Source organism: Paraburkholderia fungorum, from assembly GCF_046026025.1.
GTDB classification, from domain to species: Bacteria; Pseudomonadota; Gammaproteobacteria; order Burkholderiales; family Burkholderiaceae; genus Paraburkholderia; species Paraburkholderia fungorum_E.
The window spans coordinates 1-115,343 of sequence record NZ_JAQQFL010000013.1; the positions used below are offsets into that span (position 1 = coordinate 1).

The window sequence follows — 115,343 nt, forward strand, 5'->3', positions numbered from 1 at the left end:
TGAAAACAAGGAAAGGCCAACGCCGCAGGCACACAGACGAAACAGACCACTAACAAAGCAAGGAAAGGCCAAAGAAGCCATAACAAGGAAAGGCCAACGCCGCAGGCACACAGACAAAGCAAACCACTAACAAAACAAGGAAAGGCCAAAGAAGCCATAACAAGGAAAGGCCAACGCCGCAGGCAAACAAACAAATCGCCGACCAGGCAAAAAAAACCCAAACCCCTCATTAACCCGCCGCCATCCCACCCCGGCGAGCCTTCCTCGCCTCCCACCGTACCCGAATCCGATCCATATAGAGATACACCACCGGCGTGGTATAGAGCGTCAACATCTGACTAACAATCAACCCACCCACAATAGCAATCCCCAACGGCGCCCGCAGCTCCGCCCCCTCTCCACTTCCAAAAGCCAGCGGCAAAGCCCCAAGAAGAGCCGCGCAAGTCGTCATCATGATCGGCCGGAACCGCAGCATGCAAGCCTGATAAATCGCATCCCGCGACGACAATCCCTGCCGGGAGGCCTCAATCGCAAAGTCCACCATCATGATGGCGTTCTTCTTCACAATGCCGATCAGCAAGATCACCCCGATCAGCGCGATGATGCTGAACTCGGTCCTGAACAGCAGCAAAGCCAGCAACGCCCCCACGCCCGCGGAGGGCAGCGTGGACAGAATCGTCAGCGGATGGATATAACTCTCATACAGCATCCCGAGCACGATATACACCGCCGCCAACGCGGCAAGAATCAGAATCGGCTGGTCGGACATCGACTGCTGGAATGCCTGGGCCGTGCCCTGAAAACTGCCGTGTATGGTGCCCGGCATGCCGATCTGCGCCATCGTGTCGTAGATCGCCTGCGTCGCTGTCGATAAAGACACGCCCGGCGGCAGATTGAACGAAATCGTCGAGGCCACGAACTGGCTCTGGTGATTCACCGACAACGGCGTATTCCCCGGGCCAAAGCTCGCGATCGCCGACAACGGCACCATCGTCTCCTTCGCAGTCGATACCGCCGCGCCCGACGAAGCACTCGACTTGCCGCTCGCCGCAATCGAATTGATCGCCTGGTTGCGCGCGGAATCAGCAGCGATGCTCGCCGCGCTCGATGCAGTCGTGCCCGCCGTGCCACCGGTCGTTGCGCTCGAAGCGGTCTGCGCAGTCACCGTGCCGGCCGGCGCGTTGGTGGTCTGCGCACCGCTCGCGCTGCCGCCCGAGGTGCTGATGTAAATCTGATTCAGCATGTCCGGGCTCTGCCAGTACTTGGGCGCCACTTCCATCACCACGTGGTACTGGTTCAGCGGGTTGTAGATCGTCGACACCTGGCGCTGGCCGAACGCGTCGTACAAGGTGTTGTCGATCTGCGCGGGCTTGATGCCGAGGCGCGAGGCGGTGGCGCGGTCGATCGTCACCATCGCCTCGAGGCCGCCTTGCTGCTGGTCGGAATTCACGTCCGCGAGTTCGGGGCGTGCCTGCAGCGCCTCCGTGAGTAGCGGTCCCCACTTGTACAGATCAGGCGTCGAGTCGGCCAGCAGCGTGAACTGATACTGAGCGTTCGATTGCCGGCCGCCGACGCGAATGTCCTGCACCGCCTGCAGGAAAGTCCGCGCGCCGGCGACGTCGCCGAGCGGCGCGCGCAGTTGCTGGATCACCTCGTCGGCGGATAGCTTGCGTTCGCTCTTCGGCTTGAGCGACACGAACATGAAGCCGGAGTTGGTCTGCCGGCCGCCGGTGAAGCCAGCCACGCTGTCCACCGCGGGATTCTTGCCGACGATCTCCATCATCTCCGAAAACTTGCCCTTCATCGCCTGGAACGACGTGCTCTGGTCGGCCTGGATGCCGCCGATCAGACGGCCCGTGTCCTGCTGCGGAAAGAAGCCCTTCGGCACGATGATGTACAGCCAGATGTTCAGGCCGATGGTCGCGACCAGCACCGTCACGATCAGGCGCGGATGCAGCAGCGCCCAGCCGAGCGTGCGCTCGTAGCCGCGATGCATCGCGCTGAAGCCGCGTTCGAGCCAGCGCCCGAAACGGCCTTCTTCCTGCTTCTCGTGCGGCTCGCGCAGCAGGCGCGAACACATCATCGGCGTCAAGGTGAGCGAGACGATCAGCGACACGCCGATCGCCAGCGACAGCGTCAGCGCGAATTCACGGAACAGCCGCCCGACAATGCCGCCCATCAGCAGGATCGGCAGGAATACGGCGACCAGCGAGATACTGATCGACAGCACCGTGAAGCCGACTTCGCGCGCGCCGAGGAATGCAGCCTTCATGCGCGGCACGCCGTTTTCTATATGCCGTGAGATGTTCTCCAGCACCACGATGGCGTCGTCGACCACGAAGCCGGTCGCGATCGTCAAGGCCATCAGCGACAGGTTGTCGATCGAAAAGCCCAGCATATACATCGCGCCGAACGTGCCGATGATCGAGATCGGCACGGCCACGCTCGGAATCAGCGTGGCGCGCCAGTTGCGCAGGAACAGGAATACCACCATCACGACCAGCGCCACCGCGATCAGCAGCGTGCGTTCGGTGTCTTTCAGCGACGCGCGGATCGTTGTGGAGCGGTCGGCGGCGGGCGCGATGTCGACGTCGGCGGGCAGCGACGCATGCAACTGCGGCAGCATGCCCATCACGCGGTCGATGGTGTCGATGATGTTCGCGCCGGGCTGGCGGTACAGAATCACCAGCACCGAACGCTTGCCGTTGAAGAGACCCAGGTTGCGCAGATCCTCGACCGAATCGTCCACCTCGGCCACATCGGACAACTTCACCGCCGCGCCATTGCGGTACGCGATGACCAGATCCTTATACTGCGACGCCTTGCTCGCCTGGTCGTTGGTGTAGATCTGTACGCGGTTCGGACCGAACTCGATCGAGCCTTTCGGGCTGTTCGCGTTGGCCGCGGCGAGCGCCGCGCGCACGTCTTCGAGGCCGATACCGTAGTGGGACAGGGCATTCGGCTCCAGCTCGACACGCACCGCCGGATTGGCCGAGCCGCTCACATCCACTTCGCCGACGCCGTCCACCTGCGACAGCGACTGCTGCAACACGGTGGCCGCCGAGTCGTACAACTGGCCGGCGGTCAGCGTCTTCGACGTGAGCGCCAGAATCAGGATCGGCGCGTCGGCCGGATTCACCTTGTGATACGTCGGATTGCTGCGCAGGCTCGCCGGCAAATCGGCGCGCGCGGCGTTGATGGCCGCCTGCACGTCGCGCGCGGCGCCGTCGATGTCGCGATTCAGGCCGAACTGCAACGTAATGCGGGTCGAGCCGACCGAACTCTGCGAGGTCATTTCGGTGACGTCGGCAATCGAGCCGAGATGCCGTTCAAGCGGGCTGGCGACACTGGTCGCCACCGTATCCGGGCTCGCGCCCGGCAAGGTGGCCTGCACCGAAATAGTCGGGAAGTCGACCTGCGGCAGCGGCGCCACCGGCAGCTTGGTGAACGCAAAAATCCCCGCCATGGCGATGCCGAGCGCCAACAGCGTGGTGGCGACCGGACGGGAGATAAACGGACGCGACAGGTTCATCGCTCAGGTCCCTGCATCGGTGGCGGGCGGCACCGGGTTGCCGCGATTGAAGCGCTCACGCACACGGCGCGCGAGCGCGTCGAAGCCGAGATAAATCACCGGCGTGGTAAACAGCGTGAGCAACTGGCTGACGATCAAACCGCCGGCAATCGCGATCCCGAGCGGGCGGCGCAACTCCGAGCCCGCGCCGGTGCCGAGCATCAGCGGCAAGGCGCCAAGCAGGGCGGCGAGCGTGGTCATCAGGATCGGCCGGAAGCGCAGCAGACAGGCCTGATAGATGGCTTCGCGCGGCGACTTGCCTTCTTCGCGCTCGGCGTAGAGCGCGAAGTCGATCATCATGATGGCGTTCTTCTTCACGATACCGATCAGCAGCACGATCCCGATGATGCCGATGATGTCCAGATCGTGCCCGGTGATCAGCAGCGCGAGCAGCGCGCCCACGCCCGCCGAGGGCAGCGTCGATAGAATCGTGATCGGGTGAATGAAGCTTTCGTACAGCACGCCGAGCACGATATACATCGTGACGATCGCCGCGAGGATCAGGAACAGCTCATTCGACAACGACGCCTGAAACGCCAGCGCCGCGCCCTGGAAGCGCGTCTGGAACGAGGGGGGCAAGCCGATATCCTTCTCTGCCTGAGCGATTGCCTTCACCGCCGCCCCGAGCGACGAACCCGGCGCGAGGTTGAACGATACGGTCGTGGCCGGGAACTGGCTCAGGTGCGTAACCAGCAGCGGCGCGGGCTTCTCGATGAACTTCGCAATCGACGACAGCGGCACCTGGCCGCCCGTCGAGGTGGACGAGGGCAGGTAGATCGAATTCAGCGATTCCGTGTAGTGCTGCATTGACGGCTGCGCTTCCAGAATCACGCGGTACTGGTTCGATTGCGTGAAGATGGTCGAGATGATGCGCTGGCCGAAGGCGTCGTACAACGCGCTGTCCACGGTAGCGGGCGTGATGCCGTAACGCGACGCGGTGGCGCGGTCGATTTCGATGTAGACCGACTGGCCGTTGTCCTGCAAGTCGGTCGCCACGTCCGCCAGTTCGGGCGACTGCTTCAGCCGGTCGATCAGCTTCGGCACCCACGTGGTGAATTCGCCGATGTTCGGGTCGGTCAGCATGAACTGGTACTGCGTTGGGCTGACGGTGGAATCGATCGTCAGATCCTGCACCGGCTGCATATACAGCGCGGCGCCCGGAATGTGCGCGACGTCCTGCTGCAACTGGCGGATCACGTCGCTCGCGGTATGGCTGCGGTCGTCGCGCGGCTTCAGGTTGATCAGCATGCGGCCGCTGTTCAACGTGATGTTGCTGCCGTCCACGCCGATGAACGAGGTGAGGCTTTCCACGTCCGGGTTCTTCAGGATCTGCGCGGCGAGCGCCTGCTGACGCTCGGCCATCGACGCATACGATACCGATTGCGGGGCCTGCGTGATCGCCTGGATCACGCCGGTGTCCTGGACCGGGAAGAAGCCCTTTGGAATGAACACGTACAGCACGCCGGTCAGCACCAGCGTGAGCAGCGCGACAAACAGGGTGGAGCGCTGCCGGTTGAGCACCCAGGTCAGCGCGACCGCGTAGCGCGCGATCACCCAGTCGATAAACTGGTGGGCCTTGGCTTCGAAACGGTGGCTTTCGGGCGGCGGCGTGTGGCGCAGGAGCTTCGCGCACATCATCGGCACGAGGGTGAGCGAGACGACGGCCGAAATCACGATCGTCACGGCCAGCGTGATCGCGAATTCGTGGAACAGGCGCCCGACCACATCGCCCATGAAGAGCAGTGGAATCAGCACGGCGATCAGCGAAACCGTCAGCGAAATGATCGTGAAGCCGATCTGTTTCGAACCCTTCAGTGCGGCCTCCAGCGGAGACTCGCCTTCTTCGACGTAGCGCGCGATGTTCTCGATCATCACGATCGCGTCGTCCACCACGAAGCCGGTCGCGATGGTCAACGCCATCAGCGACAGGTTATCCAGCGAGAAACCGCACAGGTACATCACCGCGAGCGTGCCGATCAGCGAGAGCGGCACCGACAGACTCGGAATGATGGTGGCGTAAATGTTGGCGAGGAACAGGTACATCACCAGCACCACCAGCACCACCGACATCAGCAATTCGAACTGCACGTCGCGCACGGACGCGCGGATCGTGGTGGTCCGGTCGGTGACGATTTCGACTTCGAGCGCGGCGGGCAGCGACTGTTGCAGTTGCGGCAGCAGCGCCTTGATGCTGTCGACCACCTGGATCACGTTCGCGCCCGGCTGGCGCTGCACATTCAGGATGATCGCCGGGGTGTTGTCGACCCATGCGCCGAGCTTGGTGTTCTCCGCGCCCTGCACGATGGTGGCGACGTCCGTCAGCATGACCGGGCGGCCGCCCTTGTAGGCGACCACGGCGCTCTTGTAGGCGTCGGCGTCGGTCAGTTGATCGTTCGCGTTGATCGTGTAGTTGCGCGTCGGGCCGTCGAAGTTACCCTTCGGCGTGTTGACGTTCAGGTTCGAAATCGTGGTGCGCAGATCGTCCAGATTCAGGCCGTAGGCGGCAAGCGCGCGCGGGTTCGCCTGAATCCGCACGGCCGGGCGTTGACCGCCTGACAGGCTCACGAGACCCACGCCCGCCACCTGCGAGATCTTCTGCGCGAGACGCGTGTCGGCCAGATCCTGGACCTGGGTGAGCGGCATCGTCTTCGAGGTGATCGCGAGCGTGATGATCGGCGCGTCGGCGGGATTGACCTTCGCGTAGATCGGCGGCGCGGGCAGGTCGGACGGCAGCAGGTTGCCCGCGGCGTTGATCGCCGCCTGGACTTCCTGCTCGGCGATATCGAGCGGCAGATCGAGGCTGAACTGCAGCGTGATGATCGACGAGCCGGCCGAGCTTTGCGACGACATCTGATTCAACGACGGCATCTGCCCGAACTGGCGTTCGAGCGGCGCGGTGACCGACGAGGTCATCACGTCCGGGCTCGCGCCCGGATAGAAGGTCTGCACCTGGATCGTCGGATAGTCGACCTCGGGCAGCGCGGAGAGCGGCAAGAAGCGCAGCGCGACGAGACCGACCAGCATGATTGCCGCCATCAGCAGGGCGGTGCCGACGGGGCGCAGAATAAAGGCGCGGGATGGATTCATGCAGTAGTCGCCGTGCCTTTATTGCGAAGCTTGCGCCGCGTGTCTGCCATGGTGCCCGCGTGCGCCGGAGGCCCCCGATGCGGCCGCTGCGCCACTTGCTCCGCGGGCGCCCGAAGCGCCGCGCGGCCGATCGGCCGGAATCGTGATCGTCGCGCCTTCCTTGAGCCGGTCCGAACCGTCGATCACGACGCGCTCGCCGACCTCGAGGCCAGATTTGATGCTGGTGCGTTCGCCGTCTACCGGACCCACCTTGACGGCCCGCACCGTGACCGTGTTGTCCGGCTTCACGACGTACACGAACGGGCCCATCGAGCCGTTCAGCACGGCCGGCGTCGGCACGATCACCGCGTCCTTGATCTTATCCACGAGCAGGCGGGTATTCACGAACTGATTCGGGAACAGCAGGTTCTTGTCGTTCTGGAAGACCGCGCGCAGCTTGACCGTGCCGGTGGTGGTGTCGATCTGGTTGTCCAGGGTTTCGAGCGAACCGCCTTCGAGCGACGTGGTGTTGCTGCGGTCGTACGCGGTGACCGAGAGCTTCGCGCCGGTTTGGGTCTGCTGGAGGATCTGCTGCAGGTTGTCTTCGGAGGTCGTGAAGATCACGCTGATCGGCTGCAACTGCGTAATCACGACGATGCCGCTGGTCAGGCCCGGCGTCACGTAGTTGCCCGGATCGACCTGGCGCAACCCGACGCGCCCCGATACCGGCGCGGTGATGCGCGCGTAGACGAGGTCGAGCTTATAGGTATCGATGTTCGCCTGGTCGGACTTCACCGTGCCTTCATACTGCCGCACGAGCGAGGCCTGCGTATCGACCTGCTGGCTGGCGATCGAGTCTTGCGCGAGCAGGGTCTGATAGCGCTTCAGGTCGAGGCGGGCGGTTTGCAGCAGCGCCTGGTCGCGCGCGAGCGTGCCTTGCGCGTTTTCCAGCGAGATCTGATAGGGGCGCGGGTCGATCTGGGCGAGCACGTCGCCTTTTTTGACCATCTGGCCTTCCTTGAAAAACACGTCCTGCAGCACGCCGCTCAACTGCGGCAGCACGGTGACGTTGGCGAGCGGCGTGACCGTGCCGAGCGCGGTCAGTACGACCGGCATCTCACCCTGTTTGGCCGTCGCGACGTGAACAGGCTGCGGCATACTGGCGAAGCTGCCGGGACCACCGCGACCCGCCCGGGCGCCACTTGCACCGCCCGCCGCGTTCGCGCCGCCGGGCGCGCCCCACGGATGCCAGCGCCACAACACCACCCCGAGGATAACCAGCGCCGTCACGATCAGAGCGATATTGCGGCCGCGATGACTTCTGGCGGGCGCCGGCTTGGGGCCGGGGCCGCCAGCAGGCTTGCCGGGGGAGGACGGTTGAGAGCCGGGTTGAGGAGCCGGAGCGGTTGGGCGTGTGGTTTCCGAAAGCTTTTGTTGTTCGTCCATCGGTTCGGTCAGGTGACTGGCTTTGATGTGAGCCGCTCGTGCGATCGCGCCGCTACGACAGTTCGGCGGGCCGGCACGCAGGCGGCATGACAGGCGGTTTCGACAGCGGACGCGCCGCAAATGTTCAGCGCGATGCTACCCGAGGCGCGGGACAAAGATGTTAACGCAATGCAGCAATGCAGCAGTGTGGCAGTGCGACAGTGCGCCATCATGACAGGCCGGCAGGCCGTTATCGAACGGGCGATAGCGGCAAGCCTGGCGCGCGGCCCGCGACGGGAATGTGTGATCCTACGTTGCGGGTGCTGTAACAGTCCACCCGTGTATTTTTCTGTTGATTACGAAAGTTACAGTACGCGCGGGGATCGGTTGCACATGCCGTGGCCGCGGCCCCGTGAGCGCCCGCGTCTCTTAATTATCCAGGCGGCGCCCAGGCGTGCCGCCGATCTCGAGAACGATATTGCTGATGCACTCGAGCAGCGCCGGTGCCGCGTGCGAGATCAGCCAGTCGCGCGGGCACTGATCCGCTGAGCCGCCGCAATTGACGGCATAGCGTTCGCCCGAGGGGCCGATGAATCCTAAGGCGATGGCGTTCAGGCCGTCGTACCATTCGCCCGTGGCGATCGCGAAGCCTTGCTCCGCGGTTTCCCGCAGCGCGCTTGTCAGGCGGCCGCTGATGTGGGCCCAATCGTCACCCTCTGCGGCCTGCAAGCCGATCAATAATTTTTCCCGTTCCGGTTCGGCGAGCGCCGACAAATAGGCACGGCCAACCGCGGTGCGGGTCAGGCTCATGCGCGAGCCGATTTCGAGCCGCGATACCAGCACCGCCGAACGTGGCCGGATCGCGTCGATCACCACCATGTCGAGGCGGTCGCGTACCGCCAGATGAACAGACAACGCGGTGCGTTCGGCGAGTTCGATGAGGAAGGGGCGCGCACGGGCCCGGATGTCGAAGTTGCGCAGAAAACCGTTGCTCAACTCGAGGACCGCCGAGGTCAGCACAAATCGCTCGCTGTCAGGCAGGCGGAACAGAAAACCCGCGCTGACGAGCGTGGCGGTAATTCGCGAGACGGTGGGTTTCGGAATGCCCGTCAGTTCCGCCAACTCGCGGTTGCTGAGCGGCGCGTCGGCCGCGGCGACCGAGCGTAGCACGGTCAGGCCGCGTGCCAGCGCCGTGACTTCGTCCCCCGAGCCGTCTTTGTCTTTGGCTGGGACTCCGGCAGTTCGTGAGGGCGTGGGTCGGTTCATGTCATTTTTGTGGAACTATATTTCAGTTTACTGTTCGCTTGCCTGTCGGTAAGCGTTGCGCGCGGGCTTGGTAAAAGCCCCAAAATGGGGCATGTTCGCCCATTTTTCATCTGAAGATTCATTGTATCGGAATATTTTGCCGTAACGAATGAAAGCTCTTTAGATTTTGCTTGACTTAGTCAGCATAACCATAAAAAATGGAATCTCATTTCGAAAGACGGTTTCAGGTTCTGTATTTTGAAATTCTGAACCAGCCGTGGCTCGCGGAATGTCTGGTCGAGTGCCTTGAATAGTCCCCGGTAACAGTCCACGCAGTTGTCTGTCTCGAGCTTCGAGTCCAGCGTCCAAAATCGCGCGCCCGCCTAACTTTCGAATACCGTCTCTCAGGTTCTAGCACGGCCCTCGGAATGGCTAGAACTTTTCAAGGCGTCACGGAAACGTGACGCCTTTTTTTTATTTGTATGGCGGCGGACAGCAAAGTCTGCAGGTTTCGTATTTTTGCTGCTGTGCCGCAGCAATTCGGGGGCATCGGCCATCAGCCTCGAGGTCGGTGTGCGCTTGCAGCGCCAGGTCGCGGAACGCGTCATGTGCGCTAGACTGGCTTGAGCAACCGGAAGGAGAGACCTGGATGATACGCAAGACGCTCAATGCTTCGCAGTTACAGCAGGAGGTCAACCGGCGAATCCATCGACTGCAGGAAATCGTCGAGGATGGCGTGAAGATTCGTGTGCCGCGGCCGCAGTTGCAAGAGGCTGACAAGACAGGCTGCAACTGGAACATGACTCACTTCGGCAACGCGGTCGGTTTCGAGCGAGACATCGAGGGCGTGCTTAAGGCCGTGCGTGCGGAGTACAACCTCAATACCGAAGTGAAAGACACCGGCAACCCGTTTGGCGACTAACCGCGATATCAATTAGGATAATTGAATTATGAGCTCAGGACGAGCCGCAGTTGGACGTGATATCGGCGGGGAGCGGAAGGGACGTCATCTGGTTGTCCTGCGTGGCACCCGGATTGTGTGCAACCTGCGCAAAGAGGCGCCGGAGCATAACCGTTCCAGGTTGAGCAGCAGAACCTGCTGCTCAATCGGATCGCGACAGTGAAAACTGCCGCTCGGCCACTGGATTAAAGTTCTGGCTGCTGCACGTGCGCAATACACTGATGTCTCCATCTGGACATCTGTGAGGAGCGACCGTGGAACTGACCGATTTCGACACACTGACTTTCGACTGCTATGGCACCCTGATTGACTGGGAGAGCGGTATCTTCGAAGGGCTGAAGCACCTGCTCGAGCGCGCGAAGAAGCCGCTCACACGGGACCAGGTTCTGGGAGCCCACGCCCGTCACGAGTCGTCGCAACAGAAGTACACGCCGGCCAGGCGCTATCAGGAGCTGTTGCCTATCGTCTACAAGCGACTGGCCGAAGAGTGGGGCCTGCCGTTCACGCACGAGGAATGTGTGGCTTACGGTCGCTCGGTGCAGAACTGGCCGGCATTCGCGGATTCGGCAGAAGCGCTGCAGTACCTGAAAAAGCACTACAAGCTGGTCATCCTGTCGAACATCGACAATGACAGCTTCACCTACAGCAACGCCAGGCTGAACGTTGCGTTCGACGCTATTTTCACGGCTGAAGACGTCGGCTCCTACAAGCCGTCGCCGCGCAACTTTGAGTACATGCTTGAGAAGTTAGGTGAGCGTGGCATTAAGAAGGAAAAGATTCTGCACACAGCTGAAAGCCTTTTCCACGATCACAAGCCCGCGAACGAATTCGGTTTGGCGTCGTGCTGGATTTATCGCCGTTACTCGCAACCCGGCTTCGGCGCGACGATGAACCCGGGCTCGCAGCCGAATATCGACTTCCGCTTCAACAGCATGGCGGACCTCGTGAAGGCACACCAGGAAGCACTGGCGAAGCAATAAGCCAATGTTGGCTGGTTAGCATCGTCGACGCGGCCGTGCCGACGTTCACGGTGCGCACGAGACCGTTGCTGCAGGAAGGGATTGAGTTCAAGAGACTGGAACATAGGGGGCGCTGTGGCGTTGACGGATTTCAAGGCACTCACATTTGACTGCTACGGGACGCTGATCGACTGGGAGTCAGGTATCGCATCGGGTCTGTCGGAGTTGGCTTCCCGGCACACCGAACCTCTCACGCGTGATGAAATCCTTGAAGCACATGCACGCCACGAGTCGTATCAGCAGATGCGTACGCCAGCCATGCCCTATGACAGGCTGCTTCAGGTGGTCTTCAAGCGGCTTGCCGAGGAGTGGGGTGTACGTTACCGCTGGGACGAAGCGGTTGCCTACGGTGCATCGATAGGCGATTGGCCGGCGTTTCCAGACTCGGCCAGCACGCTCCAGTATCTGAAGAAGTATTTCAAGCTGATAGTCGTATCCAATGTGGACAACCGCAGCTTCAGGACGACGAACGAGAAGCTTGCTGTCGACTTCGACGCAGTCGTGACGGCTGAAGATGTCGGTTCATACAAACCGTCGCGAAGCGTCTTCGAATACCTGTTCTCAACGCTATCGTCGATGGGCATTGAGAAGAGCGATACACTGCACGTCGCGGATAGCGTCTACCACGACCATGAGCCTGCGAGCGCATTGCAACTTCGTTCGTGCTGGATTCAGCGCCGCTACGAACAGCGTGGGTTCGGCGCAAACGTGAAGTATCTGGTCGAACCATCCGTTGACTACAGGTTCACGAGCATGGCTCAACTCGTCAAGGCGCACCACGAGGACCTGGCTCGCTGACAGGAAGGCCGCCTTCGATTGACACACCAGCCAATTCGAACAAGCACGATATGCGACAAAAGCTTGACCGGACCGACATCAAAATCCTTGCCGAACTGCAGAAGAACGGCAACATAACGAACACCAACCTCGCCAGCGCCGTTGGGTTGTCCGCCAGTCCTTGTCTGCAACGCGTGAAGCGCCTCGAAGCAGCGGGAATCATCTCGGGCTACGGCGCGCATTTGAATTTGACGAAGCTGACCAGCACGGTGACCGTGTTCACCGAAATCATGCTGCATGACCACCGGCGCGAAGACTTCACGCGCTTCGAAGCAAATCTGCGGGACTTCGATGAGATTACGGAGTGCCACCTGGTCAGCGGCGGGTACGACTACTTGCTGAAGTCCATTGTCAAGAACATTGGGCACTACCAGGAAGTCATTGAAAAGCTGGTTGACCGCAATATCGGAATCGAGAAGTATTTCAGTTATATCGTGATCCGGTCGCCCTTCGTCAAGCAGACCATGCCGCTCGACAAGCTGCTGTCTGAAGACGAGGCTTAGTGGAGTATGTGTGGTTTGGTTTGCTATGTGCACGTACCGTCCCGGTTCCTGACACATTTGCTATGTCATGATGGCAAGTGTGAATACACAGAAGACGGCCGCAGGAGGTCAAAGTGACAGATGACAATGGGTTAGCGGGTGATCCTGCGCACAAACCGGAATCGCTGGGAACGCTCGCCGGGTATTTGGAGCGGGCACTCGATAGCGCAACGAGCATCGTGATGATGCGGCATACGGACGGCGCCTGTACGGTGTATTTGGGCGATCCCTCCGGTCTGCCTGAAGACCTGAAGCAGATAGGCACGATTGCAACCTCGCTCGCGAACGACATGCTTGAGTCGACCTCTTCGGGTGCCAATCAGCTGCAGATCGGCGGCCAGGTCTATCGTTTTGTCCGCAGCTTCACACAGGTCGGCGACGCTGCGGCGATCGTCTTTTCAGCGGAGTAGGTAGCGGCCTGTCGCTGCCGGGCCGGACCTCTATACGCGAGTGAGCGACGGCGGCGGGTCGCTCGCGCGCTGTTCTGTTGTCGCCTTGTGAGGCACCTGAATGCCAGTTGCTGTCTGGCCCATCAAGAAATCGTAGGGCTGTTGAGGTGAATGGAACCGACGGGTCGTAAATAGGAACGTGGTCACCGCCAGGAATAATCCATAGCGCGGCATCCGGTATGGAGCGGTAGATGCTTACCGGAATTTCAATGGGGAAAAAGCGGTCGCGATCACCGTGCACAATAAGCGTACGAGCTGCGATGGTTGATAAACTTTGCGCAGTGAAATTCATATCGTCGTAGTTGTCGCCCAAGGCGTTGAACTGCGAAATGAGTTCCCGAATTTGCGCGTCACCGCGTTTTGCACACTCTCGATACATCGCTTGCACCTCTTGCGGCATGGCGACAAACGAAGCCCGGCGCAAGATGACCCTTGCTTGATCCGGAAAATGGGAAGTCGCGCTAATTAATACCATCGAGTCGATGCGCTCGGGTTGGCTCGTTGCCATGTGCAGTAGCGTCATGCCACCAGAACTCATACCCATAGCCGAGAAGCGACCGACCCCCAACTTATCAAGCAGGAGAAACACGTCATTGGCCGCTTCCCGATGTGTGAACCTGTTCTCGGGATTGCTGGAATAACCATGGCCGCGCAGATCCACGACGATCAGTCGATGGCGCTCTGAGAGTTCGGCGGTAAATTGATACCAGTTCTGTGCACTACCGCCAAACCCATGCAGGAGCACCAGGGGCTTTCCGACTCCATACTCCTCGTAGTACGTCTCAATGTGGTCGAGTTGAACGGTGTGCCCGCGAGCGCCCGTTCGTTCGGAAGCGTATGTCGTTGTCATGGGACTGTCTTTGACTGTGGGACAAGGTAAATTGAATCTCACGGGCGGGGCGGCTGCCGGCTGGGTGCCAGGACTGCCTCTTAACTAAGTCGATCCGCCGCGCTGCATTTGCCGATGCTTGACGTTATCCGCCAGCAGCCGGCGCATGGTGGTCAGTAACATTGCCCCATCGACGGGCTTGCGAAGGAACCCATCGTAACTGACGAAGGCCGGTGGGCTTGGTTCTCCGGAAACCAGTATGAAAGCCACATCCGCCAGACCGGGGAGGGTGCGCAACCGGTGACAAAGTTCGCTCCCCGACATCACCGGCATGCGCCAGTCGGCGACCACGATATCAACGGGGCTTTCGATGAACATGGCCAATGCCGATTCGCCGTCGCTCGCACTTTTGACTTCAAATCCGTCTGCGATGCAGTTCGCCTCCCATGCTGCAAGGGTTGCCGCGTCGTCATCCACCAACAGCACGCTTGCCATACCTGAATGTCCGAGTCACCGATTGTTCTTTGGCAGCTTGATGGCAGATAAAGTTTCACGCGGTCTCGCTCGCCAGGCGATGTATTCGTTGCGTATCCGAAGTGCATATAAATCGCGCCCGATGTTTAACGGATTGGATTACGCGTGATCGGACACGCCAAAAATCCGGCCCGCAGGCCGCAGTCCACCGAGTGAGTTCAAGCGCATGCGATTTCCGCGCGCCGCTTCGAGCACGGAACACAGAAGACCGATATCGACAAACCGTCATCAAGGACGCAAGCGGTTCCGAACGAGCCCGCCCGCATTGTTCGATCTGTAGCAATAGTGAATTCGCGCTATCGGCATGGAAAAAAGATAGGTGCGGCCTAAACTGACATCTTGTGACAGAGGCCGTAGCGAGGTGTGGACATGTTGAAGATTATCGAGGGTGCAGTGTTCCTGGGTGCGCTGATGCTTTATCTGGTGCCCGCCATGATTGCAGACGCAAGAGAACGCGAAGACGCCTTTGCCGTGACCATGGTGAACATCCTGCTCGGATGGACGGTTATTGGTTGGTTCGCAGCGCTGGTATGGGCGCGGCATCCGGTCAGCGACCGCCGTATGAAGCAGTTCGCAAGACGGGCGCAACGCGCGGTCGCGCGAGTCACGATCGATGCAATCGTTGCTCGTGCCGAAAATCGTGATGGTTCAGTTTCTGTGTTCAACCCGCGCCTGGTGCCAATGGTCGCGCGAATTGCTGCGAGCAGTCGTCACCAACCAAGACGTTAGCCGTTTTCGCGGAGCGCGCATGAACGGGTTGTTTGCGATTCGAAAGGCGGCCATGGTGCTGTGCGTCTCGTTCGAACCGACGACTCAGTTGACGATAGCGGCCCCGCGCTAACCCACTGAAAGCAAATTTCTGGAGATTGAAAATGAATATGCCTGTTACCGAGGAGCAAGTTCGTACGCTCGCGTTCTATCTTTGGGAGAACGAAGGAAGTCCCGAGGGCCGTTCCCAGGACTATTGGGAAAAGGCGCGGCAGCAGCTAGGCATGGAGGACTCGCCGGCTGAATTGGATGCAGAGGCTGATCTGCAGACGGCAGGCTAGCCATACCCATATCCGGCGTGTCATTCAAGGCGCCGCGGTGTCACCCTGTTTCTTGTACTGCGACGCCAGCCGTTCCTGTTGAGCGGGGGACACCGGATCGTAGTGGCTGAGCTGGATGTTGTAGTGACCGTGCCCCCCGGCGATGGCATTCAGCCGCGACTGATAGTCGTTGAGTTCGGACAACGGCACTTGCCCGGCAACCACCACCGCATTGCCGGCAGCCGTGCGTGTGCCATGCACCTGCCCGCGCTTGGCGGACAGGTCGCCGATGATGTCACCCATCGCCGCTTCCGGTGTCATCACCTCGATGTCCACGATGGGTTCGAGCAGCACTGGCCGGGCTTTCAGCACCGCATCGATGAAGGCCTTGCGTCCTGCCGAGACGAATGCGACCTCTTTGGAGTCGACGGGGTGGCTCTTGCCGTCGAAGACGGTGACGCGCACATCCTGCATCGGGAAGCCGGCGAGCGGGCCGCTGTCGATCACCTGCAGGACGCCTTTCTCCACCGCGGGCATGAACTGGCCGGGGATGGCGCCGCCCTTGACGGCGTCGACGAACTCGAAACCCGCGCCGCGCGGCAGCGGCTCCACGCGCAGCATCACTTCGCCGAATTGCCCGGCGCCGCCGGTTTGCTTCTTGTGGCGACAATGCCCCTCGGCTCTCGCGCCGATGGTTTCCCGATAGGCGATCTTCGGCGGCCGCGTCAGGACCTCGAGCTTGTACTGTTCGGATAGCCGCTCCAGCATCACGCGCAGATGCAACTCGCCCAGACCTCTCACCACGGTCTCGTTGGTGCTGACCGGGTGCTCGATGATCAGGCAAGGGTCTTCCGCACTCAGCTTTTGCAGGACTTCCCAGAGGCGCTGCTCGTTGCCACGGCGCGCAGGTTCGATTGCCAGCCCGTAGATGGGCATGGGGAAATCGAGTGGGGTCAGGTGGATGTTGCCGTCCTCAGGCGCGTCGTGCAGCACGGCATCGAAGCCGATCTCGTCGACCTTGGCCGTCGCGCAGATATCGCCAGGACCGGCCTGCGGGACGTCCAGGTGTTCCTTGCCCTGCAACATCATGAGATGGGTGACCCTGAACGGCTGGCGTGCGTCACCGATATAGAGCTGGCTGTCTCGTCTGATCGTGCCCTGATGAATACGAAACACGGCCATTTTGCCGATATAAGGGTCCACGACGATCTTGAAGACATGGGCCAAGACATGCTTGTCGGCGGCCGGTTCGGCGCGCACGGCTTGCTGGCGGCCGCCGGTGTCGCGGCAGAAGAGCGGCGGGTTGCCTTCCATCGGATTGGGCAGCAGCCGGACGAATACGTCGAGCAATTCGGCAATCCCGGCGCCGTTGGCCGCCGACGTAAAACACACCGGCACCAGATGGCCTTCGCGCAGCGCGCGTTCGAAGGGTTCGTGCAACTGCTCCGGCGTGATGGCCTCGCCTTGCTCCAGATAAAGCTCCATCAAGTCCGGGTCGATCTCGACCACCTGATCGACCAGCGCATTGTGCGCAGCCGCAACGGACAGGAAATCGGCTTCGCCGGCCGGGTTGAAAAAGCAATCCACTACCTGGTGGCCGCGCTGCGCAGGCAAGTTGATGGGCAGGCATTCCTTGCCGAAAGCCTCCTGGATTTGCGTGAGGAGTCCGGGAAGATCGACCTTTTCGCCATCGATGCCGTTTACGACGATCATTCTGCAGAGCTTGCGTTCCTCCGCCCACGCCATCATGCGCCGGGCGGTCATTTCGATGCCGGTCTGTGCATTGATGACAATGGCGGCGGTCTCCACAGCGGGTAGGGCACTGATCGACAGCCCGGAAAAATCCGGATAACCCGGTGTATCCAGCAGATAAATACGGGTATCCAGGTAGTGCAGATGGGCGAGGGCGGAACTCAGCGAGTGGCGATACTTGCGCTCGAGCGGGTCGAAATCGCAAACCGTGGTGCCGCGCTCCACGCTGCCGGGCGCGTGGAGCGCGCCGCCCCGGTGCAGCAGCGCTTCGACTAGCGAGGTCTTGCCGCATCCAGCATGCCCGACCAGGGCAATGGTGCGGATGGCGTCGGGGCTGTAGCGCATGGCTGCCCTCGTCCGGTAGTGGATGTGGGGCCATTATTGGCGAAAACCGGGCCGTGTGCCATACGGGGTGATCGCTCCTATTGCCGCGTGAGCATCAGGTTCAGGTTCTGAACCGCTGCGCCGGATGCGCCTTTGCCGAGATTGTCGAAAACGGCGGATAGCAGCACATGCCCGTGTTCCACGTTGGGAAATACGCTCAAACGCATGTCGTTCGTCCCGTTCAGCACTTGTGGATCCAGGTGCTTCAAGGCGCACGACTCCTGCAGCGGCAAGACCTGCACGTGGGCCGCCTCGGCATAGTGGCGCGCGAGGCATGCGTGTAACGCGGCGCCATCCACGTCGGGCGGCAGTAGCCGCAACGCCAGGGGCACGGTCAGCACGATGCCCTGGCGGAACGCACCATACGCAGGGACGAAGATGGGGCGTTGCGCGAGCCCGGCGTGCCGCTGGATCTCCGGGGTGTGCTTATGCGCGAGTTCCAGACCATAGACCTGATAGGCCGGTGCGCTGACGGCGCCCTGCCGCTCATGCTCCTCCACGCCGGCACGTCCGCGTCCCGAGTAGCCGGACACCGCGTGAATGCTGACCGGATAGCTGTCGGGTAGGAGCCCGGCCTGTAGCAGGGGGCGCAGCAGGCCAATCGCACCGGTCGGATAGCAGCCGGGATTGGTGACCCGGCGTGCGTTCGCGATACGTTCGGCCTGTCCCGGAGCCATCTCCGGAAAACCGTAGGTCCAGTCTGGCTGCGTGCGGTGGGCGGAACTTGCGTCGATTACCCTGACTGCGGGATTGACGATGGCATCCATCGCCTCGCGCGCGGCGTTGTCGGGTAGGCAGAGGATGGCGATGTCGCAGGCATTGATGGCCTCGGCGCGACGCTTCGGATCCTTGCGTTGCGCAGCGGGAAGCGTGAATAGTTTCAGGTCGCTTCGATCGCGAAGCCGTTCATGGATTTGCAACCCCGTGGTGCCTTGGTCGCCGTCGATGAAAACAACGGGAGAGCTCATGCGCGAAATACTCCGGTGATTGGGTCATGACAAGTAGCGTGAGCCCCTATCTTCCGCGTACCGCTAGAATAGAGAAAGTTGAATTTCATAACGCTAACATTCAGCTTTTCTGAATCAGGACGTCGACATGCGAGAGATCAGCCTTGACCGCTTGCGCACCCTGGTCGCTATTGCCGACCGGGGCTCATTCGCCGAGGCGGCACGTGCGCTGCACCTGGCGCCGCCAACGGTCAGCCTGCACATTGCTGAACTGGAAGAACGCATTGGGGCTCCGCTCCTGTCACGCAAGCGCGGACATGTTCGACCGTCGGCGATAGGCGAGACCTTGGTCGGGCGCGCGCGTCGATTGCTGGCTGACGCCGAGCAGGCGTTGGACGATGTTCACCGCCAGGTGCAAGGGCTCGCCGGATGCGTGCGGCTCGGGGCATCGACCGGCGCGATTGCACACCTGTTGCCGCAAGCGCTCGAGGTGCTGCGCCAGCACCATCCCGCCATCGACATTCAGGTTGCGGTGCTTACGTCGCATGAAACGCTAACCCGGCTGGCCGATGGAACGCTGGATGTTGGCCTGGTTGCGCTGCCTCAGTCGCCGGTGGCTGGACTCGTCATAAAGCCTTGGCGTCGCGACCCCGTCATGGCCTTCGTGCCGGCACATTGGCGCTGCCCGGCGCGTATCGCGCCTGAGTGGCTCGCGGCTCAGCCTCTCATTCTCAATGACACCACCACGCGTCTCTCGCGTCTGACGACGGAGTGGTTTGCGACTGCCGGTCACCATCCCGCAGCGCGCATTCAGCTCAACTACAACGACGCAATCAAGAGTCTGGTCGCGGCAGGTTACGGCGCGGCGCTGCTGCCTCACGAGGCCACTACGCCATCACCCGACGCGCGCATCGCCATGCGTCCGCTGCGCCCTGCGTTGTGGCGTCGCCTTGGCGTTGCACATCGTGCGGGGTATGTCGAACGTTCCACCCAACACGTACTCGATGTGTTGTGGGATTTCCGATTGGCGTAGGAATGGCCATTGACTGCCTTGGTTCGCTCTCGCTGAATACTTCCGCACGGCCAACTACGTCGGGAGCGGGCTGGCCGTTGGCCAAGCCCGCGACTCGAAGCGGATGTCGCTCAGGAAAGAGGGAGGGCGAGTCGTGCTAGCTCTGCAAAGTATCGTGCACCGGTGAGCAAGATCTCGTCGTTGAAGTCGTAGGTAGCGTTGTGGAGCGGAGTACCTCCTTCCTTTCCCGTATCGCCGTTGCCAATGAAGATGAAGTTGCCTGGCACTGCCTGAAGGAATGCGCCGAAATCCTCGGAGATCATCATGGGTTGCACGCCGGCGTCGACTTTGTCCGCACCGGCGATGCTGCGGGCCGCCGTCACGGCAAGGTCCAGATACTCTGGCGAGTTCACGGTAGGCGCAAATTCGTGCGTGTATTCGAACGTGCACTCTGCGCCGTTCGCATGGCAGATGCCTTCGCTGATTTCTCGCATGCGGGTTGCGAGCATCGTCTGAACTTCCTGTGCGTAGCTGCGCGTATCGCCTTTGATCGTGACGTTCGACGGGATGACGTTGCGGATACCGTCCGTAATGAATTCCGTGCAGGAGATGACCGCCTGCAGGCTCGGATCGAGATTGCGAGACACTATTGTCTGTAATGCCAGCACGATTTGCGAGGCGATCACGATGGGATCGACGCCCATGTGGGGCCGCGCTGCATGCGTGCCACGGGCCTTGATGTGAATGACAAAGTTGTCTTCGCTGGCCATGATGCCGCCGGTGCGTGTTGCGAATGTCCCGGCGCGCATTCCGGGCATGTTGTGTGCGCCAAAGATCGCGTCGACAGGGTATCGTTCGAAGAGCCCGTCTTTCATCATCGCTTTCGCGCCGCGGCCATGTTCTTCGGCCGGCTGAAAAATGAATCGCACGGTACCGTTGAAATCCTTTCTCTCGGCAAGCAGGCGCGCCGCACCGAGAATCATGGACATATGTCCGTCGTGTCCGCAGGCGTGCATCTTTCCTTGCGTTCGCGACGCATGCAGGCGACCCGGTGCGTTCTCCGAAATATTCAGCGCATCCATGTCGGCACGCAGGCCAATGACGCCTCGGCCATCGCCGACTGTGAGGTTGGCGACCAGGCCCGTCCCGCCAATCCCCCGATGCACGTCGAGGCCCAGGGCTTTCAAGGCGTTCGCCACGTAGTCCGAAGTAGCGACTTCCTCAAAACCGGTTTCCGGGTTCTGGTGGAGGTGCCGACGCCAACTCTTCAACTGCGATTGCAAGGAGCTTTCCATAACGCATATCCTCTTCGATGTCGGTTCAGGTTGTCTTATCGAACCGTGGCGTCCAACCAGTGAGCCTGACGTGAAAGAACGGAACCGGCCGTTTCGCCCACACATTCGCTATAGACCGCTGGCGCCGTTGCCCCCTCCGTGCCGATCACCAGAACACGTGAATCACCCTTCAAGCCGATGGATCGCGCCAACTGCGGATCCTGCATCAATACTTCGATACCGGCGTAGCCCGCAGCACCGGATTCGCCGACTGCCATCGGAATGTCTGCGGCGGTTCCTGCCGCGAGCCGGCGCATTGCCGCGACAGCGTCTTGATCGCTGATCGTCATGAAATCGTCTATGCACAGGCCAAGGAACTTCCACGCGAGCGGTGAAGCTTCGCCGCACGCCAGGCCCGCCATGACTGAATCGACCGAGCCTGTCGCTTTTGCCGCTCGACCCTCGAGCGCACTTTGATACAGGCAATCCGCCTGTTGCGGCTCGACGACCACGAATCGCGGACGTTTGCGGCCATGAATTTCCCAGAGATAACTGGCAACCCCGGCTGCAAGACCGCCGACGCCGCCTTGCAGAAACACGTGCGTGAAGGCGCATCCGTCTGCATGACTTTCCGACTGCTCGACAATCTCGGCTGCGATCGTGCCATAGCCCTGCATGACGTCGCGGGGAATGACTTCATATCCTTCATAGGATGTGTCCGAGACCACGTGCCAACCGTTTTCTTTCGCGAAGCGCGCTGCTTCTGCCACGGATTCGTCGTAATTGCCGTTGACGCGAATGATTTGCGCACCATACGTAGCGATAGCCTGCTCGCGCTCGGCGCTCACGTTGGCATGCAGGACGATCACGCAATTGCACCCGAGCGTGTGTGCCGCAGCGGCCAAAGCCTTGCCATGGTTGCCGTCGGTCGCACTTATCACGACCAGGTTGGTGAGCATTTCCCTGTAGCGCCCCTGGATCAACTCCTTTGGATCAAGGTCTTGCTCAGGCCACAGGCGCAGGATCAGCCGTACGAGCGCGATCGGTGCGCCCAGCGCCTTGAAGCTGCCGAGTGGCGACCGGGCGGATTCGTCTTTGATGCTCAGCCGCCCGACGCCCAGTCGGGCGGCCGCATCGGGCAGGTCCCACAAAGGCGTGGCGGACGGACTGAGCAGACTCCAGTTCGAAAGCCAGGCGCGACTTTGCCGGGCAGACTCCACGCTCAGAATCGTTTTCAGTTCGTCGGGGTAGTCAGCGTGCGACGCGCGTGTGTTGGTGATTAGCATTGCTCTGCGGCTCCGTGAAATAGGTGTCCGGCTGAGGTATCGATGACTGAATAATATTGCTTGACGAGGTTAAATTAATCGCTAAATCTCTGGGTGCGGCGCAATGATTTCTCATTTTCGTATCGGGATTCCACGTAATGGCTACCACGCTCGACGTTTTCGATCGCAAACTATTAGCCGAGGTCCAGCGGGATGCTCAACTACCTCAAAATGAACTGGGCGTCCGGGTCAATCTGTCCACTGCGGCCGTGAACCGTCGCTTGCGACGGCTGGCTGAAGACGGCGTGATCGACCGGTATGCGGCGATCGTTTCGCCCGAGAAGGTGGGGTGTCCTCTTACGATCGTGTCCACGGTGGAGGTCGAGAGCGAACAGATCGATCTGCTCGACGCAATGAAGCGAACCTTTGAACGATGCCCACAGATCCAGCAGTGCTACTACGTCGCGGGTGAATGGGATTTCGTACTTATCCTGACGGTGCGCGACATGGAGCAGTACAACGAGCTCACCCGGCAGCTCTTCTTCTCCAATAACAACGTTAAGCGCTTCAAGACACTCGTCAGCATGAGCCGCGTGAAGGTCGGGCTCGGCGTGCCTGTGGAGATCGACGAGTGAGGGACATTGTCTGATCTGAGGACCCGGTCACGCCGAACGCCAGGCATCTGGTGCATCGCCGCCGGGATGCGGCTGACGATGCCCTCGACGATTTCGCGCCAGGTCCCGCTTTCCACAGTGACGAACATGACTATCTGACAACGCTCCTGTCTTGCCAATCACCCTGGCCGAACTGCCGGACGGTAATCGCGCCGTTGCGGATATCGCCGTTTGCGTCAAACCTGATGGGTCCCGTCACACCATCCAGCGTCAGGTTCTGGAGCTTGGGCAGATAGACTTTCGGATCGACCGAGTCGGCGGCCTGCATTGCACCGGCCATCGCCATCACGGCGTCGTACGCATACGGCGCATAGAGCTGCACGGGCACGCCAAAGCGCTGCTGGAAGCGCTTGAAGAAGGCGTCTCCCTGTGGCATTTTCGACGGCGGTACGCCCGCCAGCGTGCAGTACGTGCCGCTGTTCATCGCGGCTCCCGCGAGCTTGATGAATTGCGGCGTGCACGCTTCGTCGCCCGCGATCAGTTTTGCCTTCAGTCCAAGCTTCTGGGCCTGCTGGGCAAACGCTGCGGCTTGCGTATCGCCGCCGGTGAAGACGATTCCATCGGGAACGTGGCTCTTGATGGTCGTGAGGACCGCCATCCAGTTAGTGGTTCTGTCAGTACCGTATTCACGATCTACAACGGTGCCTCCCGAAGCCTTGACGGCCTTTTCGACCTCGTCGGCCAGTCCCTGTCCATATGCGGTGCGATCGTCAACGATCGCGATCTTCGTCGCCTTCAGTTCCTTCACAAGATAGGTGCCGATGACCGTTCCTTGCCGCACGTCGTTCGCAACCATACGGAAGACGTTTTTATAGCCTTGCGCCGTGAGCTTGGGGTTGGTTGCGGACTCGGTGATCATCGGAATGCCGGCATCCGAATAGATTTTCGAAGCGGGGATCGATGTGCCGGAGTTGGCGTGGCCGACCACACCCGCAACACGATCGTCGACCAGTTTTTGCGCAACCGTTACGGCGGTTTTCGGGTCGGCAGCATCGTCCTGCGAATCCAGCATGAATGTAACCGGTTGGCCGCCGATACGGAGTTTCCTTGCGTTGAGATCCTCGATTGCGAGCCGGACGCCGTTCTCGTCGTCCTTGCCTATGTGAGACAGCTCGCCAGTCAATGGTGATACCTGGCCGATCCTGACCGTGACGTCGGCCTCTGCAAGGAGCGGCTGCATCGCGAACAACATCGTCAGAAGAGGAGGGATGGATTTCAGGCTTTTCATGCTCGGGCGCTCGCTAGGTTGCGTCGACGGATGGAAGGAAACTCGGGCACTTCCGCGGCTTTTTCTGATTGCGTAGTGCTGTCAGCATCGTAAAAGCGCGCCGCGATAGCCAAAATCCGCCGATTGCACCGCAGTGCAATTTCTGATCGTTCCGATGCAGGAAAGTGAGAGATTTTTGATGCCTGTGTCGCCGGGAGAAAGCGAAGCAATACACACCACTCGAGATAGGGCGTAGTGGTAACGAACATGTATTGCCACTTGAGATCCGAAGAGGCCGCCGTGTCGCGGTTGGTCAATCCGTTGTCCGCTCCTAATGCGCGTACCATGGGTATGCGACTGGACCCTGACACCCCGCTTACGCTTTGGAGACGTCTGCATGCGCCTTTCTGATTTTATCTTGCGAAACATGGAGTCAATCCTGGCGCAATGGGAGGCGTTCGCCGCCACTCTCCTGCCGGCGGCAGCAAGCATGGAATCACTGGCATTACGTGACCACGCGCAGCAGATCCTTGTCGCTGTAGCAAAGGACTTGCGGGCATCTCAAACCAGGGAAGCGCAACACGAAAAATCCTTGGGGCGAGGTCCCGATCCGATCGACGCTGCCGAAACAGCCGCACAAACGCATGCGCTTCTGAGGGCGCGGTCCGGTTTCAATATCAAGCAACTCGTCGCCGAATATCGTGCCCTGCGCGCTAGCGTATTGCGCTTGTGGATAGACGATTGCGCTCCTGGCACGCCCGAGCTGGATGACGCCGTTCGGTTTAACGAAGCGATCGATCAGGCAATCGCCGAATCAGTTGCCTTTTTCAGCACAAAGGTTGAGCAGGACCGGAACCTCCTGCTGGGCATGCTGGGGCACGACATGCGCAGCCCTCTTCAGGCCATTCTGGCGACTGCTTCGTATCTGGAGGCGCTGAATGGCGGGGACCGAGTATCGGGAGCCGCCGCCCGTCTGATTCGGAGCGGGGCGCGGATGCAGGGTTTGCTAGATGACCTGACCGATTTCAACCGGACCAAACTGGGCCTGGGCATTAACGTCGTACCCACGAGCATCAATCTGGCGGACGCATTTGCCGATGAGCTGGACCAGCTACGTGCAATTCATCCTGACAGGCAGATCAGATTACACACAAGTGGGGATCTGCGAGGGCGCTGGGACGGCCGCCGTCTGCAGCAATTGCTGGGAAATCTTGTTCTCAACGCCATCAAATATGGGGCGCTGGAAACTCCAGTGCGCGTGATAGTGACTGGCGACGCAACGCATGTTCGCATCGACGTAAGCAATCGCGGACCAGCCATACAGAGCGCTACGCTGACACACATCTTCGATCCCCTGACGCGGGGTTCAGACGAGGACAACACGTACGCGATGGCCGGCAGTCTCGGACTGGGGCTATATATCGCAAGCGAGATCGCCAAGGCGCATCACGGAGCGATCGAAGCGCGCTCCGATGAGACAGAGACCTCATTTTCAGTGCTACTCCCGCGAACAGACGAGCCGGAATCAGGTGTTCACAGCACGACGTAGCAAGCAGGGGGCGGCCCACTCGACATCCGTTATCGCGGGCGATGATGTGCGGAAAGCCGCCATTGACCTATCGGGTCCAAATGGGACCTTAGGATCGAACTGAGCGGGTCATCATCGGGCTGGGATCGGCCACTTTCGGACGTTCGACGTCGTGGCCTGATTCGTTGACACCTTCAAGGCCAAGTTGACTGGATGCGCCGTCCGCTACCTTTTCAATAGGGCCACGTAGTAGTCGGCGATGTTGTCCTCCGTCCCCTTTGTGATCCGATTGAATACTCGTCCCCATGGCCAGAAGCTCGAACCTGACGTGGTTCGCAGACCCGGGAATCGGTTTCCGCCAAGGGTGACCATACCCCATTCGCCACCATGATTGCGGCGATACACCTCTCCGACGTAACTTCCGTAGGCTTTCGCAAATGACATGACTTGTTCGTCCGTTGGCTTGGGACTCGTGCTGACGTAGGATGAACTCATCTGCGCCAAGGCCTTTTCGACATTTGCAATACTCGTGTCCGACCAGTCGAGTTTTATTCCAAACTGCTTCGCGGAGAAGTCGACGGCGTCTAGCGAGTAGGCTTCCGCAATTTTCTGGATTTTTGGATCAGGAGAAAAGGACTGGTCAGATGGGGTTTCTGCCAGCGCAACCCCACCGCGAACGCAAGCCATCAGGACGATCAGCGCTAACAGGAAGCGCTTTACAATTGCTTTCAAGAGGATTCCCACTCCAAGACAACTCTGAGTCGCTGCAGCGAGTCGGAGTGTTGAATTTTCGCCTCGACCGATCTTATGCGTCGAAGCAGCCTATAAGCTACGTGAACGGCAGTTTTCGGCAAATCTGAAGGTCCCCTGTGGCTCGAACTGGGCCGGTCCTCATTGGGCCGGGTTAATCCGCGAGCAGCCTGTCGTGGCCGTCCGCTTTCCGGCATACTCGCGATCAACCCATTGATCGAGATATGGCAATCGACCGCGGCGCACTCGGCGCATGTTCCTTCGCCTCGTGAAGACCGTCCCGCCGCGGCTCGATGCCATCACACGACCAGACTGCTGAACGCCATGAACCAACCGCGGAACACGATCTTGACCAAAGCGCGCGCCGTCCCCATGCCTGGCAACAGCGTACTGGCGCCGCTTTACGCGGGCGCAGACCTTTTGGACGCCTTCGCAATTCGGCTGCCGCGCCACCATCCAGCTTCGCGCCGATGCGGAAAATGGGCGAGAGCTGCTCGCGGGCACGGTGGTGCATTGCCATAACAGACTGGGCGAATCTACCTTGCGACGATTGCGCCGTTTCATCGTGTGATTGTGCGGGCAAATCTGGAACGGGCAGTAAGAGCAATGAAGACTTAGGCACGCTTTGGCGGGACTACGGGAGGAAATATGACTGAGCGCGACACTGAACTCCACGGTAGCTGGCGGTTGATTTCTTTTAGTACTGAGCTTCAGGATTCAAACGAGCGGACTCAACCTTGGGGCGCCGATCCGAACGGGTATCTTATCTTCGGCTCTGATGGGCGAATGATGGTACTGGTTACTGCACAGGCGCGGGAGCCAGGGAATACAGATGAGAAGATGGTGGCACTCTTCCGCACTATGATGACCTATACAGGACGGTATCGGATAGAAAAGGACAGGTTCATTACGAAGATTGACTCGTCTTGGAATGAAGCCTGGAACGGCACTGAGCAGGAGCGATTCTACAAGCTTGATGGAGACACGCTCGACGTCAGCACGGCCTGGATGCCGAATCCGTTAGTACCAGGAAATCCGATAGGAAGGGCTGTTCTGCGCTTTAGACGCGAGTGATTTCGCGACGTTGAGTTCGCAATAACGGGTCATTGCGGTGGCACTATCGAATTTTTTTCACTTTGCCCCTGGACTGTTTGGGCTGGATTTCCTGTAGCAAATTTGCCAGGACGTTCACCTTGGGCTGCGGAGCGTCTTTACGCCAGATCAGCAACGTCTGGACGCTACCGTATTCGCCTTTCAGTTTGTGCACCGACAGCCTGGCTCGTTCGGTATAGGTGTCAAGGACCGCAGCGGGAATAAGCGCAACGCCCATACCTGCAACGCAACAGCCCAGAATGGCGTGATAAGAGCCGACCTCGACGATTCGATGCGGGGCTACATTGTCACGCGCGCACCATGCTTCCAAACGCTGGCGATGCGGACAGTCTGGCTCGAAGGCCAGTAGCGTACCTGTGCGCAAATCGCGCGCCGACCGGATTGGCGGATGATCTTGGGGTCCGATAATCACAAGATCTTCGACGTAAGCGAGCATGGTCTCCAGTCGCGTATCGGAAACCGGCTCGGCGACTAGCGCGGCGTCCAGTTCACCTGAAAGAACACGCGAGGTCAAAGGTCGAGGCGCGCCAGTTCGTAGTTCTACCGACAGATCGGGATAGCGCTCATGCATCTGGCCGAGTAGTGATGGAAGGCGGATGGCCGCAGTGCTTTCCATTGCCCCCAGGTTAAGTACGCCACGTGGGACTTCATCGTGCATCGCTCCACGCGCCTCTTCGGCAAGCTCGAGGAGGCGGGTCGCGTAGTCGAGCAGAACCTTGCCTTGTGGCGATAGCTGAAAACGCTTGCCCTCACGCATGAAGAGCAACACATCGAGATCGCCTTCCAACTGCTGAATACGCGTGGTGATATTCGATGGAACTCTGTGCAGCAATGCCGCGGCGCGAGTGATGCTGCCGGTGTGGGCGACAGCTTGAAAGACACGCAGATCGGTTAGGTCCATTTTCTTGAAATGAGAAAATAACTTTCATAATTATTCATTTTACGTGAATAGCTACCGAACCTAAACTCCGCAATGCCAGCTGCAATGTCGCACGCTCGGCCTTGTGAGGGAATTGAAAATGATCGTGACTGTCTTCAGGTCCAGATTGAATCCTGATGCTCAGGATGAGTACAAACAGTGGGCATCCCGGATGAGTTCCCTGGCCGCGGACATGCCTGGCTACATCTCGCACAAAGGTTTCGTTGCAGAGGATGGCGAACGCGTGACCATCGTGGAGTTCGAATCTGAGGAGGGAATGCGCGCCTGGGCAACGCATCCGGAGCACGTGAGCGCGAAGAAGAAGGGGCGTAGCGTCTTTTTTTCAGAATTCAGAGTGCAGGTCTGCAATGTCGTGCGCGACACAGCAGACCATTGGTCGCGTACTGCAGCGGCGCGAACGATTTTATGATGCGAAGCGACATACCCCGATGCTCTGAATGTCCGCTATCGGCAGAGGCGTGAGATCGTTGCGGGTCGAACTGGGCCGGTCGTCATTGGGCTGAGTTCGGCCATGTGCGGTCGCTGGGTAGTGCGACAGCTCAGCCGCTCAAACGTCTTATCGCCTTCGTCAACAGCCGCTCAAAACTCCCGACACGATCAGTTGCATTCGTCACCTTTGCCAAGACTTTTTCGCATAGTGTCGCCGGCGTCGGTCATAGAGGACGCCATCCGACGCAATGCAGACAACAATTCGTTGGACTCGGTTACGTCGCCTTCTTGAGATCGTTGCCAGGCCGATTTGTCAGGATGGCGCTCGTAATAACGTGAAAGAGATGATCCCCCCGTGGCGCGAATCCGGGCTGGCCGACGAGCCAGCCGAGCGCCGACATCAGGGCGAACAGGTCGACCCCATCAATATCGGCGCGCGCCGTTCCCTCAGCTTGAGCGCGGAGCAGTAGTCGCGCGCCCGCCGAACGCAGCGCTGTGCTCGAAGCGTGAAGCGCGGAGTCCGGGTCCGCGTGCGCGGTCGCAAACAAGGCGCAAATACCGTTATAGCTGCGAACGAATGCCACCCCATCGCGAAACCAGGACACCAGCGCTTCGTCAGGTGGATTCGACGTTTCGAGTTCGGCTGCCTGCTGTATCAGTTCGTCCACGTTCATGCGCAGCAACGCTTCGAACAAGGCTTCTCGTGTCGGGAAATGGCGAAATAGTGTGGCCAACCCGACGTCGGCCCGGCGGGCGATATCTCGCATGGACGCGTCGGCACCATGCTCGGTGACGACGTCACGCGCGACTGCAAGGAGATGGTCGTAATTCTTTCTGGCGTCAGCTCGCATAAATTGCCTTGACAAACGGATCGGTGATCCGAATATAATGAACCTGTATCCGGATCAGTGATCCACAAGATACAGCACATTTGTGCAGATGGGAACAGAGGCGCTGTCTGACACCGCGAAAGGAGATGTCATGGGAAAGCTTGAGGGTAAGGTTGCAGTCATCACGGGTGGATCGAGCGGCATGGCGCTGGCGAGCGCCACGCGGTTTGTGGAAGAAGGCGCCTATGTCTTCATCACGGGCCGGAGGCAGGAGGCGCTCGACGAGGCCGTCAAACTGATTGGCCGGAACGTGACCGGCGTGCGCGGCGACGGGGCCAATCTGGACGACCTCGACCGCCTGTTCGATATAGTCAAGCGGGAAAAGGGCAAGATCGACATCCTGTTCGCGAGCGCAGGCACGGGCGAAGCCGTCCCACTGGGCGAGATTACCGAGCAGCACTTCGATGCGACCTTCGGTCTGAATACGCGCGGAACGCTGTTTGCGGTTCAGAAGGCGTTGCCGCTGTTCAACGATGGCGGGTCGATCTTCATGACCGGGTCAGTTGCTTCGGTGAAAGGTTTCCCTGGTTATGGCGTGTATGCGGCGAGCAAGGCGGCGTTGCGCTCATTCGCACGCACTTGGCTTAACGAACTGAGGGGCAGGAATATCCGGGTGAACGTGCTGAGCCCGGGGCCGATCGCCACACCGATGCAGGACCAGGTTCTCACCGAGGAGGCGAAGCGCATGTTCGAATCCCTGATCCCGCGGGGAAAGATGGGGCGTCCTGAGGAAATTGCGACGGTCGCGCTGTTTCTTGCTTCAGACGATTCGAGCTTCGTGAATGGGGTGGAGTTGTCTGTCGATGGCGGCTTCTCGGCCATCTGACATCAAGCCTAGAAGCGTGTAGAAGGATCTGTTAACTCGACGAAGATGATCCAATTTGTATCTATAAATATGGATTACTTATCAATTTTGAATGGAGAGTTCGCATGAGCTATTCGATTATTGGCTTTGGTGCGGTAGGTCAGGCAATCGCCCGAGCGTTTGCAAGAAAGAACATCGAAGTGATCGTCGCCAGCCGGCGCCCTCCCGAGACCTTGATGCAGCAGGCACAAGCGATCGGCCCCACCGTTGTCCCCGGGACACTGCGGGATGCAATCGCGTCCGACACGATCTTTCTGGCGGTTCCGTTTTGGGAACATCGCGAAGTCGCGACGCAGATCACAACCTGGCAGGGCAAGACGATCATCGACACGACAAATGCTTTCGGTGTTCCCGTTGAAGACCTGGAAGGTCAGCCGCCGGCCGCGGTTGTCGCCAAAGCGTTTACCGGCGCCAGGTTCGTAAAGGGCTTTAACCACCTGCCCGCTGCCGTTCTGGCCGCCGATCCGAGCGTGAATGGCGGCAGCCGCGTCGTTTTTTTGTCGAGCGATGACGAAAATGCGGTGGCACCGGTCGCTGCTTTGGCCGAACAACTCGGTTTCGCGCCGATTGCGCTAGGACCGCTCAAGGATGGCGGCTTGCTTGTCCAAGGCAGGGGGAATACCTGGGGTCAACTGATCTTCAAGGATCTCGTCAAGTTCAAATAGCGGCGCCTCACGACGAAGTCACAGCGGCCACGCGCATCGCCAAACGCGTGCTGGTGATTTGACCGAGATTCCGTTGGCGCTTCTGAGCGAGTGCATGATGGCCGCTCGCGACCCGTCGGCCGCGAGCGCCTGTACTGCAGATGTGATGCGGGCAGATGTCCGTTCGGAATTGGAAAGCGGCCGTTGCCAACATGGTGACCCGAATGACGGCTCGGGATCGGCAACGGAAGTTCGCCATCAGACCGGGTTCGGCCAGTTCCGGTCATTCGACCTGGCTCTCCACATCGTCGGCAATCCGCCCGTTTGGTCTGATTAACTGACACTTGGCGTCACGCCCGAACCGCTGACGGTAAGCAGTTGGACTTGTACGCACGATACGCGAGAAGTGCCGGTGCAACGACTCCACGGAACCAAATCCTGCCAGCTCGGCGCTGCGCGCCCGCCTCCGGTCGGGGTCCAACTCTGATTCATACCGGCTCACGGACCCGCCTGGACAGTTCTCGCCATCTCGGCGTCCACCTCGGGTTTGATGCTGTCCGCGACCGCCCGCAGCCAATCAAGAAACGCCGGCTGACCCTTGTCGACCGCCATGGCGATCGAGACTGGCAACTCCTGGCTAGCCAGGCAGTCCTTCGGAACCGACGCAAGCCCGGGTACCTTCTTTTGCAACTTGCGGAAAAAGAACTTGTCGATCGGCACTACGTCGGCGCGGTGTGCCAGGATCTCGCCCGTGGCCAAATCGGTGAGGCTCCCGGGTATGCCGTCCCGCGCCGCCCGGACGAGTCGCTTCTGCAGCCAGGCCCCTTGTGGTGTGCCGACGATGAAGCCGATCGTCACCGCGGATTGATCGAGATCGTCGAGCCGGACGGCGGCCGCCACCTTGGGATTGTCAGCCAGACCGAACACGCAATGCGCCGAGGCAGAATAGGGGATCATATCCACAACGGCCTCTCGCTCCGGCGTCACCAAAAGTGGGGCGATGGAGAGATCGACCGTGCCGCTCGCCAGAATCGAAACCTTATTGTCCGAGGTGGCGGGCGTCGTCTCGATGCTCACGCCAAGGCGGTGGGCATATTCCTCGGCCAATCGCCAGGCAGGGCCGCGGAACGGCGCGGCGTTGGCTGAGGGGTCCTGTATCAGCCATGGAAACTCGCTGAGCACCGCGACCCGCAGCACCCCTCGGTGCCGGATTGCATCGATCCGACTGCTCAACCCTGGGGGCGGCTCAAGGGTTTTGGCGGCCCGGACCGCCAGCGGTGTTGTGAACAGCAAAGCGGCGGCCAGCAGCACATTTGTCCAGGATTTCACGCGAGCGCTCCGTGTCATTCAAGGCGATTAGGGCTTCGGCGTCAGCCCCTGCGTGTATAGGCGTAACGGTGTGCGAGCCAGACCGTTCCGGCGCCGTCAGACAATATGAAATGCTGGTTCTTGACGTCATGGTTCGGGCCGTCGCGGGTGATGACTGTGTTCATGCGCAGCATCTGCCCCGCCACGTCGGACCCGCCGCCCGTGATCGCGAACGGTTCGTGGACGAGCACGACGCCCGCCGCATCGCCGCGGTCGAAACTGTAGGCGGGCATGATGCCCACCGGCGCTCGCATCTCTATCGACACGTATTTCCACCGGCCTTCCACGCGTTGGAAGCTCAGGTAGTCAATGCGCTTGATGTCGTGGCTAGAAGTGTCCGAAGCCGGACGGATGAACTCCTGCAGATAGGACCCGATCATGCGGCGTTCCGCGACGAGTCCGGTTGTCGTGACCGGAGTGCCGCCTGGCTTATCCCATACTGTCTCGGTGACGTCCCACAAGCCTGCGTATGCAGCCATGGCGGCATTTTCCGGACCCAGTTCATTCAGGCGCTCGGCGGCGGAGGTCGCGGTCAAGGGCATGAGCCCGAGCTGGCCAGAGCCTTCCGTCCTGGCTGCTTGTGTCTGCGCTGCCACCAGACCGGGAATGAGGACCGAGCCGAATGCTGCTCCAAGGAAATGACGACGTTTCAACATAATGACGTTCCCGCGCTTGCCTTCGTGGACAAACGGGTAAGCGCGCCGTCGATATTGCCGGATCCGATGACCCCGATTTTAGTCATGACAAGAGCCTTTCTCGTAGCGGCCCAGGGGGCTATATGCAAGATACTATTGACCGCCAACTCAGGTATAAAGACTGGTCTCGACAAGGGTGTCGCCACCAGGAGTAGGGAATGGATCGCCTCGCCAGCATGGCCGCCTTCGTCAAGACAGTGGAGGTCGGTTCCTTCGCCGCAGCCGCCAACGCTCTGAGCATGTCGTCTCAGATGATCGCCAAACACGTGACCTGGCTCGAAAGCCGTTTGGGCACGCGACTGCTCAACCGGACGACGCGCCGCCAGAGCCTGACGGACATCGGCAAGGCATATTACGATCGTTGCAAGCTGGTGCTGGCGGATGCGGACTGGGCGGATTCCCTCGCTGACGAGGCCAAGGGAGCACCCCGCGGGCGCTTGCGCGTCAATGCGCCCGTATCGTTTGGCACGCACAGCCTGACGCCGGTCATCGCGCGCTATTTGAGGCAATATCCCAAGGTAGAAGTCGATCTTGTGCTCAGTGACCGCTTCGTTGACTTGGTCGAGGAGGAGTTCGAGGCCGTGTTCCGTATCGGTCCGCTAGCCGACTCCAGCTTTATTGCTCGCGAACTCGCGCCCTTTCGCCTGGTTGCCTGCGCATCACCCGATTATCTGCGCGAGAGAGGTGTTCCCGCGGTGCCGACCGATCTCGAGACTCACGAATGCCTGGTGTACGCCTCGACGTCAGCTCCCGCCGTCAGTGAGTGGCGCTTTGTGCGCGGTGATGAAAGCTACCACATCGACGTGAGTCATCGCTTGCGAGTGAATGATGCCAAAGCGCTTCTCGTCGCCGCCTTGAACGGCTTCGGCGTCGCTTTCATCGCGGAGGACCTCGTCGGAGAAAGCTTGCGCTCTGGACGTCTTGTCAAAGTGCTGCCTGACTATGAAACGCCGTCACGTCCAATTCACCTTATCTATCATCCTGATCGCCGACAGACGCCGAAACTAAAGAGCTTCATTTCGGCAGTTATAAGCGAACTGGGTAAATAGTTTTTGCACTGTTCCATATCCGAGGACAAACCGCCGCGTGTTCTCGTCGAAAGATGCCTGGCTGGCCGTGCGTACGGGCGGGGCGATGGAAGGCATTTCCTGGGAGGTTGCGACACCCGCCGAGACTCTCGCCTCGACCAGGATTCATGACCGGAATACCACAGCATCTGGCCTGTCGGACACTGTGCAAGGATAACCGCCAAACCTGATTATCCCGTTTGAACGTCTGCTTTCGAGGCACTCGAACGGTCGTAGTGGGGCGAACCGAACCGGTCGTCATTGGGCTGAGTTCGGCCAAGACCTGTCATTCACTGGTGCCGCTAAAACAAGGCCAGAAGCGGATATTTACCTAATTAAATTTATCTGAAAATCATTGATTTTTTAAAATCACACTGCTCAGATACTGATTCAAGTCGCGAAAATCATCAATGGTCCAGTGGTGCGATGGCAGTTTGACGCCATTTTCTCGCAAAGTCTTTGGAATCAAGTCCCCATTTGGGCGAAGTATTATTGAAGATACGATGACACCCGGATAATCACTAAGTCGCTTTTTGAAAGCGGGTGTCGTAAGGTCGGGCGTAGGAGGGTTGCTTTTATTTGCCAATGGCCCTGTTCCTTTAGCATCTACTCCATGACACATGGCGCATCTTGCTAAAAATATATTTTTTCCATTAATGCTATCTGCAAAGGATGGTAGTGCCTGGGTAAATAATAAAATCAACAGCGGAGTAATGAGGGGTATTTTAATATTCACGTAAATTTTCAATATAAAAATGGAACCAAGGTTGGCCAAATCTGGTTGTGCATCGAACATGCGGGTCTTATTATCGTATTCATTTGCTGCTTATTTTCGAAAATAATGCCGAATGTCTCTTTTGGGTCGGGTACGGAAGTTCGCCAGCGGACCGGGTGCGGCCAGGAACGGACACCCGATCGACCAAGCTAGTTCGCCGACAACCAGCCCCGTACTTTGCTCGGATACACGCTTGCCTTTACCACACGCGTCGCAATAGCATAGACGGTTAGCTGTCGAATATAGTTATGAACAAACAATACCCATCCACGTTGAAGGCGGCCAAATGATCGACCACGTTTACATCTCAGTCACCGACATCGACAAGTCACTGGACTTCTACTCTGAAACCTTGAAACCACTCGGCTGGAGAGTATTCGGTAACTACGACTCCGCTTCAGGCCCCGAGGGCGTCCCTGATCTTTATGGCATTGGTGACGATGTGTACGGCAAGGGAAAGGCGGTTGGATCAAGCATCTGGCTCCGTCAACGCAAGCCTGGAGAGACCGGGCTGTACCTCGGGATCGTCTGCGACACGAATGAACTGGTCGAGGCCGCCTACGCAGCTGCAATCAAAGCCGGCGGCATCGACGAGGGGAAACCTGCGGATCGTACATACTTCGCCCCCGGCTACTACGCCGCCAACGTCGCCGACCTCGACGGCAACCGTCTTGAGTTTGTACACAAAGCGTGGAACCCCAAGCGACACGCATAGCAATCCTCCAGATACAAGGATGTCGTCGCTATTCGTACAAACTTTGGACAACCCCACACAGAATAAATAGCTGCTTTGCGGAAGTGCGATTGACCGGAACGGGTCGCCATGGGGTGATCGCGTCAGACGCTAAAAATGGGCAATGGAAACAAAGGAACGGGATTGAATTGGATACTAAAACGAAATCGGCTCGCAAAACCTCGCGGAAGAAAGCGAACGATTCAGCCGGTGCTGAAGCGCGGGGTGTCGTCATTGGCGATGACGGACTAGCCCGACCTCCATGGGCGGCGGTCGACGCCATGCTGCGCGCCTACTACGACACCGAATGGGGAATGCCGGTACGGGATGAAAGAGGATTGTTTGAGCGACTTTCTCTGGAGGCGTTTCAGTCCGGGTTGTCGTGGGCGACGATCCTCAGGAAGAGGGATGCATTTCGCGCGGCATTCTGCGACTTCGATCCCGACACGGTAGCGCTGTTCGATGGCGCGCAAGTCGAGCGGCTTCTTGCCGATTCCGGAATCATCCGTAATCGCGCCAAGATACTTGCGACGGTCAAAAACGCAGTCGCGACGGTCCGACTTCGTCAGGAAGGCGGTCTCGTCCAGTTCATCTGGTCATTCCAGCCTGCCAGTACGCCTCGTCCCAAAACGATCGACGAAATTCCCACCGTCTCGGAGGAGTCGGTCGCACTGAGCAAGGCGCTTCGTGAAAAAGGCTTTTCGTTCGTCGGACCCACGACCATGCATGCGCTCATGGAAGCTACCGGGATTATCGACACGCATTTGCTGGGCAGTCACCGGCGGGGGAGTTCCGGTGTCTGGTCGTCCGCGTGACGGGCAACAAGGGGTTGACAGCCTAGCGGCATCACGCCTTCTGAGTGGCCGTTATAGAGGAAGCTGATTGGCTGCTATGGGTCGACCTGAGCCGGCTGCCGTCAGGCTCAGGGCGGCCATGAACGGCCAGCCGACATACCACCGTGAATTGTTGCCAATCGCTAACTCATCTTCCCGCAATAGGAGTCCACCGTGCGAACCTTTGAGCTTCGGGTATCAGGATACGAGTTCGTTCTATCGCGCGTTCAGGGACGGGGAAGGCGTCACACCCAATCGGTGGCGCGAATTGAATGGGACGGACCGCGCCGCTGAACCGGGTTAGCGTCTTCAGGGAATCAGGCCTCGCAGCGCCCGCGACCGATGGTTGTCTGCCGACTCATGCCGACGCGAACAACGAAGCGGCCCAGTCCGCAAACACTCTGACCTTGGTGCTATGTCGTCGACTGGGCGGGTACGCAATGTACACCTCGAGCGGGTCTGGCCGCCATTGCGCGAGAATGGGAACAAGCTTTTTCTCCTCAATGGACGAGCGAACCATAAAGTCCATTGTGTGGACGATCCCCAGGCCAGCCAGTGCGGCTGCGTGGTGTGCGTTGCTCTCGCTGACAAGAACGTCATAGCGCACGCCGTCGAGCGCTATCCGCTCTTCTCCTCGGCGAAAAATCATGGGCTGCGTCATGCCCGTGCCTGCGGAGAAATATCCGACGACAGGCATGTTCTTATCCACGATTTCCTGCGGATGTTTCGGCCTGCCATGCTTCGCGAGATAGGCGGGACTTGCACACGTGATCCATGTAGCCGTACCGATTGGATGCGTAACGAGGTCGGGGTCGTTTGCCGTGCTTCGAATCGCACAGTCGATGTTTTCTGCGACGAGATCTGCGGTGCGGTCAGTGACGCTCAGTTGAATCCGTATCGTGGGATAGCGCGCGAGAAAGGCTGGCAATTGGGGAATGAGGATGCAACTGGCGGTCGATCCGCCAACGTCGACTCGTAGCGTTCCGCGTGGGCTTGCCTGCTCCCGGCCGAGCGTGGCTTCTAGATCGTCGAGTTCACTGAGCAGTTGCCTCGCGCGTTCAAAGTAAGCCGCGCCATCGCTCGTCACACTGACCCGCCGTGTATTGCGCTCAAGCAGTTTTACGCCAAGATGCGCTTCCAGCGATTTGACCCATTTGCTCGCAGTGGCGTTAGGCATGTTCAGAGAGAGCGCGGCCCGCCCGAACCCTCCTGTCTCGACAACACGGACAAAAACACGAATTGCCTGCAAATGGTCCATTTGCGCTTCCAGATTATTCACGTGTGTGAATAGAGTAACCACAATATGACTATTTATCTACCCATGTGCACAATATAAGCTGAGGTCATTCGTCCATGCAGGTAATCAAGGAGCCCTGAGATGACAGCCTCACCCTACGAGAACATTCATTCGACCAAACACGCTGGCAAGGTTGCGCTCGTGACCGGCGGCAGCACCGGAATCGGTCTGGCCACCGCCAAGCGCCTTGCGCTGGAAGGTGCCACGGTGTTTATTACCGGTCGGCGCCAGACCGAGCTGGATACCGCCGTATTGCAGATCGGTCACGGCGCGCGAGCGATTCGCGGGGACATCTCCTCTGCGGCCGACCTCAAGCGCATGGTGGAGACGGTGTCGGAGGCTCACCAAAGAATCGACATTCTCTATGCCAACGCGGGTGGCGGCGAATTCGTGCCCCTCGGCGAGATCACCGAAGCGCAATTCGACAAATATGTCGGCATCAACATGAAAGGCACGTTGTTCACGGTCCAAAGTGCGTTGCCGTTCATGCCTGCGGGTAGTTCGATCGTCATCACAGGATCGATCGCAGCGGTAAAGGGCATACCTGCTTTCAGTGTCTATGCCGCCACCAAGGCAGCCTTGCGAGCCTTCGCGCGCACGTGGTCAAACGATCTCAAAGGCCGTGACATCCGCGTCAACGTGGTCGCCCCCGGGGTCATCATCACGGAGGCCTACAAGACAGAACTCAAGATGACTGATGAGCAGATCGACGCGTATTCGAGGGAGGTCTCCGGGACGACTCCGCTTGGCAGGGTGGGCACGCCCGATGAGATTGCCAAGGCGGTTTCCTTCCTCGCTTCTGACGACGCCAGTTTCATAACGGGCACCGAGCTGTTCGTCGATGGCGGACTCGCGCAGGTCTGATCATTCTGCGCCGCGCTCACCCGAACGTGGGCGCGTCCTCTTAATGCGGCTACAGGTCATGCGGGTACAGGTTCGCTTGTCCGTTGGACGAAAGCGACACGTTCTCATCAAGATAAACTAGCACGGCGCGGTAGCCTCGACGAGGCTGGGAATTGCTCGATAGACTGGCCGTCATTTCTCGTCCGCACGAATGTGCTTCTCTGCAGGTTGCGAGAGCCAACGTCGGCAATATGATCCCGTCACGACGCACTTCCATGACGCTCCACGAAAGCCAGTTATCGAGTTCCTTGAACGACCGCTTTCGGCGGCCCTGAATGACTCAACCGGGTCGCGTGCAGCCGGTCGCGGTCGCCCGAGTATCGGGCGCGTGGGGCAGTGATCGGCCCCTTGCGGTCACTCGACATGGCTACATTGTTCGTTGACAATCCGAGGCAGGATGTTGCCGAAGATCTACATTCCGGAGACCACCATAGAACTCAAGAGAAGATACACCAGCTGGCAGGTTGTTCGCGGGGCAATGCCTGACGCTGAGAAATTCAACCGGATGTACCTAATTAAAAACGTCTCTGTGCTGCGGGCGACATACCAGATACGATTACTTGTATTTAAGGCAGTCGAAAGCAAGACGCAATTAGTCATTCGAGTACCGACAGCGTGTGTGTTCCATGAATCGCTTGAAGCGCTTGTGAATTCGTATAAAAAATCGGTCATTCGAGAGAACTATTAATGGGCCTTTACCTGTGTATCTTCGACGAGGATAGCGAAGAGATCGAGGGTGTTGAAGTGGGCTCTTATGCTGACTTCAACCTTCTTCGAGAGACTGTCACCACACTGGTCGAAGATGGAAGCCCCGGTACCCTTTGCCCTGTTTTGATCAAGCACTCAGACTGCGACGGTCAATGGACACCGAAGGAGGCGTCTCTTCTCCTGCGTGAATTCGATCTGATCCAGACCGCGTTTTCCAATGCTCCACCGATGGCATTCAACGCCGATTGGAAAAGGCACGTGGCGAAAAAGGTCGGCATCGATCCACAGAGTTTGCTTGACTGTTTCTTTGACATTGACGGCGAACCACTCATCGAACGTTTGCGCGGATTGGCAAAAGTTAGCATCGAAAGCGATGCGCCGATTCTCTTCCAATAGATCGAACCTGTCTTCCCTCTGCACGGTCTTTGCCGCACGCGTGCTTGAGCGGCCGTTCTCGGCAACTTCGAACGTCCCTAGTGGATCGACCTGCGCCGGTCGTCGTCGAGCTGAATTCGGCCAATCTCAGCCCTTCGATCGGCGCCCCGTTCGGACGGTCGACGATCCGCTTCACTCAGTTAAGGGACGTTCCGTTCACGATCTTGTTCGCCGCATCATTGGGTTTAATGGCCGTTGGTCCATCAGGAATTCAACGGCCGATAGATATGAATTGGTGCCGGTTACGGATTCGAACTGATCAGCACCGCTCCATTGCGACCCGAGCGTTCGACGTGCTTGACCGCGTCGACGGTCCACTCCTGGATTAGCATCACCTCACTTTCCTTCGATGAAGGCTCCCTGTTTCAGATCGGCAAACAACGAAGGGCAAGTCGGCTCCCATCCGAGTACTACACGGGTGCGGGCACTGGAGACAAGATTGTCGACCCCTATGAAGGGCGCAAGAAACCCGAAGTGTTTCGCTGCAAGTTTCTGGGACTTGCCGACGACGGGTACGTTCATACGCTCGCCAATCGCCTGAGCGATGTCACGAAATGGAATCCCCTGCTCGGCGATTGCATGGTACGTTCCGCCAGCTTCGCCCTTCTCGAGGGCGAGGCGAAACAAACGGGCCGCGTCATCACGATGGACAGAAGGCCAATGATTTTTCCCGTCGCCCAGGTAGGCGGATTCTTTCTTCTTGCCCGCGATTTCCATCAGCATCGTCGCGAGTCCTGCGCGCTCGGCGCTGTGAACGGTAGGCGGCAGACGGATCGCAGACGTTCTCACAGCACGCGAGGCGTACCCCGCCAGCGTGTCTTCTGTTCTGGCACGGGCAACCGCGTAAAACATGGGATCGTAGGACTGGTCTTCCGTTGCCAGTTGACCCTGATGCAACGCAAGAGACGCAAAAGGCACAACCAACGGCCTGTTCGACCCGACGAGGGTGTTGCCGAACATCTCGATCGCCCGGCGGTCTGCATCGACCGCCGCTCTCATAAATCGCTCGACAATCCGGTTGGGTGCGCCGCCGAGAAAGACACGAAGCCGGGTACCAAACGGCATGTGAGAGATCTGGTGGTAGAAGGCCGTATGAATGACGCCATCGGACTCGGATGCCGCCTGACCGAGGATATCCATATTTTCGATTGCCCCGACTTTAACTTGCGCGCCAACTTTGCGCAGTTTTTCACCAGAAGCGTCTGATCGGGCAAGGCCGATGACCTGATGACCTGCAGCCAGAAGTTCCTTCACCACCGCAAAACCAATGGCTCCAGTCGCACCGGTAACAAAAATCCGCATCGCAATCTCCTTTTTATTGAGACTACGGGATTGGATCAGTACAATCTATGCTATGAAGTCCACTTTAATATCGAGATCGTCCAGCATCGCGTCCGATCCGCTTTCTGATGTGCTGTCACTTCTCAACACACAGGGACACATGTCGGGGGGGCTGGATGCTGGCGGAGACTGGGCCTTTGCCTTTGAGGCGGATGGGTTCTTTCGTTGCTTCTCGCTGGTATCCGGGCAGTGCTGGTTGGCGCTGGACGGCAACGTGGAGCCCATTCGTCTGCAGGAGGGCGATTTCTTTGCGCTGCCACATGGACGCGGTTTTATCCTGGCAAGCAATCTCTCGATCCCACCCCGGAATATCCAGTCCGTGGTTGAGGCTCCGCTGAATGGTCGAATCATTTCATGGCAAGGCGGTGGGGGTTGCCATGCCTTCAGTGCGCTCTTTAGCTTCAAAAAGGAGTTCGCGGACTTCCTGCTCGGCGTGCTTCCGCCAATCGTGCATATTCGCGACGACCACGATCGCATGGTGCTGCGAGGCTATCTGGAGCGAATGATGGCGCTGCTTCGGAATCCACAGCCGGGCAGCGTCCTCGTGAGCGAGCATATCGCCGAGATATTGCTCATTGAAGTCTTGCGGCTCCATTTGGTTCATGAAGGGGGAGGTGGGACAGGCTGGCTTTTCGCGCTCTCGGACAAGCAGCTCAGGAAGGCGATCACGGCCATGCACGAACGCCCCGGTTTTCGATGGAACGTCCAACGTCTCGCGGAGAATGCAGGTATGTCGCGATCTGCATTTGCCCTTCGTTTCAAGACGAAGGTGGGGGTCTCCGTCATGGAATATCTCACTCGCTGGCGAATGCTCCTCGCAGCTGACCGGCTTGAGGGGTCATCTGATTCCGTCGCCACGATCGCACTTTCTTTGGGGTACGAGTCGGAGAGCGCTTTCGTCTTCGCGTTCAGGAGAGAGATGGGCTGCACGCCTCGCCAATACAGCCGCCAGGCATGACCCATCGCAGGATGGCCAAGAATCTATACCGCGACAATGCACGGCCGCTTTTGAGAGTCCCGAAGGACGGCAACGGGTCTGTCAGAGCCGTTGCCGTGCGACCTGCGGCGGATCGTTGATCCGTTCAGTCAGGAATCGAGATGGACCTGAACGCCACTTGATGTATAGATAGGCGTGGCGTTGAAGCCGTCAACAGCAATAGTCGAAAACTTCACGTTCGAACCGTTGCCACTTATCAGGCTGATCGTATCGCCGACCTTAGGTGTGAAGCCGTTGACGAACTTGACATGCAGCGTCCCCCCAACAACCGTAGTCTGAGCGCCCACCTTCATCGAGCCTTGCCCATTCGCGCCGATATCGAGTTCCAGCGTCGTATTCGCAAGTTGCGTGTATTTGCCGACCACGGAAACCACACCAGGCGCATTGATGACCAGGGTGCCCGCGCCAAGGTAGACGTCCCCGGTGCCGAACGCGGCCGACGAGTCCGCTTCGAGTGTACCGCCGCTGACCTGTGAGCCACCGGAGAAAGTGTTAGCGCCAGCCAGCTTGAGCGTTCCGTTGCCCTGCACGGTCAGCTTGCCGGCTCCTGAGATCGGATTGCGCCATGCGTCGGCTGCGTTGACGCCGCCCTGGCTGGCGTCCATGGACACGATGACGTTGCCGTTGAATGCGCCGTAGCCATCCGCTGCTGCAAACATGTTCAAACGCCCCCAGCCCTCACCATCGTCCATGACCGGATAGCCGGACGGGAGTTCGGTCGTCTTCAGCACGACCCGGCGCTGATCTGCGCTGAGATAGGGGAAACGGGTTTCAAGCAGCGTTTCTGCGCCCTTCGGAACGACCGGAGCGGCGTCGGTCGCCTCGATCTGCGAAAATCCAAAAGTCATGCGACGCAAGTAATTGGACTGATTGGTCGTGTAGTCGGCGAAGCGGTCCGTTGAGGTTGTGCCCGAATGCGCGAACGCATAGAGCGTGCCGCTCGTTGTGTTCGTCTGGGACATCAATGCGCTTTGGGCCTGCGCAAATGCCGAGGCCTTCAAGGAGGCGTTGGCCGGGTTGTAGAGGTTGGCCGCTACCACAGCCAAACCCTGCATGCGTCCACCGGTTACGTCGAGTGGCGAATGCATGCCCGCGATGATCCGGTTCTCTCCTAATTCCATTGCACGGCTCATCATTTCCTGAAAGCGCTGCGGAACCACGTAAGCCATGGCCATCGAGTCGCGCATTGCTTCGGCGGTATGGCCGCTGATGAAGCCGCCATCCGTCGCGGGCGTGGTGCTTTCGGCCGGTACCAAGGTGGGGTCGACTACCACGGAACTGCTCCACCGGAACGGTCTGGCGTATTTGTAGAAGCGCTTGGCGGGTTCGGTCGAACCGTTCGTGCTCATGGCATTGACAAAATCGACCACGGTGCCAAAAGTCGTATTGGTCGGACTGCCAACGCCTGTGTTGTTGCCTGCGTCGTTGTACAGCGTCGTGGTAGCGTTGGCCGGGATCGAGGTGATCGTCGTGGTTTGCTGCGTGAGGCCTAGCCATGCGCTGGTCAATGGCCCCATACCGTCGGTCACGCTGTATCCCTTGTTGCGGCGGTCGTCGAAATAGGCCGCGTCGGCCTGCGCCTGTGTACGGGAGACTGTTTCATTGACGACGAACTGCGTGTTCTGTCCCAACACGGCAGCATTGAGGATCGTGCCACAAGGCGTGCCCGAGTTGATGAGGCCCGAGCACGTGGAAGCGACCACGGCCGGGAATCCATCGATGGCCTGTGCCGAAGCGCCCGCGTCGACAATCATGGTTGACGGCTGCCACAGGTCGAGGAAGCGAGCGACAACGCGTACGCCGGCATTCGTATCGAGTGTCGCGAAGTGGGCGTCGTTTCGCTGATTGGACGCGGCATTGTCGACGAATGCAGGCACAGGAGGGATGGACGCACTGTCCACAAAGCCTGGATCTGCCGGCGGAGCGGGCACGACGGCCGCACTGCTTTGGACGTTATCACTGCTCCCGCAAGCACTCAGCGTCAGCACGGTGCATAGAGCAATGAAACTGGATAGAGGGCGGGGTAATCGAAACAACATAGGCGTCCTGATGTCGGTGGCAAAAGAGTCAATGGGGACGGATCTTGGGCAATCTAAGTGAAGCCCCGATGACATTCAGAACGTTTTGACGGTTTTAGAACGCGCGCAAGCCTCGATTGCGGTTGCAGTGATCTGGAATCATTGTCGCTTGTCCCCGTTCAACCGAAGCCTCGGAGCAGACGCTACCCAAGATATGGGCAATCGCATCAATGCGACACGCGCGTCAACTGGACAACGTCATGCCGCCACGCTCACGCCCTGAGTGAGAAGAGGCACGCCCGGTATCATTTGCACCAGGTCTGCGCCCAATCGTTTAGCGGCCGTAACGCGATCCGCAACGCCACCCCGGCCTCGGTCAGACAGTATCCCTGTCCGGCATGATCGATGAGCCCCGCCTCACGCAATTCCTTGAGGCGGGTATTGAGCAAGCTTGGATTGGTATCGGCCGCCTCCAGCAGTGCGCGAAACGTCAGCGGCTCGCCGCGCAATTCCCACAGAATGCGTAACGCCGCCCGCCGCCCCAGCAGATCGAGCGCGACCATGATCGGGCGGCCCGTCGTCGACCCGCGCACCGGTGTGCCAGTTTTCGGTATCTTCATGCTTTACTTTTCATAGCGATGTGATTAGGATTTGCTATGGAAAATATAGCACATGGAGGTGACATGCCCGCTCGTATCGCAGCCGCTCAGCCGCCGTTTCCGCCCGCCATTCATGAGCTCCTCGCGAAGACTATGCCGCCGGGCGTGCCGCCGCTTGGCCTCTTCACGACGATGGCTCGCGACGAGCGCCTGTTTGGCAAATTCTTCGCCGCCAGCTTGCTGGACCGTGGCCACCTGACACTGCGACAACGCGAGTTGATCATCGATCGAACCACTGCGCTGTGTCGATCCGAGTACGAGTGGGGAGTGCACATGGCCTTCTTTGGCGCACGTGCCGGCTTCTCGCCTGAGCAGATCGAGGCGCTGGTGCATGGCACCCCTCAAGACGAATGCTGGTCGGCCGAAGACTCAGCCGTCTTGCACATGTGTGACGCACTGCATCGCGATTGCAATGTCAACGAAGATTCATGGCAGGCGCTGCGCGCACACTTCTCAGAAGAAACAATCCTTGAGATGCTGATGCTGGCGGGTTTCTATCGAACCGTGAGCTATCTCACCAATGCTCTGCAATTGCCGCTCGAATCTTACGCGATGCGTTTTCCTGTCCGCATGGCAACCTGACGACCGCAATGGGCAGTCCGCAGAATGGAAGGATGTCTAACAGTTTTCACAACGCAGAGAGGTTTCGATGATCACCGTGATCACCTCGTTCAAATTGTCAAAGCCGATCACAAGCGAAGAGGCACGAAGCCTTTTTCTGAGTAAGGCCCCGAGATATCGAGGCGTAGCCGGACTTCTCCGCAAGTATTATGTCCTGTCGCAAGATGGGAGCACCGCCGGTGGAGTCTATCTCTGGCGTTCCCGTGCCGACGCTGAGGCGATGTACACCGAGAACTGGAGGGCAATCGCGCGGCAGACGTACGGTGCAGATCCTTCGGTCACGTACTTTGAGAGCCCTGTCGTGGTGGATAACGTCAGCGACCAGATTCTCTCTGATGCGTAACCTGAATCTTTACGTTCCGAGCCTCGCAACAGCAACGCAAACGCACGCCTTCGCGTGAATAGATCCGTGACGGAATAGTCATTGCGGCGACTCCCGCAACGACACATCCCAATCCCAGCCAGGCTGACGTAGACAACGATTCCCCGAGAAACACGATGCTTATCGCGACGCCAATGGGAACCCGCAGATAGGCTTGCGCCGTTGTACCCACCGAGCCCAGCGTTTGTACCAGTCGAAAGTAAATAACGAACGCCATCGCGGTCGAAAAGATCGCGAGCGCCGTAAGCGCCATGAGTGATTGCAACGAAGGGTGGAGTGTCCAGGGGCGGTCAACCACCAGACTGACAGGAACAAGCAGGATCGCGCCGACAATGAGCGAACCCGCAGCAGGAGCGGCTGGCGAGAGTCCTTTGAAGGACCGTCCGTAGATCGCCGCCGCTGCATAGCAAACTGTCGCTGTGACGATCGCCAATTGTGGAACAAGCTGCCGCCCAAGCCCTTCGAACGCGCTGACACCAACGACGAGGGATATACCGGCAAGCCCCGCGACGACGCCGAACAATTTGCGAGGTGTTATTTGTTCATGGCGGGTGATAAGCCATGTTCCGAGAAACGCCATGACAGGCGAGGCCGAATTCAGGATTGTCGCCAAACCGGCGTCCACTGAACGCTCGGCCCACGCAATAAGCGTGAAAGGAACAACACTGTTTAGCAAAGCCTGCACGAAAAAGCGCCGCCACACGGCCGGATCGCGTGGCATGGAAATGCGCCGGGCTGTCATCCAGAGCAGAAGGGCCGATCCGGCAATTAGCGTTCTTGCCGCGATAAGCGTGAGCGGAGGTATCGTAGAGACGCCGATTTTGATGAATGTGTAAGACGCTCCCCACAGGGTCGAAAGCGTCAGAAGCAGGATCAAGTCGAGAACGGCGTTGGGTCCGCTCGTAGTCGCTGTTCGTATCTGGGACAATTCGTTTTCGCAGTGACGGGGTTGGGATCTACGCGGCCCGTGGCCGCCCGCAGAGGGAATTATGCAAGTACCCCGGAGCGAATGTTTCAGCGTGGAGCGAAATGTGGATTGCCGCCACGCCAACCGTCACTTGCTGTTTTACGACTCGAGGTGACCGTTACCGAGAAATCTGAGCGGCCGTATCGGGTGGAACTGGATCGGTTGCCATCGGGCCAGGTTCGGATGGCCTGCCCGACGCTTCGCGTTCGCCCAGTCTACCGACCCGACAAATTCGTCATTGATACACGATCTGCGCCGCAAGGTCGTGCTTGATCGATGTCGCCATTCTTTTGAGCGCAGGGCACTCATCCGGCTGTAAAAACGGAGCGCCTGATGTCAGATCAAGCGTCCGCGTCACGGTCACCGTTTTGCCTTCGAGGGCATAGGAAGACGTGTAAGTACCAAACGGCGAAGTAACGGTTGCGGGCTTAGGAAGGCTCAACACCTTCATGGTGGCTGGCAAGTTCACTTTCGTAATTTCGCTGAAGTAGCCACCTTTAAACAGGAACGGGGTTTTGCGTCCACCCGATCCTAGCCCGTCGAAGGCGCTGGAGATATTGTTGATGCCACCCAATCCTCTTGGAACACGCATGGCGCCGGGGCCAGGGAAAGGGGTGTAGTCGGGTAGCTCAAACACACTCGAGAACGAGAACGCGTTCCAGAGATCATTAATATCGCCGTGAATGTAGTTTCCGGTTCCGTCCGTACCGCTCGCCGTCAGCAGCGCTTGCGCAAACGCTGGTTCAGAACCTGCGGGTAGCCGGGCAAAAATTGAACGTGCTATCCAGTCATATTCGCCGCGGTTTTTGACTTCGCTGTTGCCTCGAACCGTGCCGAGGCTGTCCAGCACGATCTCCGTCTTTACGATCACCTTGTCGGTGTCCGCGTGCGCAAGGGGAAGGGTGACGAGGCGGGTCTGTTCATCGCCGGTGCCCGTCAGCAAAGCCCGTTTTCCTTCCTCATTGAAAGGAAGGATGCCGAATCGGGCCGTGCCCGCTGTCGAGTCGACGTAGACGTCAAACTCGGGAATGTAGGTGATCACATGATTGAATACTGCCAGCGGGCTGGCGGCTGAAGGCAACCAATAGCGGGTATCCGCGTTGACAAGTACCGTGTTACTTTTTATGCCTTTCGCAGCCAACAGCGCCTGAAGGAGCGTTGTATGGTCTTTGCAATCGCCATAGCGCGCCTTCAGGACGTCTTGTGCGGTATGCGGAACCACGCCGCCGAAACCGAGAAAGACGGCGACGTAGCGAACATTCCGGCTGACCCATTGATAGATGGCGTCTGCCTGGTCTCGCCGGTCGGTGACTCCCATGGTGATTTCATTGGCCAGCGCCTGTATGTCGGGTGTAATGGTCGCTTGAGCCTGCGCCCGCGCGAGATACGCCTGCCCGAGCGCCTCATAACTGGGAAACGTTGTGACCGCTAGCCGTGGACTGCGATCATCGATGCTCGGCGCGAGGATTTCGCCAGGGTGTGCGGGCGCATCCTTTATCGACCAATGCCACGTCTGCTCGCCGTTGACATCTGCGGCAACCAGCCCGCCCGGCATATCAACGACGTCGGCATACAGTTTCATGGACGATGGCGCTTTTATAGTTACGCTGGCACTCTTGATGACTTTGTCGCTGGGAAACGAGTCATTGGCTGAAAATTGGCCGGGGAACAATGGGGTGACCTGCGTCTCACGCGTGCGCATCGTGACGGTCGCGCCAGGCTCGACGCCGGGAAAGACAATCGTTTTGACGAGGTTGTCATCGAAAGTGGGTGCATAGGCGCTCACCGGACTTGGACGGGTGAAGATCGCATGGGGCGAAACATCGATACGCACTCCGTCTCGAGTTGTTGTGTAAGCCTCGACGACATCGAGTTTCCGGAATTCTCTGCTGTATCGATATGAAACCTGACCGTAGGTTCTAACCCCCTCGTCATTTTCAATGCGAATTGACCTTGTTTGATCGTCTGTCGACGTGCCATCGCGATTCACCGTGTAGATACTCTCATCGGACAAGACGGTCACCGGAGGATCAAAATTAGCGGCGAAAACGATCGTGGCATGCGCGGTGATCGCGGCCGCTATGAGGTGTGCCATGAACCGGCCAACGATTGAATTTGACCGATCGTTTTGCGCAATCAGCATGCGGTTAATCTCGCTTGAATTATATTTTTCCTCTTTCGAGGTGCCGAATCAGGAAACTACCACGGCGACGAGCATGCCACCAATGATTAGTGTGTGCGCATGTAATTCGATTGACAGCTCCTTCAGTCAATTCACCGGGTAAAGGCAAAAAGCGACCAACAGAAGACGTTCGACGCGGGCGGCCGAATCGCCGACAATCTCGAATCACAACTCTTTCAATTTGCCAAATGCCGCAACGATGACAGTAGACACTAACGATATCTCGCTACTCGTCCGTAAGTTTTGGACGCTCATGGGTTCAAACGACTTTGCATCCGTGCAGGCGGTGTTAGGTGAGCAATTCATCCTTGAATGGCCCCAGTCGAACGAACGCATCCGTGGTGCCGCGCGGTTCGCACAGATGAACTCTGAGTACCCGGCGCAGGGTCCATGGCGCTTCGCAGTGAACAGAGTCATCGCTAACACGGTTAGCGAAGCGGTATCCGATGTGACGGTTACCGATGGATCTATGACCGCGCGAGCCGTATCGTTTTTCTCAGTCGAGGCCGGCAAAATCACCCGCATCGTTGAATATTGGCCGGAGTCGTATGCTGCCCCCGCCAATCGTGCGCATCTTGTCGAGCGCATCGAGTAGGTCACCGCGTTTCGCCGGCGTCGCGCCAGCCAGACCACCGCCGCGAACCGGCCATGAACGGCCCTTCGAAAGTATTGCGCTGCGCACGCAGCGACACTCTCCAATATACGCGGCGTTCCCTAGCGAAGTGCAGCCGCTACCGCCTCGTCAATCTGCAGCGCAAAGCGTGCATCAACATCGGGCACCGTGTAGCCAATCGACAGTTCCAGATACGCGTCGCCTAGCACCAACTGAACGAAGGTCGCTGCCCGCAATGCAGCAGTCGATTCGTCAAATCGCTTTCGCAGAATTTTTGCGGCAAAGGCACGCACGACCTTTGCACCATTTTCGTAAAACACCTGGCCGAGTTCCGGAAGACGCTCGGCCTCGGCAACGATGGCCCGGTAGAGCCGCAGAAAATCCGGCTCGATAAGGCTTCGTGCCAGCACCCAGCCCAGCTCGCGCAACTCCGCTTCGGGTGCGCCATCGGATTGCTCGCCCAGAGCGCTGGCAAGCAGCGCGCCCTCCTGAGCGCACATCGTGCTCACCAGACCCACGAAGAGCGCCTCCTTCGACTTGAAGTGGCGGTAGACCGTCTGTTTGCCGACGCCGGCGGCCGAGGCGACATCGTCCATCGTTGCCAGGCCGAAACCCTCGCGTAAGAAAACGGTTTTCGCGCCGTCGAGGATGGCGGACCGCTTGCGGCATTGCAGCGGGCTCAGGCCGGAGAGAGAAGAATTGTCCATGCGAGATAAATAACAGATCGTCGAGTAGTTGACAAGACTGGGCAGTCTCGTTTAGATTCACCAAAACGAGACCGGTGAGTCTCGTTTGTATGACCATTCAACTTCGTAGCCAATCATTGGAGAACGCTTTGAAACTGTTCATGACAGGTGGTACGGGCTTCATCGGGCAAGCGGTCGCGCGCAAGGCAATCAGCCTTGGCCATCAGGTGACGGCGCTGGTGCGCGATGACAGCTCGGCGGCCGCCGGCGCGCTGGCGCGTCTCGGTGTGACACTGCATTCCGGCGATCTGCGCGAGCCGCAGTCTTTCGCTGCGGCTGCCGGTGCCGCAGATGGCGTGGTGCACACGGCGTCGACCAACGATGCTTCCGCCGGTGCTGCCGATGAGACCGCGGCCGTAGCGATGCTTTCGCATTTGCATCCGGGCGCGGCGTTCGTTTATACGTCGGGCACCTGGGTCTATGGCAACACGGAGGGGGAGCCCGCGACCGAAGCATCGGCACTGAATCCGACGCCACTCATCGCCTGGCGGCCCGCAGTCGAGCAACAGGTGCTGGCGCTGGCAGCACGCCGCTCGATTGCCGCGGTAATCCTCAGGCCGGCGATGGTGCACGGCTACGGTGGCGGCGTCTTCGGCATGCTTGCGGGCATGGCCCATCAGAGCGGCAGTGTGAATGTCGTCGGCGATGGTCGCAACCACTGGCCTGCCGTGCACGTCGACGATCTCGCCACGGCCTACGTGAGCGCGGTGGAGCGGGCGGCAAGCGGGGACGGTCGAGTCGCGGGACAGATCTTCAACGTGGTCGCGGAAGATGCCGTTGCCGTTGCCGACATGGGCGAAGCGATTCGGGTCTCGATCGGCGCCGGTCGCGTCGAATTTTTACCGCTCGACCATGCCCGCCAATCGCTTGGACCGTTCGCTGACGCACTGGCGCTCGACCAGACGGTAAGCGGCCAGCATGCTGTGCGAGTTCTTGCGTGGAAGCCCCATGGCCCCGGCCTGATTGCGGACCTCTCCGAACAAACGCACTTTCAGTCAGGCAACGGAGCATGACCATGGCGTGGGATAGTGCATCTTTCGAATCGATTCTCGCGATGATCGTAGCGGCTCTGTTCGCGGTTGCCGGGGTGGTCAATCTCGCGGGACTCGGCGGGGTGAAGCGCGACTTCGCGCGCTGGGGTTACCCGGCATGGTTTCAGTTGCTCTGTGGCGCTCTCGAGCTGCTCGGTGCAGCACTGCTTCTTGGACAACAAACCAGAGTTTTCGGCCTGACGCTCGTCGGTGCGATTATGATTGGCGCGCTCTTCACGTTGCTACGAAACCGGGAGTCGTTCCGGCATCTCGCCCCTGCGCTGATCTTCTCGGCTCTCATTGTGGCGACCGTGGCGTTGCGCGCTTGAGGCTTGCTCGCCACCAGGACTACGCCGCGCCGGCAACGGCGTTCGGCGCATTCAGGCGTGAGCAATGTCGCTCAATACCGGCACGAGGCGTTACCGTGTTTCGCACATTCTTTAAAGGACAAAGTCATGACCAGCTTCATGTACAACCGGAACCTGGCCGATCCCGACGGCCCCATCCGGGAAGCGATCTGGATGAATCCGGCGGCCATGGGTGGCGGCGCGCAGTGACCGGCGAATAACACCATTGAACTTTCTTGCCACCACCGTCCCGATCTCGCTCGTCAACGGCGTTCTGGCCAGTGCGGACCCCGCCGCGGTAGAGCGTCTCGCTGAGCAATCGGGTATCTCCCGTGAACTGCTGCACGCGGCGGGCGCCCGGGTGACGCAGGAGCAGTTCGCCACGCTTTACCGGATGCTCGCCAGCGAACTGGACGATGAAATGCCAGGCATTTTCAGTCGGCCACTCCGAAACGGGACGTTAAAGTACCTGTGCTTGAGCCTGCTCGATGCATCGCGGCTCGATGTCGCAATGCATCGGATGGGACAGTTCCTGCATCTGATTCTCGATGAATTCAGGCTGGAAACACGTCGTGAAGATGAGCTTTGCCGCGTCGAACTCGTGGCAAATCCGCAAGGGCCGACCTCCACCGCGCTCGCGCGCCAACTCATGCTCAAGTTCGTGCATGGGTTGGCGTCGTGGCTGATCGGTCAGCGGATCCCATTGATCGAAGTGGAGTTCGATTTTCCGCGTTCGCCGAGTGCAGGTGACTATCTCTATCTTTTTCCGGGTCCTGTGCGGTTCAATTGCCCGAGGACTTTCATGTGTTTCGAGGCGCGCTACCTCGACATGACGATCCGTCAGCACAAACCCGATCTGAAGAAATTTCTAGCGCGCGCGCCGGAAGACTGGATCTTTGTGTCATTTGCCGAACAATTGGCCAGCCATCGTGTTCGGCAATATATTTCCAGTTGTCTTCCGCACATTCCAACCATCGAGGTGGTTGCGCGCGATCTGCATTACTCCGTCCGTACGCTGTGCCGGCGCTTGTCTACCGAAGGTACGACATTCCAGGCGGTCAAGGACGAACTGCGCCGTGACATTGCCATTCAGCGTCTCACACGCTCGGCCGACGCGATTCGCGCCATTGCCTATGACGTTGGTTTCGACGACCCGACGGCGTTTCATCGGGCGTTCCGTCATTGGACCGGCAGCACGCCTCATGCATATCGTCAGCCGGTTTGATCATGGCGCTACAGGGAAGGGGCGCACGTGCTGACTAGATGTTTGCCGAAGCGCTGCCGGAGCGCGAGCTTCTGTAGCTTTCCGGTCGCGGTGAGAGGCAGCTCGGAAACAAACACGACGTCGTCCGGAATCCACCATTTCGCAACCTGTCCGTTGTAGAACGCCAATAATTCCGGCGCACTCAACGTACTGTCAGGTTGACGCACCGCGATCAGCAAGGGGCGTTCGTCCCACTTCGGATGCTCGCAGGCAATGCAGGCGGCCATGGCGATTTCCGGATGCGACATCGCGATGTTTTCCAGTTCGATGGAAGAGATCCATTCGCCGCCGGATTTGATGACGTCCTTGCTGCGGTCCGTAATTTGCATGTAACCATCGGGGTCAATCGTCGCCACGTCGCCGGTAGGAAACCAGCCGTCTTGCAGTGCAGACTGGTCCACGCCAAAGTAGTGTTCCATCACCCAATGGCCGCGCGCCATCAGGTCGCCAGCGGACTTGCCGTCCCACGGCAGCTCCTGGCCGTTCGCGTCGACGATTTTCAAGTCGATGCCGGCCACCGCGTGCCCCTGTTTTGCGTCGATGCGCGCGCGCTCGTCCGCGGGCTTGTCCGCGTAGCTTTGCAAAGGCGTACAGACGGTGCCGAGCGGTGACAATTCCGTCATGCCCCATGCGTGTATCGCGGTAATGCCACAATCGCGCAAGGACGCGGCCAGTTGTGGCGGGCATGCCGCCCCGCCCACGACCGCGCGCTTGAAAGCTCCACTGCGCTTACCCGTGCGGCGCATATAGTCCACCAGTCCGAGCCAGATCGTTGGCACACCTGCAGAAAAAGTAACCCCTTCCTGTTCGAAGAGTTCGCACAAGGAATCGCCGTCGAGCCTGGCGCCCGGCAGGACCAGTTTCGCCCCGACCAAGGCGGCGGAAAACGGCAAACCCCAGGCGTTCACATGGAACATTGGCACGACCGGCGCGATGGTGTCGGTCGCCGAGAGGTTGAGCGCATCCGGCATCACCGTTGCGTAAGCCATCAGCGTAAGCGAACGGTGCGAATACAGCACCCCCTTGGGATTGCCGGTCGTGCCCGACGTGTAGCAGAGAACGGCGGCTTCGCGCTCATCGAACTGAGGCCACGTGAAAGTCCCGGTCTGCTCGCTGAGCAGGGTTTCGTAGCTCTCCAGTGGGACTGCGAACGTCTGCGGCAGTGTCGCGCTGTCGCATAGCATGATCCACGTTTCGACATGCGGGCACTGCGGGGCAATCTGTTCGACGAGTGACGCGAACGAGGCGTCGAAACAGACCATCCGGTCGCGTGCGTGGTTGATGATGTAGGCGATCTGTTCGGGGAAGAGTCGTGGATTGATCGTATGACAAACTGCGCCAATGCCGGCAACCCCGTAATACAGCTCCATGTGGCGATAGCCGTTCCATGCGATCGTACCGATACGATCTCCCGCGACGATACCGCGCTTCGTCAACGCGCCTGCGAGTTGCATGGCTCGCGTATGGCAATCCCGGTAGGTGTACCGGTGGATGTCACCCTCGACACGACGCGACACGATTTCAACCTTACCGGCATGGCGTGCCGCTTGCTGAAGCAACGACGACAGCAACAACGGCGCATACATCATCTGGCCAGCCATGTTCATGAACTTGTCTCCTCACTCAGTCTTCAACCACGATCTACCGCGTGGTTCTCGCGGATCATTCTAGTGAGGAGCGGGTGTTTGAACATTGGCACACCCGGCCGATTGATTGACAAAATCTGCCAATCCGCGGTTATCAGCGGCGCGTGTGGGTACTCGCCGGCGATGGGCCTCGAAGTTTGTCGGGCAAGGCTGGCGGCCGCGTCACCGCTCGCGATAGTGCTCGACCATATGGTCAACGAAGGCGCGCACCTTTGGCGCAACATGGCGCGTGTGCGGGTAAAGGGCGTAGTAGTGACGCACCCCGAGGGAGTAGGCGGGAAGAATCTGAACCAGTTGGCCGCGAGCCAGATCGGTCTGAACGGTATGCCGCGTGAACGCCGCGACGCCGGCACCGGCCAGCGCGGCGGCATACAGCGCGGTGATCGCGTTCAATGACAGGCGGCCGTTCAGATCGACATGGACCGGTGCGCCGCGGCCGGAGGTGAGCACCCATTGGTCCGTCGCATTGGCACCCGAGAAGCTCAGCAACGCGTGTCTGGCGAGTTGCCCGGGGGTGCGTGGAAGCCCGTGTTGTGCCAGATAAGCGGGGGAGGCGACGAGGACGACGTCCGACACCGTCAAGGTTCGTGCAATCAGGCTGGTGTCTGCAAGGGGTTCGCTGATACGCAGTGCGACGTCGAAACCCTCTGCGACGAGATCGACAAATTGATCGCCGCAAGACAGGTCGAGCTGGAGGTCGGGGTAACGTTTCTGGAACGCCGGAAGCCAGTCGCCCAGTTCAAGCGTGCCGATGGCAAGGGGTACGCTCACGCGCAACCGGCCTGCGACCCTTTGATGTTCGCCGGCCATCGCCTGGGTTGCCGCATCGACACGTTCGATAACGTCGACGCTGGCCGCGAAGTAGCGCTCACCCGCGGCGGTGAGCGCGAATCTCCGCGTGTTACGGTTGATCAACTGGACACCGAGCGTGGCCTCGAGCTGCTTGAGCTGGCGCGATACGGTCGAATGCGACGTGCCGAGCCGTTCGGCGGCAGCCGAAAATCCCTTGGCATCCACGATGCAGCGGAAGACCCGCATGGCGAGCAGTTGATCCATGAATCGAGCGCGTTGTCGAAGCGTCGGATGCTACCACGGCCTCCAGATGGAATCGCGCGGCATCGCGCCGGGCATGGCGCGACTAGCGCGAAAAAGCATGGTCGGCTTCGCGAGGGGTATTACGAAGTCAGTGACAGCACTTCGCGTGTGCTCATCACGGAACCAAAGGTATCCGCGATCCCGGCCAATGCACTCAGGTGCAACATCTCGTGCGGGACGCTTGCCGTGTCGTTGAACGCGATGTCGCGAGTCGCGCACGCGTCCGCCGCCACCACGACTTCAAAGCCCGCAGGCACAGCATCACGCGCGGCGCCGGCAACGCAGGCATGTGTCATCAGCCCGCATATCACGAGGTGGGTGATGCCATCGGCTTTCAGCGTCCGCGCCAGATCGGTACTGGCAAACACACTGACGGACGTCTTCGTGATCAACCGATGATGGGCTTTCGGCTGGATCTCCAGACAGATTTCGGCAAACCGGCCGTTGGCGGCGAACAAGGGCGACTCTGCCGGCGCGATGTGCTGCACGTGCACCACATTCCAGCCATGGTGATCGGCGTATTCGACCAGGGCGCGTGCGTTTTGCAAGGCGCTCGTGCCGTTGGGAATCGGCAACGAGCCGGTGAAGTACTCGTTCTGGAAATCGATGACCAGCAACGCGGTCGCGTGGGCCGGCAAAGAAGTCGGCGTACCGGCACCGAGGATGCTACGCAGTGTGCGCTTCGACATGTTCATGTTCCTTTCGACTGACTGGGAAGGAACGCAGTCTAGGGGCCGCGCGTTGCCGCTACAACGCCGCGCGCGTCACAAGTTCTGTGCACGAGGTGCACAGGTTGTCGGCGGTTCAGGTTCTAGTCCTGCTGCGCCAGGACCGGATGCGCGGCGTAACGGCTATTGATACTTACGCCGCGTACACGGCGCATCCATGCAGCGACTGGTACGGCCAGCCACCGTCCCACGGTCTATAGGATCTATAGGGCCTTTCTCCGAAAACCAATCCACAAAAGCTTGTTTGCGATTCCGTATCCAGGTCGCTAGATTCATTCATATCGCAATGAATCGACGGAGGTCGCATGACCACACTTTCAGCGACGCTTATCTGGGGCGGACTGCGGCATCCTGTGCGAAGCCTGCAGAAGCAATTGTCAAAACGCGCGCCCGTCCTGTCTGAGCAATCTTCAGACAAGACGGCTGCCGCGACTTACACATCCCCATCGCCCGAGCGGCTCGAACGCATTGCGGCTTACGCGCGCTGCGGCTATTTCCATATGGAATACACCGCCGGCATGTTTGTCGTGCCGCTCGAGATTCCCCGGGAATAACCCGCAACCCGGCGCTCGCGCGGCGGGTCCGCCACGGGCAGGCGGTGCAGGGCGGCGCCAAGCAGGAGCGACCGAACCGATGCTTCTTTAGAAATCACAATTAATTGGTTCGGCTTGCGCTCACTCTCTTTCATAGTGTCTTCTGATGGCTATAGGCGGTTGCACTCGCAGATGGCTAAGACCCGCGCGATCGGATTCGCGCGATATCGAAGGAGACGTCATGACGCTTGAACTCGCAGAACGAACCACCCACACACTGCTTGAAGCCGCCCGTTCGAAAGCCGCTGAAGCCGCTTTGCCGTATGCCGGCGGCCTGTCGCCGCAGGATGCATGGGCGCTCGTCCAGGCCGGCGACGCCGTGCTGGTGGATGTGCGCACCGCCGAAGAACGCAAATTCGTCGGACTCGTGCCGGACAGCGTGCATGTCGCATGGGCGACCGGCACGAGCCTGACCCGCAATCCACGCTTTGTGCGTGAGCTTGAAGCCAAAACCGGCAAGGATGCCGTTGTGCTGCTGCTGTGCCGCAGCGGCAACCGCTCGGCGCTGGCCGCCGAGGCCGCGGCGAAAGCCGGCTTCACGCAGGTATTCAACGTTCTGGAAGGTTTTGAAGGGGAGCTGGACGGTGCGCAACGGCGCGGCGCCAGCAATGGCTGGCGCTTTCATGGACTGCCGTGGATTCAGGACTGACGGCCTGATGGTTCACGCTGCACTTTTCGGGGAGTAACCGCTGTGGCTGTGTTTGATGTCGATGAGATTGTCCACGCGCTTCAGACGGTCCGCCAGCAATGGCGCGAAGTGCAGAAGCGCTCGCTGGAGCCGGGCGGGCGAGAATTGCCGGGGCGCGAAGCGCTCTCGGAGATCATCGAGACGCTCAAGGGCGTGCTCTTTCCGATGCGGCTCGGGCCGCCCGATCTGCGTCAGGAAAGCGAAAACTTCTACGTCGGCCACGCGCTCGACGCCGCGCTGCATGCCTTGTTGAGCCAGGCGCGTCTGGAGCTTCACTACCGCAGCCGTCACCAACCGCCGCCCGGCGCCACGATCGAGGCTCAGGCCGGTATTGCGGTGCGTGCTTTCGCGGCGCGTTTGCCGGCGATTCGCAGCTTGCTCGACAGCGACGTATTGGCGGCGTTTCACGGCGATCCGGCAGCAGGCAGCGTGGATGAAGTCTTGCTGTGCTATCCCGGCATCCTGGCGATGATCCACCATCGGCTCGCGCACGAGCTGTACGGGCTGGGGCTGCCGCTGCTGGCACGCATCATCGCCGAGCTCGCGCATGCGCAGACCGGTATCGACATTCATCCCGGCGCGCGGATCGGCGCGGGATTCTTCATCGATCATGGCACGGGCGTGGTGATCGGCGAAACGGCCATCATCGGCGAACGCGTGCGGGTCTATCAGGCTGTCACGCTGGGCGCGAAACGCTTTCCGCGCGACGCGCAGGGTCATCTGGAAAAGGGCCATGCGCGTCATCCGATCGTCGAAGACGACGTCGTGATTTACGCGGGCGCGACGATTCTTGGACGCGTCACGCTCGGGCACGGCTCGGTGATCGGCGGCAACGTCTGGCTTACGCAGGATGTCGAGCCGGGCACGCACGTAACGCAAGCGGTATCGCGCAACGAAGGCACCGGCGCCGCCGCGGTCCGCGAGCGCGCGCCGCGCAATCACGCAGACGCTGAGCCTGTCGCGGCTGGAGCCACGCGATGAGTGTGCTCGTCAGGGACTTCGGCGCCGCGGTGCGGCGCTTTCGCGAGGCGTCCGGCTGGTCGCAGGAGCAATTGGCCGAGCACGCCGGACTCAACCGGTCTTATGTCGGCGAGATCGAGCGCGGTTCTGCTATCGCGTCGATTGTCACGCTCGACAAGCTGGCCCGCGCTTTCAACGTGCCGGTCGAACGTCTGCTCTGTCATTCATCCGACAGCGTTGACGTCGCCGCGCTCTCGCATTCCGCTCGCGTCGATCCGGTATCTGCCCCTTAGACCGCCTCGTTGCCGTCTATAGCATGTTGAACGGCTGCGGGCGCATTCCGATAATCACTTTCGTTCATAAGCTTTCCCGTTTTTCTTCTATCAAACCCGGAGCAACAGATGACAGCAACAGTGGGCGGCCTGACGGCGCTCGGCGATAGCGCAGCACGGCAACTAGCCAATGCCACCAAAACCGTTCCGCAACTCGCAACGATTACGCCCCGCTGGCTCACCCATCTGCTGCAATGGCTGCCGGTCGAGGCAGGCATCTATCGCCTCAACCAGGTGACGAATCCTGAAGCCGTGAAGGCGGCCTGCACCGCGCGTGAAGATGAGAGCATTCTGCCGCGCACCTTCGTGCCTTACGACGAGCAGCCGCGCGAATACTTCCTGAATGCCGTCAGCACGGTGCTCGACGTGCACACGCGGATCTCGGATCTGTACAGCAGTCCGCACGATCAGATCAAGGAACAACTGCGGCTCACGATCGAAACGATCAAGGAGTTGCAGGAAAGCCAGTTGATCAACAACCCCGACTACGGCCTGCTTGCGAATGTGGCCGAAGAGCAGCGCGTGTTTCCGCTGACCGGCGCGCCGACGCCCGACGATCTCGACGAATTGCTGACCAAGGTATGGAAAGAGCCGGCGTTTTTCCTGACGCATCCGCTCGCGATCGCCGCATTCGGCCGTGAATGCACGCGCCGCGGCGTGCCGCCGCCGACCGTCAGCCTGTTCGGTTCGCAGTTTCTGACGTGGCGTGGCATTCCGCTGATTCCGTCGGATAAGGTGCCGGTGGCCGACGGCAAGACCAAGATTCTGCTGCTGCGCGTGGGCGACAAGCGCCAGGGCGTGGTCGGCCTGTTCCAGCCGGGTGTGGCCGGCGAACAGGGTCCGGGTCTGTCGGTCCGCTTCATGGGCATCAACAATCATGCGATCGCTTCGTATCTGATCTCGCTCTATTGCTCGCTCGCGGTGCATTCGCCGGACGCGCTGGCGGTTCTCGATGACGTGGAGATCGGCAAGTACCATGACTACCCAGACACCTACAAGTAAGCCCATGGATAGCGTCCTGCCGCACGATGTGCCGACGGGTCCGCCCGCGGGTTTGCCTGATCCGGCGACGTTGGCGTCGCTGGCCAATGCGTTTTTCTCGGCGCTGCCGGGCAACGCGCCGCAGGTCGGCGGTGCGCCTAGCCTGGCAGCCACGCTGCCGCTCACGGCGCCTGTGACCAGCGAGATCAGCAATCCGGCCCCGGCCGGTTCGCCGCTCGCGGGTCCGGGCGGTGCCGGCACGGGCGTGCCGGGCGCCGCGTTGCCGCAGGGGCATCTGCCGGGCGGCAACCTGTTGCCTTCGGCACCCACGCATGTGCTGTCGTTGGGCAATCGCGCACCCGCGCTGGCGCCTCATGCGCTCGCGCAGAACGGCTTGCCGGATAGCGCGGTGACCATTGCGCCAGCACTCGACCCGCGCTTTGGCGGGGCGGCGCTGGGCGTGCCTGAGGGACACGGCGCGCAGCGTCCGTCCGCGGGTGGTGCAGCGCCATTTGCCGCGCCTGCGTCGCCGGTCTCCACAGGGTCCGCGTCGCCTTTCTATTTCCTGGGCGAAACGGGACAGGCTCAAAGCTTGAGCGTGGCGTCGCCGGACATCGTCGTGCCAGGCTGGCAGGAAGTGAATGCGCAATCGTTCGGCCTGCCTGGTGTCGACGAACCGCTTGCGGAGCAGCGCTTTCCATACGACCGGCCGTCTGCTTCACAAGCGGCGCCGGGTACGACGCCGGCGCAACACAGCGGCGGCTCGCATTACTTTCTGAATCTGAATGACGGGTCACGCCTGGCTGGGCAGACGCCTCACGCGCAGGACAGCGTGCCGCATGCGGGGCCGTCAGCCCATCCGCCATTCGATGTGAATGCGATTCGCCGGGACTTTCCGATTCTGCAGGAGCGCGTGAACGGCCGCCAGCTGGTGTGGTTCGACAATGCCGCGACTACGCACAAACCGCAGGCGGTGATCGATCGGCTGGCGTATTTCTACGCGCATGAAAACTCGAACATCCATCGGGCGGCGCATGCGCTGGCCGGTCGCGCCACCGATGCGTACGAAGCCGCACGCAGCAAGGTACAGCGTTTCATCGGCGCGGCGTCGCCGGAAGAAATCATCTTCGTGCGCGGCACCACCGAGGCGATCAACCTGATCGCGAAGACGTGGGGCGTGAAGCACGTCGGCGAGGGCGACGAGATCATCGTCTCGCACCTGGAGCATCACGCCAACATCGTGCCGTGGCAGCAGCTTGCCGCCCAAACCGGTGCGAAGCTGCGTGTGATTCCGGTCGACGACAATGGCCAGGTGCTGCTCGACGAATACCGGCGGCTTCTCAATGACCGCACGAAGATCGTGTCGGTCACCCAGGTGTCGAACGCGCTGGGCACGGTGGTGCCGGTCAAGGAGATCGTCGAGCTGGCGCATCGGGCCGGGGCGAAGGCGGTGGTGGACGGCGCGCAGTCGGTATCGCACATGCGCGTGGACGTGCAGGCGCTCGACGCCGACTTCTTCGTGTTCTCGGGGCACAAGGTGTTCGGTCCGACCGGCATCGGCGTGGTCTACGGCAAGCGCGCGATTCTTGAGGACATGCCGCCGTGGCAAGGTGGCGGCAACATGATCGCGGACGTTACCTTCGAGCGCACCGTATTCCAGCCGCCGCCGAATCGCTTCGAAGCAGGCACGGGCAATATCGCCGATGCAGTGGGTCTCGGTGCGGCGATCGATTACGTGCAGCGCGTGGGGATCGAGAATATCGCGCGTTATGAACACGATCTGCTGGCGTACGCGACGAGCGTGCTGCAACCGGTGCCGGGGGTTCGGCTGATCGGCACGGCACGCGACAAGGCCAGCGTGTTGTCCTTTGTCTTGAAGGGTTACGAGACCGAGGAAGTCGGGCAGGCATTGAACGAAGAGGGCATTGCCGTACGCTCCGGTCATCATTGCGCACAGCCGATCTTGCGGCGCTTCGGTGTCGAAGCCACGGTGAGGCCGTCGCTTGCGTTCTACAACACCTGCGATGAAGTCGACGCGCTGGTGTCGGTGGTGCGCCGGCTGTCTTCGCGGCGTTAATAAAAAGCGGCGGCCTTTCACGGCCGCCGCTTTTCCATCACGTCCGTACTCAGGCAATACCCGCCAGATAGTCCCACGGATAGATTCCCTGCGCGTGCCCGTCGCTGAATGCGATCTGCACGCCGTAGCCCATCGGCTGCAAGTCGACAATCGCGACGGGCGCTTCGATACGTGCAGCGTGACCTGCATGCGTCAAGCGGCGGCAGGTGGAGCAGGGGCACCTTTCCCTCAACGTCGCGTTGTCGATCCACTGCGTCTGTCCGCTATTCCACGTCAGGGACACTCGTCCACTCGCTGCGTGAACCGTTATATGGTCCGGCGCGTTCATCATTGCGCCTTTTCAATTTGCGTCAGGGCGATCCGGGCGGCTTTGCGTACTTCCGGATCGGGGTCGGCCGTGGCGGCGTGCAAGGCCGGCAATGATGCTACGTTGCCCAGTTCGCCCAGCGACAAAGCGGCTTCCTTGCGTAAATTGCTGATTGCATGCGTGAGCAGTGCGGCCACCGCCGCGCTCGCCGTTGCGTCGCGGAGCTTGCCTAATGCACGGACGGCCTGCAAACGGACTTGCCAGTAGTCGTCCTCAAGCGCCGCGATCAGTGCGTCTCGCGCGCTCTGCACGCGCAGTTTGCCGAGTGTGGCCGCCGCTTCTTCACGGACTTGCCACGCGGCATCGCGTAGTGCGCCGAGCAAGGCGACGATGGTGTCCTCCGTTGCCGCGGCACCGATACCTAACGCCCCGATTGCCGCACGTCGTACGGCCGGGTTCGGATCATGCGCGGCGATTGCGGTGAGGGGCCCGAGCGCGCGTTCGCTCTTCAACCAGCCGAGCACGCTCACTGCTTCGAGCCGCACCAGGTCTTCGCTCGCACTCAACGCGGCGAGGGCGGGTTCCAGGGCGCCCGCGTAGCGTAATTCACGCAGACCACGCAGTGCCGCCTGGCGCACGAACGGATCGCGATGCGTGGTGAAGGGTGCAAGCAGCGGTCCCGATTCGGGATTCTTCAGGTTGGACAAGCTCTGCGCCGCTGCGTCGCGTACCTCTTCCGCGCGATCCGCCAGCGCTTCGCAGAGTGCTTCAACCGCGTCGGCGCGCTCCCACGCACCGAGCACCTCGGCGGCCTGAGCGCGAACGTCCGGCGATGTGTCGGTGCGCAAGACGGCGACAATCGGTCCGAGCACGGCTTCGTCCTCGAGATCGGCGAGCGCGAGGAGGGCGATGCGGCGCACCGCGGCATCCGCGGACGCCAGGCGCGGCACGAGTTCGGCGGCTTCAGGATCGAGGGAATCGGGGTCGAACGTCAGTGGAAGCGAAATATCGGTCATGAATTGAATGAGGTCTGGATTGAAACAGAGGCGTTCAACAGAGGGATGCAATAGCCCGGTCAGGCCCGCGAGACGCGTTATGCCGCCGCTTCGCGTAGCAGCGCGAGGCAGTGGCGCTTGATCTCGATGAATTGCGCGTCGGTCGTGGTTTCGTCGTCGCGAGGGCGGTCCAGCTCGACGCGCAGATCGGCGACGATGCGTGCGGGCCGTTGCGACAGCACCAGGATGCGGTCGGCGAGAAACAACGCTTCGTCGATATCGTGCGTGACGAACAGCACCGTCGTGCGGATTTGCGTCCAGACGTCGAGCAGCAGCGTTTGCATCATGCGGCGCGTTTGCGCGTCGAGCGCGCCGAACGGTTCGTCCATCAGCAGAACGCGTGGCCGGTTGATCAGCGCGCGGGCGATTTCCACGCGTTGTTGCATGCCGCCCGACAACTGCGCCGGATAGCGCGTACCGAAGCCGCTCAAACCGACCAGATCGAGCAGTTCGCCGGCTTGCCGGCGTCTCTCGTCAGCGGCCAGACCTTTCATCTTCAGGCCGAACGCGACGTTGTCGATCACGCGCTTCCAGGGAAAAAGCGTGTGCTGCTGAAACACGAGGCCGCGTTCCGGGTGCGGGCGCATGACCCGCTCACCGTCGACGACAATTTCACCCGCACTGGCCGCCACGTGTCCGGCGAGCGCGGCCAGCAGCGTCGATTTTCCGCATCCGGACGGCCCTAGTACGCAGACGAATTCACCCGGTTCGACGCTGAACTCCAACTGATCGAGCGCGGTGAATCGCTGCTCACGCACGCCGACGTCCACACTCAGCGCGCGCACGTCGATGCGGCCAGACGGTTTCGATTGCAATTCGGTGTTCATCGCTGCGATGCCTCCATCCGGTACCACGGTATCAGCGCCAACCCGGCGCGCCGCACCAACACACTGCTGCCCATGCCCAACGCGCCGATCAGCAGCATGCCGACGACAATGTCCGCGTAGTTCTGCAACGTGTACGACTCCCATGTGAAATAGCCGATCCCGTACTGGCCCGCGATCATCTCGGCGGTGACGAGACAGAACCATGCGGTCCCCATCCCGATCGACAGACCGGTGACGATGGCGGGCGCCGCGCCCGGCAAGATCACTTCGCTGAACAGCGCGCCACCGCGCGTGCCGAGCGAGCGGGCGGTGGCGACCAGCCGCGGATCGACGCCTTCCACGCCGTGGATCGTGTTGAGCAGAATCGGAAACAGCGCGCCGATAAAGGTGATGAACATCATGCTCATCTCCGATGAAGGAAACATCAGGATGGCAAGCGGGATCCACGCCACTGCCGGAATCGGCCGCAATACTTCGAGCGGGGGCAGTACGGCATCTTCGAATGCCCGATAGCGCCCGATGGCAAGTCCCAGTCCGATGCCCACGACGCTCGCCGCGACAAAGCCCGCCAGCACGCGCATCACGCTGGATAACAGGTGCATCGGCAGTTTGGGCGAGTGGAACAGGGCCCAGGCGGCGGGCACCACGTCGCTTGGCGCGGGCACGTTGGCAAAGGTCAGAACACCGAACGAGACGCGATGCGCGGCGAGCACTTGCCAGATGCCGACGCACGCCAGAATCGATGCGAATCTGATCAGCGCACGGGTGAGACGTGCTGGATTCCAGGTGCGCCGGATAGCGGCCGCACGCCGGATGCCCGTATTTTCCGTGACTTCGAGAATGGCTGACATCGAGGACTCCAGTGATGGATGAACGCTGCAGGATGAGCCGTTAGCGTGCCGCGACCGCTTGCGTCGCATCGGTCTTCGCGGCGGCGAAATCCACGACATTGCCGTTCACCTGCTTCGCGTAGCTATCGGCGTTGTCTTTGAGCAGGAATGCGTTGATGCTGCCCTTGGCGTCCTTCACGTACCACGCCTGGTTGGCGAATAGCTTTAGCCCGCTCGAACGATCCTGCACAAACACGACGCGTGCTTTCTTGCCGCCTTGCTCCAGCGTGTTGAGGGCGGCAAAGGCCTCCTGCGTCGACGCATAATTACGTACCTTGTCTTCGCCGTTGAGCCAGACCTGCGTCACGCTGTGGAAATCAGCGATGCGTTTGCCCGTTTGCGCGTCATTGGCGACGAGGGGTTGTTTCGCGTAGTTCTTGAGCGCCGCGTCGTAGTTCAGTCCGGATTGCCTGAACGCTTCACGGATATAGCGATCGTCGATGAACGTGTTGACGTCCAGATCGACGTCGGTCTTCTTCAAAAGCTTGAGCGTGCTAATGGCCGTGACGGTTGCCTGCCGGTATTCAGGCTTCCACGTCAGATCGCGCGTCTGCAGACCGAGCGGCCCATGGAACAGATAATTGACCTCGGCGTCGATGCCGGTCACCTTCTGGATCAACTGGCTGTATTTCTCGGGATCTTGCGCAAATAGCTGATTCGCCTCGATCACCGCGCGCAAATAGGCAACCACCACTTCCGGATAGCGCTTCGCATAGTCGGCGTCGACGAGCGTGCCGTGGAAGGTCGGAGCGTGGGTTTGCGCACCATCGTAGATCTTGCGCGCGAAGCCGCGGAAGGGGAACAGTTCGGCGAACGGCACGAAGTCGGCGTGTGCGTCGATCTTATGCGCCTTCAGCGCGCTGCCTGCCACTTCGGGCGATTGCGTGATGATGTTGACATCGGTGTCGGGATTCCAGCCTTGCGCCTTGATCGCTCGCAACAGCATGCCGTGCGCCGCCGAGGCGAACGGCACCGAGATCGTCTTGCCTTTCAGATCGGCGATCGAATGGATGGATGAATCGACCGGCACGACGATGCCGTTGCCGCTACCGTCGATACTGCCCGAGAGGACCGTGATGAACACGCTCTTCTTGCCGGCCTTCTGGAAGGCCGCGCCGTTCAGCGAACCGGGAAAATCAGCCATCGATCCGAAGTCGAGTTTGCCCGCCACCATTTCGTTGGTCATCGGCGCGCCGGACGTGAAATCTTTCCATTGCACGTCGTATTTGACGTCCTTGTATTTGCCGTCGTGCGGCAGATATTTATCAAGCAGATTCAACTCGCGGATCAGCAGGCCGCCGGTCGCGCAGTTGATCGTCGTGTCCTGCGTGCCGATCGCGACGCGGATCGTCTCGGCGCGCGCCGGGACGGCCGTGAGTGAAAACAGGCTGCTCGCAAGGAGTGTCGCGGCAAGCAATTGACGGAGTTTCATGAGTTAAGCCCCGGTTGAAAGGGAAACAACGTGTTGGTCTGAATGATGTGCTACTAGCGCAGCAGATAAGGAATGTCGACTCTGACCGCATCGGTCGGGCAATCTTTCTCGCACGGCATGCAGTACCAGCATTCGTCGAACTTCATGTAGGCCTTGCCCTTGCTCAGGTCGATCGCCAGCAGATCGAGCGGACAGACATCCACGCAGACCGTGCAGCCTTTGTCGGCGATGCATTTGTCTTCGTCGATCGTGACGGGCGCGGCGCTGCGCTGGAAAATGTTGTGCGGTGTCGTAGACATGGTGGTTCCTCAAGCGTCGGCAAGCGCGGGCTCGCCGATCCGCAGATTCTGATAGGCCTGACTTTCGTGGTTGTCGAGCGGCACCACATACGGTTCTACAGCGCGTTTTTCGCTGACCATGCGGCCCGCTGAATCTTTCTTCAGATGCGTGTGGCAAAACCACTCCGCGTCGTTGCGCTGCGGATAATCGACGCGATGGTGGTACAACCCCCAGCGGCTTTCCGTGCGATACAGCGAGGCGTGCGCCGCCATTTCCGCGCAGTCGCGAATCGCGCGCACTTCTGCGGCGCGCATCAGCTCGTGCGGATTGTCGGCCTTGATCTGATCGATGTCGGCGGCGATTTCAGCGAAACGCTGCAAGCCGATTTCCATCTTGCGCGTGACTTTCGGCGGTTGAAGATAGTCGTTCACCATGCGGCGCAGCTTGTATTCGACTTGTGCCGGTGCGAGTCCTGTCTCCCGTTCGAGCGGGGCATAGATGCGCAACCGCTCCGCTTCCACCTGCGCGCTATCGAGCGTCGCGTGCTCTCGGCCCTCGACGTATTGCGCCGCGTTTTGCCCGGCGAACCACCCGTAAGTGAAGGCGCCGAGCATGTAGTTGTGCGGCACGGCGGCCATATCGCCTGCGGCATAGAGACCGGCAACGGTAGTCTCCGCGCGCTCGTTCACGTAGACGCCCGATGCGCTGTGGCCACTGCAGAAGCCGATCTCGGAGATGTGCATTTCGATCATCTGCTGACGGTAATCGGTACCGCGTCCTGCATGAAATCGTCCCCGGCTCGGGCGTTCATTCGTGTGCAGAATCTGTTCGATGGTTTGAATGGTTTCCTCGGCGAGGTGGTCGAGCTTCAGGAACACTGGCCCATTGCCGCTTTGGAGTTCCTGGTAGAACTCCCACATCATCTGGCCGCTCCAGTAGTCGCATTCGATGAAGCGTTCGCCCTTGCCGTTCGCGGTAAAGCCACCAAGCGGGCCGGTCACATAGGCGCATGCGGGACCGTTGTAGTCCTTGATCAGCGGGTTGATCTGGAAGCACTCGAGGTTCGCAAGCGCAGCGCCCGCGTGATAGGCCATCGCGTAGCCATCGCCCGCGTTGGTGGGGTTCTCATAGGTGCCCATCAGGTAGCCCGAGGATGGCAAACCGAGCCGTCCCGCAGCCCCACAGCTGAGAATCACCGCCTTCGCGCGCACCACATAAAAATCCGCTGTACGGCAATCGAATCCCAGCACGCCGCAGGCGCGCCCTTGCGCATCGGTCAGAATGCGTGTGACGACAATGCGATTGGTGATCGCAATGCGCGCGCGTTTGAGCTGCCGGTAGAGCACCTTCTTGATGTCATGACCTTCCGGCATCGGCAGGACATAGGAGCCCATGTGATGCACTTTCTTGACCGCATAGTCGCCCGTACCGTCTTTTTCGAACTTCACACCCCAGCGGTCGAGTTCTTCGATCGTCTTGAAACTGTGCTGGGCGTAGGCATAGACGGCTGCCTGATCGACAATGCCGTCGTTGGCGATGGTGATTTCCTTGGTGTACTGCTCCGGTGTGGCATGGCCGGGGATGATGGCGTTATTCAACCCGTCCATGCCCATTGAAATCGCACCGCTGCGTTTGACGTTGGCCTTTTCCAGCAACAACACCTTCAGATTCGGATTCTGTTCCTTTGCCTTCACGGCGGCCATCGGACCCGCCGTGCCGCCACCCACGACCACCAGGTCGTACTCGATCACGTGCGTATTCATTTCGTCTTCCTTGTGGTCTTCTTTTCTTTCTGACGGTCGATGCGAAAGCGGTACTGAAACGCATCGCCGCGGAAATAGAGGTATTCGTAGTCGATCGGCGTGCCGTCCGCGCTATGCGTAAGACGTTCGATGCGCAACACCGGGCTGCCTTCTTCAACGTTCAGGGCCTCGACGATTTCGTCGTCGGCGAGAATTGCGTCGATTGAGACGTCGGCGTGGCCGAGCGGCACGGCACAGTCGTTCTCGAGAATCAGGAAGATGTCGCGCGTGACAAGGTCCGCGCTGGCGAGGCGTTTGCCCAATGCTTCCGGAACCCACGTGATTTCGAGCGACACCGGTTCGCGATTGAGCAGGCGCACCCGATGAATTTCGGCCACTTTCGTGCCTTCGGGCAGTTGCAGCCGGCTGGCGATGTGCGCGGTGGCTGGGATGAAGCGGATATGTTTGAGCTGGTTGACGATTTCATATCCCATCGACGACATCGCTTCGGCGAAACCTTGCAGCGCACTGACGTTCTGGAACGCTTTCGGCTTGGAGACGAAGGTGCCCTTGCCGTGAAGTTTGAAAACGAGCCCTTCCTTTTGCAGATCGCCGAGCGCCTGGCGCACGGTAATGCGGCTGACGTTGAACATCGTGCAGAGGTCGTTTTCAGACGGCATCTGGGAATGGGCCGGATACGTGCCGTTGAGAATGCGCGAGCGCAGCGCCGTCTTGATCTGCTCGTAGAGCGGCGGGGCGGAAAGCGGCAACACGTTGGCCGGGTCGGGTTTCTGCATGATCCTGGTGGGTATCCATACTTGTTATGACAAGTTGGATCACAGTCTAGTGATGGCGCCGCGGCGGGCGAACGAAGATTTTGTGCTTTGTATTTCTGCGGGAGAGCTTTCGGCGCGCCGGATGGTGTCGGCGCCCCGCTGCAAAGCCTTCAGCAGCGAGTGACGGCAAGGCGGGCGCGGTGGGCGATCGCAAGCAGCCTCGGTGAAGGCCGATTAAACTGGCCCGACCTGTTTGCGATGGAGCTTGCACCATGTCACGTCAGCTTCGCCTCGGCGCTTTCATGCGTCCCACAACGATCCATACCGGTGCATGGCGCTATCCCAGCGCCTATCCCGACGCCAACTTCAATTTTGCGCATCTGAAGCGCTTCGCGCAGACGCTCGAGCGCGGCCGCTTCGACGCGTTCTTCATGGCAGACCACCTCGCGGTGCTCAACATGCCGCTCGATGCGCTCAAGCATAGCCACACGGTCACCTCGTTCGAGCCGCTGACGCTGCTGCCCGCGCTGGCCGCGGTCACGGAACGGCTCGGCCTTGTCGCGACCGCGTCCACTACCTTCGACGCGCCTTATCACGTCGCCAGACGGTTTGCGTCGCTCGACCATATCAGCGGCGGCCGCGCGGGATGGAATCTCGTGACCACGTCGAATCCCGATGCCGCGCTCAATTTCGGCCTCGACGAGCATGTCGAACATGACGAACGGTACCGGCGTGCCCGCGAGTTCTTCGACGTGGTCACCGGACTCTGGGACAGTTGGGCCGACGATGCCTTTATCCGCGATACGGAAACGGGCACATTCTTCGATCCGCAAAAACTCCATGTGCTGAACTACAAAAGCGAGAACTTCTCGGTGCGCGGTCCGTTGAATATTGCGCGCCCGATTCAGGGATGGCCGGTCATCGTGCAGGCCGGTTCATCGGAAGCGGGGCGCCAGATCGCCGCCGAAACCGCCGAAGTGGTGTTCACCGCGCAAAGCCTGCTGGCCGACGGCAAGCGCTTTTATGCCGATGTGAAAGGCCGGATGGAAAAACTCGGCCGGGCACGCGATCACATGAAAATCCTGCCCGCTGCCTTTGTGGTGGTCGGCGATACGCTGGAAGAGGCGCGGGAAATCCGGGCGCGGCTCGATACCTTCGTTCATTACGAGAGCGGCATTGCTTCGTTGTCGATTGCATTGGGGCACGACGTGTCCGGTTTTGATCCGGACGGCCCGCTGCCCGAGATCCCCGAGACCAATGCGAGCCGGACCGCGCGGCAACGGGTGGTCGAATGGGCGCAGCGCGACGGGCTGACGATTCGGCAACTCGCGCAGCGCATTGGCGGATACTCCGGGCTCGAGATGGTGGGGACGGCGGCGATGATCGCCGATCAGATGGAGCAATGGCTGGTGGAAGAGGGCTCGGACGGGTTCAACGTGATGTTCCCGTATCTGCCGGGCGGTCTTGATGACTTCGTAGACAAGGTCATTCCAGAGTTGCAAAGGCGCGGCCTGTTCCGGCGCGAATACGAAGGGACGACGCTGCGCGAGAATCTGGGGTTGCCACGGCCGGAGAACCGCTTCTTCGCCCGGTGAGATGACCGAACCACAGAGTCGCCAATCGGCGGATTGCACGGCGCGTTGGACAGGTAGGGCGAGATGCCTACGCGCCTCGCAGGCAACTGGGTGGAACCGAACACCTACATTACGCTGTTGCCGCCGCTTCGCGCGGATGCAGATGGCGGCTAACAGGACGTCGTAACCTGAAGTGTTCGCGCAAGGTACGTCCTTCGTAATCGGTACGAAAAATACCGCGTTGTTGCAGCAGCGGAATCACGCCGTCGGCGAAATCCTGCAGGCCACCCGGCAGCACATCCGGCATCAGATTGAAACCGTCCGCGGCACCGCCCTTGAACCAGTGTTCGATGTCGTCGGCGATCTGTTCAGGTGTGCCGACCACGACACGGTGTCCGCCACCACCCGCCAGTGCGCGGATCAACTGACGCGCGGTGTAGCCATGCGTGCGCGCCTGCGCGAGCGTGGCTTGGAAGAACGTGTGATTGCCGTTACCGCCGCCGGGCAAGGAGAGATCGTCCGGCAGGCGCTCATCGAGTTTTAATCGGTCGACGCTGATGCCCAGAATTCCGGCCAGTCGAGTAAGGCTGTAGCTCCATGGAATCAGGTCCACCAGTTCGTCGCGACGGCGCAGGGCCTCGGCTTCGGTTGCGCCGATTATGGTGGTGAGACCAGGCAACACTCGAATGGCATCGTTGCCCCGTCCCCACGCCGCCGCGCGAGATTTCAGTTCGCGCGCATAGGCAGCGGCCTCGTCGAACGATTGCGATGCGGAGAACACGGCTTCCGCGTGCCGCGCCGCGAGTTCGCGTCCATCGCTTGAACCGCCGGCCTGGATCAGCACGGGATGACCCTGCGCGCTACGCGGCAGGTTGAACGGGCCGTCGACACTGAAGTACTTGCCGCGATGGTCGATGCGATGCACCTTGGTGGCGTCGATGAAGCGGCCGCTCGCCTTGTCGCCGATAAAGGCGTCGTCTTCCCAGCTATCCCACAGCGCCTTCACGACCTCGGTGAATTCGGCTGCGCGCTCGTAGCGTTGCGTGTGATCGGGCACCGCCTCGCGGCCGAAGTTGCGGGCTGAGCCGAGATCGGCGGTCGTCACGATGTTCCAGCCGGCGCGGCCCGCGCTGAGGTGATCGAGCGTGGCAAAGCGGCGCGCGATGTTATACGGCTCGTTATAACTGGTCGATGCCGTGCCGATTACGCCGATATGCGTGGTTGCCGCAGCAATGCCGGCGAGCAACACCGTCGGCTCCAGCGCCGTGATCGGGCGGAAGTCGATCTGATCGGCAATCGACGCGTTATCCGCGAGAAACACGCCATCGAATTTCGCCGCCTCGGCAAGTTGCGCGACGCGAACGTAATGAGCGATATCGACGAAGGCGCGCGGATCGGCTTCCGGCGTGCGCCATGCGGAAGGGACAAAGCCCGAATGCAGGATATTGACGTTCAGATGAAGCTGGCGGGGCGGGTCGATTCTCATGGTCTTGTCGAATGCGGGAGCAACCAGCAACGAAGGAACGCACGTGCTGGCCGATCTTCGCATTGTCGATGAGCGGAGCGTTCGCGACCACGAAGGAATTGTGGCATCGATATGCCGGCGAAGACTAAGCGCATGGCAAAGGCCGCTGTCCCGCGTGATTCAGGGCACGTGCTTGCACGAAACCTACGGTTCGCCGCGTGCGACGCTTTGCATATGAGAACAAATTGGTTCGCCACGAGTCCCGCCCAGGCAGACAATCGGTCCCGGATGACGGTACGCAATACGCCGCCGTTGGCGGAGCATGCGTCGCGCGATTTTTCCGAACTCTTGCCGGACTTTTGCCGGACCCTCGCCGGATCGTCACCGCTTCTTCAGATAGATGACGCTCCCATGAACCCGACCCGCCCGCCACCTCCCGATCGTATGGAAAAGGTTTCGTGTCCGAACGAACCGATCCTGACTGCGTCCGCGCTCACGAAGCACTTTGGTGCAACCGTCGCGCTATCGAAGCTCGACCTCTCGATCCACCCCGGCGAGGTCGTCGCGTTGATGGGCGCCAATGGGGCGGGCAAGTCCACGCTCGTGAAGATCCTGAGCGGCGTGTATCCGCCCGACGCCGGGACCCTGACGCTGCTGGGCAAACCCTATCGGCCCGCATCGCCTCAGGTGGCTAAACAACTCGGCATTGCCACGGTGCACCAGTCGATAGCCGACGCGGTCGTGCCGGCGCTGTCAATCGCGGATAACCTGCTGCTCGAGCGCCTATGCGATCCGGCGTCGTCCTGGCGCGTGCCGCCGGCGGCACGGCGCGCGGCGGCAAGGCCGTTGGCCGAGCGGGTCGGGCTGGATGCCGATCTGTCGGCGCCGCTCGGCTCACTCTCGCTGGCGAATCAGCAACTCGTGACGCTGGCGCGGGCGTTGGCAACGCGCCCCCAGTTGCTGATTCTCGACGAGCCCACCGCCAGCCTGTCCGCCGCCGAAGCCGAACGCCTGTTCACGCGGCTCGAGCCCTTGCGCGACGAGGGCGTCGCGATTCTGCTGGTCTCGCATCGGCTGGGCGATTTGCGGCGGATGGCGAACCGGGTGGCGATCGTGCGCGACGGACATCTCGTCGCCGACCTGCGTCCCCCGATCGATTTCGACGCTGCCGTCGAGACGATGATTGGACGGCCCATGCCGCAGAGCCGAACCCGGCATGCGAACGAGGCGAGGGAGGCCGCCGCGCTCGAACCCTGTTTCAGCGTGCGCGATTTTCAATTGACGCCGGAGAGCCTCCCATTCGACCTCGACGTCCAGCGCGGCGAGATCGTCGCGATAGCCGGGCCGGTGGGCGGCGGCAAATCGCGCCTCGCGAGAGCGATCTTCGGCGCGGCACACGCCAGCCGTGGCCGGATGTTGCTCGACGGCAAACCATGGCGTCCCCGTTCGCCGGCCGACGCGATTCGCGCCGGGGTGTTCCTCGCCGGCGAGGATCGTTGGCGCACGTCGTTGTTTCCCGACAGCGTGCCGTTCGCATCGATTGCGGGCACGCTCAGCTTTCCGTTTCTATCGCATTGGTTCAAGCGCGGGGTGGTACACGAAACGGTAGAGCGCGATGCCGCGATCGATGCGATCAAAACCTTCGGCGTTCGTTGCACCGGCCCCGACGATCGGCTGACGCGCCTGTCCGGGGGCAATCAGCAGAAAGTGGTGCTTGCGCGCTGGCATGTCGAACGCGCGCGTCTGTTGCTGCTCGATGAACCGTTTCAGGGTGTCGACGCCGGCGCGCGCGCCGACATCGTCGATACCTTGCGGCGGCATGCCCATGAACGCGCGACGATCGTGTTCGTCAGCGATCTCGAAGAGGCGCTGGAGATTGCGGATCGCGTCGTGCGCTTCGACCGGGCGACGCTCGAGCGTCCAGCTAGTCACTCAACTGCTCATTCAACTGTCCCATCACCCACGACGTGAACGCCGAACCTAATCCATGAAACCCCTCGCACCTTCCATTGACGCTCACGCGGCATCCGGCCAACGGGCGCAGTCCGCATTGCGGCGCTTGCGCGATCATCTGGAGCGTACCGGCATCCTGCTCGTGCTGGCGATCCTGATTGTCGTATTCGCCGCCAAAGAACCGGCCTTCCTGAATATCGACAATCTGTTCAGCATTCTCCAGGCGGTATCGATCGTGGCGTTGCTCGGCATTGGCGTGACCATCACGCTGGCGGCGGGCGGCTTCGATCTCTCGGTGGGCAGCGTGGCTGCTTCGGCTCAGATGGCGGCCAGCTATGTGCTGATCGTCTGGCATGGCAACGCGCTCGCCGCCGTGGCCGCATGCGTGGCGCTCGGCGTCGCGGCAGGCCTGTTCAACGGGCTGCTGATTACGCGGCTGCGTGTGCCGGACCAACTGGCGACGCTCGGCACCTTGTTCCTGCTGGCCGGTCTGCAACTGATTCCGACAGGCGGCCGCTCGCTGGCAACCGGCACCGTGTTGCCCGACGGCACGGAGGCGAGCGGGACTTTCTCCGACGCATTTCTGGCTCTGGGGCGTCTGCGTCTGTTCGACGTCGTGCCGCTGCCCGTCGTGATTCTCGCTGGATTGACGGTGCTGGCCTGCCTCGTCATGGAGGCGACACGCTGGGGCCGGGTGATCTATGCGATCGGCGGCAATGAGACCGCGGCGCGGCTGGCGGGTGCGCCCACGGCCCGCTACAGGATCGCGGCCTATGTGGCCTCGGGGGCGATTGCGTCGCTGGGCGGCGTGCTGATCGCGGCGCGCGTGGGACGAGGCGACGTCAGCGCCGGTCACTCCCTGTTGCTCGATGCCGTGGCAGCCGCCCTGATGGGTTATGCGGTGTGGGGCGCGAAGCGGCCCAACGTGTTCGGCACCGTGGTGGGGGCCGTGTTCGTCGGCGTACTGCTCAACGGCCTGACCATGCTGAATGCGCCTTACTACATGCAGGATTTCATCAAGGGGGCGTTGCTGGTCCTTGCGCTGGCGTTCACCTTCAGTGTTGGACGGCCCGCTGACTCACGGGCGTGAGTCCTGAGTGGCGCCAAAAGTTGTTTGCCATCCGAAGGAATATCGATTGCCGAATCGTTCAGTTTGCGCGTGCGGTGTCCGCTGATAGATTGAGCGCACAGTCATTCAAGCGGAGATTTCCATGGCAGAGATTGGCGAAGCGGCTTCATCGAACACCCGCAGCGAGAGTCGGCATGCCGTTCGCGTAATCGCCGATGACGCGCAGGCCATCGCGGTGGCCCACGAGGTGGCGGCGCGACTCGCGCAAGGCGCGGCCGGGCGCGATGTCGAACGCCGCTTGCCCCACGAGGAGATCGAATGGTTCTCGCAGTCCGGGCTATGGGCCATCACGGTGCCGAAGCAATACGGCGGCGCGGGCGTCTCCTTCGTCACCTTGACGGAAGTCGTCAAGATCATTGCAGCAGCGGATCCGTCGCTCGGGCAGCTACCGCAGAATCACTTCGGCCTGGTCGACGTGATCGCGCTCACCGGAACGGAAGAGCAGAAACAGTACTTCTTCGCCCAGGTGCTGGGCGGCAAGCGGTTCGGCAACGGTTTTTCGGAGAAGGGCACCAGGAACGTGCTCGATCTGAAGACGAGCGTGACGCAGGACGGCGGCGACTACGTGGTCAACGGCACGAAGTTCTATGCAACCGGCGCGCTGTTTGCCGACTTCGTCCCCGTGCTGGGGCTCGACAGCGAGCGCAAGGGCTGGCTCGCCTACATTCCGAAGGGCACCCCGGGGTTGACCGTGATCGACGACTGGTCGGGCTTCGGTCAACGCACCACCGCAAGCGGCACCGTGGTGCTGGAGAACGTGCGCGTGCCGGCCTCGCATGTGTTGCCGGCGCACCGTGTGTCCGACTATCCCACGCTCAACGGTCCGATCTCCCAGATCATTCAGGCGGCCATCGACGCCGGTATTGCGAAGGCGGCGCTCGACGACACGCTGACGTTCGTTCGCCAGCGCTCGCGGCCATGGATCGACAGCGGGGTCGAGCGCGCGAGCGACGATCCGCTGACCGTGCGGGAGATCGGCCATCTGCATATCCAGTTGCATGCCGCCGAGGCCCTGCTCGAGCGCGCCGCGCGAGTGATCGACGAGATCGCGGCGCAAGCTGACACAACGGAAGACGACGTGGCGCGCGCATCGGTCGCCGTGGGCGAAGCGAAAGTGTTGACGACGGAAACGGCCTTGCTGGCCGGCGAAAAGCTGTTCGAGCTGGCCGGCACCCAGTCGACGCTCGGCGAACACAATCTCGACCGGCACTGGCGCAACGCGCGGGTTCATACGTTGCATGATCCGGTGCGCTGGAAGTATCACCTGGTCGGCAACTACTATTTGAACGGCGTCAGGCCGGCGCGTCACCCCTGGAATTAACGCCAACCGCAATCCCTTACCGAATTCGATCATGGCCAGAGAAATCCGCCTCAACGCATTCGACATGAACTGCGTGGGGCATCAGTCGCCGGGCTTATGGGCGCATCCACGCGACACGTCCTGGCGCTACAAGCAACTCGACTACTGGACCGATCTCGCGAAACTGCTCGAACGCGGCAAGTTCGACGGTCTTTTTATTGCCGACGTGCTGGGTGTCTACGACGTTTTCAACGGCAACGCAGAAGCCGCGATCCGTCAGGCCGCGCAAGTGCCGGTCAACGATCCTGTTCTGCTCGTCTCGGCAATGGCGAACGTGACCGAGCACCTCGGCTTCGGCGTGACCTGCTCGCTCTCCTATGAGCACCCCTATCCATTCGCGCGGCGCATGTCGACACTCGACCACCTGACCAATGGCCGGGTTGGCTGGAACATCGTGACCTCGTATCTGGACAGCGCCGCGCGCAACGTCGGCTTGCCCGCGCAGGCGAACCACGACGAGCGCTATACGCTCGCCGAGGAATATCTGGAGGTCTGCTACAAACTGTGGGAGGCCTCCTGGGAAGACGATGCCGTGGTGCGCGATGCCGCGCGTAAGGTCTTTACCGAACCGTCGAAGGTTCATCCCATCAATCACCGCGGGCAGTATTTCGACGTGCCAGGCATTCACCTGTGCGAACCGTCGCCGCAACGCACGCCGGTGCTCTACCAGGCCGGCGCGTCGAAACGGGGCAAGGACTTTGCCGCGCAGCACGCCGAGTGCATCTTTATCGCCGCGCCGTCGCGCACGATCCTGAAGAACTTTGTCGCCGATATCCGCGCACGCGTGAAGTCGTTTGGCCGCGATCCGCACGACGTGCTGATTTTCAACCTGCACACGGTGATCACCGGCAAGACGTCGGCGGACGCACACGCGAAGCACGCCGACTATCGCCGCTATACGAGCGACGAAGGCGCGCTCGCGCTGATGTCGGGGTGGACCGGCATCGACCTGTCGAAGTACGACCTCGATGAGCCGCTGCGCTATATCGAGAGCAATGCGGTGCAATCGGCCGTGGAGGCTTTGTCGAGCGCGGATCCGACGCGCGTGTGGACCGTGCGTGAGATTGCGAAGTGGGGTGGCATTGGCGGACTCGGGCCGCTTTCCGTGGGAAGCCCGCAGGAGATCGCCGACGAGTTGCAGTCGTGGGTCGAGGAAACCGACGTCGACGGCTTCAACCTCGCTTATGCGTTGACCCACGAGAGCTTTGCGGATTTCGTCGAACTGGTCGTGCCCGAACTGCAACGACGCGGTGTCTACAAGACCGATTACAGCACCGGCACGCTGCGCGAAAAGTTGCACGGCGGTGGTCCGCGGCTGGCCGAACCGCATCCTGGCGCGGCGTATCGGGTCCGCACGCCGGCGCATGCCGGATAGCACCGGATTATTGACCACTACTCGTCATAACAACATCGTCTACCAGGTTGGAGATCACTGATGAAATCGTTTCTTCGTCGCAAACCCGGCGTGAGCGTTACCGTGAGTCACACGTTGCGCACCCTTGCTCTCGCTGCGGCTACGCTGCTGGCCGGGGCCACCGCCTACGCGGCTCCGCTCAAAGGTGCGCCCGCACCGTTCGACAAGGGCGGCGTGAAGGTTGCACTCGTCAACTATCTGTCGACGGGCGATTTTTTCCAGGCCTATGAAGCCGGCGCGCAAAAGCAGGCCAAAGCACTGGGCATCGATCTGCGCATCTACGAAGGCCGTCAGGATGCGGCCGAGCAGCGTGAGCAGATCCAGCAGGCGATCAGTCTGGGCGTATCGGCGATTATCGTGAATCACGGCTTGCCGGAATCGCTCAAGGACGTCGTGCAGCGTGCGCTGGACAAAGGCATCAAGGTCGTCGCCTTCGATGTCGACCTGGGCAACCCCAAGGTGCCGCAGATCGAACAGAGCGATCACGATCTGGCCGCGCTGCTGCTCGATCAGGCGGTGAAAGATAACGGCGATACCTTTTCGGCCGGCTATGTGTATGTCGCGGGTTTCGCGCCGCTCGACCGGCGTGATGCGGTATGGCGCGACTTCAAGGCCGCTCATCCGAAGGTGCAGGAGAAGGCGCGCTGGGGAACGGTGGACAATCCGATCGCGCAGTCGGTGGCCAATCAGGCCGCGGCGGCCTATCGCGCCCATCCGGAGATTCGTGTGGTGTTCGCGCCATACGACGAATTCGCGCGCGGCGCGAAACTCGCTGCGGACGAGGCGAACCTATCGTCGAAACTGCGCATTTATAGCGCCGATATTTCGACCTCCGATATTGAGGCGATCCGCGCGCCGAATAGCGCATGGGTGGCGACGGCGGCGACTAACCCTGCGGTGGTCGGCGCGGTGTCCGTGCGAGCCGCGGCCCTGCTGCTCGCCGGACAGACGCCCGAACACCGGATCGTGGTCAAGCCGACGCTCATCACGCGTGACGATCTGGTGAAAAACAACATCAGGACGATCGCCGAACTCGGTGACAAATTCCCGGCATTTCGTTCGAGCGATGCCGCCACCGCCGCGTGGATTCCGGCAGCGGATTGAACCTGGGCACACGGACGAGGTGTCATGCGCGATTTCGCCGGAGCACGTCGACGACGGGGACCGGCGTCGTGACGCGCTCGCCTCGCAACCTGACGCGGCGAGCGATCTCGCCCTCAATCATCATTCTGGATTGTCATGAGCAAACGTAGCGGGCACCTGCGCCTCGGCGCTTTCCTTTATCCGTCCGGACACCACATTGCAGCATGGCGGCATCCCGACGCGCAGGCGGATGCCGGCGTCAACTTCCGTCACTACGTCCGGCTCGCGCAGGCGGCCGAGGCTGCGAAGTTCGATCTGATCTTTCTCGCCGACGGCGTGGGGACACGCGGCGACAACGTCGACTTTCTGAGCCGCACGGCGCATAGCTACGTCGCGCAATTCGAACCGCTCACGTTGCTGTCGGCGCTGGCGGCAGTGACCGAGCGTATCGGTCTGGTCGGCACGGCCTCGACGAGCTTCAACGAGCCGTATCACATTGCCCGCAAATTCGCGTCGCTCGATCACATTAGCGGAGGACGGGCGGGTTGGAATCTGGTCACCTCGTCGAGCGAGCACGAAGCGAAGAACTTCAATCGCGACAGGCATTTCGATCATGCCGAGCGCTATGCGCGCGCTGCCGAATTCGCGGAAGTCACAGAAGGTCTGTGGGATAGTTGGGACGACGATGCGTTCGTTCGCGACAAAGCCGAAGGGCGCTTCTTCGACCCACTCAAGCGGCACGTGCTCGATCACAAGGGACGCTTCTTCCAGGTCAAGGGGCCGTTGAACGTGGCCCGCTCCCCGCAGGGGCGCCCGGTCGTCGTGCAGGCCGGTTCGTCAGAAGCCGGTCGCGACCTGGCGGCAAAGACGGCCGAAGTGATTTTCACGGCGCAGCAAACGCTGCAGGACGCGGTGGATTTTTACGCGGACGTGAAAGGGCGCATGGAGGCTTACGGCCGTCATCCGGACGATCTGAAGATCATGCCGGGCGTGTTTCCGATTGTCGGGCGCAGCGAAGACGAAGCGAAAGAAAAGTTTGAACAGTTGCAGTCGCTGGTCGATCCAAGGGTGGGACTTGCACTGGTATCCGGGCTGACTGGCGGGTTCGATCTCTCTGGCTATCCCCTCGACGGTCCGATCCCGGAACTGCCGGAGACGAATGCCAGCAAGAGCCGGCAGTTGTTGACGCTCGAACTCGCTCGCCGCGAGAACCTGACGATCCGCCAGCTTTATTTGCGGGTCGCGGGGGCGCGCGGTCATTGGCAACTCGTCGGCACGCCCGCGCAAATCGTCGATCAACTCGAAGAGCGCTTCGTGAATCACGGCGCGGACGGTTTCAACGTGATGCCGCCGGTGCTGCCGGACGGCTTGACCGATTTCGTCGAACTGGTGGTGCCTGAACTGCGGCGGCGCGGTCTGTTCCGCGAGGATTACGAAGGCCGCACATTGCGCGAGAACCTGGGGCTGCGGCGGCCCGAAAACCGCTATTTTTCCGCGGCCAGTCTCGAATCCGGCGCATAACTTTCCACCATTCATTATTTCCTTCCTGCCCGGTCATCGCCTACGCTGAAACGATAGGCGCTTGCGTCTACTGCCGCCACGCGTTGCGTGCCGCGGCTACATGCAATGGAGATTCCAATGACCGGGACTGTCGAACAGGGGCAGAAGGGGACGCGTTTCGCGTGGATTGCCGGTGTGGGTGCGAGCGCCGGGTTGGGTGCGGCCCTCGCGCGCCGTTTCGCGCGGGAGGGCCTTGGCGTCGTCGTGACGGGGCGCTCGCATGAGCGGCTCGATGCGATCGTCGACGAAATCCGCCGCGCCGGCGGCCATGCGTTGGCAGCGCCGGGTGACGTCACGCGTGAAGAAGATCTGGCTGCGATCGCCGGGCAATTCGCGCACGACGGCACGCTCGAGGTCGCGATTTTCAACGCCGCCGGCGCGACGCGTGCGCCGACCCTCGAACTGAGCGCGGAACAGTTCGAGGCCGCATGGCGCGTGACGACGCTCGGCGGTTTTCTGTTCGCGCGCGCGGCGTTGCAGCCATTGCTGGCGGCTGGCCGAGGCTCGTTACTTTTTACCGGCGCGACGGCGTCGCTGCGCGGGCGTCCGCCGTTTGCCGCGTTCGCTTCCGCCAAAGCCGGTTTGCGCTCGCTGACGCAAAGCCTCGCGCGCGAGTTCGGGCCGCGCAATATCCACGTTGCGCATGTGGTGGTGGATGGCGGCATCGACGGCGAGCGCCTGCGCACAGCGTCGCCGCAGCGGGTGGCCGAGCGCGCGGAGGATGGTCTGCTGAATCCCGACGATATCGCCGACGCCTACTGGTATCTCCATCAGCAGGGGCGCAGTGCATGGTCGCAGGAAATCGACCTGCGGCCGTTCAACGAATCGTTTTGACGTGAGGGCATGAACATGAGCGATATCGTCATCGATGCACCCGTGTCCGCCGCAACGGTCGAGGCGGAGTTGAATTACCTCGAATTCACCGGCGAGAAACCGGTGTCATATCAGTACGAACCGCCGCCCGGCGTTCCGAAGCGCAGCGGCACATACCGGGCGCACCGGGTAAGCATTTCGAATGCACGCGTCGCGCCGCCGCCAGGCGTGTTGTCGCTCGATCGTAACGGCTTCGAACTGCATCGGCACGCTAGCGCATTGAGCGATTTCTCCGATCCGGCGAAGATCGAATCGGTGTACTACCCGGAAGCAGAACGGTTGCTGAAGCAGGCCACCGGCGCACGGCGTGTGGTCGTGTTCGATCACACGCTGCGGGACGGTAATGCTGAACGCAGCAATGGCGTCAGAGAGCCGGTCAAGTACATCCATAACGACCAGACGTTTGTGTCCGGGCCACGCCGGGTGCGCGATCATTTGCCGGCAGATGACGCAGAACGCTTGCTGCAAGGCCGCGTGGCGATCGTCAACCTGTGGCGTCCGATCGGAGAAACGGTGCAATCGTCGCCGCTCGCGCTCTGCGATTCGCGCAGTATCGTGCTCAACGATCTGGTGGCATCGGACCTGGTGTATCCCGACAAGGTAGGCGAGACCTATGCGTTGGTATTCAATCCGCGACACCGTTGGTACTATTTTCCGCACATGTCGCCGGATGAGTTCCTGCTGCTGAAGATCTACGATTCGGCGGGCGACGGAATCGCGCGTCTCACGGCCCATACGGCATTCGACGATCCCACTTCACCAGCCGCATCGCCGCCGAGAAAAAGCATTGAACTGCGCGCGCTGCTGTTCTTCTGAGTGAGCTTATGCGCTCCGCGCCGGCGCGGCAGGTTGCTGCGTTGGCGTGCGGCGCCTTGTCCGCGTGACACGCATATTCATGCTGCGGCACGCCGGCGTGCGCGCAGAAAAGCATGCCGGCGTGCGGATGCGACGCTTGCGTCGATCCTTAGAAGTCCAGGCCAGGACCACCCGCGCCCGGGCCGCCCGGCTGGCCGGCGGCCGGTGCGTCCTTCGGTGCTTCATGCACGGTGGCGTCGGTGGTCAACAGCAGACCCGCAACCGAGGCCGCGTTCTGCAGCGCCGTACGCGTGACCTTGGTCGGATCGAGCACGCCCGATTCCACCAGGTCGCCATATTGACCGGTCTGGGCGTTGTAACCGAAGTTACCCGTGCCTTCGGCCACCTTCGCGACCACCACGCTGGCCTCTTCGCCGGCGTTCGTCACGATCTGGCGCAGCGGTTCTTCAAGCGCGCGCAGCACAATCTTGATACCGGCATCCTGATCGGCATTGATGCCTTTGAGTCCGCTGATGGCCTGCTTCACGCGAATCAGCGCGACGCCGCCGCCCGGCACAATGCCTTCTTCGACCGCGGCGCGCGTGGCGTGCAGCGCGTCGTCCACACGGTCCTTCTTTTCCTTGACCTCGATTTCGGTTGCGCCGCCGACCTTGATGACAGCGACGCCGCCGGCCAGCTTCGCGACCCGTTCCTGCAGTTTCTCGCGGTCGTAGTCGGAGCTCGCTTCCTCGATCTGGGTGCGAATCTGCTTCACACGCGCTTCGATGTTCTTACTGTCGCCCGCGCCGTCGATGACCGTGGTGTTCTCCTTGCCCACCTCGATGCGCTTGGCCTGACCGAGTTCCGCGAGCGTCGCCTTTTCGAGCGACAGCCCGGTTTCCTCGGCGATCACCTGGCCGCCGGTCAGGATCGCGATGTCTTCGAGCAGTGCCTTGCGGCGGTCGCCGAAACCCGGCGCCTTGACGGCGACAGTCTTCAGAATGCCGCGAATGTTGTTCACCACCAGCGTGGCCAGCGCTTCGCCTTCGACGTCTTCCGCGATGATCAGCAGGGGGCGGCCGGCTTTGGCGACCTGTTCCAGAATCGGCAGCAGGTCGCGGATGTTCGATACCTTCTTGTCGTGCAGCAGCACGAAGGGGTTATCGAGCACGGCAACCTGTTTGTCCTGATCGTTGATGAAATACGGCGACAGGTAGCCGCGATCGAATTGCAGACCTTCGACCACATCGAGTTCATCGTCGAGCGACTTGCCGTCTTCGACGGTGATGACACCTTCCTTGCCGACGCGATCGATCGCTTCGGCAATCCGTTGACCAATCGACTCTTCGCCGTTAGCCGAAATCGTCGCGACCTGCGCGATTTCCTTGCTGGTCGTAGTCGGTTTGCTGATTTTTTTCAGTTCTTCGATCGCGGCGATCACCGCTTTATCGATGCCGCGTTTCAGGTCCAGCGGGTTCAGACCCGCCGCGACGTACTTCTGACCTTCACGCACGATAGCCTGTGCGAGCACGGTTGCGGTGGTGGTGCCGTCACCGGCGGCGTCGCTGGTGCGCGAAGCGACTTCCTTGACGAGTTGCGCGCCGATGTTCTGCACGCGGTCCGACAATTCGATTTCCTTGGCGACCGAGACACCGTCTTTGGTCACGATCGGCGAGCCGAAGCTGCGCTCCAGCACGACATTGCGTCCTTTCGGACCGAGCGTGACCTTGACCGCGTTGGCCAGAATGTTGACGCCTTCGACCAGTTTCGAGCGGGCGACGTCGCTAAAAATAATCTCTTTTGCTGCCATGGTTTGACGCTCCGTTCGTTATTGAGTGACCACTGCCACAACATCTTCTTCGCGCAGCACGAGCAATTCGTTGCCGTCGACTTTGACCGACTGCCCGGCGTACTTGCCGAACAGCACACGCTCGCCGACTTTCAGATCGGGCTCGATACGCTTGCCGTCGCTATCGCGCTTGCCCGGTCCAATGGCGATCACTTCACCCTGGTCCGGCTTTTCGGCTGCGCTTTCAGGAATGACGATGCCTGAAGCAGTTTTGGTTTCCTGGTCGAGACGCTTGACGATCAAGCGGTCATGCAAGGGACGTAGGCTCATGGTTCGACTTCCGCGATTGAGATTTGGCACTCGTCGGTGGTGAGTGCTGACCGGAATCGAGTATAGAAATATGCCGCGCCGCGCTCCAATAACAGATTCATCGATCCTTATCGGCGAATCGCATTTCAGAATCGCGCATATTCATAGCTTGAATTGCTTGTTCTGTGCTGCGTGCCGCGTCCCTATACTGGTCCGTCGCATCGGCACGTCCCGCGCGAAAACCGCTATTCCAGCTCCCAGGACACATAGCCGGGTCAAGCCTGATCCGTGCGCTTCTATAAGGAATCAAGGCATGCAGGTCTCTCAGGAAAGCGCAGCGCGCACGCGGCTTCAGGCGACGCTCAGCGCATTGCCGGCGCTCGCTGAAGCAATCGGCGAAGATGCCGCACAACGCGAAGTGCGTCGCGAGTTGCCGTTTGACCGCTTCGCTTTGTTTCGCGAATCGGGGCTGGGCGTGCTCCGTTTTCCGGCCGAGTGGGGTGGTCTCGGCGGTTCGCTTGAGGATCTCTTTCATGTGATCGCCACGCTGGCCGCGCATGAGTCGAATGTTGCGCACGCCTTGCGGATTCATTTCGATCTGACCGAGCAGTTGCTGCTGTCGCCGCGCTCCGCGTTCAACGACACGCAAATCGAGCGCGTACAGCAAGGGGCGATCTTCGGCGGTGCGTCGACTGAACTGGGTACCGCCAGACCCGGTGAAATCGTCACCAGGCTGGTGCGCGACGGCGAGCACTTTCGCGTGACGGGCAAAAAGTATTACTCGACCGGCACGGCGTTCTCCGACTATGCGCGTATCAATGTGCAGGACGAGAACGACGAGAAGGTGTCGATCGTTATCCCGGTGGCTCGCGAGGGCTTGCAGGTACTCGACGACTGGGACGGAATGGGACAACGCATGACGGCGAGCGGCAGCCTCGTGCTCGACAATGTGCAGGTATTGGCGCATGAAATCGCGACGCGCGGCTATACGAGTCTCGCAGGCCGTCATGGCAGCGCGCTGCGGCAGTTGCATCTGGTGACGGTCGCGGCGGGTATCGTGCGCAACATTCTGGCTGACGCGCGGCGTTACGTGACGCACTACGGGCGCCCGGTTCTGCATAGCCCGGCGGCCTCGGCGCGCGAGGACGGCTTCGTGCAACAGGTGGTAGGCGATCTCGCGGCGCACAGCCTCTCGATCGACGCGCTGGTGGCGCAAAACGCCCGCACTCTGGATCGATCGGCCAATGCCATTCGCAGCGGTGCGGCCAATGCGGAGGATCTCGTGCTGGAAGGGGCGTTGGCGACCGCCAAAACGCAACTGGTGGTCAGCAAGCTGGCGCTCCATGCGGGCGAGCGTCTGTTCGAAATCGGCGGGGCGTCCGCCACGGGGCGCGCTCACAATTTCGACCGTCACTGGCGCAATCTGCGCACCATCTTCAGTCATAACCCATTGCTGCATAAAGCGCGCGTGGTGGGCGATTACGAGCTGAACGGCGTGACCACGCACCTGACCGAAGGCCGCGTTTTCTGACGCTGCGCAAAGACGCTACCCTCCATTCACCCATCATCCCATCACTGAACGCCATGAGCCGAGATCTGCTTTTGCTGTTGGAACCGGGCTTCACCGATCCGAACCACCCCGGTGAGCGTTTTATCTGTCCGGATGGCGCGCCTATCGAAGGTTTGCTGGCGAGCGACCCGGTGCTCAACGCGCGCCTGGAGATTCGCCGCCTGCCGTTCCCGCGTCCGCGCGCCGCGGTTGTGGAGGCGCTCGATGCCGAGCACCAGAGTCTGCCGGTATTGATTCTCGGCGACGAACAGCCGGCGCCTGCCGATGCGCAGACGCTGGGCGAGAAACGCTTCGTGACGGATACGCGCCGGATACTCGACCTGCTCGCGCAGCGCCACGGTTTCCCCAAGGTGCATTGACGCAGCAGTGATGGCGCGGAGATGTCCGCTGATTCTGGCGCGCATCGTTCGTTGCGCGCTTCAGAAACAGCGGACACCCGGGCTGAGCGGGTGCGCCGGTCTCAGAACAGATGCTTGATGCCTGCCGAGACTGCCACCTGCTTGCTGGTGGCGGACGGCGTGAGATACCCGATCGCCGCGACGGCAGGCCGGCCCAGCGAGTCGGTGCCGCTGGCGTGCTGGTAGGCGCCGGTCAAGTACAGATCGGTGGCTTTCGAGAGTGAGTACGCGGTACCGAGATTCAACTGCTCGTACTTCGCGCTGCCCTTGCCACCGACACTTCCTCCCTCCGTATAGTCGAACGATGTGCCAAAGCGCAGGAACGGCGTTGCCTGATAGCGCAAGCTTGCACTAACGGTACTGAGCGTCGTCGAACCGCTGTAGTTGAGAGTATTGAGCGACGCATTCGAGCCCAGCCCGCGGAACTGTGTATTCGAATAGGCCGCGCCGAAAGTCGCACCGCCGCTCGTGTACGTCGTCGCGACCGAAATGGTCTGCTGCGTATGTGCCGATGCGAAACCGGCAATCGCGGGATTGGATTCGGGTGCCGTTGCCGAGCCGGCGGAACCCAGATTATTGCCCGTGGCGCTCGCATTGGCGTTAGTGCCATAGAGCGACGTATTCGGGTTGCGCGCATTGATGATCGACGCGGCGATCGCGAACGCTCCGCCGGTGTAGGTGCCCCCTGCGGACCAGAGTTGATTCTGCGTCACGTTCCCGGCCACACCGCCCACGCTGTACAGCGCGCCGAAACGGAAGCCGCCGAAAGAGTTCGACAGGTACTTGACCGAATTGTTGATCCGGTGCGTGAAGTTCAGATTGTCATAGTCGGCCGGATGGATCGCGAGGTTGCCCCAATACCAACCGTTGAGTAGCGGCGATATGAACTCGACGGATGTGTCGGCCTGGCGTCCCAAAGTGAAGGTGCCGTAGCGCTCGGCCGTGACCCCCACCCACGCCTGGCGGCCGAACTCGGTGCCCCCTTGTCCCAGCGCGCCGCTATTCACGCTGAGTCCGCTTTCAAGCTGGAACACGGCCTTCAATCCACCGCCGAGATCTTCCACGCCTTTCAGGCCCCAGCGGCTTGACGACAGGCCCGATGAGCCGCTGTCGAACTGCGATACCTGCGTGCCGCCCTTAGGTTTGCCGGAAGCGGACGTTGAGGCGGTTTGCGCGTTGTTCGTATACGTGACGTTGCCGGTGACGATTCCATACAGCGTGACGCTGCTTTGAGCCGTTGCGGTGCCGGCCATTAAAGATGAAACGCTAAAAGCGAAAAGCAGTTTTTTCATGATTGTTGGAATCTATATTTTGCGAGCGTCGGAGAAGTGACGATTCATGAGCGATGAATCGAGGGTCGTTTTGAAGCGACGAGTAACGATAAGCAAAACGAATTTATTGAACAAACAAGAAAATTCGATATGGATATCGACGATTTCCGCTGAATGTGCGCTGAAACGGCGATCTTTAAGCGATAACACCAACCATCGACAATAGATACGCAATCCTCAATTGATTCGTTCTTTTGTCGCGTGGCGATTGATATCTTGCGGCGCATCCGATAGACATTGCGGATGCTTTGCCGGTTGGCATCGCGCTCGAAAGTGGTGGCGCGTGACCTGCCGATCGTCAATCTCGTCACGCTCAAGCAAGTGACCCTCCACAACAAACGCGTGCACAACCATACGGTGACCGCCGACGGTCTGGGTGGAAATCTGGCCGATGTGTTTCTTGCATGAGGTGACGATCCAGAACGGTGCATGGCCTTTCCTTCGCATCGTGCTTAGCATATGCCTAACGATTGGTTCGTTTGCTGCCGCAGCGGCTTTATCGTGAGCGCTGCGGCAGCAGCATGGCCGAAACAATCATTAACGCATTTCATTCGGCCGCGACGGGTCGAATCATCGGCAAAAGGAACGGGATCACATGGCAGGGCTGAATCGACGCGAGTTTCTGATTTCTTCGGGCGCGGCGCTCGCGGCAGCGGGCATGCCCGCACTGACGTTCGCACAAGGCGACACCGCTGCGCCGAAGCGGGGCGGCACGCTCAACATGCTGATCAATCCGGAGCCGCCGGTGCTCGTGTCGATCTTTCAGACCACCGGCCCGGCGCTCGTTGCGAGTTCCAAGGTGCTTGAAGGCTTGCTCGCCTACGACTTCGATTTGCGGCCCAAACCGCAACTGGCCACGGCATGGACCGTCAGCCCGGATGGCTTGAAGTACACGTTCACGCTGCGGCAGAACGTCAAATGGCACGACGGGCAGCCGTTCACCTCAGCCGATGTCGCATTCTCGATCGATTTGCTCAAGGCGGTGCATCCGCGTGGCCGCAGCACGTTCGCCAATGTGACGCGCGTAGCCACGCCGGATGCGCGCACGGCGGTAATCGAGTTGTCGAAGCCGGCACCGTATCTGCTGAAGGCATTGTCCGCGGGCGAATCGCCGATCGTCCCCAAACACCTTTACGCTTCGGGCGACCCGCTGTCCAATCCGCACAACAACGCGCCGATCGGCACCGGGCCATTTCGCTTCAAATCGTGGACACGTGGTGCCAATATCGTCTACGAACGCAATCCGGACTACTGGGACGCCGGCAAACCCTATATCGACGGCCTTGTATTCAAGGTGATTCCGGACGCCGCCGCCCGGTCCGCCGCCTTCGAAACGGGCGCGCTCGATCTGGGCGGTGAAAATCCGGTGCCGCTCACCGATCTGCCACGTCTCACGCAATTGCCGCAACTGGCCGTTGAAACGCGCGGTTATCGCTTTCTGGAGCCGCTCGCCGAAATCGACTTCAATCTCGATCATCCGATTCTCAAGGATCTTCGCGTGCGCCAGGCGATCGCTCACGCGATCAATCCGCAGGTCGTACAGCGCACGGTAGCGTATGGCTATGCCGATCTGTCACCCACGCCGATCACACCGGGTTCTCCGTATCACGACGCCGGGCTCACGCCGTATGCGTTCGATATCGGCAACGCCGAAAAACTGCTCGACGCAGCGGGTTATCCGCGCAAGGACGGCGGCGTGCGCTTCGGTCTGACGCACGATTTTCTGCCGTATGGCGACATGTACCGCCGCCAGGCAGACTACGTGAAGTCGGCGCTCGCAAAGGTGGGGATCGACGTCACGGTGCGCTCGCAGGATTTGCCGGCGTTCCTGAAGCGGGTCTATGCGGATCGTCAGTTCGATTTCACCAGTATCGGCGTCAACACCCTGTTCGATCCGAGCGTGGGGGTTCAGCGCCTGTACTGGTCGAAGAATATCCGCCCGGGTGTGCCGTTTTCGAACGCGCCGCATTACAGCAACCCCGAGGTCGACCGGCTGCTGGAAAGCGCGTCGATCGAAACCGACGAAAGCAAACGCGTCGCGCTGTACCAGCAGTTTCAGCAGATCGTGTATCGCGATCTGCCGATTCTCAACCTGGTCGCGCCACGCATGGTCACGCTCGCGAATCGTCGCGTTCACAACCATACGGTTTCCGCACAGGGCCTCGAAGGCAACCTCGCGGATGTCTATCTGAGCGCATGACGGGAGAGACACGATGAGCCGACGTTTGCGTTTCGCCGCGATTGCCCGCCGTACCGCGTGGCAGGCACTGCCGACGGTGATCGGCATCGTGATCCTGAACTTCTTTCTGCTCAAGCTGATGCCGGGCGACGCCGCCGATGTGCTGGCCGGCGAATCCGGCTCCGCAACGGTGGAAACGATGCAGGTGCTGCGCGCGAAGTTCGGGCTCGATCAGCCGGTGCTGCACCAGTTATGGTCGTACCTCACGCATCTCTCGCATTTCAGCCTGGGTTATTCACCGCGTTACGACATGCCGGTGATGCAACTGATTCTGTCGCGCCTGCCGAATACGTTGCTGCTGATGGGCGTGGCCTTGTCGTTCGCGATCGTGGCGGGCGTGGTGCTCGGCGCGGTGATGGCGCATTGGGCCGGCAGGTGGCCCGACCGGGTGCTGTCCGTGCTGGCCTTGCTGTTCTATTCGACACCGGGTTTCTGGATCGGCCTGCTGGCGATCGTGTTGTTCTCGGTGCATCTGGGCTGGCTGCCGAGCGGCGGCAACATCACCCTCGGCGTGCAACTGCACGGATTCGCCTATTTTGCCGACGCGGCCAAACATGTCCTCCTGCCTGCCGCGACGCTGGCGACCTTCTTTGTCGCGATCTATGCGCGGCTCACGCGGGCCGCGATGCTGGAAGTGCAACGCCAGGACTTCGTGCGAACCGCCCAGGCCAAGGGCTTACATCCGTGGCGCGTGACGGTGCGGCATGTGTTACGCAACGCGCTGATGCCGCTCACGACGATCATCGGAATTCATTTCGGCACGCTGTTGGGCGGCGCCGCCGTGACCGAGACAGTATTCAGTTGGCCGGGTCTTGGACGTCTCGCGCTCGACGCCGTGATGGCGCGCGATTTCAGCGTATTGCTCGGCGTTTTGCTGCTGTCGTCGCTGCTCGTGATCGTCGCTAATGTGCTGGTCGATCTGCTGCAGGCGTGGCTCGATCCGCGCGTCGCGTGACGGATTTAATAGGTATGCCGAACTGTTTTATTTTCAGAGGAATGAAATGGCTTCCGACTCTTCCAACCTGATTGCTACGCCGCCGGAACCCGCGACGTCGCCGTGGCGGCGTCAACTGGCCGGCACACTGTTCGGTCAGCGGCGTGCCGGTGCAACTGCTGCGTCCGGATCGCGCGGCGTGGGGCGAGGTGTCTGGCGCGCGCTGTTGCGCAACCCGTCCGCGTTTGCCGGGCTCCTCTTGCTGGCGGCCTTTATCACGCTTGCGTTCAGTGCCGGGCACCTGTTTCCGGGCGATCCGCTCGATATGGTGGCGGCGCCCTTCGAATGGCCGGGTGCCGACCCGCAATACTGGCTCGGCACCGATTCGCTGGGACGCGATGTGGCGGCGGGCATCGCGCACGGCACACGCGTGTCGCTGCTGATCGGTGCGGCGTCGGCCGGCATCGGTCTGGTGATCGGCACGCTGGTCGGCGCGACAGGCGGATTTTTCGGCGGCGTGATCGACGATCTGCTGGTGCGCGTGACCGAACTTTTTCAAACAGTGCCATCGTTTCTGCTGGTGATCGTGATTGTGGCGATCGGCCGGCCGAGCGTGACGATCATCGCGCTGGCGATCGGCATCGCCTCGTGGCCCACCGTGGCGCGGATCGTGCGCGCTGAATTCCGCACGCTGCGCCAGTCGGATTTCGTGCTGGCCGCGCGCAGCCAGGGGTTCGGTAACGCACGCATCATCTTTGGCGAGATTTTGCCGAACGCGTTGCCGCCGGTGATCGTCACCGCATCGGTGATGGTGGCGAGCGCGATTCTGATCGAGTCGTCGCTGTCGTTTCTCGGCATGGGTGACCCGAACGTGGTGAGCTGGGGCGGCATGATCGGTGCGGGTCGCGACTCGCTGCGCACCGCGTGGTATCTGACCGCCATTCCCGGCGCGGCGATCGTGCTGGCCGTGCTCGCGCTGAACCTGCTCGGCGACGGTCTGAACGACGCGCTCAATCCGCGCTTGCGCGAACGCGTTTGAAGCACGGCTCAAGCGCAGCTCAAGAGCGGCTCAAGAGCGGCCGACAACGTACAAAGGATGCACTGTGGCAAACCTGCTTGAAGTACGCGACTTGCGCGTCAGTTTCGGCGCGCACGAAGCGGTGCGTGGCCTGAGTTTCGATATCGCGCAAGGCGAGACGCTCGCGCTGGTCGGTGAATCGGGTTGCGGCAAATCGGCGACGGCGCTTTCGTTGATGCGCCTCGTGCCCACGCCGGGACGCGTGACAGGGAGCCTGCGCTTCGACGGCCGTGAATTGCTCGATCTGCCGGCGCGCGAGATTCGGGACATTCGCGGCAAACAGATTTCGATGATTTTCCAGGAGCCGATGACGTCGCTCAATCCCGTGCTGTCGATTGGCGCGCAGATCGTCGAGACCTTGCGGCAGCATGAGCGTCTGTCCAAAGCGGCGGCATGGAAGCGTGCCGTTGAACTGCTGGAACTGGTGCGAATTCCGGAACCGCAGCGGCGCGTGTTCGATTTTCCTCACGAGCTGTCCGGTGGTCAGCGGCAGCGCGTGATGATCGCGATGGCGGTGGCCTGCCGTCCGCGTCTCCTGATCGCCGATGAGCCGACCACCGCGCTCGACGTCACGATTCAGGCGCGCATTCTCGATCTGCTCGACGGATTGCGCCGCGAGTTGTCGATGTCCTTGCTGCTGATCACACACGACCTCGGTATCGTCGCCCGTCACGCGGATCGTGTCGCGGTCATGCTCGCGGGTGAGAAGGTGGAGGAAGCGCCGGTTGCGCGGCTCTTCACGCAACCGCAGCATGCGTACACACGTGGCCTGCTCGGCGCCTCGCTGAATCTTGCGGACGATCTGCATTATCGCGGCTGGAAGCTGCCCGAGATTCGCCACGGCATCGGCGAAGATGGCAAACCGGGTTTCGCGGTGGTTCCGCGTTCGGTGCGTACCGGGCGTTTCGTTGCGGATGCCGATCCCACACAAGGTATTGCTGCGGACAGCGAAGCGCCGTTGCTTGCGCTACAGGACGTGCGGATCGACTACCCGCAACGGCATGGCAAAACCACGCTGCGTGCCGTCGACGGTGTTTCGCTGCAGATTGCCCGGGGCGAGACGGTCGGCCTTGTCGGCGAATCCGGCTGCGGGAAGTCGACGCTCTCCAAGGCGATCTTGCGGCTCGTGCCGACAGCGGAGGGCGAAATCCGTTTGCGCGGGACCGATCTCGTGCCGCTGGGCGAGCGCGAATTGCGGCCGCTGCGCCGTCACGTGCAGATGGTGTTCCAGGACCCGTATGCGTCGCTCAATCCGCGCCGTACCGTGGCGGAGATTCTCGATACGGTGCTGGTGGTGAACGGGATTGGCAACGCGCAACAGCGCCGCGCACGGATCGCCACCATGCTCGACCGGGTAGGGCTGCCGAGCTCCGCGCTCGGCCGTTTTCCACACGAGTTCTCCGGGGGACAGCGGCAACGCATCGGCATCGCGCGGGCGCTGGTGCTGGAACCGGATCTGCTGATCTGCGATGAGCCGGTGTCCGCACTCGACGTGTCGATTCAGGCGCAGATTCTCAATCTGCTGGTCGACCTGAAGCGTGATCTGGGGCTTGCGTATCTGTTCATCTCGCACGACCTCTCGGTGGTGCGTTATATCGCCGATCGCGTGCATGTGATGCAGGCGGGACGGATTGTCGAAAGCGGGCATCATCGGGACATCTGGCGTGCGCCGCAGCATCCGTATACGCGCACGCTGCTCGACGCGATTCCCGGCAAGACCTTCGACGCGCAGGCGGCGTAGTCCATAGACGTCCATGCAAGGCCGCACAAGGCGGTTCAGAGGGTACCGGGCAGGGCGGCGAATGGTGGAGAATGCGCCGCCCTCGCTTTTTCTCAAACGGCCTCACTCATTGCCGAAGTACGCCGGCAGGCGAAAGCCGTCATAGAAGCGATTGCCGCGAATCGCACGCTGGAAATCCACCGACTGATACGCCTGCACGATGTCCTGGGTCGAGCGCGCAGCGCGGTTGCTTGCCTTGACGACCACCTGGTTGATATACGGTGGCGTCATGTCCTCGAGCGCCAACGCATCGGTCAGTTTGTGGCCGCTGAAGATCGCGAAATTGCCCTGAATCGCGGCGTAATCGACGTCGTCGAGCGCGCGCGGCGCCTGTGCCGATTCGAGCGGGACGATCTTGATGCCGGCCGGATTGGCGATCACATCGCGTTCGGTCACGTCGACAGGATTCGGGTTCGGCTTGATCCTGATCCAGCCAATACGCTGGAGAATCTTCAGCGCGCGTTCCAGATTGACAGGATCGTTCGGCACTGCAACGCGCGCGCCGGGCTTCACGTCCGCAAGCGAATGATGTTTGTTCGAATAGAGTCCCATTGGCGGTGTCGGAACCTGCACCACGCCGACCAGATCGGTGCCGTTGCGATCGTTATACGACTTCAGATAGACCTCATGCTGCATCACGTCGGCTGCGATTTCGCCGCGATACACCGCCTGATTTGCTTCGAGCCCGGTACTGAACTCGACGTATTTGATCGTGTAGCCTTTCTTGCGCAATTGCGGTTCGACGCCCGCTTTGAATTCATCCGCGTAGGGGCCGGGCACGAAACCGACCCGTAACTCCTGCGCGGTGCCGCCGATATCCGAGGCATACGCGGCATAGGTGGTGAAGGTGGCGAGCGTGGCGGCCAGCAGAACGGCGCCGGTGAGGCGCCGCCTGAGCAGTGAAGGTACTGCTGCAAGGGATCGGGACATGATGAGTGGATGAGCGGGTGAGAAGTAAGGAGACGGTGTGCTTATCGGGCCGCGCCCGCTTCATAACCGGGCGGCACGAGAAAGCCGCCGTAGGCTTCTTCCAGCAGGCGCGCGAAGGCAATCGGCGTACGGTCTTCGAGCCACGGTCCTACCGCTTGCGCGCTGACCGGCAAGCCCTCGTCGTCGAGGCCGAGCGGGAAACTGGTGGCCGGCAATCCGGGCAGCACGGGCAGGCCTGCCCAATAGAAGAAGTCGAGGAAGCGCACCTGGCGCACGCCGTCTTCGTAGGCCACCGGATAGGTTCGGGCGTCTTTCGGTTCGTCGTGGTTGTGGCGAAACGCGGGCACCGGGGCGACCGGCGTCACGACCACGTCGAACGATTCGAAAAGCCGTTCCCATTGATGCCGCAACGCATGACGTCGTTCGTCGGCTTTGAGCCAGTCGCGGTGCGCAAGTGTGGGCGCGCGCAGCCAGGCGGCGTCGGCGCTGTCGTCGTCCGCAGCGAGTTCGGTGAGTCGTTGGCGGGCTATTTCGCTTGGAGCAGGCGGCTCGGCGAGCGACGAACCGAGCAGTGTCCGGTACAACGGGTGCGCGCGTGCCAGATCGGGCAGCAGACCGGCGGGCAGATCGGCGGGGCGGCTCACCTGGGCGCCCTGGGTGCGCAAACGCTCGACCACACGCTCAGTGACCAGGCGTTCCGACAGGCTGCGTTCGGTGCCGGGCCATGTGTCGATGACCAGCACGCGAAAATCGGCGAGTTGGGCATGGCGTGCGGGCGGCAAGCTCACGCGCCACGCTTTGGCGGTCAGCGGATCGCGATTGAGCAGCAGATCCAGCGCGAGTTCCAGATCGCCCGCACTGCGCGCCAACGGACCGGCCACGCTCAGATCGCGGGCGGAAAAGCGTCCCGGCGGCGCGCCGGCGCCCTTGAGCGAGATGAGGCCGTAACTGGGCTTGTGACCGTAGACGCCGGTAAAGTGCGCGGGAATGCGAATCGACCCGCCGATATCGGAGCCGAGCTCCAGCGCGACATAGCCCGCCGCAAGCGCCGCCGAAGAGCCGCCCGACGAACCGCCAGGCGTGCGCGCCAGATCCCATGGATTGCGCGTCACGCCGTAGACCGGGTTGTAGCTTTGCAGGTCCGTCAGGCTGATCGGCACGTTGGTCTTGCCGATAATCACCGCACCGGCTTCACGCAGCGCGGCCACCGCGAGCGAATCGCGTTCGGCGCGATTCGCCGCGAAAGCAGGGTTGCCGACGCTAGTGACGAGCCCCGCCACGTCGAACGATTCTTTCACCGTGACCGGCACGCCCAGCAATGGGCGCCGTTCGCCGCGCGCCAACGCGGCATCGGCCTCGCGGGCCGCGGCGCGCGCCGCGTCGTGGTCGTGCGCGATCACGGCATTCAGCTCGCCGTCGAAGCGGGCGATGCGCGCGAGGCTGTGTTCCAGCAGGTCGACGGCCGACACGCGGCCATCGGCCAATGCTTGTGCCTGCTCTATTGCGCTGGCGAAAGTCAGTGCGTTGAGAACGGCGGACTTCGGATCATCCAGTTGATGGGCGGTCATAATGGGCGGGTCTCGTTTCGACGTGTCAGGTTTTGGGTTCGATCCACGTGTCGGACAAATCGCCGGCGATGAGATCGATGCTGTTGGTCAGGTTGTGAACCCTTGCGTGATAAACCTGCACCGCCGGGACCGTGACGAGCGGCAGCACCGGCAGATCGCGGCCGACGATCTGCTGGATCTGCCGGAACGCGGCCGCCCGGCGTGTGTCGTCGGTTTCGATGGCGGCCTGGCGAAACAGATCATCGACCTGCGGATTCTGATAGTGCGATGCGTTGATCCAGATGAGCGGATGCTTGACGCCGTCCGACCAGTAGATGCGTTGCACGCCGACGGTCGGGTCGTAAAGACGGCCCAGCCCATTCAGGTTCAGATCGAACTCACGCGCCGTATAAGCCCGGCGCAAGTAGGCCGGCATGTCGCCGTCGAGAATGGTTGCCTTGATGCCCACACGCGATAGCGCGGCGCGCAAATACTCGGCAGTGCGTCGGAAATCGGTGCCGCTGATGTAGTTGATCTTGAGCGCGAAGCGTTGCCCGTCGGCCTGTTTCGTATAGCCCGCTTCGTCGAGCAGGCGGTTCGCGGTGCTCAGGTCGAAGGGATAGTGGAACGTGCTGTCGTCGTAGTAATTCGCCAGCACGGCCGGCACCGGCGAGTCGACCACGCTCGAGCGCTTGTAGAAGACGTTGTCCTTGATGAAATTGCGGTCGATCGCGTGCGCGATGGCCTGACGTACTTCAGGCTTCGCGAGTATCGGATTTTCCACGTTGAATTCGAGGAAAGCCGCGTTATTCAGGTACGCGTCGTAGCTGTCGTCGATTCTCAGTTGTGGCAGTTTCGCGAGCCGGCCGAGGTCGGCCAACCCCACGCCGGTTGCGGCGTCGACTTCACCTGTTTCGAGCGCGGCCGAAATGGCGCCCTGATCCGGCACGATCCGATAGATCACCCGGTCGAGGTGCGGAGCGCCCGCGCGCCAGTAGTTCGGGTTCTTGCGCAGGCTCACGTAACTGCCGCGCACCCATTTATCGAAGACAAAGGGACCGGTGCCGATCGGCGCGTTGAGATTCGGGCTTGTTAGCGGATCGCCGTCACCGTAGCGGTGTTGCGGCACGATCGGCAATTCCGCCGACGACAGTGCCTTGATCAGATACGGCGTGGGCTTGCCCAGCACCACAACGGCCGTCAACGGATCAGGTGTATCGACCCGCTCGACATTGGCGAGTGTGATGCGTCCGCGCGGTCCGAGGCGCTTTTGCGTGAGGATCGAGTAGCGCACGTCGGCCGAGGTGAAGCTTTCGCCGTCGTGCCATTTCACGCCCGGCCGCAGTTTGAAGGTGTACTGAAGACCGTCGGCGCTGGTGCTCCATGCGATCGCCAGTAGCGGTTGCGGCCTGAACTGCGCGTCATAGCGCAGCAGTCCCTCGGTGATTTTGGCGCTGATGTTGCGGATCACCGTGTTGGTGTCGAGCAGGGACACCAGCGACGGCGGCTCCTGGGGCACCGCATAGGTGAGCGTGCCGCCTTGCGACGGTGTGGCGCTCTGGCCGGCTGCTGCTGTAGCGGTGGCTGCGGCCGCATTAGCGAGGGCAGGCCAGGCGGCTGCTGTGCCGGCGGAAAGAAAGGCCAGCGAGGTCTGCAGGAACTGACGACGGTCGAAGGTCATGGGCTATCCCTGCTGAACGGCGGCTAGCGCGTCCGCGGATGCCCCGTGCCGCGCAATCCGCCCAAAGAACGGATGCCCCGGATCGTTGAAACCCGGCGTTGACGGATGACCGCTCGTGACGAGCGAGTCGACGAACGCTTCGTCTTCCGAGGTCAGCCGATAGCGTAGCGCGGGCAGATAGTCCTGCCATTGCGCTTCAGTACGAGGGCCGGCGATTGTCGAGCTGACGTAGCGGCTATTGAGCACCCAGGCGAGCGCGAATTGCCCCGCGGAAAGCCCTCGCGCTTCGGCGTGCTCGCGTACACGCCGCGCGAGTTCGAGCGATTCGGGACGCCATTCGGTCTGCTGCAGGCGCCGGTCGCTGCGGCCCGCGCGCGTGTCGGACGCGGGCGTCGCGCCCGGCTCGTACTTGCCGGTCAGCACACCGCGCGCCAGCGGACTATACGAAATCACGCCGAGCCCGTAGCGATGCGCGGCCGTCAACTGCTCGGATTCGGCCTGCCGATTGGCGATGTTGTAGAGCGGCTGGCTGGCCACTGGTCCATCGAGTCCGAGCGCCTGCGCGGTATGGCTGAACTCGGCAATCCTCCACGCGCGATGGTTCGATAGACCGTAGTAGCGCAGTTTGCCTGCCTGGATCAGCTCGTTGAGCGCACGCACTGTTTCCTCGACCGGCGTCTCGTGATCCTCGCGATGAATGTAGAGCAGGTCGATGTAATCGGTATTCAGGCGTTTCAGGCTGGCGTCGACCGCCCGCACGATATGTTTGCGCGATGCGCCCCGCGAGTTGATATCGCCGCTGTCCAGCGGATTGGCGAACTTGGTGGCGAGCACCCAGCGCTCGCGCTGCGCGGCGATGCTGCGGCCGACCACGCGCTCGGATTCGCCTTTACCGTAGACGTCCGCGGTATCGATCGAATTGACTCCTTGCTCGTGAGCCTGATCGATGATGCTAGCCGAGCTTGCTTCGTCGGTCGGGCCGCCGAACATCATCGTGCCGAGCGTCAGGGTCGAGACTTTGATACCGCTGCGGCCGAGTTGTCTGTATTCCATATGAGTCGGATTCCGTGAGAATGTGAGTCGAAAGAGGTTTAGCGTTGCAGCCAGACGTCGGCGAAACTGGCCGAAACACCGTCAGGCGAAGTTGTGTGGTTATGCACCGCGCGCGAATAGACGGTCAGGTACTGAGGCGACACGAGGTTGATGTCCGGCAGATCACGTTCGAGAATGCGTTGAATCTGCGAGAACAGTTGCTTGCGCCTTGCTTCATCGGTTTCTTCGGCGACCTGCGCGAACAACTGATCGATCTCCGGATTGCTGTAGTGCGAGCCATTGGTAAAGGGCACGCCGCGCCGGAAGTTGCTGGTGGTGTATAGACGGGCCACGCCGACCACCGGATCGAACAGATTGCTCATCCCGTTGATGCTGAAATCGAAATCGCGGTCGGTATAGATACGCTTCAGGTACGCGGGCAGGTCCTGGCTGCGCACGGTGACGGCAATGCCCACGCGCGCCAATGCCGATTTGACGTAAGCGGCGGTGCGGGCGGGCAGGTCGCCGATCGGTAATGGATCGACCGTGAGGGCGAACCGTGTGCCGTCGGCCTTGCGCGGATAGCCGGCTTCGTCGAGCAAGGCGTTGGCGTGCTCCACGTTGAACGGATAGGGCGTAGGCGCGGGATCGTAGTAGGGACTCGACGGAATGATCGGGCTTGCGAGCGGCGTCGCATAACCGTAGTAAATCACCTTGCGGATGACTTCGCGATCCAGCGCCGAGGCGATTGCCTGGCGTACCTTAAGATTCTTCAGTACCGGGTTGTCGAGGTTGAACTCGATGCGCGCCACGCCCGCCTGAAATTCGTAGCCGCGTGTCTCCAGGCCGAGCTTCGGGTTGCCTTTCAGGCGTTCGAGATCGGACAGCGGAACCGGCGAATCGCCGCTCAGATCCACCGAGCCGTCTTCGAATGCGACGGTGCGCGCGGCCGGGTCGTTGATCACCTTGACCACAATGCGGTCGAGCCACGGCTTGCCTGTGTCCCAGTAGTCGTCGTTACGCACGTATTCGATATAGCTCCCACGTACCCATTTGACGAAACGAAATGGCCCGGTGCCGATCGGCGCGTTATTGGCGGGATTGGTCAATACGTCGGTGCCGTCGTAGACGTGCTTCGGCACGATTGGCGTTTCCGACGAGGAAAACGCCTTGATCAGATACGGCGCCGGTTTCGACAGCGTAATGACGACGGTGTACGGGTCCGGCGTCGCGACGTCGGTAACGTTGGCGAAAGTGGTCTTCGCACGCGGGCGGACCTGCCTGAGCGTCTGGATCGAATAGGCGACGTCAGCGGAAGTGAAGGGCTTGCCGTCGTGCCATTTCACGCCGTGGCGCAGGTGGAAAACGTATTTTCGGCTATCGTCGCTGACTTCCCACGACGTGGCGAGCGACGGCCTGGGCTGGAACTTGAAGTCGTACTCGAGCAAGCCTTCCACAACCTTGGGGCTGACCTTCAGCACGTTGGTCGCGGTGGTGGCCAGATCCACGAGGGCGGTCGGCTCGGGTGTGACGATGAAGTTGAGCGTGCCGCCCCGGGTTTGCGCTTGTGTAAGCGGGGCCGACAGCGCGAAGACGAGCGTGAGCGCCCATCCAAGTGCGCGGTTGAACAGGGGTTTGCCGCTGCGGCATGGCGCCGCCTGCGATGTGACATGTGCCATCGTTAGGTTGAGCGAGAAAAGGAGGGGGGCGCAAAACGGGCGCAAAACTGGCTCAGACCGAAGACGTCAATGCATGCCGTCGCGCGAGCGCTGCGTGAAGGGGCGCGGGGTCCACCCACGCGTCGAAATCGAAGTCCGTTGGAATGAAACCCCACGTGAACAGAAAACGTTTGAAGTCGGCGAGGGCGGCAAGCGCGTGGGGATCGAGGCCGATCGCGAGTTGCCGATGCAGGCCACCCGGGTACGCCCGCTCAACCCAATGCTCGGCGCCGCGCGTTTCGCGCGCCACATACTGCGCCACCTCGGTCGCGTGATGGCTGGCCCAGTCGCCCGTATCCAGCGTGCGTGCCAGTACACGCTCGACCAGGTCGGGGCGCTCGCGTAACAGTTGCGCATCCACGGTCAGTGGGCGTGGTGTGCCGTTATTCGCGTGCAACGCCCGGTTGGGCTGGGCGCTGATGTCGACGAGAATTCTTGCGTTGAGCAGGTTCGTTATATCGAGGCCCGTGGCGCCTTTGACGAACACCACGTCGGCTTCGCCGCGCAGCAGCGCCTCGGCCTCCCGCGTGAATTCGTGCGAGCGTTGTGCGTCGAGCCACTCGGCGAGCGGCGCATCGGCGGCGGGTTTGGCGTCTTCAAGACTGCGTGGGGTGTGCGGCAGATCCACCAGATCGATGTCTTCGAGCTGCACGCCCAGCACACCGAGCAAGGAGGAAAAACCGCGCAACGCGGTCGCGCGATGAAAGTCGACCACGCTCGCTCGCGTGTTGAGCGGAAACCCGAAGCGGCGTCCGGCCAGCGATTCGGGGCTCGTGTCGAGGTGCCGGTCCAGCGTGATCAGCGCCTGGAATTCATCCACCCAGCTCACGCCGATCAAGCGGGTGTCGCCGCCCTGGGCACGCGCCCAAAGCGCGGGAATATTGCCGCCCTGACGGAACGACCACGGCTGTGTGTGCGTGAAATGCGAGCGGCGGATCTGCACGTCGTCGGCATCCTGCAGCGCCTTGACATCGATTCCGTCGGTAGCGAATTCTTCTTCCAGCCAGCCTTTTTGCACAGTGATGCCGAAGGGCGTGGGGGCGGGGCAGCGCGTGTACCAAAGTCGGCTCATACGATCACCTATGTGTTTTGTGTGCCATCAGTACCGCAAGCCGGCTTCGCGCAATAGCGGCAGCACGCGCTCGCCGAAGAAATCAAGGTCGGGTTGAAAATCGAAGAAGCTCAATTGCACGCCGTCGACGCCGGCCTCGTGCAAGCGCACGATGTAATCGGCGATCTGCTGCGGCGAGCCGACGATCGAGATGTTGCCGCCCACGGCGCGCGAGGCTGCCTGATTGCGCTGTTCCGCGTTGCCGCGCCATGCGTGGGCGTCGCTATCGAAGCGGTGGAAGCTGCCTTCGTCGCCGTGCGCGACGATCGCGTCGCGATACGCGCGTGCTTCCGCCTCTGTTTCGCGGCAGATCACCATCGGGTTGATCAGCGTGCGGATCTTGCGGCCGTGCTTTGCCGCCGCGGCCTTCACGCGTGCTGTGTGAGCCGGCAACGCGGCCAGCGCCCCTTCGATCTCGGAGCCGGCGGGGCTCGTGATGAACACAATGTCCGAGTAACGGGCGGCGAAATCGATGCCGGCGTCGGAACCGGTCGCATTTACGAGTAACGGGCGCCCATAACGCGGTTTTGGCGTGACAAAGGCTTTGTCCAGCTTCCACGAGGAAAGCTCGGGCGCAAAGCTGAAGTTCTCCGGTTGCGCCCAGAGTTGCTGAACGGCGTCGAGAAACTCGGCGGCGAGTTCATAGCGCCGGTCATGTTCGATACGGTGCCAGCCGAACATTTCATGCTCGATAGCGCGATGCCCCGTGACGACGTTGATTCCCCAGCGACCCTTCGAAATGTGATCGAGCGTGGCGGTGAATTTCGCGAAATGCAGCGGATGCCATGGACCGTAGAGCACATGGCTGGTCGCCACCAGAATGATGCGTTCGGTGCGCGCGGTCATCGCGGCGAGCGACATGAGCGAATCGAGCGCCTCGCCGTTGAATACGCCGCCGTAGCCGCCCTTCGGCAACCACTGCGACAGCGCGAAGACGAGGTCGAAACCGAACGCTTCGGCTTTTTGCACCAGTGCCAGGTTGTAGTCGAATGACCAGTCGGTGGTGCGTGCAAGTGTCGAAGCGCTCCAGCCACCCGCCTGAATCGGCAGGAACAATCCGAGCAGCAGCGGCTCCTCCAGGGCGCGCGATACCGGACTATCCGCGAAGGTGGCGGGCGAACGGACCGGAACGAAAGGGGATGCGTTACGCGTCGTGCCGGCGGAGGGTGTCGAGGCGAACGATGCGGGCGAGGGCGCGCTCAGAGTTGAATTAGTCACAGTGCGTATCCGTGCCGACCGGGTTGAAAGGGCGTGGGTTCGACGAAGCGGCCTGGAAAATCGCTGCGCGCGGGTCAGTCGACAACGGGTGCGCGCGGCGCGAGGACTTAAGTGTCTGCAGTAAATCACGCGAGAGTTGGCAATGCAAAACAACTAATTCTGCTATTTATTCGAGCTGAAAAACGATGCTGCGATCTGCGTGCTATAGCGTGATTAACGTGTGCCGTAACGCGGATTCTGCTTCGCCATGCTTAGCAATGGTTTTTGTATTACCGGCTACGGCGAGTTCAGGTCTGTCCGCCATTGGGTGGCCTGACGTCGTTGAGATAGAAATCGCCGACGGCGGCGTATTTCCAGCGCACCGGATCATGCAAGGTATGAACGCGTGCATTGCGCCAATGCCGGTCGAGATTGAATGACGGATGCGACGAGCGCGTACCCGCCAGTTCGAACAGCTTGTTGCCGGCCTCGATCGCGATTTCCGTGGTCAATGCCTTGGCTTCCGCAACCGCGATCGATGCCTTCGCCAGCGAATCGGGATGAGGGTCGACAAGGCTTGAGTCGATCTCGCGTCCGGCGCGCTCCATCATCGCCTCGGCCGCGTGCAGCCGGGTCTTCAGTTCGCCCAACTGGTGGATGACGTACGGATCGGAATGAATCGGTCCGGTTGGCGGGGTGGAAGGGGTTGACGCGCGCTGCCGGATAAACGCGATCGTCGCGTCGATTGCAGCGCGTGCGATGCCCGCATCGATGCCGACATGGCTGATCTGCGTGATGGCGTTCTGCGGCCATTCTTCGTAGCTCCGGTAGATCGGCAGGACGTTGAGCGCCGACACCCATACGTTATTGAAGGTGACCGTTCCGCTTGCGGTGGTCTTCTGACCGAAACTTTCCCAGTCGTCGGCGATGCTCATGCCCGGATGTCCGGCAGGCACGATCGCCACGATGCGGCGGCCTTGTTCATCCTGACCGATCGTCGAGACGTAGTCGGCAAACAATGCGCCGGTTGCGTAGAGCTTGCGGCCGGACAGGCGATAGCCATCGCGCTCCGGTGTAATGCTCATCCGCGGGCCGGGAACCGGCAGAGGACCCGCTTCGACGTTGGCGTTGCCGAAGCGCGCGCCGCGAAGAATCGCACCGAGAAAATGGGCGCGTTGTTGGTCGCTGCCGGTTTTCCAGAGCCAGAACACGGCGCTGTTGTGGTTCTGCTGGATTTGCGCGATCGACGGATCGGCTGCGGCAAGAATGGCGAACACGCGCCCGACTGTGACATAGGAGACTTGAGCGCCGCCGTAGGCCTTGGGCACGGTCATCGCCCAAAGCCCTGCTTGCGAACCGGCATTCAGCTCTTCTATCGGCAACGTGCGTTCCCGATCGCGGCGCGCTGCATCGACAGCGAAGCGGTTGGCAAGGTTCTGTGCGATGCCGATTGCCTCGTCGTCGGAGGTAATGATGTGCGCCGGTGGATAGGCGCGCGTTGTGGCCACCGTGTTTTCGGCGGCCACAACGGATGAAACCTGCAGAGTCATCGGTAGATCCGGGGGACCCGGTCGGAAAGAGGATTAGGGCGTCGTACTCAGTTCAACGCGACTGCCGCGGCGGCGCTCACCGGCGAGCCTTCGATCGCCACCGAGGGTGCGCCGTCCGGGCCGACAGGCACATCGCCGACAAGCGTGGTGCGATACAACTGCCGGTCGAAGTCGAGATCGAAAATATCGGTGGGGGCGAGGTGAGCCGTCGCGCGGTTGTCCCAGAAGGCGACGCTGCCGGCCTCCCATTTGAAGCGCACCGTGAACTCCGGTCGCGTCACATGTTCCCAGAGCAGTTCGAGCAGCACCTGGCTCTCGCGTGGCGTCACGCCGACGATCGACTTCAGGAAGCTCGGGCTCACATAGAGCGCCCGCTCGCCGGTTTCCGGATGCACTCTCACGAGCGGATGTTCGGTGACGAGAATGCGTTGTTCGACGGCTTTGGCAAACGCTTCGGTGCCGGTCGCGCCGGCAGGCGGCGTGAAACGATGCAGCCCCCGCAGTCCGTCGACAAACGCACGCAACGGCGCGGAGAGCTTCTGATAGGCGGCCACCAGGCTGGTCCACTGCGTATCGCCGCCGTAGGGCGGAATCGTCATGCCGCGCAGGATCGAGGCCCACGGGGGATTGACCGCAGCGGTCACGTCCGTATGCCAGCCGGTCCAGGGGCGTTGCAGCGTTTGCCCTTCGAAGCGCGTGGCCTTGCGGTACTTCGAGATCGAGTAGACCTCCGGGTGACCTTCGACGTGGCCGAAGACCGGATGCCCCAAGGTCAGCTCGCCGAACTGCGCCGAGAACGCGACGTGTTGCTCGTGCGTCAGGAACTGCTCGCGAAAGAACACGACGCGCCACTTCAGAAGCGCCGCACGAATCTCCGCAATCTGGCGCGCATCCAGTTTCTGCGTGAGATCGACGCCGTGAATTTCAGCGCCGATATGCGCGGAAAGCGGGGTAACCTGAATCGACTGACCTTCCTGCAATGCGGCTGCGCTCATGTGAGGCTCCTCGCGAAGAGAACTGTGTCAATAGCCCGCCACCGCGGGTACCTGTTTTTCCACGGCGGTATAGCGGTTTTCGGGGCGCGGCAGGCCGAGATTCTCACGCAGCGTGCGCCCCTCGTATTCGGTGCGAAAGAGTCCGCGCCGTTGCAGTTCGGGCACCACCAGCTCGGCGAACTCGGTCAACCCACCCGGCAACCACGGCGACATGATGTTGAAGCCATCGGCGCCTTCTTCTTCGAACCACTGCTGCAACTGGTCCGCGATGCTTTGCGGCGTGCCGACCACCTGTTGATGGCCGCGCGCGCCGGCAATGCGCAGGTACAGATCGCGGATCGTCAGGTTTTCGCGCCGCGCGAGATCGAACAGCAGGCGTTGGCGGCTCTTGCCGCCGTTGGTTTCCGGCAGTTCGGGCAGCGGGCCGTCGACGGGGTACTGGGACAGGTCCACGCCGCCCGACATGTTCGATAGCAGCGACAGACCGACGGTCGGATGAATCAGGTCCTGCAGCGCGGCGAATTTCGCGTCGGCCTCTTCCTGTGTGCGGCCGATGATCGGAAAGATGCCCGGCATGATCTTCAGATGATCCGGCGCGCGACCGTACTTCGCGAGGCGCCCCTTGACGTCGCGATAGAACGACTGCGCTTCGTCGAGCGTTTGATGCGCGACGAAGATCACCTCCGCGGTTTGCGCCGCGAGCTCACGCCCCGCCTCCGACGCGCCGGCCTGCACGACGACCGGCCAGCCCTGCGGCGAACGCGCGACGTTCAGCGGTCCGCGCACCTTGAAGTGCTTGCCGGTGTGGCCGAGCACGTGCAGCTTGTCCGGGTCGAAATAGACACCGCTTGCCTTGTCGCGGATAAACGCGTCGTCTTCCCAGCTATCCCACAGCCCTGCGACCACGTCGTAGAATTCGCGCGCGCGTTCATAGCGGACCGCATGCTCCGGATGACGTTCGAAACTGAAATTGAGCGCTTCGGACTCGGTGCTCGACGTGACGAGATTCCAACCCGAGCGTCCACCGCTCAAATGATCGAGCGAGGCGAATTTGCGCGCGAGGTTGTACGGTTCGTTGAATGTCGTGGAGACGGTCGCGATCAGGCCGACGTGTTTCGTCACGACCGACAGCGCCGACAGCAGCGTCAACGGTTCGAAATGATCGGCGCGCGCGGTGCGCGATAGCGCGGGCAGATTCGTATCGCGTACGCTGACGCTGTCGGCGAAAAACACCGCGTCGAATTTGGCGCGTTCCGCGATCTGCGCAAGTTCCGCATAGTGGGCGAAGTCGAGCCCGCCGCTCGCGTGCGCATCCGGATGCCGCCATGCGGCGATATGGTGGCCTGTCTCCATCAGGAAAGCGCCCAGTTTGATCTGCCGCTTCTGCTGATTCTCACCGCTCATCGTTCGCTCCGTCAGGGGTTGATGTGTGTATCGGGAATGCGGCGCATGTCACCACGCGAGCCGCCATTCGGTGATCGACGGATTCGCCACCGGAATGCGTGTGCCGCCGTGTGGTGGTTCGTTATCCTGAGATGCGCGGCGCTCACCGTCGTGCTCCGCGAAGTCGGCCAGCACCTCGTCGCGCAGACGAACGAAGCGGGGATCGTGACGCTCGCGTGGACGCGGCAACGCGACATCGACGATCCGTTTGATGCGGCCCGGCCGTGGCGCCATCGTGACGACCCGATCGCCGAGGTAGAGGGCTTCGTCGACGTCGTGCGTGACGAGGATCATCGTGATGCGTTCGCGTTCCCAGATGCGTTGCAACTCGTTCTGCAAACGGCCGCGCGTGAGCGCATCGAGCGCGCCGAACGGTTCGTCCAGCAACAGCACGCGCGGGCGGTTCACGAGGCCGCGCGCGATCGCCACGCGTTGCGCCATCCCCCCCGACAACTGATGCGGATACGCATTCTCGAAGCCGTTCAGGCCGACCAGTTCGATGTGCTGCGCGACCGCGTCGCGTTTTTCACGCACCGACAGCGGCGCGTTACGCAACGCGGCGAGAATGTTTTGCGACGCCGTAAGCCATGGAAACAGGCGGTGATCCTGAAACACGATGCCGCGTTCCAGCGACGTATCGCGCACCTTTTCTCCCGCAACGACGATATCGCCGGTGTAATCGGTATCCAGGCCCGCGATCAGACGCAGCAAGGTCGACTTGCCGCAACCGCTCGATCCGAGCACGCTGACGAATTCGCCCGGACGCACCCGCAGGCTGATGTCGTCGAGCACCGCGAGCGGTGTGCCGTCTTGCTTCGCGTAGCGCTTGCTGACGTGGAGAATGTCGATGCTTTCGGCAAGCGTGGAAGCAGTCATGAGCGGACCTTGAATTGGGTTCGGCGCAAATTCAGCGCGCGTTCTTTCTATGGGAGGCCGGTGTGTCCTCGGCGAATCTCGACGGTGGCGTGCTTACCGTGCGGGCACCTGCGAACGCCGCGCAAAGATCGCCCGTTCCACGGCGCGCGCCAACGCATTCAATGCCCAACCCGTCACCCCGACCACGATCACACCGAACAGCACCAGATCCATGCGGAATTGCTCGCTGCCGTCGATCAGCGTATTGCCGATCCCGCTGCCCGCCACCAGCAGATATTCCGCACCGAGCGTGGCGAGCCACGAATAGATCAGGGCGAGATAGATGCCGGTGAAAATCGACGGCAGCGCGGCGGGCAGAATGACCGCGCGGATCAATTGCCAGCGCGAATAACGAAACGCGCGCGCGACTTCGATATAGGCGCGCGGCACCGCATGAATGCCGTCACAGGTGTGCGCGGCGACCGGCAGCAACGCCGCGAGCGAGAGGAACACGACTTTCGCCGCATCGCCGAGACCGAACCAGACGGAAATCAGCGGAATCCATGCGAACAGCGAAATCTGTTTGAACGTGTCGAAGCTCGGGCCGATCATGCGTGTGGCGAGCCGCGAGAAGCCGAGCACGCTGCCGAGCAACAGGCCGCCCAACGTGCCGATCACGAAGCCGCTCGCTTCGCGTGCGAGCGACGCAGAGAGAGCTTTGACCAGCGCACCGCTGACGATCTGCTGCCAGGCGGTGGCCAGCACCTGCGCGGGGCTGACCAGCAGGCCGCTTTTGATCAGGTGTGCTTCCGAGACGGCCCACCAGATCGCAATGGCGGCGATCGGCAAGACCGCGCCGCGCCAGTCGACGCGCATAAGCAGTGGCCGGCGCGGCCGTGCCGCGCGCTGGAACGAGGCGGGCACGTTAGCGCAGTCGCAAGACTCAGTGTCCGGCTGCTTCGCTACGGCGGTGCGTCTGAACATGGCAAGACTCATCGTAGATACCTCATAAGCGGCGCGTGGCGGCGGGTCGCGCCATCACTCGCGAAACGCCGACGGTTGACCGCGCCGCAAACGTGCTTCGAGCGCGTCGAGCGAACGGTTCATCGCGTAGCCGATCGCGCCGACCACGACCACCGAGGCCATCACCAGGTCGAGCTGAAACAACTGCCGCCCGTAGACGATCAGATAGCCGAGCCCTTCGGAAGAGGCCACGAGTTCGACCACTACCAGCGCGAGCCAGGCCTTGGTGAAGGCGAGCCGTACGCCGGTGGCGAGTGTCGGTACGGCAGCGGGGAGCACGAGATAGACGATGCGTTGCCAGCCGCTGTATTCGAATACGCGTGCAACTTCATCGAGCGAGGCGGGTGTCTGGCGGAATCCTTGCAGCGTGCTCAAGGTCACGGGAACGAGCGCGGCATGCGCGATCAGGATGTATTTGAGCGGCTCGCCGACACCGACGAGCAGCAGGAGAAACGGCAGCCAGCCGAGCACCGGAATCTGCACGAGCGCGTTGAAGCTCGGCAATACGTAGGCTTCGAAGCTGCGCGACAAACCGAGCGCCGCGCCGAGCACAAAACCGAGCAGGGTGCCGGCAGCGAAGCCGAACAGCACGCGTTGCAGACTGATCAGCGTATTGCTGGCGAGGTCGCCGCTTTTCGCGAGCTCGACGAAGGTGTCGAAGACGCGCTCCGGCGGCGGCAGGATCTGCGGCGCGATCCAGCCGCGCTCGCAGCCCACCGTCCACAAGGCGAACAGGAGGGCGGGCAGTACCCAAGGTGCAAGGCGCCACGCCAGGGCGCGCAATTGCGCGTTGCGATAGAGCGGCGCGCGAGGTGCTGCGGCGGCGTGGCCGAGCCGTTCGCGGTCGACCTGGAGTGCGGTTTCGCTCATCGTGATCGCTCCCGTTTTAGCTGAGCGGTTTGCCGGCGGCGTCGTAGCGCGTCCAGTAGTGGTCGAGTTTCTGGGCGCGCAGCGCGTTGTCGAGATACTTGGTCTCGAACCAGTTGTCGACTTCGACCGGCTGACGGATCAGTTTGAGTTTCAGCGCATCCGCCGCGACGGCTTTATAACGCGCAATGATGAACGGGTCGATCAGCGGCGAATTGCGGTCCTTCAGACTTTGATTGGCGAATTCGGCCTGCCATGAGGAATAGGGCACACCGCTTCTGGCCCACAGCTTGAAGAGCGCATCGCGGTTCGCTTCATCGGACGACCATTGCGCGCCTTTGACGACTACGTTGACCACGCGTTGCACGATATCCGGATGCGCGCGGTCGAAATCGTCGAGCACCAGCAGATGCGCCTGACGTGTGAACTGCGGTCCATCGTTCTGCGACTCGTAGACGATTCTCGCAAGACCCTGGTCGCGTAGCTTGTACAAATGGTAGTCGTTGACCGATGCATCGATCCCTTTGGACGCCAGCGCGGCAAGCGAACTCGCGGAATCGAGATTGATCACGCGAAGATCCCGCTCGTCGAGTTGATTGGCGGCGAGCGCATTGTCCGCGACGAGTTGCAGATTGGTGCCGCGAAAGATCGACACGCGCCGGCCTTTGAGGTCCTTGATCGAGTGAATGTCCGAATCTGCTGGCACAGCGATCTTGACGCCGACGCGGACGCCCGAGGCGAGCAGCAGGTGCGTCTTCAGGCCGTTGGCGCGGCCGAGCACGGAGGGCAGATCGCCCTGATAGGCGAAGTCGAGCGACTGGTTCGCGATCGCTTCATTCACTGCGGGGCCGGCGCCTTTGAAGAACAGCCATTCGACCTTGATGCCGTCGGCGGCGAATTCTTTTTCGAGTGACTGCTGTAGTTGCACGGTTGCGGCCGGCGAACCGCCAAAGGTAGGCGGATCGCCATTACCTTGTTGCGCGATGCCGATGCGAATCACAGCCGGCTTGTCGGCGTGCGCGTGAACCGCGGCGAGCGACAGCGCCGCCACTGCGACGAAAGATTTCAGCAGACGAAAATAGCGCATGCGGCAATACCAGTCGGATGAAGGGAGTGGGGCGCCAATGCTCAGGTGGGGCAAATAGCTGGCACTACACGTTAGATTCGCATGCGCTCGAATCCAACCAATCATTGCTGATAAGAAAATCTGCAGGGGTTCGAACCACACTGCGGGAAAAAGCACGCGGGTAGAGAAATCGCCTTGAAAATACAAATAAGCAAAGCGAAATTTGTTGGTTTGGGTAAGCCTGCGGCGCCGCGATACTTGATTGTCCAATGGCCGCGCGATTCGATTTCAACGTATCCGTCTGCTGTTCAACTTTCTCGCCGAACCCGACACCATGACGCAATCCACGCACACCGATCAGCTTGCGCTCGATACGCTTCGGCTGATTGGCCCAGCACCTGATAACTGGGTTCCGCCACGCGATGGCATCGACCATAACGTAGTGATTGTCGGCGGCGGACAAACCGGAGCGGCGTTCGCCTTCGCGCTGAAACGCGCCGGCATCGGTCAGATCAGCGTAATCGACGCTGCAGCAGATGAGGGCCACGCGGGCGTCTGGTTGAATCGCGCTCGCATGAACAAGTTACGTACGCCGAAGTCTTTGACCGGCCCAGAAGCGGGCTTGCCTGGGCTGAGCTTTCAGGCGTGGTATGAAGCGCGTTTTGGCGCGGCGTCGTACGCGGAGATCGACCGGATTCCGCGTACACGCTGGGCGGAATATCTCGCGTGGTACCGGCATTTTCTCGAGATTCCGATTCGCTACGGCACGCGCCTCACAAGAATCGAACCCGCGGATGCGCATTTTCGTTTGCATCTGGAAATCCGTGACGGCGACGCCGTCCGAAGCGTTGTGGAGACTGCACGGAAGATCGTTCTCGGCAACGGGGTAGCCGGCAATGGCGCTCCAAACATTCCCGCTGTGCTGAAGAATCTTCCTCCGACACTGCTTGCCCACACCTCTGAGGCGATCGATTTCGCCGCGTTGCGCGGCAAATCCGTGGCGGTGATTGGCGGCGCGGCGTCCGCATTCGATGCGGCAGCAACGGCGCTCGAAGCCGGCGCAGGGCAGGTTCATCTGTTCGCGCGGCGTGAGCGGATTGCATCGGTGCCGGTGACCCGTGCGCGCGCCTATCCCGGAGCGTACGACAACTATTTCCATTTGCCTGACGCGATTCGCTGGTCGCAGGCGCGGCGCTTCCGCCGCTCGGGTTCGACGCCGCCGCTCGATGCCGTGGAGCGCGTCACACGCTTTCAGAACTTTCATCTGCATCCCGGCACGCAGTGGTCGCACGCCGAGGTCAGTGACGGGCGCGTCGAGACCGAGGTGGCGGGGGAGTCGCTGGCATTTGATTTCGTCATTGCCGGCACGGGTTACGCCATCGATCTCGCGCTGCGGCCGGAATTGGCGCAGATCGCGGGGCAGGTCCGCTTGTGGCGCGATCAGTATGTGCCCACCGCCAGCGAAAGCGACGATGCGCTTGGCGCGCATCCCTATCTCGGCGCCGCGCTGGAATACCTGGAGAAGGTCGAGGGCGAAGCGCCTTATCTGAAGAATATCCATGTCTATAACCCGGCGGCCTTTGTCAGTTTCGGATTGCCGGTCGGCGACGTGCCGAGCATGAAGCGCGACATTCCCGCCGTGGTGCAGCGAATCAGCCGCGATCTGTTTCTCGCCGATCTGGACGCGCATGAAGCACGCATTCATGGCGACATCGCCGCTGATTTCGACGAATCGGTCTACGCACAGAGCGTGTGGCAGCGCGACAGGGCGGACGTCGCCTGAGGCGAGTCCCGGGCACGCGATCACGTTAGCTCAACAAGACAGGAGGTTGGAACCGTCATGTCCACTCAGTTCGAATCGATCGCGACGCGCGCTTCGGCTATCGGCGCAGAGCCTGGTGTCGTGGCACGGCGTGGGCTCTCACGCGGCATCTGGATTGCCGGCCTCGCGGCGCTGGCGTGGCTCGGCAGCGCCGCGCTGACCGAATGGTGGCCGAGTGCGGACGACTGGCCGTACACGAAAGAATTCATCGCGCTGAAGCTGGTGCTGGCGGCGTTCGCTGTCGCGACGGCTGTTGCCGGGTGGCGCAACCCGTCCATCCATGCGAGGACGTTCACACCGGCGCCCACACGTACCCGCGCGTGGCTCGCGGCCATGCCGTGGCTGCTCGCGCTGGCGCTCGGCGTGAGCGTCTGGGAGGCCGTCACGGCGCAACTCGAGTGGCTGCCGCGGCCCTTCTTCGCGCCGCCGCAAGCGCTGATTGGCGTCTATGCCGAAGACTACCCGCGGCTCGGTTCGAGCGTCGTGCATTCGTTTGGACTACTGGCTTACGGCTACGTGCTGGGCGCGGCTGCCGGTTTCGTGACGGGGGTGAGCATTGGCTGGTCGCAGGCGGTCAGCTACTGGGTCCATCCAGTGTTGCGCCTGATCGGACCGCTACCGGCTACCGCCTGGTTGCCGCTGGCGTTCTTCTTCTTTCCGTCGAGTTTTAGCGCCAGTGTGTTCCTGATCGCGCTGGCGACCGCCTTTCCGGTTGCGGTACTGACCTGGTCCGGTGTGGCCGGCGTCAACTCAGCCTATTACGACATCGCCCGCACGCTCGGCGCGCGACCGGCTTTTCTGATCCTGCGTGTTGCGATCCCGGCGGCGCTGCCGTCAGTGTTTGTCGGCCTGTTCATGGGGCTTGGCGCATCGTTCTCGGTCCTGATCGTCGCGGAAATGATGGGCGTGAAAGCGGGACTCGGCTGGTACCTGCAATGGGCGCAGGGCTGGGCGGCCTATTCGAATATGTATGCCGCGCTGCTCGTCATGGCGTTGATGTGCTCGGGGCTGATCACGCTGCTGTTCCGTCTGCGTGACCGTATGCTGGCGTGGCAAAAAGGATTGCTCAAATGGTAGCCGTACCGGAAGGTCTGAATCAGGCCGCAGCCGTTGCGCCGGTTCGTGACGGCGCGCGCATCGACGTGCGTCATGTCAGTCATCAATTCTCGCTGCGCGGCGCCGCGTTGCCGGTGCTGCAGGACGTCAGCTTCGCGGTCGAGCCGGGCGAGTTCGTCGCGCTGCTGGGTCCGAGTGGCTGTGGAAAATCCACCTTGCTGCGTCTCGTGGCGGGACTCGACGCGCCGACGCAAGGCAGCGTGCAGGCGGACGGTGCCGAGATCACGGGCCCGGATCCATCACGCGTGGTGGTGTTCCAGGACCCGACCTTGTACCCGTGGCGTACGGTGCGCGGCAACGTGGGTGTCGGTCCACAGGCGCAGCGCAAAGGCTTCGCCCGGCGTCACGGGCCACAGGACGATCAGGTGCGGAAGCGGATCGACGCGGCGCTGGAACTGGTCGGTCTTACTGAGTTCGCCGAAGCGTTTCCGCATCAATTGTCGGGCGGCATGGCGCAGCGGGTGGCGCTGGCTCGCGCGCTCGTCAACGATCCGGCGCTGCTGGTGCTGGACGAGCCGTTCGGCAAACTCGACTCGCTGACGCGTATCCGTATGCAGGGTGAACTGGCGCGGCTTTGGCAGGACGCCCGCTTTTCCGTGCTGCTGGTGACGCACGACGTCGAAGAGGCACTCCTGCTCGCGCGGCGCGTGATCGTTTTCAGCGAACGGCCCGCACGCGTGGTCGCCGAAGTGCGTAACGACGCGCCGTATCCCCGCCATCGCGACGATCCGAAACTGGTGGCGCTGCGCCGTGAGGTGCTCGCCCAGCTCGGACTCGACACCTGAACCCATAGAACAACCGATAACGATCTGAGGAAGAGTCAAGCATGAATCCCTACGATGAATCGCCGCTGAGCGCGGGCCGCCGCGCCTGGTTGCGCAAGACGGCCTGGACTGCGGGCGCCGCGGCGCTCGGCGGTGCGTGGCTGGGCATATCGGGTTCGCCGGCGGTTGCCCAAACGCCCCAGGCTGGGCTCAAACCGCTCAAGCTTTCGTGGAACGCTGGTGCAATCTGTACCGCGCCGGTGGCCGTGGCGGTGAAGCAGGGTTTCTTCGAGCGGCACGGGTTACAGGTGGAGCTCGTGAATTTCTCGGGTTCGACGGACCAGTTGCTCGAAGCGATCGCGACCGGCAAGTCCGATGCCGGTGTCGGCATGGCGCTACGCTGGATCAAACCGCTCGAGCAG

General features: G+C 61.2%; 105 protein-coding genes (1 of these 105 running past the window's edge). 52 read left to right on the forward strand and 53 right to left on the reverse strand.

Annotated features, from left to right (window positions below):
- Positions 1-229: 229 nt before the first annotated feature.
- The 4 genes from PQR67_RS16010 to PQR67_RS16025 all read right to left on the reverse strand — a co-directional run bounded on the left by PQR67_RS16010 (position 230) and on the right by PQR67_RS16025 (position 9,328).
- Entirely contained in the window at positions 230-3,532 is a 3,303-nt protein-coding gene (locus PQR67_RS16010; protein WP_408460852.1) for an efflux RND transporter permease subunit, read from the reverse strand.
- Between the two features lie 3 nt (positions 3,533-3,535).
- Entirely contained in the window at positions 3,536-6,658 is a 3,123-nt protein-coding gene (locus PQR67_RS16015; RefSeq protein ID WP_408460854.1) for an MdtB/MuxB family multidrug efflux RND transporter permease subunit, read from the reverse strand.
- A gap of 18 nt (positions 6,659-6,676) precedes the next feature.
- On the reverse strand, positions 6,677-8,083 hold the full coding sequence (locus PQR67_RS16020) for an MdtA/MuxA family multidrug efflux RND transporter periplasmic adaptor subunit (RefSeq protein ID WP_408460857.1): 1,407 nt from the start codon (positions 8,081-8,083) through the stop codon (positions 6,677-6,679).
- 408 nt (positions 8,084-8,491) lie between these two features.
- Complete coding sequence (locus PQR67_RS16025; protein ID WP_408460859.1) at positions 8,492-9,328, reverse strand: IclR family transcriptional regulator; 837 nt, start codon at positions 9,326-9,328, stop codon at positions 8,492-8,494.
- Positions 9,329-9,956: 628 nt separating this feature from the next.
- Here PQR67_RS16025 and PQR67_RS16030 point away from each other — a divergent pair.
- The 5 genes from PQR67_RS16030 (at position 9,957) to PQR67_RS16050 (ending at position 13,076) form a co-directional block, all read left to right on the forward strand.
- The gene (locus PQR67_RS16030; RefSeq protein ID WP_062091079.1) at positions 9,957-10,229 is read left to right on the forward strand and encodes a hypothetical protein; all 273 of its coding nucleotides are present in this window, start codon (positions 9,957-9,959) and stop codon (positions 10,227-10,229) included.
- A 293-nt stretch (positions 10,230-10,522) separates the two neighbouring features.
- The gene (locus PQR67_RS16035; RefSeq protein ID WP_408460861.1) at positions 10,523-11,248 is read left to right on the forward strand and encodes a haloacid dehalogenase type II; all 726 of its coding nucleotides are present in this window, start codon (positions 10,523-10,525) and stop codon (positions 11,246-11,248) included.
- 114 nt (positions 11,249-11,362) lie between these two features.
- Entirely contained in the window at positions 11,363-12,085 is a 723-nt protein-coding gene (locus PQR67_RS16040) for a haloacid dehalogenase type II (protein ID WP_408461271.1), read from the forward strand.
- A gap of 50 nt (positions 12,086-12,135) precedes the next feature.
- On the forward strand, positions 12,136-12,627 hold the full coding sequence (locus PQR67_RS16045) for an Lrp/AsnC family transcriptional regulator (protein ID WP_408460864.1): 492 nt from the start codon (positions 12,136-12,138) through the stop codon (positions 12,625-12,627).
- 113 nt (positions 12,628-12,740) lie between these two features.
- Positions 12,741-13,076 (forward strand): hypothetical protein, encoded by a 336-nt coding sequence (locus PQR67_RS16050; RefSeq protein WP_408460866.1) that lies wholly within the window; start codon positions 12,741-12,743, stop codon positions 13,074-13,076.
- Here PQR67_RS16050 and PQR67_RS16055 read toward each other — a convergent pair.
- Both PQR67_RS16055 and PQR67_RS16060 read right to left on the reverse strand, forming a co-directional pair.
- Positions 13,030-13,965: an alpha/beta fold hydrolase gene (locus tag PQR67_RS16055; RefSeq protein ID WP_408460868.1), complete on the reverse strand. Its 936-nt coding sequence runs from the start codon at positions 13,963-13,965 to the stop codon at positions 13,030-13,032. The genes PQR67_RS16050 and PQR67_RS16055 overlap by 47 nt on opposite strands.
- Positions 13,966-14,049: 84 nt before the next feature.
- Complete coding sequence (locus PQR67_RS16060) at positions 14,050-14,439, reverse strand: response regulator (RefSeq protein ID WP_408460870.1); 390 nt, start codon at positions 14,437-14,439, stop codon at positions 14,050-14,052.
- A 408-nt stretch (positions 14,440-14,847) separates the two neighbouring features.
- Here PQR67_RS16060 and PQR67_RS16065 point away from each other — a divergent pair, with 408 nt between their 5' ends.
- The gene (locus PQR67_RS16065; RefSeq protein ID WP_408460873.1) at positions 14,848-15,207 is read left to right on the forward strand and encodes a superinfection immunity protein; all 360 of its coding nucleotides are present in this window, start codon (positions 14,848-14,850) and stop codon (positions 15,205-15,207) included.
- Between the two features lie 143 nt (positions 15,208-15,350).
- On the forward strand, positions 15,351-15,527 hold the full coding sequence (locus PQR67_RS16070; RefSeq protein ID WP_408460875.1) for a DUF2934 domain-containing protein: 177 nt from the start codon (positions 15,351-15,353) through the stop codon (positions 15,525-15,527).
- A 24-nt stretch (positions 15,528-15,551) separates the two neighbouring features.
- On the opposite strand, the gene fusA is transcribed toward PQR67_RS16070, so the two are convergent.
- Positions 15,552-17,603 carry an elongation factor G gene (gene fusA, locus PQR67_RS16075; RefSeq protein WP_408460878.1) on the reverse strand — a complete coding sequence of 684 codons (2,052 nt, stop codon included), beginning with the start codon at positions 17,601-17,603 and terminating at the stop codon, positions 15,552-15,554.
- Positions 17,604-17,680: 77 nt separating this feature from the next.
- Complete coding sequence (gene argC / locus PQR67_RS16080; protein ID WP_408460881.1) at positions 17,681-18,610, reverse strand: N-acetyl-gamma-glutamyl-phosphate reductase; 930 nt, start codon at positions 18,608-18,610, stop codon at positions 17,681-17,683.
- 127 nt (positions 18,611-18,737) lie between these two features.
- Here argC and PQR67_RS16085 point away from each other — a divergent pair, with 127 nt between their 5' ends.
- Positions 18,738-19,622, forward strand: a complete 885-nt coding sequence (locus tag PQR67_RS16085) for a LysR family transcriptional regulator (RefSeq protein WP_408460884.1) — start codon at positions 18,738-18,740, stop codon at positions 19,620-19,622.
- A gap of 110 nt (positions 19,623-19,732) precedes the next feature.
- Here PQR67_RS16085 and PQR67_RS16090 read toward each other — a convergent pair whose 3' ends face one another.
- Together PQR67_RS16090 and PQR67_RS16095 are read right to left on the reverse strand one after the other, a co-directional pair.
- The gene (locus PQR67_RS16090) at positions 19,733-20,896 is read right to left on the reverse strand and encodes a M20 aminoacylase family protein (protein ID WP_408461273.1); all 1,164 of its coding nucleotides are present in this window, start codon (positions 20,894-20,896) and stop codon (positions 19,733-19,735) included.
- Between the two features lie 35 nt (positions 20,897-20,931).
- Positions 20,932-22,161 carry a diaminopropionate ammonia-lyase gene (locus tag PQR67_RS16095; RefSeq protein ID WP_408460886.1) on the reverse strand — a complete coding sequence of 410 codons (1,230 nt, stop codon included), beginning with the start codon at positions 22,159-22,161 and terminating at the stop codon, positions 20,932-20,934.
- A 137-nt stretch (positions 22,162-22,298) separates the two neighbouring features.
- On the opposite strand from PQR67_RS16095, the gene PQR67_RS16100 reads away from it, so the two are divergent.
- Positions 22,299-22,775: an Lrp/AsnC family transcriptional regulator gene (locus PQR67_RS16100; protein WP_408460889.1), complete on the forward strand. Its 477-nt coding sequence runs from the start codon at positions 22,299-22,301 to the stop codon at positions 22,773-22,775.
- A gap of 130 nt (positions 22,776-22,905) precedes the next feature.
- Here the strand turns inward: PQR67_RS16100 and PQR67_RS16105 are convergent, their stop codons facing one another.
- The gene (locus PQR67_RS16105) at positions 22,906-24,042 is read right to left on the reverse strand and encodes a branched-chain amino acid ABC transporter substrate-binding protein (protein ID WP_408460892.1); all 1,137 of its coding nucleotides are present in this window, start codon (positions 24,040-24,042) and stop codon (positions 22,906-22,908) included.
- 376 nt (positions 24,043-24,418) lie between these two features.
- On the opposite strand from PQR67_RS16105, the gene PQR67_RS16110 reads away from it, so the two are divergent.
- Positions 24,419-25,570, forward strand: a complete 1,152-nt coding sequence (locus tag PQR67_RS16110; RefSeq protein WP_408460894.1) for a sensor histidine kinase — start codon at positions 24,419-24,421, stop codon at positions 25,568-25,570.
- Positions 25,571-25,774: 204 nt separating this feature from the next.
- Here the strand turns inward: PQR67_RS16110 and PQR67_RS16115 are convergent, their stop codons facing one another.
- On the reverse strand, positions 25,775-26,281 hold the full coding sequence (locus tag PQR67_RS16115) for a hypothetical protein (RefSeq protein WP_408460897.1): 507 nt from the start codon (positions 26,279-26,281) through the stop codon (positions 25,775-25,777).
- 666 nt (positions 26,282-26,947) lie between these two features.
- Here PQR67_RS16115 and PQR67_RS16120 point away from each other — a divergent pair.
- Positions 26,948-27,373, forward strand: coding sequence for a lipocalin-like domain-containing protein (locus PQR67_RS16120; RefSeq protein WP_408460899.1), 426 nt, complete (start codon positions 26,948-26,950; stop codon positions 27,371-27,373).
- Between the two features lie 43 nt (positions 27,374-27,416).
- Here PQR67_RS16120 and PQR67_RS16125 read toward each other — a convergent pair whose 3' ends face one another.
- Positions 27,417-28,313, reverse strand: coding sequence for a LysR family transcriptional regulator (locus tag PQR67_RS16125; RefSeq protein ID WP_408460902.1), 897 nt, complete (start codon positions 28,311-28,313; stop codon positions 27,417-27,419).
- Between the two features lie 118 nt (positions 28,314-28,431).
- Between PQR67_RS16125 and PQR67_RS16130 the strand changes: the two genes are divergently transcribed.
- A complete protein-coding gene (locus tag PQR67_RS16130; RefSeq protein WP_408460905.1) occupies positions 28,432-28,761 on the forward strand; it encodes an antibiotic biosynthesis monooxygenase family protein in 330 nt (109 codons plus the stop codon).
- Between the two features lie 295 nt (positions 28,762-29,056).
- Here the strand turns inward: PQR67_RS16130 and PQR67_RS16135 are convergent, their stop codons facing one another.
- Positions 29,057-29,632, reverse strand: a complete 576-nt coding sequence (locus PQR67_RS16135) for a TetR/AcrR family transcriptional regulator (RefSeq protein ID WP_408460907.1) — start codon at positions 29,630-29,632, stop codon at positions 29,057-29,059.
- 130 nt (positions 29,633-29,762) lie between these two features.
- Between PQR67_RS16135 and PQR67_RS16140 the strand changes: the two genes are divergently transcribed.
- Both PQR67_RS16140 and PQR67_RS16145 read left to right on the forward strand, forming a co-directional pair.
- Positions 29,763-30,497, forward strand: coding sequence for an SDR family NAD(P)-dependent oxidoreductase (locus tag PQR67_RS16140; protein ID WP_408461276.1), 735 nt, complete (start codon positions 29,763-29,765; stop codon positions 30,495-30,497).
- A gap of 104 nt (positions 30,498-30,601) precedes the next feature.
- Positions 30,602-31,201: an NADPH-dependent F420 reductase gene (locus PQR67_RS16145; protein ID WP_408460910.1), complete on the forward strand. Its 600-nt coding sequence runs from the start codon at positions 30,602-30,604 to the stop codon at positions 31,199-31,201.
- A gap of 477 nt (positions 31,202-31,678) precedes the next feature.
- Here the strand turns inward: PQR67_RS16145 and PQR67_RS16150 are convergent, their stop codons facing one another.
- Together PQR67_RS16150 and PQR67_RS16155 are read right to left on the reverse strand one after the other, a co-directional pair.
- The gene (locus tag PQR67_RS16150) at positions 31,679-32,509 is read right to left on the reverse strand and encodes a substrate-binding periplasmic protein (protein ID WP_408460913.1); all 831 of its coding nucleotides are present in this window, start codon (positions 32,507-32,509) and stop codon (positions 31,679-31,681) included.
- A gap of 41 nt (positions 32,510-32,550) precedes the next feature.
- Positions 32,551-33,204: a hypothetical protein gene (locus PQR67_RS16155; protein ID WP_408460916.1), complete on the reverse strand. Its 654-nt coding sequence runs from the start codon at positions 33,202-33,204 to the stop codon at positions 32,551-32,553.
- 197 nt (positions 33,205-33,401) lie between these two features.
- Between PQR67_RS16155 and PQR67_RS16160 the strand changes: the two genes are divergently transcribed.
- A complete protein-coding gene (locus PQR67_RS16160; RefSeq protein WP_408460919.1) occupies positions 33,402-34,292 on the forward strand; it encodes a LysR family transcriptional regulator in 891 nt (296 codons plus the stop codon).
- 370 nt (positions 34,293-34,662) lie between these two features.
- Here PQR67_RS16160 and PQR67_RS16165 read toward each other — a convergent pair whose 3' ends face one another.
- Entirely contained in the window at positions 34,663-35,040 is a 378-nt protein-coding gene (locus tag PQR67_RS16165) for a c-type cytochrome (protein ID WP_408461278.1), read from the reverse strand.
- A gap of 331 nt (positions 35,041-35,371) precedes the next feature.
- On the opposite strand from PQR67_RS16165, the gene PQR67_RS16170 reads away from it, so the two are divergent.
- Positions 35,372-35,800, forward strand: a complete 429-nt coding sequence (locus PQR67_RS16170) for a VOC family protein (protein WP_408460922.1) — start codon at positions 35,372-35,374, stop codon at positions 35,798-35,800.
- Positions 35,801-35,967: 167 nt separating this feature from the next.
- A complete protein-coding gene (locus tag PQR67_RS16175) occupies positions 35,968-36,633 on the forward strand; it encodes a DNA-3-methyladenine glycosylase I (protein ID WP_408460925.1) in 666 nt (221 codons plus the stop codon).
- A gap of 376 nt (positions 36,634-37,009) precedes the next feature.
- Here the strand turns inward: PQR67_RS16175 and PQR67_RS16180 are convergent, their stop codons facing one another.
- Positions 37,010-37,909, reverse strand: coding sequence for a LysR substrate-binding domain-containing protein (locus tag PQR67_RS16180; protein WP_408460928.1), 900 nt, complete (start codon positions 37,907-37,909; stop codon positions 37,010-37,012).
- Between the two features lie 120 nt (positions 37,910-38,029).
- On the opposite strand from PQR67_RS16180, the gene PQR67_RS16185 reads away from it, so the two are divergent.
- Together PQR67_RS16185 and PQR67_RS16190 are read left to right on the forward strand one after the other, a co-directional pair.
- Positions 38,030-38,812 carry an SDR family oxidoreductase gene (locus PQR67_RS16185; protein ID WP_408460931.1) on the forward strand — a complete coding sequence of 261 codons (783 nt, stop codon included), beginning with the start codon at positions 38,030-38,032 and terminating at the stop codon, positions 38,810-38,812.
- Between the two features lie 726 nt (positions 38,813-39,538).
- Entirely contained in the window at positions 39,539-39,955 is a 417-nt protein-coding gene (locus PQR67_RS16190) for an Imm70 family immunity protein (protein ID WP_408460934.1), read from the forward strand.
- A 375-nt stretch (positions 39,956-40,330) separates the two neighbouring features.
- On the opposite strand, the gene PQR67_RS16195 is transcribed toward PQR67_RS16190, so the two are convergent.
- Positions 40,331-41,296: an SDR family oxidoreductase gene (locus PQR67_RS16195; protein WP_408460937.1), complete on the reverse strand. Its 966-nt coding sequence runs from the start codon at positions 41,294-41,296 to the stop codon at positions 40,331-40,333.
- Positions 41,297-41,348: 52 nt separating this feature from the next.
- Between PQR67_RS16195 and PQR67_RS16200 the strand changes: the two genes are divergently transcribed.
- Positions 41,349-42,293 (forward strand): AraC family transcriptional regulator, encoded by a 945-nt coding sequence (locus PQR67_RS16200; RefSeq protein WP_408460940.1) that lies wholly within the window; start codon positions 41,349-41,351, stop codon positions 42,291-42,293.
- Positions 42,294-42,421: 128 nt separating this feature from the next.
- Here the strand turns inward: PQR67_RS16200 and PQR67_RS16205 are convergent, their stop codons facing one another.
- Positions 42,422-44,371, reverse strand: a complete 1,950-nt coding sequence (locus PQR67_RS16205) for an acid phosphatase (RefSeq protein ID WP_408461281.1) — start codon at positions 44,369-44,371, stop codon at positions 42,422-42,424.
- Positions 44,372-44,655: 284 nt separating this feature from the next.
- Positions 44,656-44,970 carry a winged helix-turn-helix transcriptional regulator gene (locus PQR67_RS16210; protein WP_408460942.1) on the reverse strand — a complete coding sequence of 105 codons (315 nt, stop codon included), beginning with the start codon at positions 44,968-44,970 and terminating at the stop codon, positions 44,656-44,658.
- A gap of 132 nt (positions 44,971-45,102) precedes the next feature.
- On the opposite strand from PQR67_RS16210, the gene PQR67_RS16215 reads away from it, so the two are divergent.
- Together PQR67_RS16215 and PQR67_RS16220 are read left to right on the forward strand one after the other, a co-directional pair.
- Positions 45,103-45,591, forward strand: a complete 489-nt coding sequence (locus PQR67_RS16215) for a carboxymuconolactone decarboxylase family protein (protein ID WP_408460945.1) — start codon at positions 45,103-45,105, stop codon at positions 45,589-45,591.
- Positions 45,592-45,658: 67 nt separating this feature from the next.
- Complete coding sequence (locus tag PQR67_RS16220; RefSeq protein ID WP_408460948.1) at positions 45,659-45,973, forward strand: YdhR family protein; 315 nt, start codon at positions 45,659-45,661, stop codon at positions 45,971-45,973.
- Here the strand turns inward: PQR67_RS16220 and PQR67_RS16225 are convergent.
- Together PQR67_RS16225 and PQR67_RS16230 are read right to left on the reverse strand one after the other, a co-directional pair.
- On the reverse strand, positions 45,945-46,889 hold the full coding sequence (locus tag PQR67_RS16225; RefSeq protein ID WP_408460951.1) for a DMT family transporter: 945 nt from the start codon (positions 46,887-46,889) through the stop codon (positions 45,945-45,947). The two genes, PQR67_RS16220 and PQR67_RS16225, sit on opposite strands and share 29 nt — an antisense overlap.
- 325 nt (positions 46,890-47,214) lie before the next feature.
- Positions 47,215-49,122 carry a DUF3857 domain-containing protein gene (locus tag PQR67_RS16230; RefSeq protein ID WP_408460953.1) on the reverse strand — a complete coding sequence of 636 codons (1,908 nt, stop codon included), beginning with the start codon at positions 49,120-49,122 and terminating at the stop codon, positions 47,215-47,217.
- Between the two features lie 238 nt (positions 49,123-49,360).
- Here PQR67_RS16230 and PQR67_RS16235 point away from each other — a divergent pair, with 238 nt between their 5' ends.
- A complete protein-coding gene (locus PQR67_RS16235; RefSeq protein WP_408460956.1) occupies positions 49,361-49,756 on the forward strand; it encodes a nuclear transport factor 2 family protein in 396 nt (131 codons plus the stop codon).
- Positions 49,757-49,875: 119 nt separating this feature from the next.
- On the opposite strand, the gene PQR67_RS16240 is transcribed toward PQR67_RS16235, so the two are convergent.
- Positions 49,876-50,481: a TetR/AcrR family transcriptional regulator gene (locus PQR67_RS16240; RefSeq protein WP_408460959.1), complete on the reverse strand. Its 606-nt coding sequence runs from the start codon at positions 50,479-50,481 to the stop codon at positions 49,876-49,878.
- Positions 50,482-50,609: 128 nt separating this feature from the next.
- Between PQR67_RS16240 and PQR67_RS16245 the strand changes: the two genes are divergently transcribed.
- From PQR67_RS16245 to PQR67_RS16255, 3 genes are all read left to right on the forward strand, one after another.
- The gene (locus tag PQR67_RS16245; protein WP_408460962.1) at positions 50,610-51,533 is read left to right on the forward strand and encodes an NAD-dependent epimerase/dehydratase family protein; all 924 of its coding nucleotides are present in this window, start codon (positions 50,610-50,612) and stop codon (positions 51,531-51,533) included.
- Positions 51,530-51,880: a DoxX family protein gene (locus PQR67_RS16250; protein WP_408460965.1), complete on the forward strand. Its 351-nt coding sequence runs from the start codon at positions 51,530-51,532 to the stop codon at positions 51,878-51,880. Before PQR67_RS16245 ends, PQR67_RS16250 begins: the two co-directional genes overlap by 4 nt.
- Before the next feature lie 244 nt (positions 51,881-52,124).
- Positions 52,125-53,123 (forward strand): AraC family transcriptional regulator, encoded by a 999-nt coding sequence (locus PQR67_RS16255; RefSeq protein ID WP_408460968.1) that lies wholly within the window; start codon positions 52,125-52,127, stop codon positions 53,121-53,123.
- Positions 53,124-53,131: 8 nt separating this feature from the next.
- Here the strand turns inward: PQR67_RS16255 and PQR67_RS16260 are convergent, their stop codons facing one another.
- The 3 genes from PQR67_RS16260 to PQR67_RS16270 all read right to left on the reverse strand — a co-directional run bounded on the left by PQR67_RS16260 (position 53,132) and on the right by PQR67_RS16270 (position 56,592).
- The gene (locus tag PQR67_RS16260; protein ID WP_408461282.1) at positions 53,132-54,763 is read right to left on the reverse strand and encodes a 3-(methylthio)propionyl-CoA ligase; all 1,632 of its coding nucleotides are present in this window, start codon (positions 54,761-54,763) and stop codon (positions 53,132-53,134) included.
- Positions 54,764-54,970: 207 nt separating this feature from the next.
- Positions 54,971-55,864: a LysR family transcriptional regulator gene (locus tag PQR67_RS16265; RefSeq protein WP_408460971.1), complete on the reverse strand. Its 894-nt coding sequence runs from the start codon at positions 55,862-55,864 to the stop codon at positions 54,971-54,973.
- Between the two features lie 119 nt (positions 55,865-55,983).
- Entirely contained in the window at positions 55,984-56,592 is a 609-nt protein-coding gene (locus tag PQR67_RS16270; RefSeq protein WP_408460974.1) for a cysteine hydrolase family protein, read from the reverse strand.
- Between the two features lie 344 nt (positions 56,593-56,936).
- On the opposite strand from PQR67_RS16270, the gene PQR67_RS16275 reads away from it, so the two are divergent.
- The 6 genes from PQR67_RS16275 (at position 56,937) to PQR67_RS16300 (ending at position 62,262) form a co-directional block, all read left to right on the forward strand.
- Positions 56,937-57,185 (forward strand): hypothetical protein, encoded by a 249-nt coding sequence (locus PQR67_RS16275; RefSeq protein WP_408460977.1) that lies wholly within the window; start codon positions 56,937-56,939, stop codon positions 57,183-57,185.
- 220 nt (positions 57,186-57,405) lie between these two features.
- Complete coding sequence (locus PQR67_RS16280; protein ID WP_408460980.1) at positions 57,406-57,873, forward strand: rhodanese-like domain-containing protein; 468 nt, start codon at positions 57,406-57,408, stop codon at positions 57,871-57,873.
- Positions 57,874-57,915: 42 nt separating this feature from the next.
- The gene (gene epsC / locus PQR67_RS16285) at positions 57,916-58,893 is read left to right on the forward strand and encodes a serine O-acetyltransferase EpsC (protein ID WP_408460983.1); all 978 of its coding nucleotides are present in this window, start codon (positions 57,916-57,918) and stop codon (positions 58,891-58,893) included.
- On the forward strand, positions 58,890-59,165 hold the full coding sequence (locus PQR67_RS16290; protein ID WP_408460986.1) for a helix-turn-helix domain-containing protein: 276 nt from the start codon (positions 58,890-58,892) through the stop codon (positions 59,163-59,165). The genes epsC and PQR67_RS16290 overlap by 4 nt, the downstream gene beginning before the upstream one ends.
- Before the next feature lie 108 nt (positions 59,166-59,273).
- Positions 59,274-60,206 (forward strand): family 2A encapsulin nanocompartment shell protein, encoded by a 933-nt coding sequence (locus PQR67_RS16295; protein ID WP_408460989.1) that lies wholly within the window; start codon positions 59,274-59,276, stop codon positions 60,204-60,206.
- A complete protein-coding gene (locus tag PQR67_RS16300) occupies positions 60,181-62,262 on the forward strand; it encodes a family 2A encapsulin nanocompartment cargo protein cysteine desulfurase (RefSeq protein ID WP_408460991.1) in 2,082 nt (693 codons plus the stop codon). The genes PQR67_RS16295 and PQR67_RS16300 overlap by 26 nt, the downstream gene beginning before the upstream one ends.
- A gap of 49 nt (positions 62,263-62,311) precedes the next feature.
- Here PQR67_RS16300 and PQR67_RS16305 read toward each other — a convergent pair whose 3' ends face one another.
- The 8 genes from PQR67_RS16305 to PQR67_RS16340 all read right to left on the reverse strand — a co-directional run bounded on the left by PQR67_RS16305 (position 62,312) and on the right by PQR67_RS16340 (position 69,591).
- A complete protein-coding gene (locus PQR67_RS16305) occupies positions 62,312-62,593 on the reverse strand; it encodes a DUF971 domain-containing protein (protein ID WP_408460993.1) in 282 nt (93 codons plus the stop codon).
- The gene (locus PQR67_RS16310) at positions 62,590-63,585 is read right to left on the reverse strand and encodes a HEAT repeat domain-containing protein (RefSeq protein WP_408460996.1); all 996 of its coding nucleotides are present in this window, start codon (positions 63,583-63,585) and stop codon (positions 62,590-62,592) included. The genes PQR67_RS16305 and PQR67_RS16310 overlap by 4 nt, the downstream gene beginning before the upstream one ends.
- A gap of 77 nt (positions 63,586-63,662) precedes the next feature.
- Complete coding sequence (locus PQR67_RS16315) at positions 63,663-64,451, reverse strand: ABC transporter ATP-binding protein (protein ID WP_408460998.1); 789 nt, start codon at positions 64,449-64,451, stop codon at positions 63,663-63,665.
- Positions 64,448-65,302, reverse strand: a complete 855-nt coding sequence (locus PQR67_RS16320; RefSeq protein ID WP_408461000.1) for an ABC transporter permease — start codon at positions 65,300-65,302, stop codon at positions 64,448-64,450. Before PQR67_RS16320 ends, PQR67_RS16315 begins: the two co-directional genes overlap by 4 nt.
- Positions 65,303-65,342: 40 nt before the next feature.
- On the reverse strand, positions 65,343-66,773 hold the full coding sequence (locus tag PQR67_RS16325; RefSeq protein ID WP_408461002.1) for an ABC transporter substrate-binding protein: 1,431 nt from the start codon (positions 66,771-66,773) through the stop codon (positions 65,343-65,345).
- 53 nt (positions 66,774-66,826) lie between these two features.
- Positions 66,827-67,072: a 4Fe-4S dicluster domain-containing protein gene (locus tag PQR67_RS16330; protein ID WP_054040025.1), complete on the reverse strand. Its 246-nt coding sequence runs from the start codon at positions 67,070-67,072 to the stop codon at positions 66,827-66,829.
- 9 nt (positions 67,073-67,081) lie between these two features.
- Entirely contained in the window at positions 67,082-68,815 is a 1,734-nt protein-coding gene (locus PQR67_RS16335; RefSeq protein ID WP_408461005.1) for a fumarate reductase/succinate dehydrogenase flavoprotein subunit, read from the reverse strand.
- Positions 68,812-69,591, reverse strand: a complete 780-nt coding sequence (locus tag PQR67_RS16340) for a GntR family transcriptional regulator (protein WP_408461007.1) — start codon at positions 69,589-69,591, stop codon at positions 68,812-68,814. Before PQR67_RS16340 ends, PQR67_RS16335 begins: the two co-directional genes overlap by 4 nt.
- Positions 69,592-69,842: 251 nt before the next feature.
- On the opposite strand from PQR67_RS16340, the gene PQR67_RS16345 reads away from it, so the two are divergent.
- Complete coding sequence (locus PQR67_RS16345; RefSeq protein WP_408461009.1) at positions 69,843-71,165, forward strand: LLM class flavin-dependent oxidoreductase; 1,323 nt, start codon at positions 69,843-69,845, stop codon at positions 71,163-71,165.
- Between the two features lie 109 nt (positions 71,166-71,274).
- Here the strand turns inward: PQR67_RS16345 and PQR67_RS16350 are convergent, their stop codons facing one another.
- Entirely contained in the window at positions 71,275-72,630 is a 1,356-nt protein-coding gene (locus PQR67_RS16350; protein ID WP_408461012.1) for an LLM class flavin-dependent oxidoreductase, read from the reverse strand.
- Positions 72,631-73,053: 423 nt separating this feature from the next.
- Here PQR67_RS16350 and PQR67_RS16355 point away from each other — a divergent pair, with 423 nt between their 5' ends.
- From PQR67_RS16355 to PQR67_RS16390, 8 genes are all read left to right on the forward strand, one after another.
- Positions 73,054-74,580, forward strand: coding sequence for a sugar ABC transporter ATP-binding protein (locus PQR67_RS16355; RefSeq protein ID WP_408461285.1), 1,527 nt, complete (start codon positions 73,054-73,056; stop codon positions 74,578-74,580).
- A gap of 16 nt (positions 74,581-74,596) precedes the next feature.
- On the forward strand, positions 74,597-75,652 hold the full coding sequence (locus PQR67_RS16360) for an ABC transporter permease (protein WP_408461014.1): 1,056 nt from the start codon (positions 74,597-74,599) through the stop codon (positions 75,650-75,652).
- A gap of 121 nt (positions 75,653-75,773) precedes the next feature.
- Complete coding sequence (locus tag PQR67_RS16365; protein WP_408461017.1) at positions 75,774-77,012, forward strand: SfnB family sulfur acquisition oxidoreductase; 1,239 nt, start codon at positions 75,774-75,776, stop codon at positions 77,010-77,012.
- Between the two features lie 31 nt (positions 77,013-77,043).
- Entirely contained in the window at positions 77,044-78,426 is a 1,383-nt protein-coding gene (locus PQR67_RS16370) for an LLM class flavin-dependent oxidoreductase (protein WP_408461020.1), read from the forward strand.
- 60 nt (positions 78,427-78,486) lie between these two features.
- Positions 78,487-79,569 (forward strand): substrate-binding domain-containing protein, encoded by a 1,083-nt coding sequence (locus PQR67_RS16375; RefSeq protein WP_408461023.1) that lies wholly within the window; start codon positions 78,487-78,489, stop codon positions 79,567-79,569.
- 135 nt (positions 79,570-79,704) lie between these two features.
- The gene (locus PQR67_RS16380; RefSeq protein WP_408461026.1) at positions 79,705-81,069 is read left to right on the forward strand and encodes an LLM class flavin-dependent oxidoreductase; all 1,365 of its coding nucleotides are present in this window, start codon (positions 79,705-79,707) and stop codon (positions 81,067-81,069) included.
- 117 nt (positions 81,070-81,186) lie between these two features.
- Positions 81,187-81,942, forward strand: a complete 756-nt coding sequence (locus PQR67_RS16385) for an SDR family NAD(P)-dependent oxidoreductase (protein ID WP_408461029.1) — start codon at positions 81,187-81,189, stop codon at positions 81,940-81,942.
- Positions 81,943-81,957: 15 nt separating this feature from the next.
- The gene (locus PQR67_RS16390) at positions 81,958-82,797 is read left to right on the forward strand and encodes a CmcJ/NvfI family oxidoreductase (RefSeq protein ID WP_408461032.1); all 840 of its coding nucleotides are present in this window, start codon (positions 81,958-81,960) and stop codon (positions 82,795-82,797) included.
- A gap of 148 nt (positions 82,798-82,945) precedes the next feature.
- On the opposite strand, the gene groL is transcribed toward PQR67_RS16390, so the two are convergent.
- On the reverse strand, positions 82,946-84,586 hold the full coding sequence (groL, locus tag PQR67_RS16395) for a chaperonin GroEL (RefSeq protein WP_408461035.1): 1,641 nt from the start codon (positions 84,584-84,586) through the stop codon (positions 82,946-82,948).
- 18 nt (positions 84,587-84,604) lie between these two features.
- Complete coding sequence (locus PQR67_RS16400) at positions 84,605-84,895, reverse strand: co-chaperone GroES (protein ID WP_007177123.1); 291 nt, start codon at positions 84,893-84,895, stop codon at positions 84,605-84,607.
- 292 nt (positions 84,896-85,187) lie between these two features.
- Between PQR67_RS16400 and PQR67_RS16405 the strand changes: the two genes are divergently transcribed.
- Entirely contained in the window at positions 85,188-86,405 is a 1,218-nt protein-coding gene (locus tag PQR67_RS16405; protein WP_408461037.1) for an acyl-CoA dehydrogenase family protein, read from the forward strand.
- Positions 86,406-86,458: 53 nt separating this feature from the next.
- A complete protein-coding gene (locus PQR67_RS16410) occupies positions 86,459-86,803 on the forward strand; it encodes a DUF3088 domain-containing protein (protein ID WP_408461040.1) in 345 nt (114 codons plus the stop codon).
- A gap of 101 nt (positions 86,804-86,904) precedes the next feature.
- On the opposite strand, the gene PQR67_RS16415 is transcribed toward PQR67_RS16410, so the two are convergent.
- Complete coding sequence (locus PQR67_RS16415; RefSeq protein ID WP_408461043.1) at positions 86,905-88,134, reverse strand: porin; 1,230 nt, start codon at positions 88,132-88,134, stop codon at positions 86,905-86,907.
- Positions 88,135-88,416: 282 nt separating this feature from the next.
- Here PQR67_RS16415 and PQR67_RS16420 point away from each other — a divergent pair, with 282 nt between their 5' ends.
- From PQR67_RS16420 to PQR67_RS16440, 5 genes are all read left to right on the forward strand, one after another.
- Positions 88,417-88,581 carry a hypothetical protein gene (locus PQR67_RS16420; protein WP_408461045.1) on the forward strand — a complete coding sequence of 55 codons (165 nt, stop codon included), beginning with the start codon at positions 88,417-88,419 and terminating at the stop codon, positions 88,579-88,581.
- Positions 88,582-88,768: 187 nt separating this feature from the next.
- Complete coding sequence (locus PQR67_RS16425; RefSeq protein ID WP_408461048.1) at positions 88,769-90,373, forward strand: ABC transporter substrate-binding protein; 1,605 nt, start codon at positions 88,769-88,771, stop codon at positions 90,371-90,373.
- Between the two features lie 13 nt (positions 90,374-90,386).
- Entirely contained in the window at positions 90,387-91,367 is a 981-nt protein-coding gene (locus PQR67_RS16430; protein WP_408461051.1) for an ABC transporter permease, read from the forward strand.
- Positions 91,368-91,413: 46 nt separating this feature from the next.
- A complete protein-coding gene (locus PQR67_RS16435) occupies positions 91,414-92,385 on the forward strand; it encodes an ABC transporter permease (protein WP_408461054.1) in 972 nt (323 codons plus the stop codon).
- A gap of 64 nt (positions 92,386-92,449) precedes the next feature.
- Complete coding sequence (locus PQR67_RS16440) at positions 92,450-94,165, forward strand: ABC transporter ATP-binding protein (RefSeq protein ID WP_408461057.1); 1,716 nt, start codon at positions 92,450-92,452, stop codon at positions 94,163-94,165.
- A 102-nt stretch (positions 94,166-94,267) separates the two neighbouring features.
- Here the strand turns inward: PQR67_RS16440 and PQR67_RS16445 are convergent, their stop codons facing one another.
- From PQR67_RS16445 to PQR67_RS16510, 14 genes are all read right to left on the reverse strand, one after another.
- The gene (locus PQR67_RS16445) at positions 94,268-95,134 is read right to left on the reverse strand and encodes a MetQ/NlpA family ABC transporter substrate-binding protein (protein ID WP_408461060.1); all 867 of its coding nucleotides are present in this window, start codon (positions 95,132-95,134) and stop codon (positions 94,268-94,270) included.
- A gap of 41 nt (positions 95,135-95,175) precedes the next feature.
- The gene (locus PQR67_RS16450; protein ID WP_408461063.1) at positions 95,176-96,702 is read right to left on the reverse strand and encodes an amidase; all 1,527 of its coding nucleotides are present in this window, start codon (positions 96,700-96,702) and stop codon (positions 95,176-95,178) included.
- Between the two features lie 25 nt (positions 96,703-96,727).
- Positions 96,728-98,362, reverse strand: a complete 1,635-nt coding sequence (locus PQR67_RS16455) for an ABC transporter substrate-binding protein (RefSeq protein ID WP_408461066.1) — start codon at positions 98,360-98,362, stop codon at positions 96,728-96,730.
- Between the two features lie 3 nt (positions 98,363-98,365).
- Positions 98,366-99,415 (reverse strand): aldo/keto reductase, encoded by a 1,050-nt coding sequence (locus tag PQR67_RS16460; protein WP_408461068.1) that lies wholly within the window; start codon positions 99,413-99,415, stop codon positions 98,366-98,368.
- A 38-nt stretch (positions 99,416-99,453) separates the two neighbouring features.
- Entirely contained in the window at positions 99,454-101,073 is a 1,620-nt protein-coding gene (locus PQR67_RS16465; protein ID WP_408461071.1) for an ABC transporter substrate-binding protein, read from the reverse strand.
- 52 nt (positions 101,074-101,125) lie between these two features.
- Positions 101,126-102,184, reverse strand: coding sequence for an ABC transporter substrate-binding protein (locus PQR67_RS16470; protein WP_408461073.1), 1,059 nt, complete (start codon positions 102,182-102,184; stop codon positions 101,126-101,128).
- A 27-nt stretch (positions 102,185-102,211) separates the two neighbouring features.
- A complete protein-coding gene (locus PQR67_RS16475) occupies positions 102,212-103,426 on the reverse strand; it encodes an LLM class flavin-dependent oxidoreductase (RefSeq protein WP_408461288.1) in 1,215 nt (404 codons plus the stop codon).
- A 302-nt stretch (positions 103,427-103,728) separates the two neighbouring features.
- Entirely contained in the window at positions 103,729-104,970 is a 1,242-nt protein-coding gene (locus PQR67_RS16480) for an SfnB family sulfur acquisition oxidoreductase (protein WP_408461076.1), read from the reverse strand.
- A gap of 47 nt (positions 104,971-105,017) precedes the next feature.
- Positions 105,018-105,965: a TauD/TfdA dioxygenase family protein gene (locus PQR67_RS16485; protein ID WP_408461079.1), complete on the reverse strand. Its 948-nt coding sequence runs from the start codon at positions 105,963-105,965 to the stop codon at positions 105,018-105,020.
- A gap of 27 nt (positions 105,966-105,992) precedes the next feature.
- Positions 105,993-107,369 (reverse strand): LLM class flavin-dependent oxidoreductase, encoded by a 1,377-nt coding sequence (locus PQR67_RS16490; RefSeq protein ID WP_408461082.1) that lies wholly within the window; start codon positions 107,367-107,369, stop codon positions 105,993-105,995.
- A 48-nt stretch (positions 107,370-107,417) separates the two neighbouring features.
- Positions 107,418-108,284, reverse strand: a complete 867-nt coding sequence (locus PQR67_RS16495) for an ABC transporter ATP-binding protein (protein WP_408461085.1) — start codon at positions 108,282-108,284, stop codon at positions 107,418-107,420.
- Positions 108,285-108,377: 93 nt separating this feature from the next.
- Positions 108,378-109,139 (reverse strand): ABC transporter permease, encoded by a 762-nt coding sequence (locus PQR67_RS16500; protein ID WP_408461290.1) that lies wholly within the window; start codon positions 109,137-109,139, stop codon positions 108,378-108,380.
- Positions 109,140-109,301: 162 nt separating this feature from the next.
- A complete protein-coding gene (locus tag PQR67_RS16505; protein WP_408461087.1) occupies positions 109,302-110,156 on the reverse strand; it encodes an ABC transporter permease in 855 nt (284 codons plus the stop codon).
- Between the two features lie 16 nt (positions 110,157-110,172).
- On the reverse strand, positions 110,173-111,240 hold the full coding sequence (locus PQR67_RS16510; RefSeq protein WP_408461090.1) for an ABC transporter substrate-binding protein: 1,068 nt from the start codon (positions 111,238-111,240) through the stop codon (positions 110,173-110,175).
- A gap of 313 nt (positions 111,241-111,553) precedes the next feature.
- On the opposite strand from PQR67_RS16510, the gene PQR67_RS16515 reads away from it, so the two are divergent.
- The 4 genes in view from PQR67_RS16515 to PQR67_RS16530 are tightly spaced (at most 57 nt apart) and all read left to right on the forward strand, a layout consistent with a single transcriptional unit that may run on beyond the window.
- On the forward strand, positions 111,554-113,002 hold the full coding sequence (locus PQR67_RS16515; RefSeq protein ID WP_408461293.1) for a SidA/IucD/PvdA family monooxygenase: 1,449 nt from the start codon (positions 111,554-111,556) through the stop codon (positions 113,000-113,002).
- A 57-nt stretch (positions 113,003-113,059) separates the two neighbouring features.
- Entirely contained in the window at positions 113,060-114,118 is a 1,059-nt protein-coding gene (locus tag PQR67_RS16520) for an ABC transporter permease (RefSeq protein WP_408461092.1), read from the forward strand.
- Positions 114,112-114,942 carry an ABC transporter ATP-binding protein gene (locus PQR67_RS16525; protein ID WP_408461095.1) on the forward strand — a complete coding sequence of 277 codons (831 nt, stop codon included), beginning with the start codon at positions 114,112-114,114 and terminating at the stop codon, positions 114,940-114,942. Before PQR67_RS16520 ends, PQR67_RS16525 begins: the two co-directional genes overlap by 7 nt.
- Positions 114,943-114,983: 41 nt before the next feature.
- Positions 114,984-115,343, forward strand: the beginning of a protein-coding gene (locus PQR67_RS16530) for an ABC transporter substrate-binding protein (RefSeq protein ID WP_408461098.1). The gene runs 681 nt beyond the window's last position; 360 of the gene's 1,041 nt are visible here — the first part of the coding sequence; it begins with the start codon at positions 114,984-114,986; its stop codon lies beyond the right edge, outside the window.

Bases quoted from the DNA above. Each gene is read 5' to 3' on its own strand.
- PQR67_RS16010 (WP_408460852.1), bottom strand. From the start codon at position 3,532: ATGAACCTGTCGCGTCCGTTTATCTCCCGTCCGGTCGCCACCACGCTG.
- PQR67_RS16015 (WP_408460854.1), bottom strand. From the start codon at position 6,658: ATGAATCCATCCCGCGCCTTTATTCTGCGCCCCGTCGGCACCGCCCTG.
- PQR67_RS16020 (WP_408460857.1), bottom strand. From the start codon at position 8,083: ATGGACGAACAACAAAAGCTTTCGGAAACCACACGCCCAACCGCTCCG.
- PQR67_RS16025 (WP_408460859.1), bottom strand. From the start codon at position 9,328: ATGAACCGACCCACGCCCTCACGAACTGCCGGAGTCCCAGCCAAAGAC.
- PQR67_RS16030 (WP_062091079.1), top strand. From the start codon at position 9,957: ATGATACGCAAGACGCTCAATGCTTCGCAGTTACAGCAGGAGGTCAAC.
- PQR67_RS16045 (WP_408460864.1), top strand. From the start codon at position 12,136: ATGCGACAAAAGCTTGACCGGACCGACATCAAAATCCTTGCCGAACTG.
- PQR67_RS16055 (WP_408460868.1), bottom strand. From the start codon at position 13,965: ATGACAACGACATACGCTTCCGAACGAACGGGCGCTCGCGGGCACACC.
- PQR67_RS16060 (WP_408460870.1), bottom strand. From the start codon at position 14,439: ATGGCAAGCGTGCTGTTGGTGGATGACGACGCGGCAACCCTTGCAGCA.
- PQR67_RS16065 (WP_408460873.1), top strand. From the start codon at position 14,848: ATGTTGAAGATTATCGAGGGTGCAGTGTTCCTGGGTGCGCTGATGCTT.
- PQR67_RS16070 (WP_408460875.1), top strand. From the start codon at position 15,351: ATGAATATGCCTGTTACCGAGGAGCAAGTTCGTACGCTCGCGTTCTAT.
- fusA (WP_408460878.1), bottom strand. From the start codon at position 17,603: ATGCGCTACAGCCCCGACGCCATCCGCACCATTGCCCTGGTCGGGCAT.
- argC (WP_408460881.1), bottom strand. From the start codon at position 18,610: ATGAGCTCTCCCGTTGTTTTCATCGACGGCGACCAAGGCACCACGGGG.
- PQR67_RS16085 (WP_408460884.1), top strand. From the start codon at position 18,738: ATGCGAGAGATCAGCCTTGACCGCTTGCGCACCCTGGTCGCTATTGCC.
- PQR67_RS16090 (WP_408461273.1), bottom strand. From the start codon at position 20,896: ATGGAAAGCTCCTTGCAATCGCAGTTGAAGAGTTGGCGTCGGCACCTC.
- PQR67_RS16095 (WP_408460886.1), bottom strand. From the start codon at position 22,161: ATGCTAATCACCAACACACGCGCGTCGCACGCTGACTACCCCGACGAA.
- PQR67_RS16100 (WP_408460889.1), top strand. From the start codon at position 22,299: ATGGCTACCACGCTCGACGTTTTCGATCGCAAACTATTAGCCGAGGTC.
- PQR67_RS16105 (WP_408460892.1), bottom strand. From the start codon at position 24,042: ATGAAAAGCCTGAAATCCATCCCTCCTCTTCTGACGATGTTGTTCGCG.
- PQR67_RS16110 (WP_408460894.1), top strand. From the start codon at position 24,419: ATGCGCCTTTCTGATTTTATCTTGCGAAACATGGAGTCAATCCTGGCG.
- PQR67_RS16120 (WP_408460899.1), top strand. From the start codon at position 26,948: ATGACTGAGCGCGACACTGAACTCCACGGTAGCTGGCGGTTGATTTCT.
- PQR67_RS16125 (WP_408460902.1), bottom strand. From the start codon at position 28,313: ATGGACCTAACCGATCTGCGTGTCTTTCAAGCTGTCGCCCACACCGGC.
- PQR67_RS16130 (WP_408460905.1), top strand. From the start codon at position 28,432: ATGATCGTGACTGTCTTCAGGTCCAGATTGAATCCTGATGCTCAGGAT.
- PQR67_RS16135 (WP_408460907.1), bottom strand. From the start codon at position 29,632: ATGCGAGCTGACGCCAGAAAGAATTACGACCATCTCCTTGCAGTCGCG.
- PQR67_RS16140 (WP_408461276.1), top strand. From the start codon at position 29,763: ATGGGAAAGCTTGAGGGTAAGGTTGCAGTCATCACGGGTGGATCGAGC.
- PQR67_RS16145 (WP_408460910.1), top strand. From the start codon at position 30,602: ATGAGCTATTCGATTATTGGCTTTGGTGCGGTAGGTCAGGCAATCGCC.
- PQR67_RS16155 (WP_408460916.1), bottom strand. From the start codon at position 33,204: ATGTTGAAACGTCGTCATTTCCTTGGAGCAGCATTCGGCTCGGTCCTC.
- PQR67_RS16160 (WP_408460919.1), top strand. From the start codon at position 33,402: ATGGATCGCCTCGCCAGCATGGCCGCCTTCGTCAAGACAGTGGAGGTC.
- PQR67_RS16170 (WP_408460922.1), top strand. From the start codon at position 35,372: ATGATCGACCACGTTTACATCTCAGTCACCGACATCGACAAGTCACTG.
- PQR67_RS16180 (WP_408460928.1), bottom strand. From the start codon at position 37,909: ATGGACCATTTGCAGGCAATTCGTGTTTTTGTCCGTGTTGTCGAGACA.
- PQR67_RS16185 (WP_408460931.1), top strand. From the start codon at position 38,030: ATGACAGCCTCACCCTACGAGAACATTCATTCGACCAAACACGCTGGC.
- PQR67_RS16190 (WP_408460934.1), top strand. From the start codon at position 39,539: ATGGGCCTTTACCTGTGTATCTTCGACGAGGATAGCGAAGAGATCGAG.
- PQR67_RS16195 (WP_408460937.1), bottom strand. From the start codon at position 41,296: ATGCGGATTTTTGTTACCGGTGCGACTGGAGCCATTGGTTTTGCGGTG.
- PQR67_RS16200 (WP_408460940.1), top strand. From the start codon at position 41,349: ATGAAGTCCACTTTAATATCGAGATCGTCCAGCATCGCGTCCGATCCG.
- PQR67_RS16205 (WP_408461281.1), bottom strand. From the start codon at position 44,371: ATGTTGTTTCGATTACCCCGCCCTCTATCCAGTTTCATTGCTCTATGC.
- PQR67_RS16210 (WP_408460942.1), bottom strand. From the start codon at position 44,970: ATGAAGATACCGAAAACTGGCACACCGGTGCGCGGGTCGACGACGGGC.
- PQR67_RS16215 (WP_408460945.1), top strand. From the start codon at position 45,103: ATGCCGCCGGGCGTGCCGCCGCTTGGCCTCTTCACGACGATGGCTCGC.
- PQR67_RS16220 (WP_408460948.1), top strand. From the start codon at position 45,659: ATGATCACCGTGATCACCTCGTTCAAATTGTCAAAGCCGATCACAAGC.
- PQR67_RS16230 (WP_408460953.1), bottom strand. From the start codon at position 49,122: ATGCTGATTGCGCAAAACGATCGGTCAAATTCAATCGTTGGCCGGTTC.
- PQR67_RS16235 (WP_408460956.1), top strand. From the start codon at position 49,361: ATGACAGTAGACACTAACGATATCTCGCTACTCGTCCGTAAGTTTTGG.
- PQR67_RS16240 (WP_408460959.1), bottom strand. From the start codon at position 50,481: ATGGACAATTCTTCTCTCTCCGGCCTGAGCCCGCTGCAATGCCGCAAG.
- PQR67_RS16250 (WP_408460965.1), top strand. From the start codon at position 51,530: ATGACCATGGCGTGGGATAGTGCATCTTTCGAATCGATTCTCGCGATG.
- PQR67_RS16260 (WP_408461282.1), bottom strand. From the start codon at position 54,763: ATGGCTGGCCAGATGATGTATGCGCCGTTGTTGCTGTCGTCGTTGCTT.
- PQR67_RS16265 (WP_408460971.1), bottom strand. From the start codon at position 55,864: ATGGATCAACTGCTCGCCATGCGGGTCTTCCGCTGCATCGTGGATGCC.
- PQR67_RS16270 (WP_408460974.1), bottom strand. From the start codon at position 56,592: ATGTCGAAGCGCACACTGCGTAGCATCCTCGGTGCCGGTACGCCGACT.
- PQR67_RS16275 (WP_408460977.1), top strand. From the start codon at position 56,937: ATGACCACACTTTCAGCGACGCTTATCTGGGGCGGACTGCGGCATCCT.
- PQR67_RS16280 (WP_408460980.1), top strand. From the start codon at position 57,406: ATGACGCTTGAACTCGCAGAACGAACCACCCACACACTGCTTGAAGCC.
- PQR67_RS16290 (WP_408460986.1), top strand. From the start codon at position 58,890: ATGAGTGTGCTCGTCAGGGACTTCGGCGCCGCGGTGCGGCGCTTTCGC.
- PQR67_RS16295 (WP_408460989.1), top strand. From the start codon at position 59,274: ATGACAGCAACAGTGGGCGGCCTGACGGCGCTCGGCGATAGCGCAGCA.
- PQR67_RS16300 (WP_408460991.1), top strand. From the start codon at position 60,181: ATGACTACCCAGACACCTACAAGTAAGCCCATGGATAGCGTCCTGCCG.
- PQR67_RS16305 (WP_408460993.1), bottom strand. From the start codon at position 62,593: ATGATGAACGCGCCGGACCATATAACGGTTCACGCAGCGAGTGGACGA.
- PQR67_RS16310 (WP_408460996.1), bottom strand. From the start codon at position 63,585: ATGACCGATATTTCGCTTCCACTGACGTTCGACCCCGATTCCCTCGAT.
- PQR67_RS16315 (WP_408460998.1), bottom strand. From the start codon at position 64,451: ATGAACACCGAATTGCAATCGAAACCGTCTGGCCGCATCGACGTGCGC.
- PQR67_RS16320 (WP_408461000.1), bottom strand. From the start codon at position 65,302: ATGTCAGCCATTCTCGAAGTCACGGAAAATACGGGCATCCGGCGTGCG.
- PQR67_RS16325 (WP_408461002.1), bottom strand. From the start codon at position 66,773: ATGAAACTCCGTCAATTGCTTGCCGCGACACTCCTTGCGAGCAGCCTG.
- PQR67_RS16330 (WP_054040025.1), bottom strand. From the start codon at position 67,072: ATGTCTACGACACCGCACAACATTTTCCAGCGCAGCGCCGCGCCCGTC.
- PQR67_RS16335 (WP_408461005.1), bottom strand. From the start codon at position 68,815: ATGAATACGCACGTGATCGAGTACGACCTGGTGGTCGTGGGTGGCGGC.
- PQR67_RS16340 (WP_408461007.1), bottom strand. From the start codon at position 69,591: ATGCAGAAACCCGACCCGGCCAACGTGTTGCCGCTTTCCGCCCCGCCG.
- PQR67_RS16345 (WP_408461009.1), top strand. From the start codon at position 69,843: ATGTCACGTCAGCTTCGCCTCGGCGCTTTCATGCGTCCCACAACGATC.
- PQR67_RS16350 (WP_408461012.1), bottom strand. From the start codon at position 72,630: ATGAGAATCGACCCGCCCCGCCAGCTTCATCTGAACGTCAATATCCTG.
- PQR67_RS16355 (WP_408461285.1), top strand. From the start codon at position 73,054: ATGGAAAAGGTTTCGTGTCCGAACGAACCGATCCTGACTGCGTCCGCG.
- PQR67_RS16360 (WP_408461014.1), top strand. From the start codon at position 74,597: ATGAAACCCCTCGCACCTTCCATTGACGCTCACGCGGCATCCGGCCAA.
- PQR67_RS16365 (WP_408461017.1), top strand. From the start codon at position 75,774: ATGGCAGAGATTGGCGAAGCGGCTTCATCGAACACCCGCAGCGAGAGT.
- PQR67_RS16370 (WP_408461020.1), top strand. From the start codon at position 77,044: ATGGCCAGAGAAATCCGCCTCAACGCATTCGACATGAACTGCGTGGGG.
- PQR67_RS16375 (WP_408461023.1), top strand. From the start codon at position 78,487: ATGAAATCGTTTCTTCGTCGCAAACCCGGCGTGAGCGTTACCGTGAGT.
- PQR67_RS16380 (WP_408461026.1), top strand. From the start codon at position 79,705: ATGAGCAAACGTAGCGGGCACCTGCGCCTCGGCGCTTTCCTTTATCCG.
- PQR67_RS16385 (WP_408461029.1), top strand. From the start codon at position 81,187: ATGACCGGGACTGTCGAACAGGGGCAGAAGGGGACGCGTTTCGCGTGG.
- PQR67_RS16390 (WP_408461032.1), top strand. From the start codon at position 81,958: ATGAGCGATATCGTCATCGATGCACCCGTGTCCGCCGCAACGGTCGAG.
- groL (WP_408461035.1), bottom strand. From the start codon at position 84,586: ATGGCAGCAAAAGAGATTATTTTTAGCGACGTCGCCCGCTCGAAACTG.
- PQR67_RS16400 (WP_007177123.1), bottom strand. From the start codon at position 84,895: ATGAGCCTACGTCCCTTGCATGACCGCTTGATCGTCAAGCGTCTCGAC.
- PQR67_RS16405 (WP_408461037.1), top strand. From the start codon at position 85,188: ATGCAGGTCTCTCAGGAAAGCGCAGCGCGCACGCGGCTTCAGGCGACG.
- PQR67_RS16410 (WP_408461040.1), top strand. From the start codon at position 86,459: ATGAGCCGAGATCTGCTTTTGCTGTTGGAACCGGGCTTCACCGATCCG.
- PQR67_RS16415 (WP_408461043.1), bottom strand. From the start codon at position 88,134: ATGAAAAAACTGCTTTTCGCTTTTAGCGTTTCATCTTTAATGGCCGGC.
- PQR67_RS16420 (WP_408461045.1), top strand. From the start codon at position 88,417: ATGCTTTGCCGGTTGGCATCGCGCTCGAAAGTGGTGGCGCGTGACCTG.
- PQR67_RS16425 (WP_408461048.1), top strand. From the start codon at position 88,769: ATGGCAGGGCTGAATCGACGCGAGTTTCTGATTTCTTCGGGCGCGGCG.
- PQR67_RS16430 (WP_408461051.1), top strand. From the start codon at position 90,387: ATGAGCCGACGTTTGCGTTTCGCCGCGATTGCCCGCCGTACCGCGTGG.
- PQR67_RS16435 (WP_408461054.1), top strand. From the start codon at position 91,414: ATGGCTTCCGACTCTTCCAACCTGATTGCTACGCCGCCGGAACCCGCG.
- PQR67_RS16445 (WP_408461060.1), bottom strand. From the start codon at position 95,134: ATGTCCCGATCCCTTGCAGCAGTACCTTCACTGCTCAGGCGGCGCCTC.
- PQR67_RS16450 (WP_408461063.1), bottom strand. From the start codon at position 96,702: ATGACCGCCCATCAACTGGATGATCCGAAGTCCGCCGTTCTCAACGCA.
- PQR67_RS16455 (WP_408461066.1), bottom strand. From the start codon at position 98,362: ATGACCTTCGACCGTCGTCAGTTCCTGCAGACCTCGCTGGCCTTTCTT.
- PQR67_RS16460 (WP_408461068.1), bottom strand. From the start codon at position 99,415: ATGGAATACAGACAACTCGGCCGCAGCGGTATCAAAGTCTCGACCCTG.
- PQR67_RS16465 (WP_408461071.1), bottom strand. From the start codon at position 101,073: ATGGCACATGTCACATCGCAGGCGGCGCCATGCCGCAGCGGCAAACCC.
- PQR67_RS16470 (WP_408461073.1), bottom strand. From the start codon at position 102,184: ATGAGCCGACTTTGGTACACGCGCTGCCCCGCCCCCACGCCCTTCGGC.
- PQR67_RS16480 (WP_408461076.1), bottom strand. From the start codon at position 104,970: ATGACTCTGCAGGTTTCATCCGTTGTGGCCGCCGAAAACACGGTGGCC.
- PQR67_RS16485 (WP_408461079.1), bottom strand. From the start codon at position 105,965: ATGAGCGCAGCCGCATTGCAGGAAGGTCAGTCGATTCAGGTTACCCCG.
- PQR67_RS16490 (WP_408461082.1), bottom strand. From the start codon at position 107,369: ATGAGCGGTGAGAATCAGCAGAAGCGGCAGATCAAACTGGGCGCTTTC.
- PQR67_RS16495 (WP_408461085.1), bottom strand. From the start codon at position 108,284: ATGACTGCTTCCACGCTTGCCGAAAGCATCGACATTCTCCACGTCAGC.
- PQR67_RS16500 (WP_408461290.1), bottom strand. From the start codon at position 109,139: ATGCGCGTCGACTGGCGCGGCGCGGTCTTGCCGATCGCCGCCATTGCG.
- PQR67_RS16505 (WP_408461087.1), bottom strand. From the start codon at position 110,156: ATGAGCGAAACCGCACTCCAGGTCGACCGCGAACGGCTCGGCCACGCC.
- PQR67_RS16510 (WP_408461090.1), bottom strand. From the start codon at position 111,240: ATGCGCTATTTTCGTCTGCTGAAATCTTTCGTCGCAGTGGCGGCGCTG.
- PQR67_RS16515 (WP_408461293.1), top strand. From the start codon at position 111,554: ATGACGCAATCCACGCACACCGATCAGCTTGCGCTCGATACGCTTCGG.
- PQR67_RS16520 (WP_408461092.1), top strand. From the start codon at position 113,060: ATGTCCACTCAGTTCGAATCGATCGCGACGCGCGCTTCGGCTATCGGC.
- PQR67_RS16525 (WP_408461095.1), top strand. From the start codon at position 114,112: ATGGTAGCCGTACCGGAAGGTCTGAATCAGGCCGCAGCCGTTGCGCCG.